This window comes from Pseudomonas sp. dw_612 (genome assembly GCF_018449725.1).
Classification (GTDB): Bacteria; Pseudomonadota; Gammaproteobacteria; order Pseudomonadales; family Pseudomonadaceae; genus Aquipseudomonas.
Genome location: NZ_JAAVVC010000022.1, coordinates 1 through 111956, shown reverse-complemented (window position 1 = coordinate 111956; position 111956 = coordinate 1). Strand labels below are relative to the sequence as shown.

Here is a 111956-nt window from a genome sequence, read left to right as displayed (position 1 = left end):
GCTTGATAGTCCGCGTCCGGCACGCCGGTTTCGGCGACGTTGGTGACGGTTTCGGCCCAAGCCAAAGCGATGCGTTCGCGGGTGCTGAACACGGCACCGGCATCACGCCAGACCGGCACCAGCACCAGTTTTTCCACACTGACGCCGAGTTTGATCAGGTCCCGCGAGTGCATGTCGATGCAGTAGGCGCAGCCGTTGATTTGCGAGACGCGCAGGTACACAAGGTCGATCAGTTCGTGGGGCAGAGCGGATTTTTGCAGGGTCACGTAGACGCCGCCGAATGCTTTGTAACCGTCGGGCGAAGCGCTGGCGTAGTCGATGCGATTGGTCATGATGAATCCTCTGTTGGCTGATTTGAGGACTCCATCGTGGTGCGTCATGGACTAGCGGTGAAGGTCCATGATCTGCCTATTGTCATGGGCCATGCTTGTCCATTCATGGACCAGTCGCAAAGGCGTTTCATGGATCTTTTGCCTGGGTCATGAGGTTCGTAGCATGGGTGCCTCTGTCGATCATCCGGAAGGTAAAAACCATGAACATCCTGCATGTCAGTTGCAGCCCTCGCGGGCAAGCGTCCGAGAGCTATCGGCTGTCGCAAAAAGTGATCGGGCATTTATTGCAGCGCGATCCGAACGCTGAATTGATCAATCGAGTGGTAGGCGCCGGCGGGATCGCGCATGTGGATGAGAACTACGCGATCTCCCAGCAGTCGCTCGAAGATGTCTCTCAAGAGGGTTCTTTTATCCAGTCCGAAACGCTCATCAACGAACTGGAAAGCGCCGATGTGCTGGTCATCAGCACACCGATGCACAACTTCACCGTGCCCTCGGCATTGAAGGTGTGGATTGATCACGTCGCGCGGGTGCGTCGGACGTTTAATGTAGGCGCCCAAGGCAAAACCCCGATGCTGCACGATCGTCCGGTGTTCGTGGCCATTGCTTCAGGCGGGCGATTTTCCGGGGAGCGTGCGCGTCAGCCGGACTTTTTGACGCCGTATCTCAAAGCCGTGCTAAACATGATCGGACTGCATGATCTAAATTTCTTCACAGTCGAAGGCACCGCCCTGGGCCCGGATGCGATCGCACAGGCAAGGACCGCGACCGATCAGGCGCTGCACACGTATTTCCACCATCACGAGGCGCAATGACAAATCCCGGCAAGCCTTTTTCGCCCCTGGACCCGGCGTCCAAAGAACCGATCTACCGGCAAATCTACTGGCGGTTCCGCAGCGCGATTTCCGATGGCACGCTCACGCCGGGTGAGCGGATTCCGGCGGCCCGGGCGCTGGCGAAAGAATTGGGCCTGGCCCGAGGCACTATCGATACCGCGTATTCCCTGCTGACCGCCGAGGGCTACATTCAGGCGCGTGGCCAGGCCGGGACGGTGGTGGCGCCGGGGATCAATGTGCGGGCGCCCTCTTCTGCCGCCGAGCGAAGCGTCGAACACACCTCGATCCGGCACAAGGCGCCGATCCTGCCGTTTCAAATGGCCTTGCCGGCGCTGGACGCTTTTCCACGGAAAATCTGGGCGCAGATCGGCGCCCGTTGCGTTCGCGCCACGCAGGTAACGGACATGGCCAACCCGTCGGTGTATGGCCTGGAATCATTGCGCATCGCGATTGCCACTTACCTGCAAGTCGCTCGCGGCATTACCTGCGCGCCGTCCCAGGTGTTCATCACCTCGGGTTACCGCAACTCACTGGCGCTGATCGCCCACACCTTGCTCAAACCTGGCGACCGCGTGTTGGTCGAAGACCCCGGCTACCTGCCGACCCGACAGTTGCTGGCGCATCTGCAAATTGAAACGGTGCCGGTGCCGGTCGATCAGGACGGCATGCAGGTCGCACAAGCGGTGAACAACGCGATGGGCGCCCGTGCGGCAGTGGTCACGCCGGCGCACCAAAGTCCGCTGTGCGTGTCGCTGCCGCTGCCGCGCCGGTTGGAGCTGCTGGAATGGGCGAGCCGCGAGCAGGCCTGGATTGTCGAGGACGACTACGACGGCGAATACCGTTACGTCAGCCGCCCGTTGCCCGCGCTTAAAAGCCTGGATCGCGACGGTCGGGTGCTCTATGCCGGCACGTTCAGCAAGGTGCTGTTTCCCGGGATCCGCCTCTCGTATCTGGTGGTGCCGCCGACGCAGGTCAAGCGCTTTGAATACGTCGGCCAGACGTTCCTCGGCGGCTGCCCGGAACTGACCCAGGCCATCGTCGCCACGTTTCTCGCCGAGGGCCATTTCGCCCGGCATATCCAACGGATGCGCAAACTCTACGGCGAACGCCGAGAGGCGACTGCGCGGGGGCTCAAGGCTGTTTTGGGCGAGCGGATTCAGATTGATGCGCAGCCCGGTGGCATGCATTTGATCCTGCGACTGACGGATCAACAATCCGATCGGGCGCTGGTCGAGCGCCTTCAGCAGGCGGGGATTTACGCCGAAGCCTTGAGCGATTTCAGTGTGTATGGCCGGACCGATTCGGCGTTGTTGCTTGGGTTCGCCAACATCGATTCCCAGGCTACCGCCGAACGCCTCGGCCAGCGCATTCTGGAATTGTTGTAACGCCTTCATGGCCCACTTAAACACTCGATTCTTGGCGCTGTTGCGCTGATCCAACAGGCCGCAGGATGGGGCGCTCGCTCTCAACCGGACCTCTTTCGATGCCCTCTCCACTTCGCAGCATTGCTGTTTTCTCCGGCTCCAATTTCGGCTTCAATCCCGCCTATGCCGAAGGCGCTCGCGCCCTGGGCCGGGAAATTGGCAGGCGCGGCTTGCAACTGGTGTATGGCGGCACCGATCGAGGTTTGATGGGGATCGTGGCCGACGCCGTGCTCGCGGAGGGCGGTGAAGTGGTGGGCATCATCACCCGCTATCTGCACGACCTCGGTCATCTGCATGGCGGATTGACCCGGCATGAAATCACCCCCGACATGCGCAGCCGCAAGACTCGAATGAGTGAATGGGCGGATGCCTTCATCGCGTTGCCGGGTGGTTTGGGGACCTTTGAAGAGTTGTTTGAAGTCGCGACCCTGACGCAACTGGGCGAACACATCAAAGGCGTCGGCTGCCTGAACATCGGCGACTTCTTCAACCCGGTGCGCAGCCTGCTTGAGCATGCGGTAAAGGAAGGTTTCATGAAGACCGAACACAATGAAATGCTGATTTTCGACACCGAACCGGCCGCGCTGATTGATGCGCTTGAACAGTGGCAGGCCCCCAGCGTCAACAAATGGATCGGCCCCGCACAAACCTGAAACCACCACAAATCCCTGTAGGAGCAAGGCTTGCCCGCGAAGGCGTCGTATCAGTCGATATTCATGTGTCTGACACACCGCATTCGCGAGCAGGCTCGCTCCAACAGGAAGTGCGTGGTGTTCGCGGGAGGCATGTTTGGCGCAAATCCATTGTGGGAGCGGGCTTGCTCGCGAAGGCGTCGTGTCAGTCGACATTTATGTGTCTGACACACCGCATTCGCGAGCAGGCTCGCTCCCACAGGGAGTGCGTGGTGTTCGCGGGAGGCATGTTTGGCGCAAATCCATTGTGGGAGCGGGCTTGCTCGCGAAGGCGTCGTGTCAGTCGACATTAATGTGTCTGACACACCGCATTCGCGGGCAAGCCTTGCTCCTACAAGGGTGGGGGTGTTCGCGGAAGGTGTGTTTGGCGCAAATCCATTGTGGGAGCGGGCTTGCTCGCGAAGGCGTCGTATCAGTCGACATTAATGTGTCTGACACACCGCCTTCGCGAGCAAGCCCGCTCCCACAGGGGTGATGGGTGATGACGGAAATCAGCGATACACGCCCAACTGCTTCATCAACGTCAGGTTGTCTTCGATGTGCCAGTTGGCGGCGATTTTGCCGTTTTCGATCTGGTAGATGTCGGTGGCGATGAAGTTCACGGTTTGCCCCGTGCCTTTGGTGTCGCCAAAGCTCCCGGTGAAGTGACCGCGGAAATGCAGGTGCGCCACGACCCGGTCTCCGGCGATGATCATTTGCTCGACCTCACAACTCAGGTCCGGCACCGCACCACGAAACGCCCGGGATGCCAGCAGCGGCCCTTCCGGCCCCTGTTTGCGGCCTTCGGGTGGGGTCTTGTCGATGAAGTTGTTTGCAAGCGCCTCCCGGGCAAACGCTTCTTCGCCGGTGTTCCAGAACGTGTCGTAGCGGCGGGCGGCGGTTTCCATGAGGTTGATTTGCGCGGGGCTCAGGCTCTTGTCGGTGATCAACACGCCCGGTTTCACCAGGTCGGTGGCGGCGGCCGTGCCGGACAGTGTCAGCGCAAACAAAATGCCGGCGATGAGGGACGCAGATGCGATTGAACGTGGCATCGTCAGGGTTCCTTTAGATGATGTCGGGCAAGACTCAAATCGTCTCGGTTTCCCGAATGCTGAGTGGACTATTGAGGGTGTATTCGGCGATGGCGTCCTTGCGCATGAAAGCGACACCGGGATGGCGTTTGGCGTAGCGCAGAAACTCGTCCCAGACCCGCACCATCTGCGGCGTGCCGCTAATCCGGTCATGGGCACTGACCGACATCATGCGCCGCCGGCTGCCGGCCTCTTCGTAGAGCTGATCGAACTCCAGTTTTATCTGCTCCAGGAATTGCCCCGGCGAGTAGTTCCGGCCCTCGATCAGCACGATGTCGTTGTTGCGCAGGGTGTACGGCACCACGACAAAATCCTTGCCGTTGACCTGCTCGATAAAGGGCTCGTCACGGCTGACATCATCGATGTGATAGACGTAGCCCAGCTCCTGCAACAGCGACAGGGTATTGGGACCGCGTCGCAGCCAGTTGCAGTTGTAGCCTTTCACCGGCTGGCCGGTCACTTCTGTCAGCATGCTCGCGGCTTGCTGTAGAAAGGTGCGTTCCTCATCCCGGCTCATGGCAAATTGCGAACTCCAGTGCGGGCCGTGCCCCGAGGCTTCATGGCCACGGGCAACAATCTCTTTGGCCAGTGCCGGGTTGCGTTTCACGGCATCGCCGATCATGTGGCTGGTGACTTTGACGCCGTGGCGATCCCACAGGTCGAGCAGTCTCGGAACACCTTCACGGTAACCGTAGGCAAACCAGGTATTGGTGGCCGGATCCGACGGCACACTGTCGGGGAAGTTCACGCGGGGAAACGGGCTGTCCGTGTCTTTGAGCGGCTGTCCGCCGGCTTCGAACTGCATGGAAATCGAGACCACCAACCGGGTATCACCCGGCCAGAAACCGCCCTTGGACTTACTCGCAGTTGACGTTGCCGCGCCTGTGTTTTGCGCGGCGGACGCGTTGGCCGGGGTGAGCAACGCGCCGGCTGCCAATACGGCGGCACCTGCACCGGCCTGGGCCAGGAAGGTTCTACGCTGTGGGTTCAACGGGGTTGCAGATTCAGTGTTTGTGAATTCCATCGTGTTGACCTCAAACAGAAAGTTGAACACCGTGGGGCATGGCGCAACGTTAGTGCTTAAGGTTTATTTTGATAATCGGTAAAAAATCGAAAATTAATTTCGTGAATTCCGAATAATGTTTCTAACGCCTTTATGCCTCTTGTCGCTCCGTGATCGGCGCATGCTCGGCCATCAGCTCGGCCACCCAATCGATAAACACCCGCAGCTTGCGGCTGATATGCCGGTTCGGTGGAAACGCGACGAAAATCGGCATCGGATCTAGCCGCCAGCCCTCGAACAAACGCACCAAATCGCCCCGTGCCTCGTGGGCCTTGGACATGTAGTCGGGCAACCAAAGAACGCCGAGCCCGGACAGGCCCGCCGCGAGGTAGGCGTTGCCATCGTCGACCGCCAACACGTAACGCCCCTTGATCTCCATACGCTCACTGTCGCTGCGCATGGCGTAGGGCAAGGCCCTGCCGGTGCGCGCCCACAGGAAACCGACGATACGGTGCGCCGAATCCTCCAGCTCCCGTGGATGCGATGGCGTGCCGACGCGCGCCAGATAGCTCGGCGCCGCGAACACCCCAAGCTGCAAGTCACCGACCCGCCGCGCCATCAATGACTGATCGGTAAGTTCGCCGCCGCGCACCACGCAATCGACGTTCTCACCGATGATATCGACCATACGATCGCTGACGCCCATGTCGATCTGGATGTCCGGATAGCGCGCGTGAAACGCAGGCAGCGCCGGCACTAGAATCATGCTCGCCAACGGACTCGGCACATCAACCCGCAAGCGGCCCCGAGGCTGCACCGACGCGCCGGACAAACCGGTCTCGGCATCGTCCAGATCCGCCAACAGCCGCACCACGCGCTCATAAAACACCGCGCCGTCGGCGGTGACATTCACCTTGCGCGTGGTGCGATTGAGCAACTTGACCCGCAGCCGCGCCTCCAGTTGCTGCACCAGTTGCGTCACGCTGGTCTTGCTCATGTGCAGCGTCTCGGCAGCCTTGGTGAAGCTGCCCGCCTCCACCACTCGCGCAAAGGCCTGCATCGCATCAAAACGGTCCATTTTCGCCCCGGATTGTTTGGGTTTTACAAACAGTGATAGCTACGGTTGCTCGTTTATCGGGCGGGTGCAAGTCCTTACAGTCACTTCATCGTTAATGACGGGTCACTGTTGACCTGCCGATGGAGGCACTTTATGACTCAGCGTGATGTGGTTTTTCCGCCTGGACGCCAGGCACTTTACGAGCGCAATCGCTACTCGCCAGCGATCAAGTCCAATGGCTTTTTGTTTGTGTCGGGGCAAGTCGGCAGCACTGAAGATGGCTCGCCGGAACCGGATCTTGAGGACCAGGTGCGGTTGGCGTTCAACAACCTGAACGCGATCCTGAAGGCGGCCGGTTGCACGTTTGACGACGTGGTGGATGTGACGGTGTTTATCGTCAATCCGCAAGAGCGGTTTGAAAAGATCTGGAGCGTGGTGCCGGAGTTCTGGGGCAATGCACCGCATCCGACGGTGACCGCTGTGGGTGTGACCTGGTTGTATGGCTTCCAGTTTGAAATCAAAGTTATCGCCAGGCTGCCCGAAGCCATCCACTGATTTGTCGCACCGCCAATCAACTGTGGGAGCGGGCTTGCTCGCGAATGCGGTGTAACAGTCAGCATCTATGTTGAATGTTAAGCAGCCTTCGCGAGCAAGCCCGCTCCCACAGGGTTATGTGCCTGGGTCAAAATCAGTCACCGTTCCTGGCATTGCTCCCAAACCCCACGCATCAACGCCTTCAACACCAACGCTTCCGCCCAGCGGTCCGCTATATCCCGCCCATTCGCCCCGGTGATCGCATACGGCGGCGGACCCAGTTCGCAGGTAAAAGACAGGCTGGCCGGTGTCTGCGGGCGCGCCAGCCAATCCTCGATCCCGTAGCGCCACCAGCCCAGGAACCGATCCAGCCACGGTTGATGCTGGGCGAAACTCAAGGGCACCTGCACCTGTTCCCCATTGCTGACACGCCCATGAAAACCCCAGCTGTGGCGCAGGATGGTATGGATCTGTGCGTCGTCTTCGGCGGTCGCCGACTCCGGCAATTCACGACCCACGACGTAGTGGGACAGGTCGGCCAACAGTTTGAGGTCAGGCATTTCCGCGAGCAGGTCGAGGGTGAACAACAGGTCATTGGTGAGGCGATAGCGGTGGGTTTCCAGCAGGACTGGAAAGTCGACTTGCTCGGCCAGGCGCTGCCAGCCTTCGATCAATTTGATGGCTTGCGACAGCGTGCGCGGCCGGACGTCGGCTTGCAGCGTGAGGTGGTGGCAGCCGTGGCGGGAGATGACATCGAGCGCGGCCGCCAGGTCATCCACCGTGCGCGGGAACAGTTGTCCTTCGATGTGCAGGCCTTGGGCCTTGGCGGCGGCACTTAGCCGGGCGGCCTGTGGTGCGAGCCAGAAATGGTCGGTGACGCCGTCGAAGCCAGCGGCGGCGATTTTCTCCAGTTGTGCTTCGATGGAAAGGTCGCATTGGCCACGGTGATCTTGCATGGCCCACAGGGACTGAAACACCAGGAATTCGCGCATGTCAGTTCCTCAGCAGTTGTTTAAGCGACACATTGGCGTCAGCCAGTGCCTCCGTAGAAAGCGGGTTTTGGCTGGCGATCAGCCGTTCGCACAACTTGATGTCCTTGGCGACGCTATTGCCCTGCCCCCAACCGCACGCCCCTTGCAGACGTTGTTCGGCATCGAGGTAGAACAACAGGAAGCCATCACCCGGCGTTGCGCGGCTTGCGGTCGGTTCGGTGTTGGCGATCACGCCGGTGGTTTGCAGGCCCCAGTCGTATTGATCGGACCAAAAGCCTGGAATGACCTCGAACGGCAGTTCGCCGCCCAACAGGTTCAGGGCCGCGTGACGGCCCTGGGTTTCGGCGTTGCGCCAGGTTTCCTGACGCTGGAAAACCCCTTGCGGGTGCAGGCGAAATTCGCAGACGTCGCCCGCTGCAAAGATGTCCGGCGCACTGGTGCGCAACTGCGCATCGACACGGATGCCTTGACCGACTTCCAGCCCGGCGGCGGTGGCCAACTCGGTGTTGGGCTGCATGCCGATACCGACCACGATCAGGTCGCAGGGCAACACCTGGCCGTCGACCAATTGCACCGCCTCGGCACGGGTGGCGCCGAGCACGGTTTCGATATTCACGTTCAGTCGGATATCCACGCCTTGGCGGCGATGCAATGCCAGCAGGACATCGGACAATCGCTCCGGCAGCACACGTCCCGCCAAACGCGGCCCGGCCTCAAGCAACGTCACCGCGCAACCCAGGGCTCGGGCGGTCGCGGCGACTTCGAGGCCGATGAAACCGCCGCCGATGATCACCAATCGCGCACCGGGTCGTAGCGAAGCACGCAGCGCCAACGCCTCATCATGGGTGCGCAGATAAAGCACATTCGGCAGATATTCGGGCACCGAAGGCAACCGCCGCGCCCTGCCCCCGGTCGCGAGCAACAGCCGGGCATACGGCAACCAACTGCCATCGGCCAATTGCAATCGATGCTGCGCCGGATCGAGTGTTTGCACCGGGTTTCCGGCCAGGTGTTCGATGTCCAGATCGGCGAGTTGGGCGCTGTCGCACACGCTGCAACCCGCCAGTTCAACCGTGCCTTGCAGCAACCCTTTGGACAGCGGCGGACGTTCGTAAGGCGGGTGGAATTCATCGCCGATCAGGATCAGCCGACCGCGATAACCTTCAGCACGCAAGGTCAGCGCCGCGCGGCCACCGGCATGCCCGGCGCCGACGATGACCAGTGGAGCATTGGCAGGATTCATGGCACAGACTCCGCGCAGTTAAACCGCAATGGCGAGCAAGACCCGCCCCGCCTCGACCCGGACCGGATAGGTCTTGAGGTTGACGCACACCGGCGCGCCCAGGGCTTTGCCGGAGCGGTAGTCGAAACGCCCGTTGTGCTTGGGGCACTCGATGACATGCTCCATCACCAGGCCATCGGCGAGGTGGATGGACTCGTGGGTGCACAGGCCGGCGGTGGCGAAAAACTCGTCGTCGGCGGAGCGGTACACGGCGTAGGTGTGCGGGCCATGGTCGAAACGAATCACATCCTCTTCGTTTATATCGCCCACGGCGCAGACGTCGATCCAATGATCGGTCATGGCGTTTTCTCTCTTGTTCTGGTTAAACGGGACGCTGTCAGGCTGGCTCGGCCTGAGCGGTGACGGCAGGTTCTGCGCGTTGTGGCAAAGGTCGGCGGATGAAATACGTCGGGTCTTTGCGCTGCTTCCAGATCGCCGGAAGAACCTCGCCCAAGGCCTGGAACAGGCTGGTGTACGGCGGTGGGCAGTCGTGACGGATCTCTTCGTGCAACTGCGCCAAGGCATGAAACGGCACCATCGGGTACATGTGATGTTCGAGGTGATAGTTCATGTCGAGGTACATGAAACGCAGTAGCGGATTCATGTAAATCGTGCGGCAGTTGCTGCGGTGATCGAGCACATCTTCGGCGAGGCCGACATGTTGGGTCAGGCCGAACAGGTAAGACAGCCAGCCGCCGTACAGGGTTGGCAGGCCGATAAACATCAGTGGCAACCAACTGTGCAAGTACAGCGCTGCCGCGACAGTCAGCGCATAAATCACCAGCCAGATGCGCGCCGCGGTAAAGATCTTCGGCCACTCGGATTCGGGGATGAACGTCTGCTCTTCCTCCGCCATGCGCCCGCTTGCATGGCGGAACACCGACCACATCGTCGTGAAGACGTAAGGCATCCGGACCAGGCTCAGCGCCATATTGATCAGGCTCGGCGGACGCGGCTCGACGATCTCCGGGTCGCGACCGACGATGATGGTGTCGGTGTGGTGCCGGGCATGGCTCCAGCGCCACACATGTGGTTCGAACATGAACATGAAGCTCGACAACTGATAAACCGCGTCATTCATCCAGCGAGTCTTGAACGCGGTGCCGTGACCGGTTTCGTGCCAACGGGCATTCGACGCGGTGCCGTACAGTAGACCGTAAGCGAAGAAGAACGGGACGCAGGCCCAGGAGCCCCAGAACCAGTAGCCACCGAACCCGGTGGCGGCCATCGCCAGCAGCCAGATCGCGGTGTCGCGCAAGGCCGGGCCGTCGCGACGCTGCATCAGTTCCTTCATGCGTTTACGGGAAATGGGCGATTGGTACCAGGTCGCCGAGACCAAACCTTTTTGCGCGGCTTTGGCGGCTTCGGGACCGGTCAATCGATAATCACGACGCGCGGGTGTGTGTTCAAAGGATGCGTGTTGTTCAGGCATTTTATTGTTCTCCGCAAGCTTGATGGTTTAGGCACTTGCTTCGATGCGGGGTCACATCGTTGGAGAAACCATAGAGAGCGCAAAGATTAGCCTCAAGCCCTTGAATACATTCCCTATCAAGCTATCATCCAGGCCCATTGAAGCTTGATAGTTTTCTATCAAGACGCTGCCGGGGCCCGCCATGAACACCAGCAAACGCCCAACCATCGCCACGGTCGCCGAACACGCGGGCCTGAGTGTCGCCACCGTGGACCGGGTGCTCAACGCCAGAGCGCCGGTCAACCCGAACACCGCTGAGCAGGTGTTCCAGGCCGCCGAAGCCGTGGGTTATTTCGCCGCAAGATTGATCGGCCAACGCATCCGCGAACGGCGTCCCAGCTACCGCTTCGGCATCCTTCTGCTCGGGACTGCGCAGGCCTTCTACAGCAACGTGGCCACCGCGATTACCGAGGCGGCGCAACGGCAGACCGGCGCCAACCTGAGTCTGCAATTCGAGTACGTGTTCGATCGCTCGCCCGGCGCGATCATTGCCCAGATCGAACAACTGGCGGTGCAGTGCGATGGCTTGGCGGTGGTCAGCTTCGCGCACCCGCTGATCAACGCTGCCATCGCGCAGATCCGCGAGGCTGGCGTGCCGGTGATTGCGCTGCTGTCCGACATTCACGAGACGGCGGATGAGCCTTACGTCGGCCAGGATAATCATGAAGTCGGACGCACCATGGGCTGGTTGATGGCCCACACCTGTGGCGCGCGCAAGGGTAGCGTCGGGGTGTTGCTCGGTGGCCACCGTTTCCTCGGTCATCAGGCGCGGGTCGAAGGGCTGCGTAGTTATCTGGCAGAGCACGCGCCGGGGTTGCGGCTTCTGGAAGCGGTGATCAATCTGGACAACAACGACATCACCGAAGAGGCGGCGCTGGATCTGCTGGCGCGCCACGACGATTTACGCGGTGTGTGCGTGGTCGGCGGTGGCGGCGACGGCATTATCAGCGCTCTGTCGCAACTGCCGAAGCGGCCGTCGTTGTGCTGCATTTTGCAGGAGTCGACCGAGTTGTCGCGCCAGGCATTGGCCGACGGTTTGATCAGTTTGGTCATCGACTCCCAACCGCGATTGCTCGCTGCGGCACTGGTCGATTTGCTGGTTGAATTGCAGACCGCGCCGGACTTCGATCCGGTGCGGCATCGCATTCATATTCCCTTGCAGATCATGACGTCAGAGAACGCCCGGCCCTGACCGAAAGGCATCGGCACTCAGCCCAAACCGGTTCATTTTGTTGTACAACCCGCCCCGGGAAATATTCAGTTGTCTGGCTGCCAGGCGGATATTGCCGTGGGTGTCCTTGAGGGCGGCGATGATTGCGTTCATTTCATGGGTGCCGAGGTCTTGTGCTGCGCGCGGCTCAGGCGAATATCCCGCCGTGGACGGTCGCAGCTTTTGCTTGATTTCCAGCGGCAGATCGCCGGGCTGGATCAGTTCGCTCATCGCCAGATTGGTCGCGCGTTCAATGGTGTTTTCCAGTTCGCGGACATTCCCCGGCCAATGATAGGCAGAGAGAATATCCAGTGCTTCCGGCGAAATACCCTGCACCGATTTGCGCAGGGAACGGGCGCAACGGCTGAGAAAATGTCGCGCCAATAACGGCACATCTTCGCGGCGCATTCTCAGCGGTGGAACCGTTAGATTCAGCACATTGAGCCGGTAATAAAGATCCTCACGAAACGCGCCATCGGCCACAGCCTGGCTCAGGTTGCGGTGGGTGGCGGCGATGATGCGCACGTTCACCTGCTGGGATTTTTTCGCGCCAACCCGCGTCACCTCGCCTTCTTGCAGAACGCGAAGCAGGCTGACCTGGGCATCGAACGACATGTCACCGATTTCGTCGAGGAAGATCGTGCCGCCATCGGCCAATTCGAACTTGCCCGCCGAGCCGCCACGGGCCGAACCGGTGAAAGCGCCCTCGACATGGCCGAACAATTCGCTCTGCACCAAGTCCCGCGGAATCGCCCCGCAATTGACCGCCACAAACGGTCCACTGCTGCGCTCACTGGCGTTATGTATCGCCTGGGCGAACAACTCTTTGCCGGTGCCGCTTTCACCCAGGATCAGCGTGGTCGAATCACTGCGACTGGCAATCCGTCCCAGGTGCAACGCGTCCTGAATCGCCCGCGAACTGCCCTGAATGGTGTCGAAGGTGTAGCTGGCCTGAGTGCCGATGATCCGCCGGGTAATTTCCCGGATGCGCCGGTTCTCGCGCAACGAAACAATGCGCCCGCCCTGCTCCAGGGAACACACGGACACCAGACACGCCAGGTGACTGCGATCGTGCAGCTCAAACGTGCAATCCAGATCCCGCAACCCTTCCCCGCCGCGCAGCAGAATTTCATCGGTCAGTTCGCTCTGGCCCAGACGCTGAAACGGGCTGCCGAGCAGGTCCCGGCCGACGCGAAACAATTGCCGGGCGTAACGATTGAGGGCCTTGATGCAACCGCGCTCATCCAGCACCACCAAGCCTTCGTTGAGCACTTCGAGCACGGTTTGTTGTTCTTCCAGCAAGGCCTGCAACGCCATCTGCCGCGAGACGGCTTCGGCGGCTGCCTGGACGGTGCCGAGGGTGTGGAAATGAAACCAGCCCGGCTCGGCGGTCAGCGTCAGCATGGCCAACGTCCGGCCCTGGGCATCGCGGATCGGCGCGGCGGCGCAATGCATACGCCGCCGACGCAAGCCGAGGCCGAAGTTTTCCTCGGCCAGCACATAGACCAAGCGGTCTTCGGCCAATGCCAAACCGGTGCAGTTGGTGCCCTGCACCGATTCCAGCAAACGGCTGCCCACCGGGGTGAGATCGAGGCCGCAGAAATACAGGGTCGTGCCTTTGGCGTCGGTCAGGTTGATATGGCCCCTGGGGTTGTACGCGAGCAAGCCGCGCATGACCTCGGCCGCCGCCGCGATCAACACGCGATTGGCCGCCAGGGTGGCGGACAGATCGGCGGGGGCGACAAACCGGTATTCGCCGTCTTCAGGATCGAGGCCGGTGCTGACGCTGCGGCGCCACGAATCCCAGATCACTTGGCGCACTGCCGCGGGTCGCTCGGTGGCGCCGTTCAAAACCTTCGTCCAAGCCTGCTCCAGCTCGGGGATCGGGCCTTCGCTCAACGACGCCGGACCGAGCGCGGTGATGTAATCAAGGTCTTGCACGCTGAAGGCCATTGGCTGTGGGATCACGCTGGACACCTATGTTCATAATTTCGACATGTCAGTATAGACATGTCATCTGAATGAACACTTATTTCAACCACTAGCTATTAATTCCTTAACTATCAATGAGTTGAATATTGGCACAGCCCTTGCTCCCTCCCTTGTAACAGCAAGGACATTCCTGCTGAACAACAATAAAAGGGAGTCATTTCATGAGTTCATCCAAAACCATTCGCCTCGGCCTTATCGGTGCTGGCCGCATGGGCAGCTTCCACGGCCTGACAGCGGCCCGGCATATTCCTGGCGCCTGCCTGGCCGCCATCGCCGACCCGACTCCCGGCCAGGCCGCACGTCTGGCGGCCGAATTGGGTGTGGAGCGCGTCTACACCGATCCGCAGCAACTGCTCGACGACCCGGAAATCGACGGTGTATTGATCGCCGCCCCGGCCCGCAGCCATGCCGAACTGGTGATCAGCGCCGCCCGCGCCGGCAAAGGCGTTTTTTGTGAAAAACCCATGGCCATCACCCTCGACGAAGCCGACCGCGCCATCGCCGCCGCTGCCGACGCACGGGTGACGCTGCAAGTCGGTTTCAACCGCCGCTTCGCCAAAAGCTTCCGCACGGCGCACCTGGACGTGGTCGCCGGCCGTATCGGCACGCCGCAACTGCTGCGCTCACTGACCCGCGACCCGGCGCTGAACAATCCGGCCAACTCGCCGCAGTGGGTGATCTTCCTCGAAACCCTGATTCATGACTTCGACACCCTGCGCTACCTCAACCCCGGTGCCGAAGCGGTCGAGGTGTTTGTCGTGGCCGATGCGCTGATCGCCCCGGACTTCAAGAGCAAAGGGTTTCTCGACACCGCCGTGGTCACCCTCCGTTTCGACAACGGCGCCATCGCCACCGCCGAAGCCAACTTCCAGGCCGTTTATGGTTACGACGTGCGCGGCGAAGTGTTCGGCAGCGCGGGCATGCTGACCATGGGCGGCGTCAATGACTCCGATCTGGTGCGCTACCTGGCCAATGGCATCCAGGCCGACACCCAGCGCTTGGATACGGACCTGCTGCGCGACGCCTATGTGGCCGAGCTCAACCACTTTGTCGACTGCCTGCGCACCGGCGAAAAACCCCTGGCCAGCGGCGAAGATGCCCGAGCCGCACTGGCGATTGCCCGCGCCTGTATCGAATCCTTCCAACAAGGCAAACCGGTGCGTGTGCAAGGAGGCCGCTCATGAGTTTCAGCCCGTTCAAACTGGCGATCAGCGCCGAAATGGTGTTCCTCGATCTACCGTTCACCGAGCGGGTCAAACGCATTCATGCGTTGGGCTTCAGCGCCGAAATCTGGAGCTGGACGACCAAAGACGTCCCGGCCTTGGTGGCCACCGGCGCTGACTTCACGTCCATGACCGGCTACATCGCGGGCAACCTCACCGATCCCGACGACATCCAGCATCTGCTCGACAGCGCACGGGAATCCCTGGCCGTCGCCGCGCAATTGAATTGCCCGAGCCTCAACTTGCACGGCACTGGTTTGGGCGATAAAGGTTTGCCAGTCAAACCGGTGGCCCATACCACCGGGCGCATGTGGCTGAGTGCGTGCAAGACCCTGGAAAAAATCGCGCGTTTGGGCGAAGACGCCGGTCGGGTGTTCCTGCTGGAAAACCTCAATACCGAAGTGGATCACCCCGGCACACCGTTCGCCCGCGCCGACGATACCCTGGCGCTGATCGACGCCGTGGGCAGCCCTCACCTGAAGATGAACCTGGACCTTTATCACGCGCAAATCGGCGAAGGAAACCTGATCGAACTGATCCAGCGCGCCGGCAGCGCCATCGGTGAAATCCAGGTCGCCGATGTGCCCGGGCGCATGGAACCGGGCACCGGTGAAATCCACTACCCGGCGATTGCCAAAGCCTTGTTCGGCATGGGATACACCGGTGTCGTCGGGCTCGAAGGCTGGGCCAGCGGCGACAGCGAAGCGGCACTCGAACGGTTTCGGCAAGCGTTCACGCTGGATTGAAGACACAGCGGCGCGCACGGACGCAGGTCCAACCACGCGCGCCAGCCCCTTCACGCTTGATCCATTCATAACAACAAAAGGAACACCCTCATGCGTCGCTGCACACTGCTTTTTGCCACGCTGTTATTGCTCTTCAGCCAATGGGCCGCCGCCAGTTATCGCATCGGCGTCAGCATTGCCCGGGTCGACGACAACTTCATGACCTACGTGCGCAGCGGCCTGGAAGACGCCGCGAAAAAGGACAACGTCCAGATCCAGTTTGAGGATGCCCAGGGCGATGTGGTGCGTCAGCTCAATCAGGTCCAGGGCTTTATCAACCAGAAAGTCGATGCGGTGATCGTCCTGCCCGTGGACACCGCCGCCACCGCCAACATGACCCGCGCCGCCGTCGAGGCGAAGACGCCGCTGGTCTACGTCAACCGCCACCCGGATGAGCGCACCTTGCCCAAAGGCGTGGTGACCGTGGCGTCCAATGACATCGAGGCCGGGCAACTGCAAATGCGCTACCTGGCGGAAAAACTCGGGGGCAAAGGCACCTTGGCGATCATCATGGGCGACCTGGCGCAGAACTCGACGCACGACCGCACTGAAGGTGTTAAGCAGGTGCTCAAGGACTATCCCGGGATCAAGATCGTCGAACAGCAAACCGCCGAGTGGCAACGCGCCAAAGGCATGGACCTGACCAGTAACTGGCTGCTGGCCGGCACCTCGTTCGATGCCATCGTCGCCAACAATGACGAGATGGCCATCGGCGCCGCCATGGCTTTGCAGCAGGCGGGCAAAGCCAAGGGTGAGATTGCGATTGTCGGCATCGATGGCCTGCCCGATGGCTTGGCGGCGATCAAGCGCGGGATGCTGGTGGCGTCGGTGTTCCAGGACCCCAAGGCCCAGGCCACCGTCGCACTGCAAGCGGCGATCAAAATGATCAAGGGCGAGCCGGTCGAGACGGATGTCTGGGTGCCTTTTCAGTTGATCACACCGGAACTCGTGGCCCAGTTCGAGCAACATTACAAATAGCCTGAAACGCGAAACATGGACGCCGCTGTCCCGGCCAGGGATCAGCGGCGTTTTTCATTAGCGCAAACAGCGTCGCGCCATTACCGAATGGCGACACCCGGTTGCGGATGGGGCCAACCCGGCCTATGGTCCAAGCGTGATTTGCCTGCGACTGGCGGGCGACATTTCGCCACCAGTTGCTGCCCCCACAGGAGGGGACGCTATGCCGAATAACACCCGCCCCGCCGTTCTCGAACTGATCGGCAATACCCCGCTGGTGCGCGTCAGCCGCTTCGACACCGGCCCGTGCACGCTGTTTCTCAAACTCGAATCGCAGAACCCCGGTGGTTCGATCAAGGACCGTATCGGCCTGGCGATGATTGACGCCGCCGAGCGCGATGGTCGCCTGAAACCCGGCGGCACCATCGTCGAAGCCACCGCCGGCAATACCGGCCTGGGCCTGGCGCTGGTCGGCCGGGCCAAGGGCTATCGCGTGGTGCTGGTGGTGCCGGACAAGATGTCCACCGAGAAGGTCTTGCACTTGAAGGCCATGGGCGCCGAAGTGCACATCACCCGTTCCGACGTCGGCAAGGGCCATCCCGAGTATTACCAGGACGTCGCGGCGCGATTGGCCAGGGAAATTCCCGATGCGTTTTTCGCCGATCAATTCAACAACCCGGCCAACCCGCTGGCCCACGAATGCAGCACCGCGCCGGAGATCTGGGCGCAAACCCAGCACGATCTGGACGCGATCGTCGTCGGCGTCGGTTCGGCCGGCACGCTGACCGGGCTGACCCGCTTCTTCAAGCGCGTGCAGCCAAATCTGGAAATGGTGCTGGCCGATCCGATCGGCTCGGTGATGGCTGAATACAGCCGCAGCGGCATCCTCGGCAAGCCCGGTTCGTGGGCGGTTGAAGGCATCGGCGAAGACTTCATTCCATCGATTACCGACCTGTCCAGCGTGCGCCACGCCTACTCGATCAGCGATGAAGAAAGCTTCGATCATGCCCGGCAATTGCTGCGCGCCGAAGGCATTCTCGGCGGTTCCTCGACCGGCACCTTGCTGGCCGCCGCGCTGCGTTATTGCCGCGAACAAACCGAGCCGAAACGCGTGGTCACCTTCGTCTGCGACACCGGCACCCGCTACCTGTCGAAGGTCTACAACGACCAATGGATGAATGATCAGGGCCTGTTGCAATACAAGCGCTACGGCGACCTGCGTGACCTGATCTCCCGGCGTTTCGAGGATGGTCGGGTGATCAGCGTCGGGCCGGACGACACGCTGCTCACCGCGTTCCAGCGCATGCGCCTGGCGGATGTGTCACAACTGCCGGTGCTGGTGGACGGCCAGCAACTGGTCGGCGTGATCGACGAGTCCGATATTCTGTTCGGCATGCAGGAAGATGCGTCGCACTTTCGCTTGACCGTGGCCAGCGCAATGACCGACAAAGTGCAAACCCTGTCGCCCAGCGCCAGTCTGGCTGAACTGCAAGCCGAACTCGATCGCGGGCTGGTGGCGATTATCGCCGACGCCTCGGGCTTCCATGGCCTGATTACCCGCGTCGACCTGCTCAATCACTTACGGAGATCCCTTACATGAGTCAGCACGATGAAACCGGTGCGCCACGCGCTTTCGCCACTCGGGTGATCCACGCCGGGCAGGTGCCGGACCCGTCCACCGGGGCGCTGATGCCGCCGATCTACGCCAACTCCACCTACTTGCAATCGAGCCCCGGCGTGCACAAGGGCCTCGACTACGGGCGCTCGCACAACCCGACGCGCTTCGCCCTGGAACGTTGCGTCGCCGACCTTGAGGGCGGCACCCAGGCCTTCGCTTTCGCCTCCGGGCTGGCGGCGATCTCTACCGTGCTGGAACTGCTCGACGCCGGTTCGCACATTGTCTCCGGCAACGACCTGTACGGCGGCACCTTCCGCCTCTTCGACAAAGTGCGCCAACGCAGCGCCGGGCACCGCTTCAGCTACGTCGACCTGACCAACCTGGCGAACCTCGAAGCCGCGCTGCAAGACGACACGCGGATGGTCTGGGTCGAGACCCCAAGCAACCCGCTGCTGAGCCTCACCGACCTCAGCGCCATCGCCCGCCTCTGCCGCGACCGCGGCATCATCTGCGTCGCTGACAACACCTTTGCCAGCCCATGGATCCAGCGCCCGCTGGAACTCGGCTTCGACATCGTCGTGCACTCGACCACCAAATACCTCAACGGCCACTCCGACGTCATCGGCGGCATCGCCATCGTCGGGCAAAACCCGGAACTGGCCGAACGCCTGGGCTTCCTGCAAAACTCCGTCGGCGCCATCTCCGGCCCGTTCGACGCCTTCCTCACCCTGCGCGGCGTGAAAACCCTGGCCCTGCGCATGGAACGCCACTGCAGCAACGCCCTGGAACTGGCGCAATGGCTGGAACGCCAGCCACAAGTGTCACGCGTCTACTACCCGGGCCTGCCCTCGCACCCGCAGCATGAATTGGCAAAGCGGCAGATGCGCGGGTTTGGCGGGATGATTTCGGTAGACCTGAACACTGATCTGGCCGGCGCCAAACTCTTCCTTGAAAGCGTGAACATCTTCGCCCTGGCTGAGAGTCTGGGCGGTGTGGAAAGCTTGATCGAGCACCCGGCGATCATGACCCACGCGAGTATTCCGGCGCAAACGCGGGCGCAGTTGGGGATTGGCGATGGCTTGGTGCGGTTGTCGGTTGGGGTTGAGGATGTGGAGGATTTGAGGGCGGATCTGGCGCAGGCGTTGGCGCGGATTTGAATTGAGGGCTGGACGGCAAGCATTGCCAAGTCCAGCAATCGACCTGATGAGGCCTGCCGCTCGATAGAAGTCGCCATTCAATCCCGAGCAATTTGTCATTTGCCAAGGCTTAGGGCAGGGTCGAAACCACTGAGAACCCTGCCAAAGGAGTTACCCCATGTCAAAGCTTTATCCCAGTATCGATCCCGAGGGGCTGGTCGAGTACTCAGTGGTCTATACCGACCGTTCGCTCAACCACATGTCGCAGTCGTTTCAGGACGTGATGAAGAACATTTCCAAGACCCTGAAACAGGTCTACAACGCCCAGGCTGTTGCGGTGGTCCCGGGCAGCGGCACATTCGGCATGGAAGCGGTGGCGCGACAGTTTGCCACCGACCAGCAATGCCTGGTGATACGCAACGGCTGGTTCAGTTTTCGCTGGAGCCAGATCCTTGAGATGGGCAACATCCCGGCGGCCACCACGGTACTGAAAGCCCGACCGGTCGACACGGGTCGCCAGGCTGCCTATGCCCCACCGCCTCTGGACGAAGTGCTGGCAGCCATTGCGGCGCAGAAGCCGCAGATTGTCTTCGCTCCCCACGTTGAAACCTCATCAGGGATTATCCTGCCCGACGAGTACCTGCGGGCCGTCGGCGACGCCGTGCATGCGGTGGGTGGCCTGTTCGTGCTGGATTGCATCGCCTCGGGCACGCTTTGGGTTGATATGCAGAAATGCGCAGTCGACCTGCTGATCAGCGCACCGCAGAAAGGCTGGAGCGCCTCCCCTTGCTGCGCCCTGGTGATGCTCAGTTCTTTGGCCCTCCAGCGCATCGAACAGACGCAAAGCAGCAGCTTCGCCTGCGACCTGAAAAAGTGGCTTCAGATCATGCAGGCCTACGAACAGGGCGGACATGCCTACCATGCGACCATGCCCAGCGATTCCCTCGCGCGATTTAACGAAGTGATGAAAGAGACGCAAGCCTACGGTTTCGAAAAGGTCCGCGGCGAACAACAGGCTCTGGGCGATCGCGTACGCGCAATGTTGACCGGCAAAGGCATCAAAAGCGTGGCCGCAGCCGGCTTTCAAGCCCCTGGCGTAGTGGTGAGCTACACCGATGATGCCGACATCAAGAGCGGTAAGAAATTTGCCAATCACGGCCTACAGATCGCCGCCGGAGTGCCGTTGCAATGCGACGAGCCGGCCGACTTCCAGACCTTCCGCATCGGTCTGTTCGGACTCGAAAAGCTGCACAACATCGAGCGCACGGTCAGCACCCTGGAGCAGGCATTGGACGAGGTGATGGGTAATTAAGGCCGATTCGGGCCCGCAGCAGGTAGCGAACTTGTGAATGCCAGGAAGGCATTCGGCGCTGGGCACTGCCGGCCCATGGCGCTGATCTTTGGCGAATTTGGCGCTGGTCGCCCGGACGTCATGCTAGAACCATAAGGGAAAGCCCGTGCACGCGTTTTACTGACACGGGCGTCCTTTTGCGCTATTGCAGACGTTCAGAAGCACCTACAAAGTCGCTGGAAATCCAACCGATCTAGCTCTCGCGCGTGCTCAGTGAATTGCCGAAGCCATCGTTGACCGCGACCAAATACTGATCGCCTTGGTAGCGTACAAAGTCTATGTGCGCAGTATTAGTGGTGTAGATAAAGAGGCCGGCCCGGTGCCCGAAAGGCCTCTCAACCAGGATAAGAAGGGATATATAAATGAGTGAGACTCAGCTGATCACTGCGCCCTTGGGGCCACTGGCAATCAAGCTGGCGCCGCAGGCGGTTTTCATGCCATGCAGCGCGACAGGGGTTCCGTCGACTGTGTAAGTGCTACTGCCCTCGGCGATAGGAAAGATTCCCTTGCACAGCGGGCAGCTGACCTTATGACCGACACCGGCAATCGGTTTCCCGTTGAGATCAGTCTGGGAAAATGCTTCGAGTACTACGCCACCATGGCTGGTGGAGTCCCCAAGGCGGATGATGTCTTTCACTGTGTTCATCCTTAATCAGAGGTAATCGCGGTCACGTTGCAGCCCTTCCACGTGGGATCAGCCATTAACTATCCAACCACCAGTTCAAAAGCGTCTCGTCATCATCGTCAAGATTTTTGTAGATGTTCGCGTAGTACCATTGAATGCCGGTCTTCTCGCGAAACCTATCGAAAAACTCATTGATTTTATTCATCCCGTTCTTTGCAGGGACGGCTAACGATAAATTGCCTTCAAATACGCCATCCAAGGTCCCATTCAATTCACGAGCAACCTCATCTTCGCGTGCTGAAATATCCTCCGAAGGAAGTTGGTTTGGGAGAACGCCTCGAGCACTACTCCAACGTGGGAGGTGGAGTCGCCCAATCGGATAACGTCTTACACTGGGCAACTTCCCCCTGGTTCCGTAAAAATCATCAGCGGTCGATGCCCGCATTGATTACGCTCTCCATGAGCTATCAGGAACCAATGTACTTGTAATAAACCGTCAACTGGCCATTACTTTCGGAAACCTCAAGATGAAGGATCGCTTCACCGGGGGCGCCGTTAGCAAAAAGGACACATTCTAATCCAAGTGCTTTATCGTTAGTTTCATATGCATCAATGAAAGGACGGTGTTGTGCACGTGAATCAAAAGCTGTTTCTTCTGGTGCGATGGATATCTTGGTTCCTTTATCGAAGTAATCATCAATAGATTCGTAAATCTCATCAGCAACTGCGTTGGATATTTCAAAATCTCGCTCTAGCGTCGGCGAGTCACGCCGATCAATGGCTTCTACGAGCAGTTTGGTCTTGGCATAGGCTTGCTGATTAGTGGGTGTACTCATTTATCGACTCCGTCTCTTGGAAGGTGTTGCGGTGCTGGTACCCGCGCCGGCTTCAATCCCGGTGAAATAGCCGCGTGCTTGGAGTGTCGCGCACTTCGCTGCCTTCGGGCTCAGCCCTGCAGCACGGAGCGCCTGCTCGACGACAAAACCGCCGCTATCGCAAAAGACATCGGAACGCGTATCCAAGCCATACGCCTGAAAAAAACATGAGCCTGGAAGATATTGCGAAGTCAGCCGGGATAAGCCGGCAAACACTGCATTTGCTGCTCAATCATGGAAAAGGGACACTTACAAACCTGATAACTGTCCTTCGCTCAATCAATGAGCTTGAGCGTTTGAGCTCTTTGCTGGAGGAAGTTTTGCCGAGCCCTTTGCAGATCATCCGCATGGAAGGAAAAAAACGTCAGCGGGCATCGGGGCGGCGTGCAAATTCAGACGAGCTTTCCACCGCGACCTCTGTTCAAAAGGGGCTAGCGACTGGTAACTACATTATTGCAAGGCCTTGACCACGAATTTGCATTGCCACGGCCCCACAATTGCAATCTGGCGGACCATACATTTGCATTCGACTTGGGCTGTACACCCCGACTCAGCTAATCACAGCCCCCTTTGGACCACTGGCAATCAGCGCAGCACCGCATGCGGTTTTCATGCCGTCCAGCGCCACCGCAATGCCACCGACGGTGTAGGTGCTGCTGCCTTCGGCAATCGGAAAAACCCCTTTGCACAGTGGGCAACTGACTTTGTGGCCGACACCGGCAATTGGTTTGCCGTTCAGGTCGGTCTGGGAGAACGCCTCAAGTACCACCCCTCCGTGACTGGTGGAGTCGCCCAAGCGAATGATGTCTTTCACTATGTATCCTTAATCAGAAGTGATCGTCATGAGATTGGTAGCCCGCTGGCCACTACGTGTGTCATCAGCGGTCCAACCACCAGTACAAAAGCGTCTCATCATCGTCGTCATCGAGATTTTTATAGACGTTCGCGTAATACCATTGAATCCCGGTTTTTTCGCGAAACCTATCGAAAAACTCATTGATTATCTCCATTCCATTTTTTGCTGGGACGGCTAGCGATAAATTGCCTTCAAATACGCCATCTAACGTTCCATCAAACTCACGAATGACGTCGTTTTCAAGCGCAGTTATATCTTCCGGAGGAATGTAATCGGCGTAGATTTGAATACAGAAATTACCGCCCCGCTTCAAAAGCTCCGCCGGTGCATTTTTATTCTTGATTGAAATAATGTCCCCCCTCGCCAGATTTTGCGCCAGGCCAGGCGAGGAGAGCAACTCGTAAGTGTCCTGATCAATCTGACGAGCGAGCAACTCCTCACGAACAGCCCCATCGTCGTCAGCCATATATACCTGAATCAGTACAGGTGATTGCTTGTCTTCCATAAGTGGTTCCACAGCTTCCACGCTCAACACAAGACGGCCGTTTCTTCAGTACTAGCGCAATCGCCCAAACGAATAGCATATTTCAAGCTGCTGCTCACTCTCGTGCGTGCATTAAAAGCTTCAACCCAACTCTAATTTGAACCCTTTGTACTCTGAGCGCTCAAGTATCTTGCTCTAACCTAACTGCAGAAAGAACCTGCCATTTTCGGCGATCGCCTTCTCTGAAAAGTTCTCACTCAAAAAAAGGTAGCCCATACCATCCGAAAGTATGCCTTTATTACGAGGTAGCGCAACATCAAGATCACCACCATAAATAGAAACTCTTCTACGCCCTATATTTGACGAAATAGGCGCCTGCAACCAAGCATCTACGCCATCCAACTTAGACGCTAAATTCTCATCATCATCTGAGTCGGAATTTTCCGAAAGCAGGATTTTTCCGCAATCTAAAATCTTATCAGAGGCTTCATTTCGTTCGTCACTTGCACGAATATATCCTAAAACAACCGCTTCAGACCCTCCATTACTTGCGCGGAGCTTTCGATAGTGACCAACTTCACCCGATACGTAAGGTACAAACACAGAAACCCAATACGTTTTATCCATCAACTCATCTGAAAACCAACTTCCAGGAAAAGAAGCTAGATGTGTGAGAGGGGTTCCGTCAGCCGAGCAAGGCCAAGACATATGATTTGGAAGATAGACACCACCGCCCGCATAGGCATCATGAATTGTAGGCGGTTCATGGCTAAAAATCAGTTCGTTAAACATCCGCATCTCTCCACTCAGTTATTGATCGCAGCAGCAGTTAAGTGAATTTACATATTGACCCGAGCGCTTTCTAAGCCGTCGGGCCTGTGAAGCTGATATTCCCGACTGACGAATGGCCCCTTGCCAAACGTCCATTTGCCGCTTAGACGGTTTACCCGTTGCTGGGTCAAAATCAAATTCATTAACCCCCAAGCCTAGATGAGTTCGCGCCAAAGCGTTTTCGTTCGAGTGAATAGCGTCATGTCTTGTCGGGTCTATAGCAATAGATGGGTTGGCCTTGTTGCGGCGCCTTTTATTAGCACACCCCATTTGAACGAGAGACTCATGCCTGACGAGTTCATGTACCTCCAACTGATCACCGACATTGCTACCGCCATTGAGGCTACCATACGTACCTAACTGCCCATCAGCAGCGAGCCCAAGCGGGTCAATCCATATGACAGGATTGGACGCGTATTGATAGAAATTCGTCCCCCCGGCAAAACTAATCGGGTCCTGACTAACAAACCGCCCAACCCCCGGATCATAGTACCGATACCGGTTGTAATGCAGGCCCGTCTCATGATCGTGGTACTGCCCCTGGAACCGTATCGGATTCACCACGCCATGCTGCCGCGCCCATTCCGAGCGCTGCTCCGTCGCTTGCCCCCACGCCTTGTACTGCGCAGTCCAGGCCATGTTGCCCTGCGGGTCGGTCAGTTCCTGCGGGGTGCCCAGGTGATCGCATTGGTACCAGGCGAGTGCATCAAACGCTGAGACCGTTGCCTTGTGATTCCACAACGGATCCTCATCGAGGCTGTACTCGCCGCTGTAATCCGGTTGACCGAGCAGATTGATCGGTGCGTGGCGCACGGCTTGGGCGACCGGGACGAAGGTGCCGGGTTCGAAGATGTAGTGGACGGTGCGGCCCGGCGCCCCATCGGTTTGTGCCGGGCTGCTTTCCCAGGCGAGGTTGTCGCCGTCCCAGCCGTAGAGGGTGAAGCCGCAGCCGTATTCGCGTTGTTTGCGCGCGTGTTCGCTGCGGTTCCATTGCGAGCCGGCCTCGGGGCGCTGTTTGTAGTGGGCCGTGGAGTTTTTGTGCAGGCGTCGTCCTAACGCGTCGTAGGCAAAATCGACGGCCAGGCGCGGGTCTTCGAAATGCACGAGCCGATCAAACAGGTCCCATTGCAGGTCGCTGCGGGTGCCGTTGTGCCAGCGTTGGATCTGGTTGCCGCGTTCGTCGTAGTCGTAGTGGGTGCCGGCGTATTCGCGCAGCAGGTTGTCGACCAGTTTGCTTCGCGGCGGGGTTTGATCCAGTGGACGGCGGATTTCGGCGGTTTTGTCGTCGAGCAGGTTACTGGCCGGGTCGAAGGCGAAGGTTTCCACGCCTTGGCGGGTGGTGGCGCTGAGCAGTCGGCCGACCGGATCGTAGCGATACGCGAGCGGGCCGCGACGGCTGTCGTTGATGTCAGTCAGTTGGCCAGCGGCATCGTATGTGTACTCACGCTTGAGCAGCGTGGACAGGTCGTCGCTGCACCCCAGCAGTTGCTCTTGCAAGCGTCCGGCCGGGTCCCATTTCTGCGTTTGCAGCAGGTGGTTGCCTTGGTGGCGGGCGACTTCGCGGTGCAGGTCGTCGCGTTCGTAGCCGATCAGTTCGTGATCGTCCAAACGCAGACCCAGCAAGTGGCCGCTGCCGTAAGTCAGCCAACTGACACGATGGCCGTCCGGGCGCACGGTGGCGACACGCTGGTTGAGCAGATCGTACTCGTGCTGCCAGATCGCGACCGTGGGATGTTCCAGGCCGAGGTAATGCTGGTGTTCGCGTAGCAGGTTGCCCGCCGGGTCGTGGAACCATTGCAGACGGCTGTCAGCGTTGTTGGCCATGACCAGATTGCCGTTGCCATCGTAGGCGAAGATCTCGCTTTGCGACTTGTCGCCTAGGCTGGCGCGACGTTCAGTCAAACGGCCCATGGGGTCGAAGTTGACCGAGATCACGCGTTCGCCGTTGACAGTGTGGGCCAGGCGCCCGGTCTGAGCGTCGTATTGATAGCGGGTGGTGCGGCCGTCGAAGCCGGTTTCTTCCAGCAGGCGACCGACCGGGTCGTAGTGGAAGTGCGCGCGTTGTTCGTTTTCGTTTTCCAGGACGACTAATTGCCCGAGGCGGTCCCAGCGATAGCGCAAGGTTTGCTCGGCAGCATCAACCCGCTCGGCGATCAATCCAATGGCGTTGTAGCTCCAGGTGGTGCAGCGATCCAACCCATCAACATGCGCCAACAGCCGACCTTCGGCATCACGCTCAAAACGTTCTTCGGTTTTGTCCGGGTGTTTGATCAACACCAACTGCCCGGCCTTGTATTCGTACTCAGTGCTCTGCCCGGCCGGATCGGTGAAACAAATCATCTGCCGGAGTTCGTTGTACTCCCAGGCACTGGTCTTGCCCGAGCAATCAACGTATTCCACCAACTGCCCGGCGTCGTTGTAGGCCAGGGCTTTTTCGTTGCCATTGGCGTCTTTGATCGCAGTGGGTTGGCCGGATTTGTTGTAGGCGTATTCGGTTTTATTGCCCAGGGGATCGACCGTTTCGACCAGGTTGCCCTGATCGTCGTAGGCCCGTTGCCACTGGCCGCCCTCGGCATCGCTGATCTTGATCAGCAAGTCCTGATCGTCATAGGCGTAATGCATCACGGTGTGGTCGGCGCGGATGTGTTGAAGGCGATTGCCACGCTCGTCGTAGGTGTAGCGATCCGTGCTGCCATCCGTACGGACATGACGAATCACATTCTTGGCGTCATCGCGGAAGAACCACTCCGAGCGCTCATCCGGATGGCGGATGCGGTAGGTGTAGCCAAGGATGTCGTAGTAGTGCCAGGTCTCGTTGCCATGGGCATCGGTGACGTAGGTCAGGCGGATGTTTTCGTCCCATTCCAGACGGGTGTCGAAACTGCCGTCGTCGGCCCATTCGCGGATGGCCTTGGCATCAGCGCCGGTACCTTGCCATTCCAGGTTCATGCCGCGAGCAGTGCGGTCGGCGTAACGGGTGATCAGGTGATGCTGGTACCGATAGGACCAAGCGGCACCGTTCTCGTCCTGGGCCTGAATCAGGTCGCCATATGCGTCGTACTGGTAGGCACAGAGTTGGCGCAACGGAGCACCGTCAACAATTTGCCAAAGGCCGATCAACCGGCCGTAATCATCGATCAGCGTGCCGAGGTGCAGGTGCACTTTGCTGAAGTCGTTTTCCTGGTAAGTGATCAGGTCCGACAGCACCGATTGCTCACCGTGACGATGCTCGTAATGCAGCATGATCCCGGCGCCGTTGCGCAGCAAGACGTTCGTCAGCACATAACGCTGGCCATGGCGGACGTAGGTTTCCTTGCGCTCGAAACCACGGCACAGCAGGAGCTGGTCTTCGCTGCTGCGTACCAGGGTGATGTTTTCGATGGCGTCGTAGTGGAACAGGCCGACTTTGGGCAGCGGATAGGCGTGGCTGCGACCGTCGGCGTCGTGGAACTTCAGGCCATCGTTAACGCAGTCGAAACGGGTGGTGAACTCGGTGATCCAGCGGGCGCCGAGTTCGCTTTGATCGTAGGTCCCGAGGCGCGAGTTGTAGGTGCGGGTCCACTCCACCGAGAACGGCCCCGGCAGGCTGAAATCGGTGTGGCTGAGGCTTTCCGAACCCAAGGCAAAACTGATGCTGTTGCAGGTGCCGGTACAAGTGGCATTTTTCTTGCCATTGGCGGCATTCGTGGCTGGTGCCTGATGACTGTTGGCCCCCAAACCACCTTCGGACTCCGTGCGCTTGGCCTGACTGGTCTTGTCAGGTTTGACCCCGGCGCTCTGACCATGAGCATTGCGCTTGCGCCAGACGGTGACGGCGCCGGAGAGGATCAGCAGCAACCAGCCGATGGAGTTTTGCACCGACTCATCGTCAAGCTTGCTCAACTGGGTGCGCAGTTCAGGCCCCATCGCCCGCAGCTTCTTGGTCTCAGTGGCCACTCGTTCTTTGATGTCATCGGGCAGCAGGTGATCGGCTGCGCTGTTGGCCAAGCCCTTGCCAGCCGCTTTATAAGCACTGGCCGCAGCCCCGAAAATGTTGCCAATTGCCGCGAGAGGATCGTTCAGAAGCTGGTCACCCACCGCGCTGATTTTTTGGCTGGCGGCCTGCGCATCCCCCTTGGCATCGAGCTTGCCGTTGGCCACCGCTTCAAGGCCTTTGGCGATTTCGTTGATGACGTCTTCGCCGAGCTTGCCGGCGTCCGCCAGGATGCCGGGCAGCTTGCCTTTAGCTTGCTCCACGAAGTCATCGAGGGTGCCGACGATGGACGCGTTCAAGTGCCCGATCAGGATTTCGATCACGGATGCACTGAGCAGCGCTTTGGTGGTGGCCTTCATTTCCTGACGCACCAGAAACAGGGTCGGGCGCAGGGTCATGCGCGCCGCCGCCATGGCCGGTGGCAGTGGCAACACACCGATCAGGTTGATTCCCAGACTGGCCCACGCCAGCAGGTCGCGTTTCTGGGCGTTGGACAGGGTGACGATGTCACCCAGTGCATCGACCAGCGCCATGATGTTGCCCACCACCGGCAAGGCGCCGGCAACGTTCTTGATCCGGTCGAGGGTGACTACGCCACCGCTGGCGGATTGCAGCCAGGCGTCGAAGACCGCCGCGCTGCTGGCGACGTCCTGAACGTCAATGGCACTCAGCGGAACGATAGCAACCTGCGGTTCACGCTTTACGATTTCAGTGGTCATGACAGCATCTCACCCGCCAACAGGCCCGGGGTTTTAAAGGAGGTCTTGGGAGGTGTTACCGCCGGCAGACTCGGCAACTTGCCGCTCCTGCTCGCCGCGCCGAGCAGGCTCGACGCACTCGGCATCGCGGCGCTGGCGAGTTTCGGCAACCCGGCCACGCCGCCCTGCACCACGCCTTTGACTTGCTGCGCTGTTTGCATCGCGCCTTGGGCGGTTTGCACGGCGTTCATGCCGGTCTGCGCCAGGCTTTTGCCTTGTTCCAGCACGTCCCAGTTCTTGCTCGGCAATATTTGCGCGACCAACGATTGCACCGGGCCGGGGACGTCCTCGGCGCCCGGTGGTTGCAGCGGCCATTCCGGTTTACCGATGTAGCTGCCATCGCTCCAGGTGTCCGCCGGGTCCTTGCCGAACATCACCCGCGCCGGGCCCGGTGCAGCCCCGGAGACCGTCGCAAAACCCTTGGCATCCAGCGTGCCTTTGAGGCTTTTGCCCAACGCATCAACCACTTCGAAATCGCCACCCTTGATCCCCTGAAACCCGGCGTACTGGTTGAACAATTCCAGATTGCCCTTGCCCGGTTTTGGTGGTTCGGGGAACACACCCGCGAGACTTTTCGCCCCGGTGTAGGCGAAGTTCGCCGCATGCGCGGTGTACGGCCCGGTGGTGGCGTGGGTGATGCCGCCGGCGTTGTAGGTCGTGGCGCTGCCGCCGCCCTGGATCACCAGTTCGGTTTTCGCGGTAATCGTGATGCGGTCGGCGTTGGCGGTGATGTTGAGTTTGGCCAGCAGGTTGATGCTGTCCTTCAAGGCACGGATGTCGATGTCACCGGAGGCCGCGACCAGCCGCCAACCGAGGTTTTGCACAAACAGACGCATGCCCTGACTGGCACTGGCCAGCAGGCGTTTGCCGATCGACAGACTGGTGTGGCCGGTGCTGCTCAACGCCAGGTGTTCGCCGGTGGCGATGTGGCTGGAGCGCGGAGTGCTCAGGGCGATGCCGGCCGGACTGGCGAGGACCAGATGCGGTTCGGTGAACTCGGGAAACTCGTTGGCGCTCATGTTTGCCGGGCCGTTACCCAGGATGCCCTGGTGCTGCGCGTGCAGCGCTTTGGCCACGTCGTCCTGATCACCGGCTTCCTGGGCTTGCAGTTCCTTGGCCTGAATCGCAAAACCGTCTTGCTGTTCGCTGGCCGTGGCCAGGCGTTCGGCGGTTTCCGGCAGGTCTTTGTGGTGTTTGGATTCGTTCGGTCGCGGCTCGGTGGTGATCAACAAACCGGCGGCCGCGCGCACCGCGCCATGGCGGTCAGTACGCAGTTCAAAACCTTCGCCACGCGGCTGGCCGCCGGACGGGCGTGGATGGGTCAGGTAACCGAGGTTGATCGCGCTGGCGCCATGATCGCTGCGCAGCGCAATGCTGATCTCACTGGTGGTGTCGTCGATGCGCAATTCGTTGGCGCGGCTGCCCTTGTATTCCTTGCTCTTGACCGTCGCCAGGGTCTTGAAGTCCGGCAGTTTGTACGGTGGCAGGTTGGCGCCGTGGTACAGGCACCCGGTGATCAGCGGCTGGTCGGGATCGCCTTCAAGGAAGGTGATCAGCACTTCCATGCCGACGCGCGGCAGGTTGATCGAGCCGAAAGTCTGCGCGGCCCAGTTCGAGGCGACGCGCATCCAGCAACTGGTTTTGTCGTCGTGCTGGCCTTCGCGGTCCCAGAAGAACTGCACTTTTACCCGGCCGTAATGGTCGCAGAAAATCTCTTCGCCTTCCGGGCCGGTGACCACCGCGCTCTGGGTGCCGAGAACTTTGGGTTTTGGATGATCCAGCGGCGGGCGGTACGGCACGTCCCACGGCGTGGCGCTGAAGCGATTGCGATAACCCTGATGGAAATCGTCTTTCAGGTCGGTGACGTCGCTGCTGATCACCTCTTCCAGCACCTGCGGCTGTTTGCCTTCGTGGAAGATTTCGGTGAGCAGCCACAGGTCGTTCCACGCCGGGTTGGCGTGATCGGTCAGGGCGAGGAAATGCCCGGTCACCAGCAGCGGCTGATCGCCGGTGCCTTCGGCCAACCGGTAGTCGCTGCGGTGTCTTTCCAGGGCGCGATTGGCCAGGTGCTTGCCGCGCTCGCGGTCGACAAAACGACCGGGGTAATCGTAGTCTTCGAGGTCCGGTTTGGCCGCGCTCTTGGCGTCGCTTTCCAGTTCGATTTTCGGTTTGGTGAAATCGTAATCACGGCGCGTGGTGCGGCTGGTGCGGGTGATCATACGCAGGCCGAAACGCTTGATCACCGGCTGATCGGCGACCAGTCCGGTGTCCTGCTGATAGGTCACCGGCTCAAGTTTCGGGAACACCGTTTGGTCATCGCCGAACATCAACAGATGGGCACTGGCGCTGTGCTGGAAGTGGTAGTGAATGCCCTCTTCTTCGCACAGGCGCTGAACGAAGTGCAGGTCGGACTCGTCGTACTGCACGCAATAGATGCGCTCGGGGTACACCGCGCTGAGCTGGAACTTGTGTTCGCTGGCGAGGATCCCGTGTTCCTCCAGCACCTGACTGATGATCTGCGGCACGGTCATTTGCTGGAAGATGCGCTGATTGACCCGGTGCGCCAGGTACGCCAATTGCGGGCGCAGCGAGATTTTATAGCGGGTCAGGCGCTTGCCCGCCTCGCCCTGGGCAATGCTGTAGACCAACCCATGGATGCCGCTGCCACTTGGCGCGAGCTGCAAAAACGCCAGTTTGTGCAGCAGGCTTTCGAGGTTCAGCGAAGCCTTTTCGCTGACCAGCTCCAGTTCGAATTCGAACGGCTGATTGAGCGCTTCCCGGCCAGTGAAGGACAACACCTGAAAGGGGCTGTCAGCCCCGTCGATGGTCAGGGCAAAGTGGGTCTGATTGGCCGGTGCGAACATTCCGTGTTCCTCATGCGCTGTTACGGCAGGCGTCAACCAGCGACGACTGCAAAAAATGCTTTAAGGGGACAAACCGCCCCGACCCGCAGCGCGGACCGAGGCGGTACAGCAGTCGACCTGAATCAGGCGACCGGCAGACGCCAGTCATCGGAACCCGAAGTACCGGAGACTTCGTGGGTCCAGGTGATTTTGCGGTAGGTGAACTGCACTTCTTCCAGGTGCGTGAAGTGCGAGTTCGACGGGTCCTGGCAGTTGTGCATTTTGTTGTTGATGGCGACGATGATCGCGTCTTCCAGTTTGGTGGTGTAGTAGTGCTCTTGGGTGCCTTGAGCCGAAGTGCGGTACCACTGGATCACGATTTCGCTCATGCGCTCGCCGGAGGTCAGCGCCGCTTGCAGCAGTGGCGAAGCCTTGTCGTAGACCTTGGTGATCACAACTGGCTTGTGAACGCGCTGACCGGTGGGTTGGCCGGACTGCGGGTCACGCGGGATGATCACGTCGTGGCTGAACGCCTGAACCATGACTTGGTCTTCGTGACCTTCTTGATACGTGTTGCCAACCGAGTCGGCGGTGAACGCGCCGGCAGTGATCAGACCTTGTTTTTCGCCAGTGACGGACATGTAGGCAGGTGTTGCCATGGGGGTGCTCTCCTTGCTTGAAAGACAGGACCGGACGGCGTGATTGCCTGTCCAGGTGTCGAAGGAGATATCAAAAGTTGTGCCAGCCCTCGGTGAGCCATTAGGCATCAAGGGTTTGCGGCCGATGCGTAGGATTTTTTCGAGTTTGACCGTAGGAAAAGGCGTCAAAGTGCGCAAGAAGTTGCGCAAGAAGTTGCGCAGTACTGTGCAACTTCTTGCGCACTTGGCTGTAGGCCTTTAACGGCGGGGCTTGCAGCGATTTTTAAGCCTGATTTCGCCAACTAACTGCGCAACTTCTTGCGCACATCCAAAATTCTCATCTTCCAAAATTCAAGCGGTTGTCGATAGGCAAAATCATGACGACTTACGGTCAGTAGCTGCCCTTTTGGGCTGTCAGCCATTGGCCCAGGAGCAGCCGTTTGCAAAATCCCCAAAGCTAAACGGGTGATGCTTTCCCCTGCCCTGCTCACACCCCATCAGCTCAACGCAACACTTCCCAATGCCAAATGCCTTTCCACAATCGCCCGCACGCGATCGGCATCAACGCTCGTAACCGGGTTGTAGACGATCATCGATAGATCCGGGCGACCGTCCACTGCGAAGCCGGAGTATTCCAGTTCGATAACGCCATGGGTTGCATGCCGCAGACGCTTGGTTCCTTCACCCTGTAGACGAACGTCATTGTCACGCCACAATGCCGAGAAATCCGGGCTCAGGCTGCATAGTTCATCGGCGAGTTTGATCACTTCAGAGGCCGCTCCGGCGCGGGTAGTCTCGGCCCGAAAAGAAGCGACGATGAAACGCGCGACCGCCTGCCAATCGTCTTGCCTGGCCCGGGCGCCGGGGTTGCAAAACATCAGGCGCAGGATGTTGCGCTGCTCCACTGGCAGCAGACTGTAGTCAGTAAACACTGCCGCCGCAGCGCTGTTCCAGGCCAGCACATCCCAAGTGGCGGTTTTAATAAAAGCGGGGCTGAGTTCGAGGGTATCCAGAATTCGTTGCAAGCGCGGCGTCACGCCCTCTGGCGCGCAGTAGACAACTTCGGGGGGATGACCAAAGGCGAGCATGAACAAGTGCTCGCGCTCCGGCTCGGTCATCAACAGGCTTTGAGCAATTCGGTTCAACACCTGCACGGAGGGTGCGCCACCGCGTCCTTGCTCCAGCCACGTGTACCAGGTCGCGCTGATGTTCGCCCGGTGCGCAACCTCCTCTCGACGCAATCCCGGAGTGCGTCGACGGGCGCCGGAATAACCAAAACTGGCGGGGTCCAGGCGCGCCCGGCAATCCTTCAAATACGTTCCCAACAGATGAGCAGACTGGCTTGCCATGATGATCCTGTTAGTTTTTATACCCTGATAACGTCACACCTTTAACTGGATAAACGTTACGCGCACTCTCCTGACTTCCGCAAAGAGAGATTTCAGACATGCGCGTATTTCTTACCGGTTCAACAGGCTTTATTGGTGCCCAGGTCGCCCGCGAATTGCTCAACGCAGGTCACCAGGTGTTGGGGCTGACGCGCTCAGACGCGGGTGCTCGGGAGTTGCTGGCGATGGGTGCCGAGCCCCACCACGGCAATATCGAAGACCTCGCCAGCCTCCAGCGCGGTGCCGAAGCGTGCGATGCCGTCATCCACACAGCGTTCGATCACGACTTTTCACACTTCGTCGCTAACTGTCAGAAGGACTCACGTGCTATTTCGGCCTTGGGTTCAGCGCTGGAAGGTTCTGAGCGCCCGTTGATCATCACGTCCGGCACGCCGATGGGCTCGCCATCACCAGGACAGCCCGCCGATGAGGATCACTTTGACCCGGAGCATCCCCACCCTCGGATCGCATCGGAATTGGCTGGGGAGGCGCTATTACAACGCGGGGTCAACGTGGTGGTGATGCGGCTTTCACAAATCCACAATCCGCACAAACAAGGTCTGGTCACCGAGGTCATCAAGCAGGCACGGGAAAAGGGAGTTTCAGCCTATATCGATGAAGGCCTTAATCAATGGTCCGCCGCTCACGTTGCGGATACTGCGCACTTGTATCGCCTGGCGCTGGAAAAGCACCAACCAGGCGCTCGTTACCACGCCACTGCCGAATCCAGCCTCTCTTTTCGCCTGATTGCTGAAACAATCGGCGAAGGTCTGGGCGTGCCTACAGTGGCGGTGCCAGCGGATGAAGCGATGGCGACTTTCGGTTGGCTATCGAGCTTTGTGGGGAAGGACATGTCGAGCATGAGCACGAAGACACAAACACGGTTGGGTTGGCAGCCAAACGGGCCAGGTTTGATTGACGACCTCAGAAGCTATTTCACCCGATAGCGCCCGAGCACTGGAACCCAAGCGTTGCATTATGGGCGCGCCCTTCAACCCGGCACAGATCATGAATTTCAGCTTGTGCTGGCGCGCCAATGAATACCTTTCATTGGCGAATAAACGGTTTATTGAGTTTGCTCAGAAGGCTGGTTTTTTTAACAACCAAGACGCGCATCCCACTCGCAAAAAGAAGCCCGGCGGATAAGGCCGGGCTTTCGCCGAGTACTGCGGTCAAACCATGCATTCAGGCGGCACGGCGTTCAATCAGACGGTCTGCACCACTTTCGGCAACCTGGTTGCCTTTCAGATGATCCGAACCATCAGAGGCAACAGAATCGCTGAACAGCGGATCGGTTTCAGTTGCGGCAACGGCGTCGCTGAACAGCGGATCAGTCTCATTAGCGGCAACAGCGTCGCTGAACAATGGGTCAGTATTATTAGTGGCAACGGCGTCGCTGAATAAACGATCCGAGGTTTCCGCAACAGTGCGTTTTTCCAGCAGGCGATCAGCGCCACCTTCGGCGACACGATTCTGTATCAGATGATCCGAGCCGCCTTCAGCAACGACAGGTTGGGCAGAAGACGCGGCAAAAGCATTCAGTGCGAAGATCGAGAACGCGATGCCGAGAATAGTTTGGCGTTTCATGAGTGTGTGCTCCGGTGTGCAGTGGTTGGGTATGGAGCCGATCTTACGCCGCGGTTTCGATAAGAGAACTTCATTGAATCAATGGTTGCTATTGATAGGCTTAATGATGCCGTCAAACCCTTCTATGACGCGCGTCTGGCGTAGTGGCTGGGCGGGACGCCGACGTGACGGGTGAACGCTGTGCTGAATGCACTGGCCGAACGATAGCCCACACGGTCGGCAATCTCGGTCATCCCCTGCTGGGTGCGTCGCAACAAATCCTTGGCCACGGCCATCCGCCACGTCAGCAAGTATTCCATCGGCGCCTGGCCCAAGGTGTCCGTGAAACGCTTGAAAAAGGCTGAACGGGACAGCGAAGCGATGGCTGCCATTTGCACGACGGTCCACGGCTGAGCCAGGTCGCCGTGCACTTCCCGCAGGGCTTTGGACAGACGCGGATCTGCCAATCCGCGCAACAAGCCGAGGGGGGTCTGCTCATCGGATATCGCGCGCAGCGCTTCGATCAGCAACACCTCCACCAACCGCGTGAGGATGAACTCACGCCCCGCTTCCTGTGCCATCGATTCCTCACGCACCAGCCGAACCAACGTTGCCAGACGCTCGACGCCGCGCACATGCACGCGCGCTGGCAGCATCGCCACCAACAGGGAAGCGTCGGGTGATTCGAAATCAAAATGGCCGCCCAGCAAGCGTACATCGACGGGGCCGTCGGGATTGCCGTGGCGCAATTCGTCGACCTGGGTGGTGCCGTAAACGGGAACCATCGTGACCGGTTCTACCGCATCGAACCCCGAGAGCGTGAACGCTGGAGTCTTCGGCAACAACAGGAAATCGCCTGCCTGCAGGATCAGTTCAGGTTGTCCGTCGATGGCCAGGCGACAACTACCCTCCAGCACCGCGCAGAAACTCGGCAGGCCAAACTCGGCATAACGCACGCCCCAGCGCCCGGCACCGCTGATGCCTTTGGAGAACACGGCGCGCGGTTTGAGCAGCGCAACAACGTCGGAAAGTGGATCACTCATTTTTGGACTAACGCCAACGTAATAAGGACTTTTGATTATAGATCATCCAAACCATCAGAACTATCCTGTGATCAACCCACCACGCTCTGGAAACATGCCAATGAAAACAGTTTTGATCACCGGTTGCTCCTCAGGCTACGGCCTTGAAACGGCGCGCCACTTCCATGCCCAAGGCTGGAACGTCGTCGCCACCATGCGTAAACCCGATGAAGCGTTGCTGCCCGGCTCGGAACGCCTGAAAATCCTGGCACTCGATGTGACGTGCGCGCAGAGCATCGCCGCTGTCATGCAAGCCAGCGGACCGATTGACGTCCTCGTCAATAATGCGGGCATTGGCCTGTTCGGTGCGTTCGAGGCCACACCCATGGCAGCGGCGCGGGAGGTGTTTGAAACCAACACATTCGGCGTCATGGCGATGACCCAGGCGGTGATTCCACAGATGCGCGCGCGTCGTTCAGGAGCAGTGATCAACGTCACCAGCAGCGCGACCCTGGCCTCGATGCCCATGGTCGCGGTTTACACCGCCAGCAAACAGGCCATCGAAGGGTTTACCGGATCACTCGCCCTGGAATTGGCCACCTTCAACATCAGCGCCAAACTCGTAGAGCCGGGCTACGCCCCCACCACACGCTTCGGTGACAATGCCGGCGACCGAATGGCCGGGATGATTCCCGAAGCCTACGCCGACTTTGCACAGCGTATTTTCGCGTCTCTGGGCAACGCCCACTACACCACCGAAATCGACGTGGCCGAAGCCGTATGGCAAGCCGCGAACGATACAACCGGGCGCCTGCACTTTCCCGCTGGCGCGGATGCGGTGGCGTTGGCGGCGCTAAAGCGTCATTGATGCCGCCGCGCTCGGAGAGTGATCGATCGAAGTCAGAATGATACGAACAGCCATGACCACACCCACGAGAACCGCAGCAAGACCCGCGGCTTCCAAAAGTGTCGGCAGCCGCCCCTGAAAAAACAATCCGAGCACTGTCGCGAACAGCGATTCCAGTGAAATCAATTGCCCGGAAAGCACCATGGGCAGGCGACGCGACGCTGAGTTCCACGCCCAGGCCCCGACGAATGAGGACATCACCGCTATCACCAGACCCCAGAGATACAGACCGCCGGCCACGGAAACACTGAACCCCAGGGTTATCAGCTTGAGCAGGCCGAGCGCCTGGACAACCGGTAACAAGCACAAGGTGCCTATTCCAGCGCCGGCCATCATGAGGCCGGTCCAGATACCTGACGCATTGGCCGGGAGTTTCTCAAGGGCCCTCTGGTTGAGCACGCTGAACGCGAGCCACAACACCACGGCGCCGACGGAAAAAATCAGCCCGATCAGCCACGATCCTTGAGCCGCAACGGGTTGATGGAGACTGCTGATGTTTGTCAGCAAAAGCCCACTCGTCAAAAATGTCAGCGGTACCGTGAGCCTGCGCCATGGAAGGGTTTTGTTGGTGGCGTTGCTGAGCAGCGCCAGCAACACCGGCACCATGCCGATAAATGCGGGAGTCAGCACCGGACCGCCAAACATAACGCCGCCGGCAATGCAGGTGCTGTACCCGAGGTATCCGGTCATGCCGAGACCGGCGGCGAGAAACCGCTGGTTGCGATGCAGGCACCGTAGCTGCGCGCGACAGACCACCATGACCACCCCACCCAGCGCACCCGCGATCAGAAATCGGACCACCATCAAGTCATAGATGCTGTAGGCGCCAGTGACGTAGGGGGCGATGAAGTTCAGCGCCCAGCTCAGGGTCGCGACCACGGCAAGGGCCACGCCGGCGAGGATGTTTGAGTGAGCAAGGGTCATCAGACATATCCATGAGGTGTTCAGCGCATGTTGCACAGCACCGAGGGTGTGCTACAAACGAGTTCTCGGTCCTGGATGCATAACCTCTCATTATGAATACGCTCGGGAAGTCATTGCCGCCGCTTGCCAGTTTGCTGCCCTTTGAAGCGGCGGCCCGACTGGAAAGCTTTTCGAAGGCGGCCGAGGAATTACACATCACTCAAGCAGCGATCAGCCGGCAGATCCGTGGGCTTGAGGAAAATCTCGGGCTGAAGCTTTTCTGCCGCCGCAACCGCGCCGTCTTCCTGACCCAGGAAGGACGCGAACTAGGGCGCGTGGTGAGCACCGCGCTGCAAAGTATCAGCGACAGCGCCGTCACCCTTCGCGAATCACCCCGCAAAAACCGTGTCGTTTTACTGTGCCAGTTGTGCGAAGCGTTCTATTGGTTGATGCCGCGCCTTTCAACGTTTCACCAACTGCACCCGGAAATCGAAATCCAGGTCGCGACAACTACCCGGCCGCTGACTGAATTCAATGACCATTTCGACGTCGCCTTACAAAGCACCGGACGCCCCAGCGGCGTGCATGTCCTGGCGTTCACCGCCGCCGATGAGGTGTTCCCCGTGTGCAGCCCGCATTACCTGACGGCCCGACAGCCACTGCGGATTACCGATCTTCGCCGCCACACGCTCCTGCACCATCACGCCACGCCACCGCACCTGATGGAATGGGACACATGGCTGCAAACCTTTGGGCAGACATTAGAGGGCTATCCGAAAGGCTCCGTGTTTGACAGCTACCCCTTGATGCTCCAGGCCGCCGTCGAGGGGCACGGAATCGCCATGGGCTGGCGCCGAACCGCCGGGAGGTTGATTGATAGCGGCGCGTTGGTGCGACCTTGTGTTGAGAGCGTTCCTTTACCTGAAGCGATATCGGTTTTCAGGCGCCATGGCGCGGAAGATCGGGTTGAGGTGGGTGCGTTGATTGAGTGGCTTACGGAGCAATTGCGGGGTGAAAACTGAACGCTTCGAGCCCCCGACCGATGACGCTGGGGTACGATCGTTCTGCTGCGTAGCCCAACGGGAGCAAGCGCCCTCGCCACAAGATCAAGATCAAGATCGCAGCCTTCGGCAGCTCCTACAGGGTGTACGCCATTCTTTTGCAGGAGCTGCCGAAGGCTGCGATGTTTTTAGCGGCGATCACCGATGCCTGGCAATTAACGTCTCTTTGGCTGCCGGCGCTGCGAGCGCTATCCATAGGCTGTGCGCGAAAAAAATTCGCTGCCTCTATGATTTTAAGGAAGAGCTTGATGCAGTCCCCAACGCCGCTCATCAGGAGCTGGCAAGGCCAAGTTGCTGCTGCATGACGGAAGCCGCGTTGTAGCAATTAAAGGATATGACCTTGCCACCCTCAAGGTGAAAAACGTCACAGCACGGAACATCTATTACCTTGCCGGTTGGAGCGACAGTGCCTGAGGCCAGTGTCAGTTCACCTTTATGCGTCCCCCGAATGGAGAGCTCGACGACGACTACATCCCCCGCGACATAGAGGTTAAATAGCTCGCGGTGAACATCAGGAAATGCACTTGCGAATGCGTCGATAGCGTCGCCGATAGCCTGCCCATGTAATTTCAATCCGGTAGGAATGTCGCGCATATATCCTTCTTCCGAGAAGAAAGAGACAAACTTCGCGATGTCCTTCCCGCTGCCCTCTCCAGCGGCATACAGTTCTCTGATAATTTCTTTATTGTTAAGCATCATCAATCCTCATTTTTTCAAGTGGGCTCAATGGATCAGGGCAAGGAGCTCGCGTCCATCTCGCAGGCCCGCGCCAGTGCTTGCGTATCGATATACTCCCGGATGTGCGTCAGCTTTCCATTTCGCACAGTAATGGCGAAGACCCAATCGTCCTCCCACCTCCTGTTCGTGGCTTTCATTCTCCCTCTGGCGAAGCCGACGACCAGAACCCGGTCTCCCTGCGCTACGAATTCGTGGAACTCCATGACTGATGTTTCCATCTTTTCGGAAGCCTTCTGAAGCAGATCTGCCAATCCCGCGTGCCCGCGGTACGTGCCAGCCAGCGGCCAGTCCTCGCCCGGAATGATCCATTCAATACCTTCGCAAGTCAGCGCCAGGAGATCTCGCGTATCGCTGCCGCCCATTGCTGTAAAGAAGTCCTTAACAACCTGGACATTTTTTGGTGCGTTCATCGAAATCTCTCCGCTTCTGAGCGCATCCGCTCTCTTCAGATACCTTGTGGACCTGCCGGTGAGGGGCGTGGTGTCGGCGATTCAGCCGATATCGACGTTCAAGGCGATGTTCCACGTGCCGGCGCCATTTTTCGCCAGGCCGATCATCATCAGACCGAGCGCCTCGAGCGTCTGGGCCATGTGCAAGCCGCCGACATCCAGCGGACGCAGCCCGAGACTCTTGATGAACGTCGAGACGCGCGCCTTGGCCTCAGGATCGTCGGCGGCGATGAACGCGTCGAGGAGGCCTCCCTTGGCAAGGACGTGACCGAAGAGGGTGTTGAATGCCTTCACGACATGCGCGCTGGCGGGGGCGATCCTGGCGATCTCCTGCGCACCCGAACTGCCGGCGGGAGAGACAAGGCCAGTAAGGTCCGGAGAGGCCGTGTTGGTGATGTCGATGATCACCTTGCCGTCGAGTGCGTTCCCATAGTCGGCCAACACCGACGCCGCACCGGTGTACGGCACGGCGAGGATGACGATGTCGCCGGCCGGTGCGGCCCCATAGGTGCCTGTGGTCGCGCCGGCTGCGAGCTTGTCGACCAGCGTCTGCGCCTTGGCGGGGTCGCGGCTGATCACCTCAACGGTGTGTCCAGCGTTGGCGGTACGACCGGCGATCGCAGCGGCCATGCCGCCTGAACCGATGATGCTGATAGTGCTCATGTGCAGTCTCCTGGTGAAATTGCTGTCCGCCGGGCCAGTTGCGACCCGGCTACCTACTCAACTCAAATCAGTCGACAGGGAAGTAATGGCCGTTGTCCATATCCTCGAGCAAGCCGGGTTGGGCAGGCTCCCAACCGAGGGTCTGGCGGGTGATGAGGTTGGACGCCGGGAGGTCCAGCGTGACCAGATTCGCGAGGAAGCCAAAGTAGCCCGGCAGCATCAGTACGTCCGCAGGAATGCTCACGGCCGGCACGCTCAGACGGCTGCCAATGGCCTCGGCGATGGTACGGAACGGGATGCCCTCACTCTCGACCCCATGCCAATATTTGCCTGCCTCGCTCTTCTCCAGCGCCAGGCGAAACAAGATGGCAAGGTCACGGGCGTGAACGGCCGGCCACAGGTTCGCGCCTTCTCCCGGGTAACCGATGACGCCCTTTTCCTTCGCCAGCCCAATCAACAATGGCAGGAAGGCGACGTCGGTCGTGCTGTGCGCAATCGTAGGAATCCGCACGATCGACGACCGCACGCCCCGCTCCGCGAGGCCGATGACGGCGAGCTCGACGGCGTTACGAACCCGCAGCGTCCCCTTGTACGCATCGCCGCCGGGAAGTGACGGGTCTTCCTCCGTAGCTGGCCGGCCCAGCTTTTCCCACCCGGGCGCGCCGATGCTCCCCGACACGACCAGCGGCTTGCCGCTTCCAGCCAGCGCCTCGCCGTACGCGAGCATGATCTGGAGTTCCGCAGCGGCCACGGCGTCGATCCCGCCAGAGGGCAGCAGATCTTGCCTGTGCGCGACGTGGATGACGCCGTCGAACGCCGCCGCTGCTGCCTTGAGCCCTTCAAGGTCGGAAATATCCCCGTGACGCACCTTGGCGCCGAGTGCGGACAGTGCAGCCGCGGACTTGTCCGACCGCGCCAGGCCGGTGACCTCGTGGCCGGCAGCGATGAGCTCGGGGATGATGTACGAACCGATATGGCCGGTTCCGCCGGTGACTAAAACGTGCATGTGACTGCTCCATGTGCGTGATGTGATGCGAGACGGGGTGATACGGGAACGCTCAGCCGAGATGGCTAACGCCGAGTGAGAAGTCGGTGCGCTGGACGGAGTGGGCGATAAGGCCCAGCGACAGCAGGCAGACGTGCTCCAGCGTTCGCGCCATGAGCAACGGTCCGGTGTCCAGCGGGCGCAGTCCGAGGGTCATTCCAAAGCTGCTGGTGATCCGGCGAACTCATTCAACGTGCGATCCATGCTGGTCTCTTCACTTGCAAAAAGCAAGTGATCTATTGAGTTTTACTTGCGACATGCAAGCGATGCTAAGATCCCGCCATGAAGACAACTCTTAAAGAAGACTTTCGGTCCCATTGCGCGGTGAACTACGGCGTGGAGATTTTCGGCGACCGGTGGTCGCTCTTGATCATTCGCGACATCGTTTTTGTGGGGAAGAAGACGTATGGCGATTTCCTGAAATCGGAAGAGCGAATCGCGACCAATGTGCTTGCCTCCCGACTGGCCTTTCTTGAGGATCAAGGCGTTCTCTCAAAGGCACCCAGCCCCGACGACAGGCGCAAGGACTTCTACACGTTGACCGAGAAGGGCCTGGACCTCATTCCCATCGTGATCAACATTGTGCTCTGGAGCGCGAAGCATGATTCGAAGTCGTACGTGCGGCGCCACGAGGATTTGGTTGCTCGATTCAGTCAAAACCCCATGCAGGCGAGCGAGGAAGTGAAGGCGCTGGTCCGCAATGGCGGGTGCATCTTTCCTGAGAGCGGGGGATGAACAGGGCGGCGAACGCCGCCCTGTGTATCGGCGAGGACCTCAAGCCGTCCTTTTCCACGAGGCAGCCTCGCATCAACATCGGCGATCACTGATCCATCAGTCGAACTTGACCAAGTCCTTGAAGATCAGCGGACCCCAGCTATTTCCGCGCGCCTGAACAAGCAGCCCACCTTCCGAAAGCCCACCCAGTTTGATCGGCGAGAAACCGAGATTTTCCGCAAGCGTACCAATCTCTGCTGCGGCGTCCTCATCGTCGCTCGCCAGGAACACGACTCTCCTGCCACCCTGTATGGCCGGGTCCTGGTCAAGGACGCCAGCGACCAAATGGTTGAAGCCCTTGACCAGTCTTGCACCCGTGAAGGCCTGCGCAATGGCTTTGGAAGAAGGCTGCCCTCCCAGTTCCTCAGGGGGCACGCCGTAGGCATTGGTCACATCGACGATGGTTTTGCCCTTCCACGTCGGCAACGCCTTCGCGACATCCTGGTGAGACTCAAAACGGACAGCCAAAAAGACGATGTCCGCCGTGAGCGCTTCCGTCAGTTTTTCAGGAATGATCGTGGGTCCGATCGCGGCCGCTTCGGCTGCAAAACTTTGCGGGTCGCGCGTGGTTGCGACGGATACTTCGAGGCCTTTGCGGGCAAACGCCTTCGCAAGTGCCTGGCCGAGTTTGCCGAAGCCGATAATGGCGTAGCTCATAATATTCTCCATTGGTTTACCACACCCTGCGGGCTCCGAAGATGGAATGGAGTGACCGCCCGGGCGCAGCGAATCAGATTTGCGCCAGGCCACCGTCGACGGCGACTTCGCTGGCGGTCATGAAGCTGCTGTCCTGCGACGCGAGAAACGCGGCTGCCGCTCCGATCTCCGCCGGATCGGCCATGCGCTGGAGCGGATTCATCGCCGCGAAGACCTTCATGCCTTCTTCGCCTAAAGCTGCCTTTGCGAGTTCGGTCGCCGTCGGTCCGGGCGACAGCACGTTGACCCGGATGCCGGTGCCCTTCAGGTCCTCCGCCCAGGTCCGCGCGAGGTTGCGCACGGCCGCCTTGCTTGCGCTGTAGACGCTGAATGCCGGGGCGCCCGTGGTGCCAGCGCTCGATCCGGTCAGGATGATCGAACCGCCCTGCCCCATCAGCGGCAACGCCTTCTGGACCGTGAAGATCAAGCCTTTCACGTTGGTGTCGAAGGTGTCGTCAATGTGCTCGGCGGTGATCTTGCCGAGCGGGAGCTGGCTTCCCGCCCCGGCATTGGCGAAGACAATATCGAGGGTTCCGCGCTCGGCTTTCACCGCCGCGTAGAGCCGGTCAAGGTCGGCCTCATCGGAAACCGAGCCCTTCACCGCGCGGGCATTCGGCCCGAGTTCCGCCACAGCGGCATCGAGCGCTTCCTGGCGGCGGCCGAAGATGAAGACAAAGGCGCCCTCCTCAATGAAGCGTTTTGCTGCGGCGAGGCCGATGCCGGTAGCGCCGCCAGTGATCACGGCGGTCTTTCCATTCAGTCTGGTCATGTTGTGCATCCTTCGTTGGCGTTGTACCCAAGCAGGAAATTGCTTGCTTGAGAACGAGGATGCAGCTCAGGTAACCTAAGGACAAGTATGCACCTTTAGGTAAGTATCAAAATATGACGACGACTTCTGAAATCTGCGACACCGGTTGCGGGCTCAACGCCACGCTGCGCATCATCTCGGGCAAGTGGAAACCGCTGGTCTTGTTTTTCCTGCGCGACGGCCCGAAACGCTACGGCGAGCTCAAGCGTTTGATCCCCGGCGTCAGCGACAAAGTGCTGATCCAGCAATTGAAGGATCTGGAAGCCGATCAAGTGCTGGCACGGACCGACTACAGAGAAGTACCCCCGCGCGTGGACTACACGCTGACTCCGCTCGGTCGTAGTCTGGCTGAAGCAATCATCCCGCTGTGCACCTGGGGAACCGAGAACGCGGCGGCAATGGCAAGCATCTTCGCCAAGCGCGACGCGTTGGCCTAGCGAGATGCTGACGAACCACTGAGTGGGACGGTTTTGCGCAAGCGCGCGCCGTCTTTTCGCAGCGCGAACACCTGAGCCGCTACGCCAACCACGAGCGCAAGAGCGATGAAACCCAGCGCGCCTTTGAGCAATGGCGAATTCGGGTCGGTGACGATGGGGTGTCCATCGGGGACTCGACGCAACGTCTCCGAGACAGTCGGGACCATCAGCAAGAACGCGGTCAAGCTCAGAAAGATGGTTTCAAAGTACACCCCTGCCCGGCCCAGCCAGGCAACGAAACCGACTCCGTAACCGGCGAGCAACAGCACGATCGTGACCGCGCCGATCACAGGGCTGATCGGTTGATGGGCCACCAGAAACACAGTCAAGCCGCCGATCAGCATCGAAACGAAATAGGCAATACCCGCCCGCGACCGTGGCACGATGTGCCCGTGCTTGATGAACATGTAGGCGGCCAAGGGTATGGCGGGCAAGCTTCCGAGGGTGTGTACCCAGCCAAGGGCAGAGATCCCGAACATTCGACTATTCCTTCTTTGATTGGATGATGTACATAACGCAGCGACGCTGTTGCGTTGCCGATCAACCGCGTGAAAGCGCTATGATTCCGGGATTCAGACTATTGAAGGCGTGGTCGGACTGACATGACGGATCTACTCGAAGACTTGACCATTCGTCCAGAGATGCAGTTAGAGGGGCTGGCCACCGGGGATCTGCTCTCGCAGGTATTGGCGCAGATTCGTCTGACCGGGGACCGCGTCTACTCCACCACGCAGGCTTTGGGTCAACGGTTGGAACTGGACGAAAAAAGCTCGCACATCTGCGTCCTGCAACAGGGACAGCTGCACATCGAAGGCGCTGACGGGCAGGTCCAAACGATCGAACAGGGCGACATCCTGCTGCTGCCCCACGACCCATCAACGCTGAGCATCACCGTCTCCGAGGGGCCTGCGGCGCTCGTCATCTGTCGATTCTGGTTCGATGCCAGCAGCTTCCAGGCCATGCTGTTCGCCTTGCCGTGGCTGATCCACATCAAGCAAGCCGAAGCCGCCGCGTGGGCAGAGGGTATCCTGCATTTCATGCTCATCGAGGCCAATGACACGCAACCTGGAGGCGCGCTGATGATTTCGCGCCTGATTGACCTCACCGTCATTCGCATCCTGCGAACCTGGGTTCAACACGGCATGGCCTCAGGCTGGCTCGGGGGCTTGTCCGACGAGCGCATCGCCCGAACCCTCAGAGCCATCCATGAAAAGCCCGGGCAACAATGGCGCATCGATGCACTCGCCACGATCGCCGGCATGTCACGCTCAAGCTTCTGCGATCGGTTCAGCGCGCTGGTGGGACGCTCTCCGCTGCGTTACCAGAATGAATGGCGACTGACCCTGGCAAAAACGATGCTGGCCAGGCACAACAGCCGCATCGGCGAGGTGGGATTCGCGATTGGCTACGAGTCCGAGGCTTCTTTCAGCCGCGCCTACAAGGCGTATTTCGGACGCTCGCCACGGGACGACAACAGCCAGGGCGGAGTTGAAGAGCAGGTTTAAGTCAGACGCGGCACCCTCACAGCTGATCCACAGCCTCGAACACGCCCTTATCCTCCCCGAGGAACCCGCCGCTTTGATGCTGCCACAGCCGCGCATACACGCCGTTCTTCCCAAGCAATTCGGTGTGGGTGCCCTGTTCGATGATGCGTCCGTCATCCATGACAATGAGCCGGTCCATGGCCGCAATCGTGGACAGCCGATGGGCGATGGCGATCACGGTCTTGCCCTGCATCATTTCATCGAGGCTTTCCTGAATGGCCACTTCGACTTCCGAGTCCAGCGCGCTGGTGGCCTCGTCGAGCAGCAGGATCGGGGCGTTCTTGAGCATCACCCGGGCAATCGCGACCCGTTGGCGCTGGCCGCCCGACAGCTTGATGCCACGCTCACCCACCAGAGTGTCGTAGCCGGTATGGCCTTGTCGGTCGCTCAGTTGGCTGATGAACTCATCGGCCTGGGCATTCGCCGCGGCGCGGCGGATTTGCGCGTCGGTCGCATCGGGACGGCCGTAAGCGATGTTGTCGCGAATGGAACGGTGCAGCAGGGAGGTATCCTGCGTGACCATGCCGATGGCGCCGCGCAGGCTGTCTTGCGTCACGTGTGCGATGTTTTGGCCGTCGATGCGAATCACCCCACTGTCGACGTCATAGAAGCGCAGCAGCAGGTTGATCAGCGTTGACTTGCCGGCGCCGGAGCGGCCCACCAGGCCGATCTTTTCGCCCGGACGAATGCTCAGGCTCAGGCCATCGAGCACCTGGCGTTCGCCGTTGTAGTTGAAGCTCACCTTATCGAAGGTGACCGCGCCGCCGGAGGTCACCAGTACGCCCGCATCGGGCGCATCCTGAACCTTGGCGCCCTGGGTCAGCGTCGCCATGCCATCCTGTACAGTGCCGATGCTCTCGAACAACGAAGTCATTTGCCACATGATCCAGTGCGACATGCCATTGATCCGCAACGCCATGGCAGTGATCGCGGCCACGGCACCTGCGCCGACCTCGCCTTGGTGCCATAGCCACAGGGCATAACCACCGGCGGCCATGATCAACGCCACCACCAAAGCCTGGTTGACGATTTCGAACAGGCTGACCAGGCGCATCTGGCGAAAGCCGGTTTGCTTGAAATCCTCCATCGCCGCACGCGCGAAGTGTGCTTCACGATTGGAGTGGGAGAACAGCTTCACCGTCGTGATGTTGGTGTAGGCGTCCGAGATACGCCCGGTCATCATCGACCGCGCATTGGCCTGCTCCTGCCCGACTTTCCCCAGGCGGGGCACGAAGTACAACATGGCCAGGCCGAACAACACGACCCAGGCAACGAAAGGTAGCATCAGTTTCAGCGCGAAGCCGCCGGCCAGTGCAATGATCGCGATGAAATACACGCCGATCCCGGGCAAGATCTCGATCAGGGTGAACAGCACGTCGCGCACGGCCAGTGCCGTCTGCATGACCTTGGTCGTGACCCGGCCGGAAAACTCATCGGAAAAAAACGAAAGGCTTTGCCGCAGCATCAGGCGATGGAAATCCCAGCGCAGCCTCAACGGCAGGTTAATCGCCAAGATCTGGTGCTGCACCATCGTGCGCAACGCCACCAGCCCGACGCTGGCCACCATGACAATGCCCATGCCCCACAACACGCGACTTTCCTGCGCTGCCGCTTCACCGCCGGCCTGCCAGGTGGAGAGCAGGTCCACGACCTGCCCGAGGAAGGAAAACAGCCAGGCTTCGTAAATCGACACAGCGGCACTGAGCAGCGCCAGCGCCAGGATGTAACCGCGAGCGCCCCGGGTGCAGGCCCACAGGAAGCGAGCCAGGCCGTTGGGTGGCGGTGGTACCTCGTCAGGAGGGAAAGGGTCGAGTCTTCGTTCAAACGCACGAAGCATGGTGGTCTCCAAAACGATCAAGTTGAGGAGATTCTGCCATTGATCGGTTGCGTTGAGGGTTTTGCGAGGTTGGATCGCTTGTGAGCAGCATGGATCAACTTCATCAAAACCCTAACGAACTCAAGGCCTCGAGGAAACGCAACATCGCTGGTTTTTCAGCGGGTCGTTCGCCGATGCAACACACTTGCGGGTCGCCTAGAGAGCACCAGACTGAAACGGGGTCGCCCACCTGCAACCCGTATGAGGCTTTATTGAGAGTTTCAGTTGACCAGGCGTCAACAGTCTCATTGAGAGACGTTTGAAAGCGCTTCCCATTGACGCTATAGCTGAAGCTCATGAACCGCGCCCCGATCCACGGCGCGTCACTCCCGACAAAGGTTACGTAACCTCGTACAACTTGCCCCACAGGTCCGTGCACAGCGCTCATAGATCATTTCCTGAGGGATGAACTCTTCAGGAATCATAGCAAGGGTTTAAAAAAGCGGTTTAATGCACTCTGGGCTGGAAGCGGTCGGTCGTACTAGCCTGTTCTCGACATATAGCTGCCATCCGCAAACGCTTAGAGATAAGTTGAATCGCCTATCAGGCGCTGACCTGGTCGAATAGCCTTTGCAGAAATACATCGCCCGCTACACAGTCTGAAAGCAAGTAATGCCCAGACCAATTGTCCCAGCCAGCCGATAGGGTGAACTCAGCACACTGGAAATTTTGGTGGATTTGTTCACTCATGCCCATGACGGATGAACCCACCCGTTTGAACCCTCGAAGCTTGATCAGCTCTTCAGCTATCGATAGCCAACCGGCGTCTGACAACTCGTTGAAATCAAGTGCCAGATGACCATTAGCTGCCTTATGGAGAGTTGGGTTCATTCGTTTCTGTCCAAGGTTTGGCACGAAGAGGATGCGCAAGCGGGGGTTGAAAACGGACCCAGGATACACATCAGTTATAAGCTACTGTTTCGCCAACAGAGTGCTCTCGGGCCGCCTCTGGCCGTTCCAAGTCGATCGCGACAGACAGCAATCGGCCAATAGCGGACTATCACCACAGTCTACTTTCGAATCCATAACAGCCCTAAAATGTCCAAACTCACAGATCTGAACCGATCTGAGGACCTGGAAAGGACTTCCCTTTTTCACATCAATTGTGGCCAAATTGGGGCCTTTGACAAACAATCAGTCAACTGACTGACTTACAGTTCGCTACAACGACCCTTTTTAGTGGAGACGGTCCAGGATTTTAGACCTTAATCGCTCTGCAACTGCTAATTACTACTCACCAACTGACGTCAAGCCGCCTGATTAACAGCCACTTGTCAACCAAGGTCGACTGTTTAAAAGTCATTCCGGTCTGCGTTTCTCCCCTTTTCGAATCTGTCGACAGCATGCTCATCCAGCTACGTTTTTGTGTAGACGGTGTATTGTCATTTTGATTAACCTACGCCAAAGAAAAAATCCGCTTGGCGTCGTAGATTTCGTCATTCGCGGGCAGATCAACTCAAATTTACGACAAGGATGAAGCATGAGACTTGTATCAGCTAAAGTTGGTCCATTCCGCTCCATTAACGAGCCTCAGGAAACCATAATCGACCCGGAAGTAACAGTATTAGTCGGAATGAACGAAGCCGGAAAAACTGTATTTCTCAAAGGACTTCACAAAGCAAAAGATGTATTAAATAAAGAAAAATTCAATATCATCGATGACTATCCGAGAAAAGACTTCACTACATATAAGCGTCGCCATGAAGAATCTCCAGAAACGGCGGTATCACTGACCTACGAACTTACAGATAGTCAGGTCGCCAATTTAAATTCAACCTTAAATACAAATATCAACAAAGGTTTCAAATTTGTCGTCCATCATCTATATGACAACAATAGAACTATTAGTATAGACATTCCTGACAAGCCTGCGCTCGAAAAAATGGCGATAACTCCTGATCTAAGCAGCGAGGTTAAGAGCGTTCTTAGCAACTCCAATGGAATTAGAGTCGCTTTATCCAACCTACAATCGATAAGTGATTTGAACGACGCTGATCAGTTAATTATTGACTCACTCAAAGTCAGAGTAGAAAAAGCGGATAAAAGTAAAGGTTGGGACCAAATCTGTGCTTATGAAGCATGGAAAAAATTAAATGAATCAATTCCCGGTTTCCTGTACTTCAGCGACTACGATCTGCTTCCAGGAAAGCTCAACTTAAAGGATTTAAAAAATCGAATTCAAGCCGCAAAAAGCGACCCGACGAACGCGCATAAACAAGTAGAACCCAAGCATCAGGCCGTATTGGCATTGCTGAGAATGGCTGACGTTGAGCTAGATGATTTCAGTAATGGAACAACTACCTATGAAGACTTGAAATCGCAAATTGAGGCTGTCTCAATAAGTTTAACTGATCAGGTTTTGGAGTTTTGGAAACAAAACGAAAACCTTGAAGTCGAAATTGACATTCGAGCTGATGCAGCTGATGCGGCGCCGTTCAATGACGGTCCAAACTTGTACCTTCGAATTAAGAACAGACGCCATCGCGGGGTATCCACTCCTTTCGATCAGCGTAGCAGGGGATTTATATGGTTTTTCAGCTTTTTAGTTTGGTTTGACAGCGTTCAGCATCAGATAGGCAGTGCAGGGACTAAAGATGAGCAAAATTTAATTTTACTGTTGGATGAGCCTGCCTTAGCCCTTCATGCGTTAGCTCAGACTGATTTCCTTACTTATATCGATCATCTTGCCACCAATCACCAAGTCATATATACAACTCACTCACCATTCATGGTTAACTCTGACCGCCTCCATCAAGTTAGAGCTGTAGAGGACAAGGAAAAAATAGGCACTGTGATTTCAGAGAATCTTTCCGGGTCCGACTCAAAGACCATTTTTCCTCTCCAAGCAGCTCTCGGCTGGAACATCGCGCAAAATTTATTTATCGCCAAGCAAAATCTTTTAGTTGAAGGTGTCTCAGAATTATCCATCCTTCAGGCCATGTCAAAAATAGTGGAAGACAATGGCGGGATTGGACTTCTTGATAACGTCTCAATTGTCCCAGTCGGCGGACTAAGCAATGTTGCGACTTTTGTATCCTTATTAGGAGGAAATGGCTTGAGCTTTGCCGTTCTCCATGACTACAGTGGTAAGCCTGATCAAAAGCTAGATTCAATGATTCAGCAGAAACTTCTAAATAAAAAATCTGTTTTCAACTTTTCTCAGTTCAGAGATCTTTCTGCAATTGGGGTAAACGGCTGCGCTTCGGATGTCGAGGACCTGTTGGAGCCCTCGACATACCTCGAATACTTTAATAAAGTTTTTGCAAAGGAGCTTAATGGAGTAACTATTACTGAAGCGGAGCTGGCATCTGGAGAGCGAATCGTTTTGCAGCTTGAAAAGTATCTAATCACTAACAAAATCAAAATTCGTCCGTCAGGTGGCTACAATCATTACGCCGTAGCAGCTGCGTTCTCGACGACCCCTCCGAGCAACGTATCTGTTCAAACTACTCAACGGTTCGCCGCGCTCTTCAAAGCTCTTAACTCATCATTAAAATAGTTGAGTTTTCATCCCCCTAAACCGGATCCTAAGCGAACATTTTCAGATGACCGCTTAGGGTCGAAAACGGTCGCTCGTGAACGGTTGCTTCCGGCGGAAACCAACCTTCGCCCCCCACAACAATCAACCAATCCCACCCCGCATCACTACCTGGCACCCTGCTGATACTCCCGAGGCGTACACCCAAACTCACGACGGAACACCGTATGCAGATATTGCGCAGATTTGAAACCACAAGTCCGGGCTACGTCCGCTATCGCGGTGTCAGTATTTTCCAGCCCGCTGGTAGCCGCCGCGAGTTTGAAACGCAGAATCTCATCGTGAACGCTGCAACCACGCACCGTGCGAAAGTGCGACTCCAGTGACGAACGCGACACACCGACATAAGCCGCCACCTGCGCCGTTTTGATGCCCTGGCAGGCATATTGGCGGATAAACAGCAGCGCTTGCATGACGTATGGGTTGCCCAACGGTTGGTGCAAACTCGACACCTGCACGTTGATTGCATCAGGCGGAATCAGGATGTGCGTGCCCGTGGACGGCATGCCGTGCAGCATCTGGTGGAGTAATAGCGCAGCGGTGCGGCCCATGGTTTCGGTGCCCTGGATGACCGAACTCAGTGGGACCCGGGTCAGGCTGCGTGTCAGGGGGTCGTTGTCGATACCGATCAACGCCACTTGCTCCGGTACGGCGATTCCGGCGGTCAGGCAGGCTTGCAGCAACTGCCGGGCGCGGGCGTCACTGACGGCGATGATACCGATGGGCTTGGGCAGGCTTTGCAGCCACGCGATCAGTTGTTCGACGGCGCTGTCCCAGAGCGGAGCGCTGGTGCCCATGCCGCGATAGACCTCGGCGTGCAAGCCGTCACGTCGCATCAGTCGTCGAAAGGATTTTTCCCGCTCCTGAGCCCAACGATTGGCCTGCGCTTCAGGCAGGCTGAAGCAGGCAAAACGTTGCAGCCCCGCCTCGATCAAGTGCGCGTAAGCCAGGGTGATCAGTGCGTTATTGTCGGTGGCGACGTACGGAATCCCCTTCGGATAGGCCCGCTCATCCAGGTAAGAACCACCCACCGCCACCACGGGCAATTTGATGTCGGCCAGCGCCTCGCCAATCAGTGGATCGTCGAAGTCGGCAATGATCCCGTCACCTTGCCAGCGCTCGATCCCTTTCAACCGGCAGAGAAAATCCTCTTCCAGGAACAGGTCCCAGGACGCGCGGGTGCTGCTCAGGTAGTTGCCGATGCCGCTGATGATGCCACGGTCATAGATTTTGCTGCCGTTGAACAACAGGGCGATGCGGTGAACAGGCGGGACGGTTTTCATTGTTTTCAGGCTTGTTCGAGGGCCCCTTCTCACGGAGGCGGTTTGCACAGACTAGGCGCGCGGACGACGAATCTCAATACGCAAAATCGCACCCTGTGTTGGTGATTTTCATAATCAGCAGGCGTGGGGCCGTTGCTAGTATCGAGACACCGCCAAGAACAACAAGGACATTGCCAATGCTGTACTTCCCCGATGTCGACAAGATTCGCTACGAAGGTCCTGCCAGCGATTCTCCCCTCGCCTTCCGTCACTACGACGCCGACAAAATCATCCTCGGCAAACCCATGCGCGAACACCTGCGCATGGCCGCCTGTTACTGGCACACCTTCGTCTGGCCGGGTTCCGACGTGTTCGGTGCAGGTACTTTCAAGCGCCCGTGGCAACACGCCGGCGACCCGATGGAACTGGCCATCGGCAAGGCGGAAGCCGCGTTCGAATTTTTCTCCAAGCTGGGTATCGACTATTACTGCTTCCACGACACGGATGTCGCCCCGGAAGGCAACTCACTGAAGGAGTACCGCAACCACTTCGCGCAAATGATTGATCACCTGGAACGACACCAGGAAGAAAGCGGGATCAAGCTGCTATGGGGCACCGCCAATTGCTTCAGCAATCCGCGCTTTGCCGCCGGCGCTGCCAGCAACCCGGACCCCGAAGTGTTTGCCTTCGCCGCTGCCCAGGTCTTCAGCGCCATGAACGCGACCCAGCGCCTGAAAGGCTCCAACTACGTGCTGTGGGGCGGTCGCGAAGGCTATGAAACCCTGCTCAATACCGACCTGAAACGTGAACGCGAACAACTGGGCCGCTTCATGCGCATGGTGGTCGAGCACAAGCACAAGATCGGCTTCAAAGGCGACCTGCTGATCGAACCCAAGCCGCAGGAGCCGACCAAGCACCAATACGATTACGACACCGCCACGGTGTTTGGCTTTCTCCAGCAGTTCGGCCTGGAAAAGGAAATCAAGGTCAACATCGAAGCCAACCACGCGACCCTGGCCGGCCATAGCTTTCATCACGAGATTGCCACAGCCGTCTCGCTGGGGATTTTCGGCAGCATCGACGCCAACCGCGGTGATCCGCAAAACGGTTGGGACACCGATCAATTCCCCAACAGTGTCGAAGAAATGACCCTGGCCACCTATGAAATTCTCAAGGCCGGCGGGTTCAAGAATGGCGGGTACAACTTCGACTCCAAGGTGCGCCGCCAGAGCCTTGACGAGATCGATCTGTTCCATGGTCACGTCGGCGCAATGGACGTCCTCGCCCTGTCCCTGGAGCGGGCTGCCGCCATGGTCCAGAACGATCAGCTTCAACTGCTCAAGGATCAACGCTACGCCGGCTGGCAGCAGCCGTTCGGGCAGGCGGTACTGGCAGGTGAATTCGACCTGCAGTCACTGGCCGAACACGCCTTCGCCAACGAGCTGAACCCGCAGGCCGTCAGCGGCAGGCAGGAGATGCTCGAAAACGTCGTCAACCGGTTCATCTACCGCTAATCGCCCACGGAGTCTGCGGGCGCGATAACGCTGTGACATTCGCACGACAAATCTGTGTCCGCTGCGTCTGCCGATTCTCTACAGTTCTACCAGCCCGAGACTCATCGTCAGGCAGTGTCTTTCAAACAAAAATAAAAGGACGCACCACCATGAAGAATGTAAAACGCGCGCTATTGGCCAGCGCCCTGGCGCTGCTGTCGCTGCCGGTGATGGCCGATGCTGCCCACCCGAAAATCGGTTTCTCCATTGATGATCTGCGGCTGGAACGCTGGTCACGTGACCGCGATTACTTCGTGGCGGCGGCAGAGAAAATGGACGCCAAGGTCTTCGTACAGTCGGCCGATGCCAACGAGCAAAAGCAGATTTCGCAAATCGAAAACCTCATTTCCCGTGGCGTCGATGTCATCGTCATCGTGCCGTTCAACGCTACAGTCCTGACCAATGCCGTGGCCGAAGCGAAGAAAGCCGGAATCAAGGTCGTGTCCTATGACCGTCTGATCCTCAACGCGGATATCGACGCCTACATTTCCTTCGATAACGAAAAGGTCGGCGAGATGCAGGCCAGCGGTGTGCTGCACGCGGCGCCCAAGGGCAATTACTTTCTGCTCGGCGGTGCGCCTACCGATAACAACGCAAAAGTCCTGCGCGAAGGTCAGATGAAAGTGCTGCAACCGGCCATCGACAAGGGCGATATCAAGATCGTCGGCCAACAATGGGTGAAGGAATGGAACCCAACCGAAGCGCTGAGCATTGTTGAAAACGCCTTGACCCGCAACGACAACAAAATCGACGGCATCGTCGCCTCCAACGACGCCACGGCAGGCGGCGCCATCCAGGCACTGGCCGCTCAGCAACTGGCCGGTAAGGTGCCGATTTCGGGGCAGGACGCGGACCTCGCAGCGGTCAAGCGAGTGATCGCCGGCACGCAAACCATGACCGTGTACAAACCACTGAAACTCATCGCCTCCGAAGCCGCCAAGCTCTCGGTGCAACTGGCACGTAACGAGAAACCCGCCTACAGCTCGCAGTACGACAACGGCAGCAAAAAAGTCGACACCATCCTGCTCACGCCGACTCCGTTGACCAAGGACAACATCGACCTGCTGGAACAGGACGGTTTCTACACCAAGGCGCAGATAGCCGGGCAGTAACCGAGGCCTCAATCTCCGGTTATGCGAAAACCCTTGTGGGAGCGAGCCTGCTCGCGAAGGCGGCGTGTCAGTCAGCGCAGCGTTGTCTGAACTGATGCATTCGCGAGCAGGCTCGCTCCCACTCAGGTTCAGTGAAGTCTGACTCTTTGTTATACGAGCCCTTTCCATGTCCGACTATTTGCTGCAAATGGACGGTATCGTCAAAACCTTCGGCGGTGTCAAAGCGCTCAATGGCATCGACATCAAGGTCAGGCCGGGTGAGTGCGTCGGGCTGTGCGGTGAGAATGGCGCCGGCAAGTCCACGCTGATGAAGATCCTTTCCGCGGTGTACCCCTATGGCACCTGGGACGGTGAAATTCTCTGGGAAGGTCAACCGCTCAAGGCGCAATCGATCAGCGAAACGGAAGCCGCCGGTATCGTCATCATTCACCAGGAACTGACGCTGGTTCCCGACCTGTCGGTGGCCGAGAACATTTTCATGGGCCATGAACTGACGCTGCCCGGTGGGCGGATGAATTACCCGGCAATGATCCACCGCGCCGAAGCCCTGATGCGTGAACTGAAAGTGCCGGACATGAACGTATCGCTGCCGGTTTCGCAGTACGGCGGCGGCTATCAGCAACTGGTGGAAATCGCCAAGGCCCTGAACAAGCACGCGCGCCTGCTGATCCTCGACGAGCCTTCATCGGCCCTGACCCGTTCGGAAATCGAGGTGCTTCTGGACATCATCCGCGACCTCAAAGCCAAGGGTGTTGCCTGCGTCTACATCTCCCACAAGCTCGATGAAGTGGCCGCCGTCTGCGACACCATTTCGGTGATCCGTGACGGCAAACACATCGCCACAACGGCCATGGCGGACATGGATATTCCACAGATCATCACCCAGATGGTCGGCCGGGAAATGAGCAACCTCTATCCCACCGAACCCCACAACATTGGCGAGGTGATTTTCGAGGCTCGCCACATCACCTGCTACGACGTCGACAACCCCCGGCGCAAACGGGTCGACGGTATTTCGTTCAGCCTCAAACGCGGGGAAATCCTCGGCATCGCCGGGCTGGTCGGCGCCGGCCGCACCGAACTGGTGACCGCGCTGTTCGGCGCCTACCCCGGTCGCCACGAAGGCGAAGTCTGGCTGGACGGCCAACTCATCGACACCCGCACGCCGCTCAAATCAATCCGTGCCGGCCTGTGCCTGGTGCCCGAGGACCGCAAGCGCCAAGGCATCATTCCCGACTTGGGCGTCGGCCAGAACATCACCCTGGCCGTGCTGGACAGTTACTCGAAACTGACCCGCATCGACGCCGAAGCCGAACTGGGCAGCATCGATCGGGAAATCTCGCGCCTGCACCTCAAGACCGCGAGCCCGTTCCTGCCGATCACCAGTCTGTCCGGTGGCAATCAACAAAAAGCCGTATTGGCGAAGATGCTGCTGACCAAACCTCGGGTGCTGATTCTCGATGAGCCCACCCGAGGTGTGGACGTCGGCGCCAAGTACGAGATCTACAAGCTGATGGGCGCGCTGGCGGCCGAAGGCGTGTCGATCATCATGGTCTCGTCGGAGCTGGCCGAAGTGCTCGGCGTTTCCGACCGTGTACTGGTGATCGGCGAAGGCCAGTTGCGTGGCGATTTCATCAACCACGAACTCACTCAGGAACAACTACTCGCCGCCGCACTTAGCCAGCCTGGAAGCCATAACAATAATGATCGGAAATCCGCGTAAATGAATCAGGTCAAACAACTCTTCACCCGCTACAAGATGCTCGCGCTGGTGTTTGCCGTGGCGTTTATCTGGCTGTTCTTCAGCTGGCAGACCGAGGGCGGATTTTTAACCCCACGCAACCTCTCCAATCTGCTGCGCCAGATGTCCATTACCGGGATTCTCGCCTGCGGCATGGTGCTGGTCATCATCAGCGGCGAGATCGATTTGTCGGTCGGCTCATTGCTGGGTCTGCTCGGTGGCATCGCGGCGATTCTCGACGTTATCTACCACATTCCGCTGCTGGCGAACCTGGGCCTTGTCTGCCTGTGCGGACTGTTGATCGGCCTCGCCAACGGCTACATGGCCGCCTACCTGCGCATTCCGTCGTTCATCGTGGGGCTGGGCGGTATGCTGGCTTTCCGAGGCATTTTGCTCGGGATTACCGGCGGCACGACCATAGCCCCGGTATCGCCCGGGCTCGTCTACATTGGCCAGGGTTATTTGCCCCATACGATCGGTACGGGCCTGGGCATTCTGTTGTTCGCACTGACGTTGTTCCTGACCTGGAAGCAACGGCGCAATCGCGCACTTCACGGCCTGGCGGCACATTCATTGGTGCGTGACGTCGTACGCGTGCTGTTGATCGGCGCGGTGCTGGCTGGCTTCGTCCAGACCCTCAACAGCTACGACGGCATTCCCGTGCCGGTCCTGCTTCTGCTGATTCTGCTGGGCGGGTTCAGCTACGTGACCAGTCAGACCGTCTTCGGCCGACGCGTCTATTCCGTGGGCAGCAACATGGAAGCGACGCGTCTGTCCGGTATCAATGTGCAGGCCGTGAAACTCTGGATTTTCGGAATCATGGGCGTGATGTGCGCCCTCGCCGGCGTGGTCAACACCGCACGCCTGGCCGCCGGTTCGCCCTCGGCCGGCAGCATGGGCGAACTCGACGCCATCGCCGCCTGCTTCATCGGCGGCACCTCCATGCGCGGCGGCTCCGGCACCGTCTACGGCGCCCTCCTCGGCGCGCTGGTCATCACCAGCCTGGACAACGGCATGTCCATGCTCGACGTCGACAGTTACTGGCAGATGATCGTCAAGGGCAGCATTCTCGTGTTGGCCGTGTGGGTGGATGTGAGTACTCGGACTGGGCGACGTTGATCCGACGGTCTGCTTCAGGCGAGATGCCAGTGATCGTGACGGTCGCAATGTAGACATCGTTAGTCAGTGGCCGGTGGGTTTGGGTTGAAGGGTGCCTCTTTGTGACGGGCGACTGTCGGCCAATAGCAGACTGAATGAGTCTCTCGATTTTCTCTGAAGGTAGAACTAGCGTTCACTCATAAAATTTGCCACCCAGCAAAATGGATGCACACCGCTGCCATACATTTGAAACAGGAGCACTCGGCGGAAAGCGCTTGGTACTGGCGGTCGCCCATGCAGCCGCTGCATCGAGCTTGGCATGACCCGCTGAAAACGGCCCAAAGGGAAGTTCACTTAAGCGCCTTGAGAGTCCTCCTCTGCCCTCCCGATTTCGAACTATTGCGATACTGGCGACAACGCATGAATCACATCCGCCGCCATCCTTTCAGCAGTGTTTATCCCGTCAATCCGCAAGACCGGAGCCGTTTGCTCTGATAGCCACGCCTCATGCCACGCTCGGTTGCGTCCCGAAAAGTTCGGGTTGTCATACTCCGAGGCCCATTCCCGAAAAGCGACGTGTATCCCGTGCATGTCACCACCCGGTGCTATCCGATCTCCAAAGCGCTCCTTTTCTCGTGCGGCCAGCCGTTCAAGGCGAACGGGGGTTGCAGTCACAACAAACACAATCAGATCGACATCGGTAAACAGCGCATCGCCCCAACCGATCGCAGAGCCGGTCAGCACCCAATTGTCGTCACCGAGTGTTTGTTGGATCAGTGACACGCGCTCATTGACAGGTCGCTTGGTCGTAAAAGGAGGGCTGGTGGGCATCCAGAAAAAATCATCGACATCGACCTGTCGTACACCGAGCAGAGTTGCGAGGTTTTGACCCAAAGTGGTCACGCCCGCACACGAAGCCCCTGTTATGTAAATCCGCATTTTTCCTCCATGAATACACGTCGGGTTTCGAGGTCAGCAAGCTATCCGATACCCGACTTAACTTCACTTTTTTCTGAACTATAAATGATCGTTGTGTCCAGACCTCAGGACATATCGGTGCACCCTCCAAAACCTGTCTCAACGTATTAAAAGAATTTGAACCGCTGCCGGACGCGCTCGCCTAATGATTAGCTTGTGGACAATCGCACAGGCGACGTGCCAATACCGGCATACTTCGAGAGGTGGTCAACGTGGCTAAAGACGAGAAGAAAAGCAAAGGTGAAGCTTCGAAAGCCAGCAAGGATTTGAAAGACAAAAAGTCATCACCTGCAAAGAAATCAGCGGCGGCGTCGGCTCTTTCGAAATCTTCCGATAAGAAAGACAAGAAAGCCGAACTAAAGAAATCTGCAAAAAAAGCTGATAGCAAGCCAGAAAAGGCCAAGAAATCAGACAAGTCAGAAAAGCCGGCGAAAAAGAAAAAATGATATCTGCGATCGGCTAGGGCTTTACGCCCTAGCTTCCTCAGACCGAGTTGCCTGGCCTGCCTATTTCCGACAACGGCCAATTTGCTTTAAAGCCACAAACCGCTTGAGACTCCAGCATTACCCATGCTGACGGTGCTGTTCGAATCATCCTGTTCGCCAGCAGAAAAAGCGGCCCCTTCAATATGGTAGACCTTCGGTTCCTCCGAAAAATATTCCTCCAGGCCCTGCATGAACAGCCGATGGTCTTCGCTCTCTTCGAAGCCCGGCGTGTGATCCTCAAGTGAAGCCCAGCGCACTATCAGGTTGAATAGCTGGGGGGTTTCAATCCCTTGCGCGAGCAAGTGGCCGCCGTAGCCCTTTGCGCGGGTGAGCAAAGGAGCGACTTCGGCAAATGCACGTCTGAACATTTCAATGCGTTCTTTGTGGACGGGGAGTAGAGCGATCTCATAAATCATGGGGCGTTCCTCTGATAGGACTTGAACGGTTAAAAGTACGCACTTACGAGATGAGCGAGGGTTCGACGGCAATCGCGATTTTTCCTTGAAGGCCGTTGTTGGGACTTTCCAACCGGGCATGGGCGAGCCCGATGTCGGCAAGCGAATAGACAGCGCCAACGTGTGGCCGCAGCTGACCGCGCGCGACCAATGCGCTCAGCTCATCCAGCTTGCCGCGATTCTGTCTTGTGAAAACGAAGTGATAACTCGCGTTCTTGCCCCAGGCCTGAACGACGTTTTGTGGCTGTGCAATGTCCACAATCGTGACCACGCGGCCAAGTTGTGCGAGCACGTCGGGGCTACGCGACAGTGTGTTGCCGCCGATGGTGTCGAACACGACATCGACTCCGCGACCACCCGTTTCCCGGAGGATGGCGTCGACGTAATCCTGCTTTTCGTAGTCGATGATCACATCGGCACCCATGCTGCGTGCGAACTCGGCGTTTGCCTCGCGCACGGTCGTGTACACCTTTGCACCCATGGCTTTTGCCAGCTGGATCGCCACATGACCGACTCCCCCCGCGCCGCCGTGTATGAGGATGCTTTCCCCCACTCTGAGCGCCGCACGCACGACCAGTGCTTCCCACGCCGTCCCGCCAACCAGGGTCAGACTTGCCGCCTCAAGATGGCTCAGTGATAGGGGCTTCTTCCCGACAATGCTTTCGGCCGCAACGTGGTACTCGGCATAACTGCCTGGGCCGTCGAATATTTGCGGGGTGTACCAGACTTCGTCTCCTGGAACGAAGGCCGTCACCCCCGGCCCGACTGCTTCGACAACGCCCGATACGTCGTGTCCGGTAATGGCTGGCAATGGCACCAGGTCGGGATAATCGCCACGTCGAACCTGGTAATCCAAAGGGTTGATGGAGGTTGCGTGGACCCGCACCAGGACTTGTCCCGCACGCGGCACGGGCTTGGGCACGTCGCAGAGTTCGAACGATTCCGGGCCGCCAAATGAGTTAAGCATCATCGCTTTCATGGTAAATCCTCGTATCGACAAAAAGGGATATCGAGATATCTCGATATGATAGGGGTAAAAAAATTACAGATCTTTCCCGATGATCTCGGCCAGTGCACTGATGGTTGCTTCATTGCGCTTGTAGTAGGTCCACTGACCGATGCGCCTGACTTCGACCAGGCCCACTCGCTGCAGCGTTGCAAGATAGCCAGACACCGTTGACTGCGACAGCCCGATACCTTCTTGAATACTACTGACGCACACCCCCACCGTGAGAACGTCACCTTCATCCTGTGGAGGGAAGTTCTTTGCGGGGTCCTTCAAGCCTTTCAGGATTTCAAGGCGCGTAGGATTTGAGAGGGCTTTGAATATTTCGAGTAATTCCATGCGCCGAGAATATCGAGATTTATCGATATGTCAATGCGAGAGTCAACGGAGGACGAAATCCGCAGGCTCGAAACGCCCACTCGTATCCATCTGAACATTGCGCAGCCCCACTGTTTCCAGGTGCGATGCGTACAGCAGTTCCGAAAAATAGCTGATCAGAATCGAGCGGCGGCGGGCGCCAATCAAGTTCAGACTGCCCGCATGCACCAAATCGACATCGAACACTAAAATGTCTCCGGCCGAGCCTGAAAGCTGTACGGACCGTGACTCGTCATTTGAATCGAATGGCGGCGCTCCTGGCTCGGGGCGATGGCTGCCGGGGACGATCCGTGTCGCGCCGTTCCCAGGGCCATAATCGTCGAAAAAAGCCAGGGCAATGGCAATGTCGCCGGGCCTTTGGGCCGACAAGTCGCGGTGCAGCACTTGATGGCCGCCCCCGGCAAGGGGCTCGCGCCCTTCCACCTGCGAGAGAAAAAACCGCTCCCCGATCAACTCACCGACCACCGCCAGTACCGCGGGCAGACAACACACCGCCTGAACCGCCGAATCATCGTCCAGCATCGAATAGCGCCAGCCCACTCCGCGCGGCACTGGCCATTGCTCCGACGGCTTCACACCCGTATCGAACACGGCACGCAGGTCACCCAGCCATTCGGTCGGGATCGCTCGACGGAGCAGTGCGTAGCCGTCTCGATGGAGTTGCATGCGGTCGGTCATGGTTTTCTCGGCTTCCTTGTGCGGTGATGCGCCCTATTCCGCCGCCTTAAGCGTTTTGACCTGGGCCATGAGCATGGAAATCTCAGAGGTTTCCACGAACAGGTCATAGGCCTCCAGATAGAGGTAAACGCTATCGGTCTTCAGCCCGTTGTTGGCGGTGCAAGAAACATTGCGCGCCATCCCTTGCAGCGAGGCGACTTTTTGGGTGGCCGGAAAGGATTCACCCACCGAACACTTAAAATGTTGCACGAACGGTTTGCCCGTTTTGTCAGTAAAGCTCTTGTTGTAGGCAATTGCCGTCCCGGTTTTGAGGTTTTGCCAATCGCCCTCCAGTTCGATGCTGTTGAGCGTACTCGACTGGCGAGTTTTGTCAGCGAGTTGATCGCTGCTGGTCGCGGCCAGTTCGATCAATCCGCGCCAGCGGATGCTCACCGACTCTTTGCCCAAGGCACCCACCGCCTGCTGCCGCCATAGTCCACGGGCCGGTCCCGGTTGCAGATACAGGTCCATCGGGCTGTCTTTGATCACCGCGCCGGGCACGACGGGAGAGGAAGCGCTGTACGTGAGTTGCAAGTGACTGAGCGTGTGGCTCGGTTGCCCCTGAGGCAATTCGCTGACCTGTGCCAGCAGTGAGGTTGGAATCTCAGGTGTGCGCAGGGTCGGCGGTAATTTTTTGCGCATGACTGGGGCGGCGAGTTGCGCCAGTTTGGCGGGATCGGCGCACACCGCGTCAATCAATCGGGTGCGTTGGGCGTTGTCCAACGCACTGTCGAGCGGCTGGATGGACGCTGGCAGCACACTCTGGCCGCTTAAACGATAGACCTGGCGGTTGCTGGCCTGGTGGGCAGTACAGTCGACCTTGATATGCTCTAACTGGCGGTCGTAAGGCGTCCCTTCGTTTTCATCGAGGCGGGTGCGGCCATAGTCGATGCCCGCCCAGATGGAACGTTGGGCGTTGTCCAGGCCGAGGGTGCCGGGGTCCAGCAACAAGAGGTCTTCGCTGTCGCCGGGCAGTTGCTTCCAGGCGCTGTTTCGGACGGCCTGGCACATCTGCCGGGCGATGTTCCCTGCGGGGTCTGCGGGCAGGGAATAAGAACTGTTCGAGTCCTTTGCGCGTCGATAGGTCATGGATACTTTCGCCGAATCGCAGTCAGCGAAAAGCCTGCCCTGGGTAGCTGGCGCGGCGCCTTCGGCGGGTACATTCAGCGTGACCACGGCGGTTCGGCCGAGTCCGAACGTGCTGTCCAGCGGCAACGGCAGGGTTTTTATACGACTCGTCATGGCTTGATCTTCGACCGCGCGCTCGGCAGCGACACGTTTGTAATAATCGGCCATCCCATTGCCTTGCAAGGCACAACCGGTCAGGGACACAGCGAGGACAGCACCCGACAGGCGAACTAGTAATCTCACAGCAAACAGCTCCTTGGCGCGCCGCGAATTCATGGCGATAGCGGGCGCGTATTTTTGTAGGGTTAGCGAAATGTTGAAGTTATTGCGGCGTGGCTGCGACGGCGCTCCGTTGTCGTCGGAGGCCAAGGAATAGCGAGGGGAATTCACGGACGGTCCTTCGTCGATTGTTTAAGTACAAGTTCATTTGAGTCGGCTTGATAACCGAAACCTTTAGTACAGCCTCGTCGCCAATAACTGCCTTCTATTAATGGCCGCTTTGTAACGCCCCTGCCCCACCTATCGCCTGAAAGTGCCCCTCCCTATACGTCTTCTACACTGACCAAGCCCGCTCGTGACCCGTTGTGCACGACCGCGGGCCCGCTTCCTTTTGCACGTCCCACACCCACCCAATCGCGAGGGGATACACACCATGAACTTTATTACGACCAAAGACGGCACCGAGATTTTCTACAAGGATTGGGGGCCGAAAGAGGCCACGCCCATTGTGTTTCACCACGGCTGGCCATTGAGCGCGGATGACTGGGACAACCAGATGATGTTCTTCCTGCTCAAAGGCTACCGGGTGATCGCCCACGACCGGCGTGGGCACGGACGCTCGACCCAAACCTGGGAAGGCAACGAAATGGACACCTACACCGCCGACGTCATCGAGCTGACCGATGCGCTCGACCTCAAGGGGGCGATCCATGTTGGCCATTCGACCGGAGGGGGTGAAGTTGCACGTTACGCCGCGCGAGCCAAACCGGGACGGGTGGCCAAGGCTGTGCTGATCAGCGCGGTTCCGCCGATCATGGTCAAGTCGGAAAAAAACCCCGGCGGGTTACCCCTGGAAGTGTTCGACGGGTTCCGCGCGGCGCTGATCGCCAGTCGTGCGCAGTTTTACGTGGACGTGCCGGCGGGGCCGTTCTACGGCTTCAACCGGCCCGGGGCCAACGTCTCGCAAGGGGTCATCGACAATTGGTGGCGGCAAGGCATGATGGGCGGCGCAAAAGCGCATTACGATTGCATCAAGGCGTTTTCCGAAACCGACTTCACCGAAGACCTGAAGGCGATACAGGTGCCGACGCTGGTCATGCACGGCGAGGATGACCAGATCGTACCGTTCGCCGATTCGGCGCCGCTGTCGGCCAAACTGTTGAAGCATCCGACGCTCAAGACCTACCCCGGCTTCCCGCACGGAATGCCGACGACGAATGCGGATCAGATCAACGCCGATTTGCTGGCGTTTATTCGCGGTTGAATACTGCGTTAAAAATAGGGGGCACGAGCTGTCTAATGCCAGTCAGTTAAGAGAATTTCAGACGAAACACGCACTGCGTAGCAGTTGACGAGCAACGCGAGGCAACGTTCGGCTGCGAAGCAGTCGTGAACCCTGAGTACACGTACTCTCTGAACCACCGCGCTGCCCGATTTCACGCCTGCTGCGCAGCCGAACGCAGGCTTCGCCAGCTGCTACAGGTTGAGTGACGGCTTAACTGATCGGCATTAACACGACTGTTCCCTTTTTCTTAATCGTAAAACGCCTCGACCAGCGCCCGACTGCCCACAAAAAAGCTATCTGCCACCAACCGCAACGGCTGCAGATCCAGATCACTGGCCTTGTCGCCAATCAACTGCTGAAAATGCCGATACACCGCCGCGTACTCGCCCTCCTCCGACACCGCTTGGCGCACGCCGTCGATGCTCAGCAGTGCGCCACCGTTGTCCAGGCGCAGAACGCCTTCGGTGCAACGAATCTCGATGCTCCAGAGTTCGTCATGACCGTGGTCGAAATCGAATTCCGCGCGGATATCGAGGTGGCGCGCGTCGGACATCTTGATGTCCGCGGCAATCGGCGACTGGCAGTTGCTGGGCACGCGCAGTTCGGCGGATTCGACAAACAGCGGCAACGGCAGCAGATGGGTGACGATCGACAAAGCATTGATGCCGGGATCGAACACGCCCAGGCCGCCGGGTTGCCAAATCCACGCCTGGCCGGGGTGCCATTTGCGCACGTCCTCCTTCCAGTCGATCTGTACGCTTTGCAGGGTACGGGTGGCCAGCCAGTCACGGGCGGCTTCGATACCGGGCGCGTAGCGTGAGTGCCAGGCGAACAAACCGCTGACGCCTTGCTCCGCGACCTGATTGACCAACGCCATCGCCTCACCCAGCGTGGCGCACGGCGGTTTTTCTACCAGCACGTGTTTGCCAGCGCCCAGCGCCTGTTGCACCAGGGCGAAGCGTCCTTGGGGCGGCGTGCAAAACGCAATCGCATCGACCGGTGGACCGTTTTCGAGCAGTTCGCTCAGGGACTGAAAGTTCTCAACCCCGGCACACGGTTGGCCTTGGGTGGCGACAGACACTAATTGGAACGCGGGGTTGGCGTTGATCGCGGGGACGTGTTGATCCTGGGCAATCTTGCCGTAGCCCACCAGACCGAGACGGATCGGTTGCATCAATGACTCCTGATTTTTGTCTTGTTTGGGTCAGCGAACGGGCAAGGTTACGTTTGTATCGCCGCCGGGTCCATCGCCTTGCCCACCGAACCTTTACCCCACAAACACCGTCCGAGTTAGAGCATTAATGCCCAACACTCGCCGCGAGGTCGTCGTTTGAAAGCCGCCATCATCAAAAAATACCACCTGATCATCAAGACCATGGGTTATGTGGGCTGGGCCCTGTTCTGGCTATTGCTCTGGGATATCGCCGTCACCGCGGACTTCATGCTGTTTCTCGACAGCAAGATCACCCTGCCGCTGATGCCACTGACGTTGCTGGGCTCAGCGTTGGTGGTGCTGATCAGTTTTCGCAACAGCAGTGCCTACAATCGCTGGTGGGAGGCGCGCACGTTGTGGGGGGCGATGGTCAATAATTCCCGCAGTTTTGCGCGGCAGGTCCTGACGTTGGTGGATGATCGGGGCAATGAGATCAATCCGATGAAGGCCACGTTGCTGCGGCGCCACGTGGCCTACGTGAATTGCCTGGCGGCGCACCTGCGGGGCCAGCCGTGCCCGGACGAGGTACGCGCGTTCATTCCCGCCGGGGAGTTCGCGCGCAGCACCACCACCAATAACTTTGCCAATGACATCCTCAACGGTTCCGCGGCACTGCTGGCCCAGGAATACAAGACCGGGCACCTGGACAGCATTCGCCTGGCGCGGCTCGAAACGACCCTGGTTGACCTGTCCAACAGCCAGGGCGGCATGGAGCGGATTGCCAATACGCCGCTGCCCTACCCTTACGTCTATTTCCCGCGTCTGTTTATTTCGCTGTTCTGCCTGATCGTGCCGGTGGGGCTGGTGGAGTCCCTGGGTTGGTTTACCCCGCTAGCCTCGACGGTGGTGGGCTTCATGCTGCTGGCCATCGAACGCATCGGCACCGATCTGCAAAGCCCGTTCCGTGACAGCGAACACCAGATCCAGATGGAAGCCCTGTGCGAAACCATCGAGAAAAACCTGCAATCGATGCAGCGTGATTCGCTGGGTGGCGATCGACTCGCGCATCCCGCCACGGTGTAGCGCCAACTAAAAATCGGTGGTCGGTGAATTATTTAGTGTCCTCATGCATCTGAACCAAAGAGCGCATGCCATTAAAACAATGGCATCGAAATGGATCAGCGACTGAGTAATCCGGATGAAATCACGCAAGAAAACCGTCAATCCCATCGGATTGGACGACATCACGATTGTCGACGACGCCAAGATGCGCAAGGCGATCACCGCCGCCGCGCTGGGCAATGCCATGGAATGGTTCGACTTTGGCGTCTACGGCTTTGTCGCCTATGTGCTGGGCAAAGTGTTCTTTCCCGATGCGTCCCCCAGCGTGCAGATGATCGCCGCGCTGGCCACCTTCTCGGTGCCCTTCCTGATCCGTCCTTTGGGTGGTCTGTTCTTCGGCGCATTAGGTGACAAATACGGACGGCAGAAAGTCCTCGCGGCCACCATCGTGATCATGTCCCTCAGTACCTTCGCGATCGGGCTGATCCCCTCCTATGCCTCGATCGGCATCTGGGCGCCGATCCTGCTGTTGCTGGCCAAGATGGCCCAAGGCTTCTCGGTGGGCGGCGAGTACACCGGCGCTTCGATCTTCGTCGCCGAGTATGCCCCGGACCGCAAGCGCGGCTTTCTCGGGAGCTGGCTGGACTTCGGCTCAATCGCCGGTTTTGTCCTCGGTGCGGGTCTGGTGGTGCTGATTTCTGCGGTGGTCGGCGAAGAGCAATTCCAGGATTGGGGTTGGCGCCTGCCGTTCTTCCTCGCCCTGCCCCTGGGCATGATCGGGCTCTACTTGCGTAACGCACTCGAAGAGACCCCGGCCTTCCAGCAACATGTCGAAAAACTCGAGCAAGGCGACCGCGAAGGGTTGGCGCGCGGCCCGAAAGTATCCTTCAAGGAGGTCGCCACGAAACACTGGCGCAGCCTGATGACCTGCATCGGCGTGGTGGCCGTCACCAACGTCACTTACTACATGCTGCTCACCTACATGCCGAGCTACCTTTCGCACAACCTGCACTACAGCGAAAACCGTGGCGTGCTGATCATCATCGCAATCATGGTCGGCATGTTGTTCGTACAGCCGCTGATTGGCTTTATCAGCGACAAAATCGGCCGCCGGCCTTTCATCCTGTTCGGCAGCGTCGCGCTGTTCTGCCTGGCCATCCCGGCGTTCATGCTGATCAACAGCGGTCAGCTCGGATTAATCTTTTCGGGCCTGCTGATCATTGCCGTGGTGCTCAACTTCTTCATCGGTGTCATGGCGTCGACCCTGCCGGCCATGTTTCCCACCCACATCCGCTACAGCGCGCTGGCCAGTGCGTTCAACGTGTCCGTGCTGATCGCGGGCCTGACACCGACTCTGGTGGCCTGGCTGGTGGAAAGCACCAACAACCTGTACATGCCGGCGTACTACCTGATGGTCATCGCCGTGGTGGGCCTGGTCACCGGCATCACCATGAAAGAAACCGCCAACATGCCCCTGCGCGGCGCGGCTCCGGCGGCCTCGGACCTTGAGGAAGCGAAGGAACTGCTGCAGGAGCATGAAGACAATATTGAACAGAAAATTGAAGACATCGACGCTGAAATTGCCGCGCTGAAGGCCAAGCGCGAGCACCTGGTGCAACAGCATCCACGCATTAACTAAGAGTCCTGGCGACTGAAGCGAGCCCTGTCACAGGGCTCGCCCCATCAAAAACAAGTGCAGTGAAGGAGCAAGCCCCTCACTGCCGCGCCTGGCTGCTACCCAGGCTTGTGGTTATCCAGTACGCGATTGACCGCTATCTCACCCATCGTGATTACCTGCTGCAACAGCAGCATCCTCTTGCGCTGCGGACCTTCCATCAAGTCGGCGAAATCGCTGGCCATGACGTTGGCTGACGCCAACGAATCGCAGGCCTGGATCAGCAGCGTTTCGTCATTCACCGCAGGATTGACGAGAAAGGTGCTGCTGGGGTTGCGGGACGGTATCGGCTCTTTCTGTGCCCCGGGGTTGAGGTAGAAGTTGAGCGCGCGGTCGGCCGCCTCTTTCATTTTCCTGGGGTCAAGATCGAGAGAAGCGTCGTAGGGTACTGGACCTGTGTGGGGGGGATTCGGCGTTACTTTGAACATAGATCTGATTCCAGAGTTGGGGCCGCTACCGCTCTCGACTAAAAGAGGGTGGCGGCTGTACGCAGGTTAGTCGACCGGTGGAATCAGCAAGCCCGGCGCGCCCAAGGGCGCCCTGCGCACAACCACCATCAAGTGCAGGCATAGAAGGACCTGACTGAATGGCGCTTATGCACCTTACCGATAACCACCGGGCGACTAAACCCGACCACTGATGGGCAGTGGCAGGTAAACGATAGAGTCCGGGGTTAAAGCGCACAAGCCAGCGGATTCTGGCGTACGCGTAGGTAATGGCGCAAGGCGTTGTAGCCTCTTATGACGTAACACCGAGTGTCCTTAAACACTCGATTAAAAACATGTTTAACCACATCAAATACCGACTCAACTGGAGATTCATTGTGGGAGCGAGCCTGCTCGCGAACGCGGGGTGTCAGGCGACATCGATATTGAATGGACCGGCCTCTTCGCGAGCAAGCTCGCTCCCACAGGGGATCTGTGTCGACGGCCAATCCTGCGAACGACACCGAACAATTGTGGGAGCGTGGCTTGCCCGCGAAGACGGTGTGTCAGGCGACATCGATGTTGAATGTACCGGCCTCTTCGCGAGCAAGCCCGCTCCCACAGGGGATCTGTGTCGACCGCCAATCCTGCGAACGACACCGAGCAATTGTGGGAGCGTGGCTTGCCCGCGAAGACGGTGTGTCAGGCGACATCGATGTTGAATGTACCGGCCTCTTCGCGAGCAAGCCCGCTCCCACAGGGGATCTGTGTCGACCGCCAATCCTGCGAACGACACCGAACAATTGTGGGAGCGTGGCTTGCCCGCGAAGACGGTGTGTCAGGCGACATCGATATTGAATGGACGGCCTCTTCGCGAGCAAGCTCGCTCCCACAGGGGATCAGCGCCGTACGCAAAGCCCGGGACCGCTGAAGATCCTTGTGGGAGCGAGCTTGCTCGCGAAGGCGGTGGGTCAGTTGGCATTGATGTTGGATGTGCCGGCCTCTTCGCGGGCAAGCCTCGCTCCTACAGGGGATCTGGGTTGAATGCAGTATTTGATCTGGCTGCGATTCAGTGTGTACAAGCGAGCTGCTCGCGAAGGCGGGGTGTCAGGCGACATCAATATTGAACGGCTGACATGCCCTATGGAAAAATAAATCTGTCCCCTTTTCCTCTATCCTTTGTACAAGCACCCACCATGGATATCGACATGCCCGCCCCCGAATCCACCCTCCTCCAGAGCTGGCATCACAACGCTCAACCCTGGATCGAAGCCATCCGCAGCGGTTCGATCGAAAGCCGCCAGCAAGTCACCAACCAGGCCATTCTGCTGGCGGCGCTCAGTCGCCAGCCCGAGCGCGTTCTCGATCTGGGTTGCGGTGAAGGCTGGCTGTTGCGCACGCTGGCGGAGCGAGGCATCGAAGCGGTCGGGGTGGATGGCGATGCGACGCTGGTCGAGGCGGCGCGGGCGGCGGGTTCTGCGCAGGTGCAGGTGGCGAGCTATGAAGCGTTGGTGGAGGCCGAGGTTGATATCGGCAGCGGCTACGACCTGATCTGCGCCAACTTCGCCCTGTTGCACCAGGACATCATCCCGCTGCTCACCGCCATGAACGCCCTGCTCGCCCCCGGCGGCGCGCTGGTGATCCAGACACTGCACCCATGGAGCGCCGCAGCGGGCGTCTATCAGGATGGCTGGCGTGAAGAGACGTTCGCTGGGTTCAAGGGGCAATGGCAGCCGATGCCGTGGTATTTTCGCACGTTGTCCAGTTGGCTCAATGCGCTGGACATGGCCGGTTTTCGGCTGGCCAGCCTGCAAGAGCCACAGCACCCGCAAAGTCCGGTGCCGCAGTCGTTGTTGTTGGTGGCTGAGCCACGGGGCTGAACCCTGGCCGTCAAACGACTTGATTTCGCCCATTGCGCTTGGCCTGATACAGCGCGTCATCGGCACGCACCACCAGGCTGTCCACCGAGTCGTCCGCATTGGCAATGGCCACGCCGAACGAGGCGGTCACGGTATCCAACACTTCATTCATGCCCCGCGCCTTGATCCGCAGCGCCTGGATCTTCTGCCGCAGGATCTGCGCAAAATCACGGGCAGCGCTGAGGTCGGGGCAGTCGCGCAGGATCACGCAAAACTCTTCGCCGCCATAACGTGCCGCCAGGGCCTGGGGCGGCAGCGAGCTGCGCAACACCTGGCCCACATGCTTGAGCACGCGATCGCCTAGCGGGTGGCCATATTGGTCATTGAATTGTTTGAAGTGATCGATATCCAGCATCACCAGCGCGACGCCCTGCGCATTGGTGCTCAAGGCTTGCTCCAGCATGCGCGAGAAGGCATTGCGGTTGAGCACTTGGGTTAGGCCGTCGAGCGTCGCGTCGAGCTGGGCGCGCTCCAGTCGATCGCGCAGGGTTTTGATCTCGTTTTGCGCCGAATGCAGTTGAGCGAGGAAGCGCTCTTGCTGATCGTGCATCGCCTGCGTGCTCTGTTGCAGCTCGCTGAGTATCGCCGGCAACCGGTTGTCGACCGGCTCCGCGAGCATTTCCAGGCATTGCCCGAGACTGGCCTTGAAGTTGAGACTGCCGCTGACGCTATGGGAGACGTCTCGCTCCATGCCATCCACCAGATTGATCGCTTGCTGCTGGCCGGCGCGGGCGTCTTCCAGTTCATCGCGAATGATGTATTCGCGGAACAGCTTCGATGCGGACTCCGAAGGGAAGTAGTCGAAGTCTTTGACGACCCGGTCCAGGTGGCGATTGAGCTCCGGTTCCAGGCCTTTGCTGTAGGTGTACCAGAGCGCGTAGTGCACCGGGTTTGGCGGGATGTTGTGCCGCACCATCAGAGGCACTGCCTGTTTGAGGAATGCGGCGGCCTCGCGGTAGTCCTCTGGATACAGTGCTAAAGCAGTCGCATGCAGTTGTGATTGGCTCATGGCATCACTATTTGTTGGTTGTTATTGGCGATTTGCGCGGCAGCATAGCCTTAGGTTCGCCGCACCGCTACGCACTTGATCTCCACCAAAAGCCCCGGGTGCGCCAATTCACTCACGCCGATGCACGTCCAGGCACATAACCCTTTAGGAAACATACGGTTTTTCACGTCCCGGAACACCGCCATGTGCGTCGACATATCGACGTGATAGGTGGTCATTTCAACCACGTCATCGAAGGAGCAGCCGCCCGCCTCGAGTACTTGGCGCAGGTTATCCCAAGCGCTGATGAACTGCTGTTCGGGGTCCTCGATCACTTGCAAGTCAGGCGTTCGACCCACCTGGCCGGCACAGTACAGTGTGGCGCCGACCTTGACCGCAGGGGCATAACCCGCGCGTTCGACAATGGCCCGCATGGCCTCGGGAATGATGATTTCACGGTCCGACATCAATGGGTCTCCGGGGGTTATTTGACCAGCCGCGTTTCCTTGGAAGGCCGGTAGCCAAAGTACGAGCTGTAGCATTTGCTGAAATGACTGGGCGATACAAAGCCACAAGCAACCAGTACATCCACTTGGGACAGTTCGGTGTGTTGCAGCAAACGACGGGCCTCGGTAATGCGCAGCTCCATGTAGTAGCGTTGCGGCGTGGTGCCCAGTTGTTCCTTGAACAGACGCTCGAGCTGGCGACGGGAGCGCCCGGCGTACACCGCCAGTTGTTCCAGCTCCAGCGGCTCTTCGAGGTTGGCGTCCATCAGTTTCACCACCTCGCGCAGCGGTGCGCTCACGCAGATATTTTCCGTCGGCTTGATGCGCCGGTAGCGGGATTCTTCGAACGCCAGGATGTCTTCGATGCCCTCGACGAGCGCCTTGTCGTGCAGGCCCTTGATCCAGTCCAGCGCCATGTGGAACGCCCCGGAGGGACTGGACGCCGTGAGCCGGTCGCGATCAATCACGTAAGGTTCGCTGGTGACTTGCGCGGCTTTGGCAATTTCCGCCAGTGCGGGGCGATGTTCCGGGTGAATGGCGCAACGGTAGCCGTCCAGAAGACCGGCGCTGCCGAGGAACCAGGCACCGTTCCACAATCCGGCCAGAATCACGCCATGGTCTGCCGCGCTTCTCAGCAAGTGGATCAGCTCATCGCTGGCTTTCAGTTCGGTGCGGTAGCCGCCACAAATCACCAGCAGGTCCAGGTCTTGAATCGCGGCACCGTCGAAACGCGCGTCGGGGCGGATGACCAGGCCCAGGTCGCTGATGACTTCGCCATCGTGCAAGCCGAACGTGCGGGTGGAGAACAACTTGGGGCGAAGCAGGTTAGCGGTGACGATCGTGTCCAGCGCCTGGGTGAAGGCCGGCAGCGAGAAATGCTCCAACAGCAAAAAGCCTGTTCGAGCCATGGGCACAGGCTCGCCAGATTGCTCATTCAAATAGCGGAGATTTTTCCCCTTCATGCCTCCGCTGAATTGGCGTCGTTCGATCAAGGTCTGGGTTACTCGGTTATGGGAGCTGATAACCCGTCATGCTACCTCCAGACGGGTGTTCGGGCTATCGGCTGATCCCAGTCCCTTCTTTTGATCTGCGTAGGAGCAAGGCTTGCCCGCGAAGAACGATAACGCGGTAGGTCAAGCCTGACGCCTTCGCGAGCAAGCTTTGCTCCTACAGAGGGGCGGCGAACAACACCGATCAACTGTGGGAGCGAGCCTGCTCGCGAAGACGGCGGCACAGCCGCCGTCAAACTGACCTATTTCACAGGTCAGTAATTTCCTTATGCTGCGGCACCAGTGCCTTCATTACGCTCCACGCCACCAGATAGGCCAGTGCGCAGATGGCAAACATGATCATGTAGCCGGTGTGAATATCGTTGATCGATTTGTAATAGTCGAACACCCAACCGCCAATCTTGGTCATCACAACGCCGCCCAAGCCCCCGGCCATGCCGCCAATCCCGACCACCGACGCCACGGTTTTTTGCGGGAACATGTCGGACACGGTGGTGAAGATGTTGCACGACCACGCCTGGTGCGCCGACGCGCCCACACCAATCAACAGCACCGGCACCCAGAAACTGATGTAACCGAACGGCTGCGCCAGCAACACCAGCAGCGGGAACAGTGCGATTACCAGCATGGCTTTCATGCGACCGTCATACGGCTTGTCGCCACGAGCCATGAAGTAGCTCGGGAACCAGCCGCCGCCGATGCTGCCGACCATGGTCATGCTGTACAACACGGCAAGCGGGACTACGATGTCCGGGCCTTTCATGCCGTATTGCGCCGACAGATAGGTCGGCAGCCAGAACAGGAAGAACCACCACACGCCATCGGTCATGAACTTGCCGAAAGCAAATGCCCAGGTCTGGCGATAGGTCAGCAACTTGAACCACGAAACCTTTTTGACCACCTCGCCCGCCACCGGGGTGGCGATCACTTGCACCGGCTCATCGCTGCGGATGTAGGCCAGTTCCGCCGCCGACAGGCGTTTTTGCTGCTCCGGCTTCTGGTACAGCGCGATCCACACCGCCACCCAGACGAAACCCAACATGCCGATCACGATAAACGCCGCTTCCCAGCCCCACAGGCCTGCAATCAATGGCACGCAGATCGGTGCCAGGATCGCGCCGACGTTGGCGCCGGAGTTGAAGATGCCGGTCGCAAACGAGCGTTCCTTCTTCGGAAAGTATTCCGCCGTGGCCTTTATCGCGATCGGAAAGTTACCCGCCTCGCCGATTGCCAGCACCGCACGGGACAACATGAAACCGGCGATCGACACCGGGATCACCGCCAGGCCGAACGCGCTGCACACCGCCGCGATCCCCTCGCCCATCGGCACCGCAAACGCATGCATTATCGCGCCGGTCGACCAGATGCCGATCGCCACCACAAACGCTGTCTTGGTGCCGATCTTGTCGACTACACGACCCGCGAACAGCATGGAAATGGCGTAGACAAACTGGAACACCGAAGCAATGTTGGCGTAATCGGTATTACTCCAACCGAACTCCGTCGACAGCCCCGGCGCCAACAGACTGAGCACCTGGCGGTCGAGGTAGTTGACGGTAGTGGCAAAAAACAACAGCGCGCAGATCGTCCAGCGGTATTTGCCTACGGCTTGGCCGACACGTTGCGCATTGATGGGCTCGTTCAGATTCATAGCATCACTTTATTATTGGATTAGGGTGATGAACTCTCGACAGTCATTGCGAGAGTACAGGTGCACGTTCTCCACGCCCGGTGGCTGGAGTTGGACCTGTAGCAAGTGCTATGGGGCGTTTGTTGTAACCGTTGCCTGCAACGGACCGGACTGTGCGTCAAGGCAAGCAGTCAGGAGCGAACCACGAGGAGCGGCATTCGGGGAGGCGAGTACGCAGGTTGGATTCATGATGGGGCCGACACTCTTTTTTATTTTTAGGGTTCAACAGTCGATCTATCGTCTGTCGTCGTACAACTGTGCCTTTTATAGCGAGGCTGATACCGGGCTGTCAATCTGAAAGATGGCCGTTCGTCATGACACGACCTGTCTATTCAGATCCAGTTTTGTAAGGAATACGATGGGTGCAGGCGGGTTCGATGGTGTGATTTGCTTCGCGAACAACAGATGCGTTGGAAAAACCGTTGTACGACAACGAAAGATCTAACTGGCGCGGGATATCATTCTTCGGCACGGCACTCGACATCGCCCGCCCCCATATGATCGAAGCCGGTCAGCATCACCGACGTAACCCCTGAAGACGAATCGCTTGGGCCTGTGCCCGGTGAATCCTGGGTCGATTCATATTGAACGCTGGTGTCCATGATATTTTCAGGCAAGGTCCCCAGCTCTGTTTCGGACAGCAAGTAGGCTTCGGCACGCGGCAATTTGAACGCATTGCGGACCTCGGCCTCGTTAAGCGTTCCCTTGAGCAAAAGCGTGACCTGTTGCAACTCCCCATGTTCCCAGCTCAGTTGCACCTGCGTCGCGAGGGGATGGATCCTGGCAGCCAGGCTTGCGGGCAATTCCGGGCCTTCTGTGTAGGTATCGACGTTGCTGCAGGGGTCGCCTTGATTTTCGTAACCCATCAAGCTGCAATTGAAACGCTTGTCGCGATGCCCGAGTGACTGCTCCATATAGCAACCAAACTCGCTCGACGACATGCGCGGCCATGCCAGCACATCGACGGTGGGCGACGGCAGCCCCGCGCCCAGGGCTTGACCTGCACAGGCCAGCATCGCGATGAGCATCGCCATTTCGGTGTTGATCTTGAGCATCTTTTTTTGTGCCAGAGGGTCAGGGTCGATCATTCCACCAACGATACCAGACGCGGCTCAATCGACGTCGCCGACACCTCAAGCAGCGCCAGGGTCACCGGCAACTTGAAGCGCCGCCGCCCTGCACTGCCGGGATTGAGATACAGCCGCTCTCCCCGCCATTCAATCATTGGTTTATGAGAGTGGCCGGTGATCACCAGCCTGACGTCCGCATCGAGTGCCACGGGGACATCGGCAATGTCATGCACCAACAGCGTTTTCCAGCCATTCACGTCGATATGCAGAAGATCGGGAATCTGTTTTGCCCACGACGCGTCCAGGTCGTTGTTGCCTCGCACGACGTGTAGCGGAGCGATGGCCATCAGTTGCTCAAGGATTTGCGCGCTGCCAATGTCACCCGCATGAATGATCCGTTCACAGCCTTCCAGCGCCGCAACCGCTTCGGGACGGAGCAGGCCATGGGTGTCGGAAATCACGCCAATTTTCATGTAGAGCTCCGGGATAAATAAGGGTCGCGCCGCCAGTCACCGCCATTGAACTATCCCATCACGACACCGTCCAGAAGCGCCTTCAAACCCGCAATCTTCTCTACAGAAATCAATAAGTAACAACAACTGAAAACGCTTTGAATTTTTTTCTGACGCCACCACTCCTTTATCTATGAGCAAATGGAGGGGGCCTCATGAAGACCGATCTTTACATCATTGAATACAAGCTTCACGGGCAAACAAAGTCCTTCATCATCCGCGCGCAAAGCATGAGCAATGCGCAAGCATGGCACTGGGCGAGTTGTGATGCGGGCATAGCGCCAATCCCGAAACCCGGCAGGCCGCCGTTGAAAGTCGTGTCCAAACCTCAGGCGGAAAAGTATGGGCTGACCGAGGTGAAATGGCGGGAGTCGGCGACGTTGAACTGGACGGAGGTTTCGACGTGATGGTCTGTGCCGGGCAGGGAGATACGGCGGATGCGGCGGCGAGGTGGTTGAAGGTTGAGAAGATGAACTGAATCAGCTGGTCCCTATGCTTGCCAATCATTTTCTCCTGGCAATAAAAAGCCCGCGAAAGCGGGCTGTTGGGCCGATTGGAAATTTACGGCTTCGCTGCGCCCGCAGCTTTCTTCCTGGCAGCATCCGCTGCTTCTTTGTCTTTCAACTCTGCGTATGCTTTATCGACTGCAACCGAGTTTGCAGCTGCTTTTTCGGCAGCCAGTTTATCTGCAGCACGCTGCTCAGGCGTCTTTAATTGCTCATTCACGAGTTTGTTGATTGCAGCGACTTTTTCTTCCATCTTCGCGGATTCATCCGGTGGTAGCTCCTGCGAGTAAGTTGCGCATCGCCCACTCACAGATATGGACGCGAGCACAACCTTAGCTCTCTCCGCATCGGAAATAGTGCTAGTGGATAGGGAGTCTTTGATTTCCGTATGAAATTTATCCAGCAAACCGCTAATGACTCTAGCGCGATTAGACCGAACGAGCGCCTCATCACCCAGGTCAGTCTGAATACCATTAGTAGCACCGGACAGAGACGACCAGGCTTTGGCTGCCGTTCCGCCAGCGGTAACTCCAAAAACGCTGCCGGCAAGGACACCGAGAACTTTTACGCCGAGCTTCGTTCTCGAATTTATGTTGCCGGTGCCCTCATAGAAATTGCTGACCTGCCTGCAGAACGATGTAGCAGCAATTACCGACTGATACATCTCGGTCGTAGAGCAAGCTGTATTACATCCTTGCAGGTTCTTTATTTCTGAGTCTCCCCATGGCCACACAGGTGAATCCGCTGCCTTGTCTTTGTTACACCCGACGAGAAGGCTCAGTGTGAACAGAGAGAGAGAAATCGTCCTTAAGTTCGTTTGCATTTAGCGCCCCTGAAGTCATGAAGTTGACTTCAAAGTGATACTAGTACGCCATTACGAAAAATCAATAAACCAGAACGAAAGTTGCCTTACTTGAGCAACTGCTTTTGGCGACAGATAGTGCCGTTGGGAGTGGCAACTTCGAGTTCAGACGATAAAGGTTGTCTGGCTCCGCTTTTTTTCATCGTTCCAATTGCCGTTAGCCGTCAGGTACGACAGACAGCAACGGCCAATAACAGCACCCCGCCCAACCCGCCCTACCGCTGCTGCAAAGCCACCTTCACCCCAAGCCCCACAAACATCGTCCCAATGATTTTCCCTTCCCACCGACGCAGCCTCGCAAGGCCTTTGATCAACCGGCTCAACGGCCGAATGGTGATCGAAAGAACACTGGTATAAACCGCGCTGAGCGCCGAGAAGATCAAGCCAAGTACCGCGAATTGAATCAGGGACGAACCCGACTCCGGGTGAATGAATTGAGGCAGGAAGGCCAGGAAGAAAATCGCGGTTTTCGGGTTCAGCACCTCGGCGCCGATGGCTTGAAAAAAGGCCTGGGTCGATGTGACGTCGGCTAATTGCGTTCGCGCAGTGGCGCTCGGCTTGGCAAGAAAAGCACGCACGCCCAGATAAATCAGATAGCACGCGCCGACCGTCTTCACGACGTTAAACGCGAGCGCGGAGGTCATCAGGATGGCCGATAGACCCAGTGTAGCGCTCAGCGTATGGATCAGGTCGCCCGATGCAATGCCCAGCCCCGTGGCAATCCCGACTTTACGCCCGCCCTGCACGGTGCGGGTGATGACCAACAGCACGGCGGGGCCAGGGATTAAAAACAGACCGATCACGACGGCCACGTACGTCACGATAGAGGGCAGATCAAACATCGCGCGTCACCTCAAGGCAGGACAAGGCCACAGTTATCCTGATCTGAAGTTCGAAAGCAACAGGCCCTTACGGGTCCACCTGGCCCATCATCTCAGCCACCGTTTCCGTGCGATTGGCGTAGCGCTGCGCCAACACCGCACACACCATCAATTGAATCTGATGGAACAGCATCAGCGGCAAAATCAGCACGCCCAAGGTGCTGCCGGCGAACAGCACCTGAGCCATCGGCACGCCGGTGGCCAGGCTTTTCTTCGAGCCGCAGAAGAGGATGGTGATGCGGTCTTCCTGATTGAAACCAAAGGCTTTGCCCAACACCGTGGAGGCCAGCAGCACCAGCCCGAGGACGATGCAGCACACGACCACCAGACCGGCGAGTTCCCAGAGTGGAATCTGGTGCCAGATGCCTTCGATCACCGCTTCGCTGAACGCACCGTAGACCACCAGCAGGATCGAGCCCTGATCGACGAATTTCAGCCAGGACTTATTGCGCGCCACCCAGTTGCCGACCCAGCGCCGCGCGATTTGCCCGGCCACGAACGGCAGCAGCAGTTGCACGCTGATCTTCAGAATCGCATCAATGGTGGAACCGCCGTCACCGTGCACGTCCAGCAGCAAGGTCACCAGCAACGGCGTGAGGAAGATCCCGAACAGACTGGACGCCGCCGCACTGCAAATCGCCGCCGGGACGTTGCCCCGCGCCAGCGACGTGAAGGCAATCGCCGACTGTACGGTGGCGGGCAGCGCGCAGAGGTAGAGCATGCCCATGTACAAATCGTTGCCGATCAGCGGCGACAGCAGTGGCTTGAGCGCCAGTCCGATGACGGGGAACAGGATGAAGGTCAGGCTGAACACCAGCAGATGCAGGCGCCAGTGGCCGGCACCGGCGATGATTGATTCCCGGGACAGTTTGGCGCCATGCAGGAAAAACAGCAGGGCAATGGCAATGTTGGTCAGCCAGCCAAAGCCCACCGCGACTTGACCGCTGGCGGGCAGGAAACTGGCGAGGATCACCACGCTGATCAGGGTCAGGGTGAAGTTGTCGGGCAGGAAACGGGGGCGGGTCATCGATAGTGTCCTTCAGGAGCGCCAGGAACGTGGCGACCACTCTAACGCGACGATCCGATGACCGACTAACGCAAACGGGCCAGTAGATAGCGCCAAAAGGACAGAAACCTTAGCGGCTGACCGCTGGGTGATAATCCCCTCCCGCCACCGCACGCAAATAAGCCTCATCCGCCTCCAGCCGCAAGTCCCGCCACTCTTCCCAATTCACAATGCCCTGGCGATCCATTTCATCCGCCTGGCGCAGCAGCTCCTCATGATAGGCGTCGGGACACTCCATGCGCAGCGAGCAATCGTCGAGCGCACGGTGCCAGGCATCCAGCGCACAGAGCCGCTGTTCTTGCGCCGGGGTCAGCAGGTTTTTGAATGAGTTCATGACGGTATCCTGCAAAAGGACCTACACCGGTAGACGTCGCGTGACAATCAGTTCCACGGCCGCGATGCGATCAACCTGTTCGTACCCGGCTTCCAGCAACTCCTCGCCGAAGACGTCGGGATCGAGTTCGCGGTAGCTCCAGTCCAGCGCGGGCTGATCCAGCGCCTCCTTCACCGACGCGAGAAACGGATCCTGGCCATCCACAATGGCGACGCCGGTATACAGCAGCAACGACCCGCCAACGGACAAGCGCTCAATCGATTCATGAACGATCCGTACGGACAGGTCCGCGCCCAGCGCATCACCGCCATGGCGATAAGCCCGTTGCCTGGAATCCTTCATGTAAGGCGGATTGGCGACAATCAAATCGAAGCGCCCTTCTACCTCATTGAGCACATTGCTGCTGTGGCAGACCACGTTATCCAAGCCTGCCAGTGCGGCGTTGATCCGGGTGAAATCCAGCGCCTTGGGGTTGATATCCACCGCAAAGACTTCGGCCTCGGGATTCGCCCGGGCGATGAGCATCGCACCCGCGCCTGTGCCACAACCGATATCGACAGCACGTTTGATGACGCTACCGGTGCTTTGCAAATGACGCTGTATGGTTTGAGCAAACCGATAGGTATCCGGGCCGAAAAACACCGAATCTTCCTGGGTCGTCGGAAAGGCAGAATGAACCAGCAACAGGTTATCCAGCGTCGACCATCTGACCGTACTGTTGAGTCGTTCATGGTCGCGTTCCAACACACCGCTTTCGATCAGTTCGCCCTCGGCGTTCGGTGGCAGCAAACCCTGTTCGAATGACCGATTCCAGCCAAACGCGTCACGCAGCGTGCTGCCGATGGCATTGTCCGCCCTGTCGTTGACCCGTTGATGAGTTAGGGGCGTTGGCGTCACAAAGGTGTATCCGCTTTCGCGAAGCAGATTGCCCAGTTGCAGCAGTGCAGATTGTCCACTCATGCCTGTGGCCCCTTGACGTTCTCACTCATCACCTTGACGAACTCCCGCGTGGCGTAGAGCCCGGCCGGAGTCGCATGCATGGCTGGGCACATGAACGCGCCAAGCAAGGCCATTTTTTCAGTGGCCGCGCAGTGCTTGAGGTCGTTGATCAGCCCTTGCAGGTCCGGGTCGTTTGGAATGACCGAAGACGAATCATCCGGTTTTGCCGAAGGCTTGCTCCTGAACTGGAATCGAAAGGCATTGGCAGCGCTTTCTTCCACGATCCGGGTACCGGCAATCCAATCCCACAGCAGCTGTTTTTCATAACCGGAGAACACCCCGAACATCGGCGCGCCCGCACCATCGATCAACTTCCAGAAGCGACTGTTGGCCGGGTCTTCATCGCGTTTGATCCAGCCCTTTTTCAGCAAGGCTTCGAGGAATGCCGGAATCTGATCGGGCTTGGCCAGCCACTCGTTGATGGTCAGGCCTTCCAGGCGGCAATAGTCGGAATGCATGTGCTGCCCAAACGACCGTTTGCGTTCGAGCATGGCGACGACTTCCTGCTCCAGGTCGAAGGATTTGATGATCGCCGTTGAGCCAATCCCCAGTTCATTCAGTTGGTAGCCGCGCACGACACGCCGATAAAACTCATCGCGCTCCGCCCCCATCGGCATCAGCGACAGCACACTCTGCGCCGCCTTGCGCGCATGGCCGGTGCTGGCGTTGTCGATGGTCACGTGCAGCGAAAAATAGTACGGGTCGATCCCCAACTCATTCAATTCGAACGACGTGATCAACAAGTGCAACGGGAGTTGTTCATACCCCAGGTTGTAGCCGATGACTTCGGGCAGAAACGCTGCGCCATGCTGACCCAGCGCCAGTTGGATCGCGCCCTGCACGTAATAAACATCCGCCAGCGCATAACCGGGGTCGCAGTCCAGATCGGCGATCAGTTTTTTATACAACGCCACATGATTGAGCGCGGGTTCGCCGTCGCCCAGCTCCTCCAGATAGGTGCGAATCAGCCCATGAAACCGATAATCCGCCCAGTGCGGCAGCAGGCCGTACAGCCACGCACCATCGACTAACTTGGTCGGCGCGACATGCTGCAGGAAATACAGCGCATGGCTGCGTCCCGTGAAAAAACGTCGCGGACCGCCGGCATGCCGCGCTTGCAGATACGCAGAATAGTGCTCGGCAACGTTTGCCACACCCTGAGCGATCCAGTCTTCAAGCACCTGCGGGTTACTCGGCACTTCGCAATCGGCGTGCTCGGCGCGGGCCAATTCTTGATGCAGGAAATCGACAACCTCGACATCGCGCAATGTTTCGCTCGGCTGCATCAAGGCATCGTAAACGGTCCTGGCCTGATTGCTGTCGGTGGCTACCGGGCTACCTATTGGCGTGCCTGTAAGGGTCTGAAGGTGTGTCATAGGTCGTACCTGGCAGTCATCTCAAAAGAATCCCGGCTATGTACCTGATGCCGATCAATCAAGGATTCCAACGCCGCAACCCTTGTGGGAGCGAGCTTGCTCGCGATAGCGGTATCAGGTTCAACAGAGATGCTGACTGTTACACCGCTATCGCGAGCAAGCTCGCTCCCACAGGTTCTGCGCCTTAACTGACCGGCATCAGGCTTTGCGCCGCTCTAACTCTTACGATTCACCCCTATTCAGAAGATTCATTGAATTTCACGACTGTCCGGTAGACGGCAATTTGCACAACGCCAGCTACCCTTCCATGGGCTCCCCCGACCCTTTGGAGAAACCCTGATGATTCGCACCTTACTGACCGCTTCCCTGCTACTTGCACTGAGCCTCCCGGCACTGGCCGGCGTGACACCCTTCCCTGCCGCCTTCCGTACCCAGGACATCAAAATGGAAGGCGTCACGATGCACGTGCGTGTCGGCGGCAAGGGGCCGGCGGTGGTGCTGTTGCATGGTTTCGGAGATACCGGCGACATGTGGGCGCCGCTGGCGGCGGACCTGGCCAAGGATCACACGGTGGTGGTGCCGGACCTGCGCGGCATGGGGTTGTCGTCTATCCCGGACAGCGGCTTCGACAAGAAGACCCAGGCCGGCGATGTCCGTGGGGTGCTGGCGGCGTTGGGGATCGAGCATTCGGTGGTCATCGGCCATGACATCGGCACCATGGTCGCCTTCGCCTACGCCACGCGTTACCCGCAATTGACGGAGCGCCTGGTGGTCATGGATGCGCCGGTGCCGGGCGTTCCGCCCTGGAACGACATCGTCCGCTCACCGATGCTGTGGCACTTCGACTTTGGCGGGCCGGATGCCGAGCGGTTGGTCGCCGGACGCGAGCGCATCTACCTGGACCGCTTCTGGAACGAGTTCGCCGGCGACCCCACCAAAGTCGACGAAGCCACCCGCCAGCATTACGCCAAGCTCTACGCCCGCCCCGGCGCCATGCATGCGGCTTTCGCGCAGTTTCGCAGCATTCGGCAGGATGCCGTGGACAACGAAGCCTCGATTAAGACGCGGCTGACGATGCCGGTGCTGGCCATCGGCGGTGAAAAATCCTTCGGCAACAACGAAGCGATCGTGATGCGCAATGCGGCGGACAAGGTCACAGAAGTGGTGATCCCCGGGGCCGGCCACTGGCTGATGGAAGAAGCGCCGACCCCGACTATTCGCGCGATTCGCGACTTCATTTCACAGAAATAAAGCCGCTCACCTGACCGGGCAGAACGACTCACGCCACCGTGACATCCGCCTGCCCGCTGGCTTTCAAGGCATCGTGCACAAAGCCTTCGGCCTTTTTGCGCTCGACGAAGGCCCTCACATACGCCGCGCCCGCCGTCCGTTCCCGAGGGACGGCCATCGCCTGGCGAATCGCCGTGAAGGCGCCCTCAAGCACTCGATAACGCCGGTCGGCATCGGCCACTTTCTGCAACGGCTGACGCACACCGGCAGCAGCGTCCAGGCCCTTTTCAAAGAACAGCTCGACCGCTGCGGCAGAGGTGGGCGCGCGCATCAGTTGTGCGTGTTTCAGGGTGCGCGCCAGGAACAGGTCATAGGCCGCGCCCTGGCCGACAGCCAGTCGCAACCCCGGCTGATCAAGGTCTTCAACGGCGACGAAGGGCGAATCAGCCGCCACCAGGTACGAGCCCTCAATGATCACGTAAGGCTCGCTGAACGCGATCTGTTGTTCGCGCACGGGCTCGATGGCGAGGAAGGCGACGGTCCAGACGCCCTCCTCCAGCGCGGCAAACACTTTGCCGGCGGCATCGAAGATCACCATGTCCAGACGCACGCCCAGCTCTTGGGCGAGGGCCATGGCCAGCGCGACGGAGACACCTTGCGGTGATCCATCCTCGCCCTGCTGCGCCAGTACCGGATTACCGAAGTTGATCGCCGCACGAAGCACGCCACCAGGCGCCAGGTCTTCAAGTACCGCGGGGCTGATAACAGTCATCATTTGCTCCAGTTAACGGTGGGTTCGGCTTGCGGGATGTCCCGATTGATCACCCGCATAAACAGGGTCATCAGAAACCCTATCAGCAACAGCGCACTGAGAAACAGCAGGCCATTGGCAGCGCTTTGGCTATTGCCCTTGACCATGCCGATCAGCGACGGCCCGACAAAGCCACCGAGGTTGCCGATGGAGTTGATGACCGCGATGGACACCGCCGCCGTCGAGCGATTGAGGAACAGTGTCGGCAGCGCCCAGAACGGTGATTTGAAGCTATAGAGCCCGGACAACGCCACGCAAATCATCGCCATTGCCACAAACGGATTGGCCAGCACCGCCGCCCCCAACAGACCCAATGCTGCAATGAGCAACGGGATGGCGGAATGCAGCTTGCGTTCATTGCGCCGGTCAGAGCTGCGCGACCAGACGATCATCGCCGCCGTGGCCACGATGTACGGCAGCATGGCAATCAAGCCGATCTGCGAGTGGGTCAGCGACTCGGAAAAGCTCTTGATGATCTGCGGCATCCAGTAACCGACCCCGAGGCTGCCGCACTGATACACAAAGTAGATGAACGACAGGTAAAGCACCTTGGGGTTGGTCATCGTCTTGTAGACGCTCAGGCTCTTGACGTTTTTGCGGCTCTGGCGGTCCCGCTCCAGCTCGGCCAGCAACCAGTCCTTCTCTTCAGGCTTGAGCCATTTGGCCTGTTCAGGCTTGTCGGTGAGGAAGAAAAAGCAGGCAATGCCGAGGATCACAGCGGGAATGCCTTCCAGAAACAGCATCCAGCGCCAGCCGCTCCAGTTCATCCAGTGAATGTTGTCCATGATCCAGGTGCTCAGCGGCGCACCGATGATGTAGCTCACCGGGATCGCCGCCGTGAACAGCGCCACGGTGGTCGCCAGTTCCTTGGAACGGAACCAGAAGGTCAGGTAGACGATGATCCCCGGAAAGAAACCGGCCTCGGCCACGCCAAGAAAAAACCGCAGGATGTAAAGCTGATTGGCGGTCTGGGCAAACGCGGTCATGGCGGCGATGCAGCCCCAGGTCACGAGGATCCGCGCGATCCAGACCCTGGCGCCGAATTTGTTCAGCATCACGTTGCTCGGCACTTCAAACAGGAAATAGCCGATGAAGAAAATACCCGAGATAAACCCGAAGGCCTCGCTGGACAGCGCCAGCTCCTTGTTCATTTGCAGCGCGGCATAGCCGATGTTGGCGCGGTCCAGGTAGGACACGATGTACAGCAGGAAAACAAACGGAATGATGCGTAGCGTGACCTTGCGCACAATCGCGGTTTCGTCGAGCGTCTTATTGTTGTTCATGGCGACCTCACTGCAAGCAGGCGTTCACCTGCTTGTGTCGTTTGCGTAAATCCGGACGGTTCAGGCAGAAAAAATCATGCACACCGGGCTGCCGGTCGACACCGAAAAACCGGTCTTGCTCAGCCCGCCCTTTTGCGGATCCACGGCGATGGAGATGATCGTGTCGCTGTCTTCGTTGAGCGCGAAAAGGAACCGCTCATTGGGGGTCAGGGTGAAGAAACGCGGGGTCTTGCCGTCGGTCGGCATGAACTCCACCGGGCTCAACAGCCCCGTTGCCTGATCGATGGCAAACGCGGCGACGCTGTCGTAGCCACGATTGGAGGCGTAGACGAAGCGTCCGCTGCGATCGACTTCAATCTCGGAGGCGCGGCTATTGCCGGTGAACGTCGACGGCAACGAGGTCACCACCTGCAACGGCTTCAACGAACCATCCTTCGGGTTGAACCGATAGGTCGTGACCGTCGAATCCAGCTCATTGACGACATAGGCGAACGGCGCGCCGGGATGCAGGGCCAAATGCCGTGGACCGGCCCCTTCCCGCGTGGCTACGAACGGTTGTTCGGCGGGGACCAGTTGGCCGTGGTCGAAACGGAAACTGAAAATCCGGTCCAGGCCTTTATCAGGCACCAGCACAAAATTCCCGCTGTGATCGAACGGGTTGAAATGCGGTTTGGAAAAAGGCTGTTCGACCCGGTGCGGGCCCGTCGGACCTTCCAGTTTCAGCAGTTGATTGAGCGTTCCCAACGCGCCGTCCTCGGAGACATTCAGCACCGCCAGGGAGCCGGTGATGTGGTTTGAAACCACCAGGAAGCGTTCCGTCGGATCCAGCGCCAAATGCACCGGATTCTTGCCTTCGCTGCTTTGCTGATTGATGAACGTCAGCTTGCCGGTGGCCTTGTCGATACTGAAGGCGCTGACGTCGCTCTTGTCACCATGCACGGTGTAGAGCCGGTCGCCCGCCTTGTTGAGCGCCAGGAACGACGGATTCACCAGGTCCTTGACCACTTGAACCAAGGCCAGCGTTCCTGCCTCCTGATCCACTTTATAGACGCTGATGCCTTCACCACGAGCGTTTCGCTCCTTGGTCGTGCGCGACCCGACGTAGGCGTACATAGGGGTTGTTCTCCGAGTAACAGATGACGTTGTCGTTGAAAGGTCAGCACGCGCAAAACTGACGGGCATCAGCGCGCCCAACAGCGAAACGCCGGCGAGGGTACTCATCTGTTTGAGCACCGTGCGGCGGCTGGCGCCGGTGGGCTCTGAATCGCAAATCCCGAGTTCCGGCGTGCCTGCGCCTGTATCGTCGCTTCGCATGGTAGCTGTTCCTTGTTTTTGTGGGTTGCCAATGCCGGGGCCCGGGGTCGGGACCGGCGGTCGAATCAGTGCCGCGTTCGCGCCACCACTTTGCGAATCACGAAGGGCAAGACCCCGCCATTGATCAGGTAGCGGATCTCCTGCAATGAGTCGATGCGCACGGCCAGTTCGACCGATTGTCGAACACCGTTTGCCCGATGGATGACCAGGGCAACGCTGTTGTCGCCGACGCTCAGGTCATCCAGCCCAACGAAATCGAAGCGCTCATTGCCCTGCAAATCCAGGTCATCGACGGACTGCCCCGGCTTGAACTGCAGCGGAATGACGCCCATGCCGATCAGGTTGCTGCGGTGGATCCGCTCGATGCTGCGGGCCACCACCGCTTTCACCCCCAGCAGCGCCTGCGCCTTGGCCGCCCAGTCGCGGCTTGAACCGGCGCCGTAATTGATACCGGCGAACATCACCATCGGCAGCTGTTGTTCGGCGTAGCTCTTGGCGGCCATGAACAACGGCAGGCACTCGCTGTGATCCGCATTCCATGCCCAGGCGCCAAGCCCGGGATGCTCGTCGCCCAACAAGCGATTTTTCACCGAACGGTTGGTAAACGCGCCGCGCAACATGACTTCGTGGTTACTGCGGCGCGTGGAGTATTGGTTGAGGTCCTGCGGGTCTTCGCCACGCGCCAGCAGCCATTCGCCGGCCAGGCTATTGGCCGGAATCGCCCCGGCCGGGGAAATATGATCCGTGGTGACGTTGTCACCCAACACCATCAACACCCGCGCACCACTGATGGCCAGACTGGTTTTTGGTTCAGCCTGGATATCCGCCAGGTACTGGGGGCGGCGCAAGTACGTTGACTGCGGACTCCACGGGAATTGCACGCTGCCCTCGGCGGACAGCGCTTGCCAGTGATGCGTGCCGTCCCACACCGTCGCCAGGCGCTGCTGGAAAAATGCCGGTTTCACTACCTCGGTCACCTGAGCCGCAACATCAGCATCCGTCGGCATCAGATCCCGCAGGTACACCGGTTGACCGTCGCGGCCGTGCCCCAACGGTTGCGCATCCAGGTCGATATCGATCGTACCGGCGATCGCATACGCCACGCACAACGCCGGGGACGCCAGGTATCCGGCCGGGACTTTGGGGTTGACCCGGCCTTCGAAATTGCGATTGCCGGACAACACCACGACGCCTTTGAGCCCTTGATCGGCAAACACTTCGACGTGTTCTTCCAGCGTTCCCGAGTTGCCGATGCAGGTCATGCAGCCAAACCCGGCGAGGTCAAACCCGAGCGCCGAGAAATCCTTAAGCAAGTCCGCTTCCTTCAAATAATCCGCCACCACTTGCGAGCCCGGTGACAGCGAAGTCTTGACCCAGGGTTTGCGTGTGAGCCCCAGCTTCCGGGCGTTGCGGGCGAACAGTCCGGCCTGGATCATCTGCGCCGGATTGGCGGTATTGGTGCAACTGGTGATGGCGGCCATGACCACCGCACCGTGGGTGATCGACTCATGGAACGACGGCTCGAAGAAGCGTTGCCCGGCGGGTCCGGCGATCAGGTTTGCACCGCCCAGCACTTCATTGCGGAACGAGGCCGCGGCGTCGGACAACTTCTGCCGCTGATGGGGTTGGTAAGGGCCGGCGACACTCGGTTCGATACTTGCTAGGTCCAGCTCGATCAGTTCATCGAAATGCGGCTCTGCCAGGTCATCCCGGCGCCACAGCGGCTGGGCGCTCATATAGCCGATCACTTTTTCGCGCAGCTCGGGCGAGCGCCCGGTCAACTCAAGGTAGGACAGCGTTTCGTTGTCGAACGGAAAGAACACCACGGTGGCGCCGTACTCGGGTGCCATGTTGGAAACCGTCCCGCGTACCGCCCAGCTCAGGCTGGAAAGACCGGGGCCGGTGAACTCGACGAACTTGCCCACCACCGAACGCTTGCGCAGGATTTGCGCCACATGCAATGACAGATCGGTGGCGGTGACACCCGGCCGCAAGACATTGGTCAGCCGAATGCCGACCACCTGCGGAAAGCTGATCGGCACCGGTTCACCCACCATTGCCGCCTGCCCTTCCAGCCCGCCGACGCCCCAACCCAGCACACCGATGGCGTTGATCATCGGCGTGTGACTGTCCGTGGCGACCATGTCATCCGGGTGCAGCAAGCGCTGGCCGTCGGCGCTTTCGCTCTCCCAGACCACTTGCGCCAGCGCTTCCATGTTCATTTGATGGATGATCCCGGTGCCGGGCGGAATCACGCCGAAGTTGTCCAGACTCTTCTGCGCCCACTTGATAAACCGATAGCGCTCGCTGTTGCGGCGAAAGTCGATGTCCAGGTTCTTCTCCACCGCATCCGCCTCGGCATAGCGCTCCACAATCACCGAATGGTCGATGGTCAGCACCGCAGGAATCAATGGATTCATCGCACTCGGGTCGCCGCCCAGCTCCGCCACCACATCGCGCATGCCGGCGAAATCCGCCAGGGCCGGCAAGCACGTGGTGTCATGGAACATCAAGCGATTGGGCTGAAACGGCACTTCGCAATCAGGCCCCTGGCCAATCGCGCGGGCCAGCACCGAGGGCAACGCCTGCGGCGAACAACGGGCGACGTTCTCCAGCAGAATCCGAATCGAATAAGGCAGCTTCGCGACCTGCCCAGGCGTCAGCATCTTGTGCAAATCGACGTAGACGAATGACGCTTGGTCGATGACCAGATCAGAGAGAAGGTCGCGGGCAGGCTCGGTCATGCTCATATCGCTCGGCTTTTTTTGTAGGGGTCGCGAGGGGCGGATGCCATCGCTGATAAGCCGATACTAGGAGCCGTCGAAGACGATGAAAATTGATGATTTACCACGGGAGCGTTCTCTATCAGAGAACGCTCGTGGAACTTACTCGGCGGGCAGTTTCAGGTGATCAATCAGGGTTTTCAACGTGGGGGACGCCGCCTCGTACTTCTTGAAGGCCAGCAACAAGGAGCGCTGCGCCCACGGCTCATCGAGGGTGACCGCTTTCAGTTTGTGGCTGCGCAGGTACTGATTAATGACGCTGCGCGGGAGCACCGCCACCCCGAGGCCGGACGACACCATCCGGCACATGCAGTCGAAACTGCTGATGCGAATCCTCAGTTTGAGGGCCAAACCGAGTTTCTCGGCCTCGCTGGTCAGCAGGGTATGCATCGAGCTTTCCAGGTGCGGCCCGACAAACTCGTGCTCCAACACCTCTTTGAATCGAACCGACTTGCGCGAGGCCAACGCATGGCCGGCCGGCACCACCAGGGTCAGTTCGTCATGGCGATAAGGCACGGTTTCCAGGCCTTGAGCCGCCGTCTGCACCGCAATAATACCCAGGTCGGCGCGGCCGTCCGCCACCGCACGGATCACCGCCGAGCCGACCCGTTCTTCGATATCGAATTTGATTTGCGGATAGCGCGCCACGAACCCGGCCACATCATCCGGCAGAAACTGCGACAGCGCCGAGGTAATCGCATGAATCCGCACATGCCCCTTCACGCCGGTGGCGTAGTCCCCCAGTTCGTTGTCGAGCTGTTCGAGGGTCTGCTTCAATTGCCGCGCATAAAACAACATGGACTGCCCCGCCGGCGTCAACTCCACGCCCCGTGCATTGCGAATCAACAACGGCGAACCGACCTGGGATTCCAGCTCGGTGATCCGCTTGCTGATCGCCGACACCGCCAGGTGCCGGATGCGCGCGGCACGGGTGAGGTTGCGCTCCTGCGCCACGGTAATGAAAAGATCCAGGCTCGTCAGGTCGTATCGCAACGGGAAAAATCCTTGGTTTGAGAGCGCTGAGTGAAACACGTCTGGCCGTCGTTGCGCCACGAGCGGGTGTCGTTCATTTGGCTGGTTTCGAGGTGTTCAGCAGCACAGCCGCACGAATCAGCGCCTGCAACGCGGCTTCATCAATCGTGTCGCCCTGGTGAATATCAATAGCTCGCCGGGAGTTGCCTTCGAGGCTGGAATTGAACAGGCCTGAAGGGTCTTCCAATGAGGCACCCTTGGCGAAGGTCATCTTCACCACAGCCTTGTAGGTCTCGCCGGTGCAGAGGATGCCGCCATGGGACCACACCGGCACGCCGCGCCATTTCACTTCCTCGACCACGTTGGGGTCGGCCTTGTGGATGAGCGCGCGGATCTGCGCCAGTGTCGCGCCCCGCCAATCGCTCAGTTCGTGGATTTTTGCGTCGATCTGCGAAGAGGCGCTAGCGCCCTCCTCTGCGTCCGTTGCCTTTTTCATGGGGGTCGCCTCGCGGGGTGATTGCCGACCCTTGAGTATTGCTGACGAACGTTTTTTCTCCAGGCGCCGCGACCGCTGGGTAGGGTCGCCTCGCGCATCCCTGAACCTCGACCGATAATGCAACGTTGTGGGCTGCACACGTTCACCGAGGACTGAAAGATGCCGCTGACTCTGTACTACCACCCGCTTGCGTCGTTCTGCCACAAAGTGCTGATTGCGCTATACGAAAATGGCATTGAATTCGAAAAGAGGATTGTCGATCTGGCGAGCGAGGCCGAACGAGCCGAGCTTCAGGCACTGTGGCCGATCGGCAAGTTTCCGGTCGTCCACGACCACACTCGCCAGCGCGACGTGCCGGAGTCCACGATCATCATCGAATACCTGGACCGGTTTTACCCTGGCCCGCAGCCCTTGGTGCCCGAGGAGTGGGAGGCCGCGCTGGAGGTGCGGTTGTGGGATCGTTTTTTTGATCACTACGTCCATGAGCCGATGCAACGGATCGTAGCGGATCGCTTGTTCTCAGCCCATGGCGATTTGGCCAGGGATCACGCCCTGCTGACGACGGCGTATCACATGCTGGAACGGCGAATGGCGTCGAGAATCTGGGTCGCCAGCGAGGCCTTCAGCATGGCCGACTGCGCGGCGGTCCCGGCGCTGTTTTATGCCAGCACGCTGCTGCCGTTTCCCGGCGATTGCGGACACTTGAGTGCCTACTTTGAGCGGTTGATACAGCGACCGTCGGTGCAGCGGGTGATTGACGAAGCCAAGCCGTATTTTCAGTTTTATCCGTTTGCCGAGGCGATCCCGTTGCGGTTTCGCTGATGTAGCTGCACCACAAACCCATTGCAGGAGTGAGGCTTGCCCGCGAAAGCGCCATAACATCCGACCGCTATGGTGGCTGTTACATAGCTTCCGCGGGCAAGCCTCGCTCCTACAGTTATTTTGGGCGCTACGGAAAGGTTTGAAGGTAAGCCAGCAGGTTTTCGATCTTTTCCGGATCGCTGATGCCCCAGAAGATCATGCGGGTGCCGGCCACCACGCTTTTGGGGTCTTCGATGTACTTGGCCAGGGTTTCGCGGGTCCAGACCACACCGGATGATTTCATCGCCTCGGAGTATTGGTAGCCCGTGGTGCTGCCGGCCGTGCGCCCGATCACGCCATTGAGCTGTGGTCCGAAGCCACCCCGCGCCGATTCGCCCACTTGATGGCAGCCGCCACAGGTTCGGCTGAACAGTTTGCCGCCCGCCTCGGCATCCCCGGCCGCATTAGCTTCGGTGCCGAGCAATCCTGTGGCGAGCAATAAAGTGAAGGTCAGTACGGCAGCGCGGTTCATGTAGCGGCTCTCGAAAAAACGAGGGGCTATTTCATCACGACCAGCGTCCAGACCGAAGCCTTCAATTTAATCGTGCAGCAAACCCGAGCTGTACTCGTTGAAGTTGCTGCCGATGGCACTCCCGCCGAAATTCAGCTTGTTCGTGGTGCGACCATCAAACTGCTGGCAGCCCTCTGAAAAACACGTGCTCGTCGTCATCCCGGAACCGGAACAAGCGCTCAGCAGCAACGCACCGGCGATCAACACGACTTTGAAGAGGTTCGATTTCATTGTTCCGTTCCCTTTGGCTGCAAGCATGGCCACGCCCAACCCGAAGCCCTCATCCTAAGCCGCCCGCGTACCTGAAACATAATGAAACTTCGAAGTTCGACAGCCTGGGTTCAGCCAAGCGGTCGTCGCCTCATTTACGGGCCAGTTTGTAGCGTACGCAGTCCTCATAAAAGCTCTTGCGGATCGCTTCCGGCTTGAACCGCGATTTACTGTCGTAGGTTTGCTCGGTAATGCCCATGGCCATCATGTGCATCCACGGCTTGTTGAACTTGTAAACGTGGATCTTCTGACGCGCGGCATACAGCGAAACGCCTTGCAGTTTCAGCTCCTGAGCCCTGGCTGCCGTCCCCGCCCCCCAACTGCACATGTACCGATCATTGGGCTTCAGCTCTTTGGCCTCGACCGAGACGGCAACGCTCGCCAGGGCCAGCGAGATCACTAGATTGCGCAATTGAATGTCACCTAACCATCTGAAAGTGCGGCGATTCTGGCGATTAGTCGAGGGGTTGGGGGCCAGCAAAATGCCTTATCTGCAAAAGCCAAATACGGACCGCCGCCAACACTTGCCTCCCGTGCATGAATTATTCAAAAAACGGTCGACAAATGAGGCCCTGATGACGAAAACAAAAAGACTGATCGTTGAGCGCCTCGCACTTCATCACCAGCCAGACGCACCTGGGCGTGGTTGGCTACGTTTACCACCAAGTCACGGGGGACAGCGGCAGCGGCGCGACCCAGGGCGATTTCAAATCCAAAGTCAGTGCCGTCGGGCCTCAGGCCGGGCATTTCTTCATGGTGGACAAAGAACTCTGGTACGCCAACCTCAAGGGTTATTACGAGTTTGACGCGCAGAATCGCGCCGAGGGCTGGAATACCTGGCTGACGCTGGTTGTGCCGCTTTAGGGCATGTTGTGATGGATGTGTTGGAGGGGGCAGATTCGGGTTCAGGTTAATCGCCGAGTTTGATGTTGGATGTGAGTGCCTCTTCGCGGGCAAGCCCGGCTCCCACAGGGGATCTGCTGTGAACACCAAATCTGTGTCTCGCCGTGTTCCGCAGCCTGCAACTGACCGTGGAAGGTGAGCAGGTGCTGGCCAGTGCGCACACGATCCTGGAGCAACTCAAACCCCTTGAGGATCGGCTTTCCCCACAGAAACGCCCTTTGCGCATCCGCATGCACGTGTCCCTGGCGGTTCGCTGGCTGCTGCCGAAACTGAGCGACTTCTAGCTGCGCTACCCGGAGGCTTCCTTTTCGATCGAAACCGTGGCGACGGAGATCGTCGAACCGGCCAGCGACAGTGACGCCTCCGGCCAATGGCGGCAAATCCCTGGAGGATTACCGGCACATCCCGTTCAACCTGGATGAGTTGGCGCTGGACGCGGCGGCACGGGGTTTGGGCGTGGCGATGACGGATTTGACCCTGGCGCAGGAATCGCTGGATCGCGGGGTGCTGGTGGTGCCGTTTGGGCAGCCGTTGAAAACGCGGGGGATTTATCGCTGTGCCCACAACCGTCGGCGGCGAGCCATCCGGCGTGTGGGGTGATCATGCAGTGGTTTGCGGAGCAGGCCAGTCAGTCAGACGTTGCTGACAACTGGCCGGGATGAGGACCGCATAAACCGACCGTCGCCGCGAATCAGTGGCGGCGAGCATCGAGGCTGAAACGGCCGGCGCCGAAGGCAACCACCTGCAACAAACCACCGGCCATCGCGATGTTTTTGAAGAAGTGAATGAACTGGTTTTGGTCCGCCAGTGCGCTGTGGAATGCCAGGGCGGTGACGACGCTGAACAACGCCAGTACCGAAGCCACGGCACGAGCACGGTAACCGGCGATCAGTGCGATACCGCCACCGATTTCGATAATGACCGCCAGTGCCAGGGCCACTGTTGGAAACGGCAACCCTACCGAGCCGATGTAACCGATCATCATGGCCGGGGCCGCCAGTTTCGAGACACCCGACAGGATAAATATGGCGCTGAGCAATACGCGGCCAATCAGCGATGCCGAGGCTTGGGTAACGTCAGAGCGGCTCTGTTCAGAGGACGTTGAATGGGCGATGTTTGCAGAGTGAGACATTGGATATTTCCTTCAAAAATGTGCGATTCGGAGTGAATCGTTGCAGTGAAGAAATATTGCGCCAGGTCGGCTAACCTGAATAGCTGACTAATTTAGATCATTAGATTCGAAAAAATAGGCAAGCTATCCTCCCTCAACTATCAAAAGACAACCGTGCAGACGCGACCCGCTCAAGGAAACCGACATGATCTCTGAACCCGGCACACCGACACTCGACCAATTGCGGGTGTTCCTGACGGTGGTAGAAGTCGGCAGTTTTGCGGCGGCGGCAAGGAAACTGCACCGGGCCACATCGGTCATCAGCTATTCAATTGCCAACCTTGAGCTGCAACTCGGCGTGTCGCTGTTTGACCGCCATACCACGCGCAAACCGCAACTGACCGATGCCGGCCTGACGGTGCTGGCCGAAGCCAGAACCATCACCAACGGCATCCATGGACTGCGCGCCAAAGTCAAAGGCCTGCTGCAAGGGCTCGAAGCTGAAGTTCATCTGGTGCTCGATGTCATGCTCCCCGCCGAACGCGTGGTCGATGCGCTCAAGTCATTTCGAGAAGCGTTTCCGACGGTGGCCCTCCACCTGCATATGGAGGCGCTCGGCGCCGTCACCCAACTGGTGTTGAACGGTGGCGCGGCGGTCGGCATCAGCGGCCCGATGAATGAAGGGATTGATGGCATTGAAAGAATCGGGGTGGGTAGCGTCGAGTTGATTCCAGTGGCAGCCCCCCATCACCCGCTGGCTTCAACGGACCGGAATGTGCCCGGCGCCGGACGTGAATCCATCCAACTGGTGCTGTCCGATCGTTCGCAGTTGACCAAGGACAGGGATTTCGCCGTCCTCAGTACCCGAACGTGGCGCCTGGCCGATCTGGGGGCAAAACACATGTTGCTGCGCGAAGGCATTGGCTGGGGGAACATGCCGATCAGCATGGTCCGGGAGGACTTGGAGGCCGGCCGGCTCGTGCACCTGAACCTGTCGGAATACACCAGCGGCCTGTATGCCTTCGACGCCATTTATCGCAGTGATCAACCCCCGGGCCCCGCTGCGAAGTGGTTGATTGATCGGTTCGTGCAACAAAGCGGCTAGCCCTGGACAGCAGCGACTACACTTTTCTGGCTTCGCCGAAAAACCTCATATCCCGATCAGGAGGTATCCCATGAGCGGCCCGTCCGAACTCACCCAATTTACGGGCTGGGCGGCTACGGCGGCCGGCGCGCCACTTGAGCGGTTCAGCTACGACCCTGGCCCGCTGGGGGACGAGGAAGTGGAAGTGGCCGTGGAGTATTGCGGTGTCTGCCACTCCGACCAATCGCTGATCGATAACGATTGGGGCATCAGCCAATTCCCGTTTATTCCCGGTCACGAAGTGGTCGGCAAAATCGTGCGAGTGGGCACGCAGGTACGCGGTCTCGAAGTGGGACAGCGGGTAGGAATTGGCTGGTACAAGGACAGTTGCATGCATTGCTCCCTCGCCACAGGTTCAGTTGGTCGCCCTTCAGTTCCCCATGTAGGCAGAAAGAAACTCATCCGAGGCCACGTAATCGGCAACGGCCCGCAGTGACGCTGCCGCTTCGGCCCCCAAGACTTCTTCGACACGCTGATTAGCCGTGCTCCAGCACACGAGCGCCTCCTGTAGAAGCGCGGTGCCTGCCGGGGTCAGGACGGCGCGCTTGGTCCGCCGGTCCTGTTCGTCGGCCTGGAGCTCGACCAGACCGTCGCGCAGGAGAGGTTTAAGGGCGTGGGTCAGGGCCGAAATCTGGATCGCCAGTTTTGCCGCCAAGTCCTGCAAGGTCGGCGCCCTTCCCCCGTTGGCGACCGCCATCCGTGTTGTTTCCATCAAGAGAGAAACCTGCGTCGCCTTCAACCCTACGGGCGCCAGGGCTTCGTCGAACAGATTTCCCAAGCGGCGCGCCGCCAGCCTGAGGGCGGTATTGGTACACACCAGGACCTCGAAGGCGTTTTTCGCTTCGATGTGGTCCTGAGGTGCGTCGTCTGTTGCTGTGGAATTGCCAGAAATTTTGTTCATGGCGAGATGATGGTTGAGCACAACACTATTGACAAGTCCCCGTCATTCGATCTTACACTTGCGGCCTCAACTATTAGCTTGAGCACTAAACCTAAAGAGGCAAGATCATGACTGCATCGAAAAAAACCGCCGTTGTAACGGGTGCTTCCTCAGGCCTCGGCGCCGTGTACGCCGACCGCTTGGCCGCACGGGGTTATGACCTGGTGTTGGTGGCGCGCCGGGGCGATCGCCTGGCAGCGTTGGCCGAAAAACTGACCCGCACGTATGGCGTCAGCGTCCAGAGCCTGGTCGCGGATCTTGAGAAAGAGGCGGATGTCGCCAAAGTGGAAGAGGTCTTGAGCAGCGATGCCAGCGTGCAACTGCTGGTCAACAATGCCGGCCTCGCAAAGTTGCGCCCGTTGGCAGATTCGTCCATCGATGACTCCATGACCCAGGTGTCGCTGAACATCATCGCGCTGACCCGTCTGACCCAGGCCGCGTTGCCGGCCTTCGTATCGCGCAACGCAGGCACCATCATCAACGTTGCGTCCGTGTTGGCCGTCCAGTCCTGGGCAATCAGTTCGGTGTACAGCGGCAGCAAAGCCTATGTGCTGGCCTTCAGCCGGGGCATTCAGGACGAACTGGCCAAAGCCGATTCGAAGGTGAAACTCCAGGTCGTGCTTCCGGCCTCGACCGCCACCGAAATCTGGACCGAAGGCGTCTCCGGCGTGCCGTTGTCGGCCCTCGGAAAAGACACCGTGATGAGCGCCGAAAATTGCGTCGACGCCGCACTGGCCGGCCTGGACAACGGCGAAGCGATCACTTGGCCTTCGGTTGAGGATCAGCACCTGTGGGACCAGTACGCCACCGCCAGCTCGGCACTCTTCGCCGCGACGCAAACCGGTACGCCGGCTTCTCGCTATCGCATTGCCTGATCGTCCCAAGCGGCTCTGGTATTCAGGGCCGCTTTTTTTGCTTTCAGTAACCGACCCCGCGCACGCCACCCGCAGCCCTGATGGATTCTCCGGTCACCCAGTGCGAATCCCCGGACGCCAGGAACACGGCCAGCGGTGCAATGTCTTCGGGTTCGCCAAAACGGCCCAGCGGTGTGCCGGCTATCAGTTTTTCGCCAAACTCACCGGCGAAGTTACCGTCGGTGGCGGGCGTGTTGGTGTGGCCGGGCAAGATCGAGTTGACCCTGATCCCCCGGGGGCCAAGCTCCCGGGCCAACGCAAAGGTCAGCGTATCGACCGCGCCTTTGGTCGCCGAATAGACGCTGGAGGCCAGATAGGGATCGGTGCTGAGGATCGAACTAATGTTGATGATGCTGGCCGACGGGCCAAACAGTTTGACGGCCTCTCGAACGGCCAAAAGATACCCGAGCACATTGACGTTGAATTGCTGATGGAACGCTTCCTCGGTGAGGTCTTCGATCATTTGAAACACCGCGACACCGGCATTATTCACCAGGATATCCAGCGTCCCGTAATCGTTCCTGACGGTATCGAACAACCGCATCACGTCGACTGCTTTGCTCATATCCGCCTGAATGGCGACCGCTTGACCGCCCTGCTCCCGGATCTGCGCAACCACCGCTTCGGCGTCGACTGCGCTGGACGCATAGTTCACAACCACCGTGGCGCCCGCCGCGCCGAACGCTCTGGCGATCCCCGCACCGATGCCTTTGGACGCGCCGGTAACCACTGCAATTTTGCCTTCGAGTTTCATGAAATAACCTTTGAAGATGATGGATGAGTGGCCCCCAGTATTCGGGCAACTCGCGCGCAAACGGTTGCCGGTTCTTCTCGTATGCTTGCCTATTCTTATCACTTGGCTTGCGTTGCGCTCGGCACTGCTCCATGTTCAGTCCTATGAGTGAAGCAATGGACGAACTGCGCAGCATCGTGATGCGCGCGCAAAACAAGTGGACAGACACCGGACTGGCGCGTGTGGCGATGGTGCGGGCCGAGGCGTGTGCGAACCAGGTTTATCAGCCGATGCTGCACCTGGTGCTGCAAGGCTCCAAGACGTTGTCCATCGGCGATCAGTTGCTGCAATACCGACCGCTCACCTACTTTCTCGTCCCCGTGGACGTACCCGCCACCGGTGAGATTTACCCGAGCGGACCCGGCCGGCCCTATCTGGCACTCAGCCTGACGCTGGACCCGAACGTCATCGCCACACTGCTCGCGGATGAGATCAAGACCACCGTGCAACCCACGTCGAATCGCTTTGCGGCAGTGACGGCACCGGCTGAACTGATTGACGCGTGGCTGCGCATGCTGCGGCTGATGGATCGCCCCAACGAAGCCGCGGTGCTGGCACCGATGATCGAGCGCGAGATTCTGTTTCGCATCCTGCAAGGACCGCTCGGGGGGATGCTGCGCGAAATCGCTCGCCCGGACGGCCGACTGGCGCAGATCCGCCGCGCGACCCTATGGATCCGCGAGCACTACACCGAGCCCTTTCGCGTAGAGCCGCTGGCGGCGATGACCGATATGAGCGTCGCGGCGTTTTATCGGCATTTCAAAACCATCACAGGCATGACGCCCATCCAGTATCAAAAGCGTCTGCGCCTGCTCAGGGCGCGCTGGCTGCTGCTGTTCGAACCGCGCGATGCCGCGTCCATCGCTTTCACGGTCGGCTATGAAAGCGCATCGCAATTCAGCCGTGAATACGCTCGCCTGTTCGGGATGCCACCGGCGCGGGATGCGGCCAGGTTCAAGACGCCCGTAGCGCCCTAAAAATCGGTGATGGTCGTCCCGGCAATCGTCTCGGCGAAACCCATTCCGAATACACGGCCAGGGGTTTCAAAACCCGCTCGCCGGTCACCGCCCAATACCCGGCGCGCCGCTTCCACGGCGGCCGTTGGCGTGTAGCTGTAACCGTTGACGGTCTCGATCACCGAGCGCGCAACGCTGCCGTCAGCGCCGGTGACTTCAGCCACCGCCCGGGCGGGATTCGCCTCGCGTTGCTCGCTGTTTGGGCCGTCGGGCAGTTGCGACAAATCGCCTTCGGGAAACGCATCGCCGGTGATGTGCACGAACATCGCGATATTGGCGATCCCGGTCGAGTGCCAACCGGTGACCAGGTCGCCGAACGACAGCGGCGCGCAGAGTGCCGGGCCGTCACCAAAATCGAAGTGCCGGGGTTGCGCCTCGGGCGTGGCAACCAGCACTCCATCGACCCGCGCCAGGAGGCCCGCGCCGATGATTTCGCCGACACTCAGGGCCGATCCCCGGGACATGGAGCCCGCCACCTGCAACGCCACCCGCAATGACTGCGGGTTTTGCACGCGGCGCGCGACGTGCATCGCCAGGCAGTCGGTCGGCACCACGTCCCAGCCCACCCCGGGCAGCAACATCACACCCGCCTCGGCGGCCTGCGCGCCCAGTCGTTCCGCCAGTCGATAGACGTTGATCTCGGCCGTGATGTCCAGGTAGTCGGCGCCCGTTTTGATACAGGCCTGCATCAGGGCCTCTGCCGTCTTCGCGAAAGGCCCGGCGACATTCAGCAGCACATCGATGCCGTCCAGGGATTCCGCTGCCTGCGCATCGGCGGTGAATACTCGGTAAGGAACATCGAGTTGCGCGCCCAGAGCGGCCAGTCTGTCGGCATTGCGCCCCGCGATTACAACCGCCAATCCTTGTGCCTTGGCATGCTCGGCCGCCATGCGACCGGTGTAGCCCGTCGCGCCGTAGATCATCAGTGTTTTCATTGCGCGTGCTGCCAGTTTTTGTAGACGAATTCGAGGCTGTAGCCGTCCGGGTCAAGGACATTGCCGGCGTAGTAGTTCGGGTCGTAATGCAGGCGCGCACCCGGCGCACCATTGTCGACGGCACCGTTTTCCATGGCGGCCGTGTAGGCGGCGCGGACCTCGGCCTGGCTGTTCGCCACGAAGCCGACATGCACGGCGCGCCCTTCTACCACGCCTTCGCGCAGCCAGAAGAACACCCGTCCATTGGCGCCGAAGCCCTTGAGGTCGGGATGACCCGGCGGACCGTCCTTGCCGTCGTAATCGAGCCGCGCGGTAATGCCAAGCGGGGTCAGCGCCGCCGTGTAGAAACGGATCGAACGATCAATGTCGCTGACTGAGATAAAAATATGATCAAGCATGGGGCACCCTCGCGAGTCAGATGATGTAACCGCCCGAGACTTCAACAGTCTGGGCATTGATCCAGCGTCCTTCTTCGGACAACAGCATGGCAATAACGCGCGCCACATCCTGCGGTTCGCCCACCCGGCCAAGGGCGGTTTGTGAGGCGAGCAGTGCTTCGAATTCATCATTCAAACCGCCGCCCAGCTCAGTGCGAATCGCCCCCGGCGACACGGCATTGGCCCGGATGCGCCGAGGGCCAAATTCCTTGGCCATGTAGCGGGTCAACACATCGAGTCCGCCCTTGAACGCCGCATAAGGCGCGACACCCGCCGTGGCCACGCGGGTCGTGGCGCTGGTCAGGTTGACGATGCTGGCGCCCTCTTCCATCAGCGGCAGCAAGGCCTGGGTCAGGAAAAACGGGCCTTTGAGGTGAACGTTCAGCAAGCCGTCAAACTGCGCCTCGGTGACCGATTCAAGGGGATTGAACAAGCCATGGCCCGCGTTATTCACCAGACCGCCGAGCGTTGCCACGCCCCAGGTGGCCTGCAAGGTCTGTCGCACCGCTTCTCGGAAACGGGAAAAACCGCTCACATCGGCGACGTCCAGCTCAAGCGCCACAGCCTTGCCGCCCGCTGCCTGGATGCGCCGCACGACAGCGGCGGCTGAATCAGCATGGCTCTTGTAGGTCAGGATGACACCCATGCCGCGCTCGGCACAGAGTTCGGCGGTGCTGGCGCCGATGCCACGGCTGCCTCCGGTGATGACGATTACGCTCATTCGTTGCTCCAATGTCGCTGGGATGAGTCACCACAGTAATCATCGCCATCGCCACGAGCGCAGCCGTTCCTGCCCGAATCCTGCCTGTTTCTGCTTTTTGCTTGCCGGGGCGCATCACCTTGAGTTCAGATGATCCCTATGACAAACCCACTGAATGAACTTCGCGCCCTGGCTTCCCGGGCCGAAAACCGCCGCACCGAGACGGGCATCCCGCGCGTCGCCATGGTCCAGGGCGCCATCCCTGAACACCTGCTGGCCGCTGTTTACGATCCGATGATCAACCTGATCCTGCAGGGCAGCAAATCCATGACCGTCGGCGACCGCACGCTGCGCTATGACCCGGCGACTTACTTTGTCATGTCCATCGAGTTGCCGGCGGTGGGCACCGTGCACCCGGCGGCCTCGGGCGAGCCTTATCTCGCGGTCAGCCTGACACTTGACCCGACGGTCCTGGCGACATTGCTGGCCGATGTGCCGATGCCCGCCAGGCGTTACGAACACGACGCCGGTTTTTCGGTGGCCGCCGTCACGCCTGAATTGATGGATGCCTGGCTGCGCATGCTACGGCTGATGGATCACCCTGAATCCATCGCGGCCCTGGCGCCGGCCTACGAGCGGGAGATCCTCTACCGTGTTCTGCAAGGTCCCCATGGCTGGATGCTGCGTGAAATCGCGGCGCCGGATACCGCCATGGCACGGGTCAGCCTGGCCATTCAACGGATCCGCCGCGACTTCGCCGAACCGATCCGGGTTGAAGCCCTCGCCCAGAAAGCGGCGATGAGCGTGTCCGCGTTCCACCGGCACTTCAAAGCCGTCACCACGTTGAGCCCGTTGCAGTATCAAAAACGGGTTCGATTGCTGCAGGCCCGATCGCTGATGGTGGCCAGTGCCAAAAGCGTGACCAGCGCGGCGTTCGAGGTCGGCTATGAAAGCGCGACCCAGTTCAGCCGAGACTACGCGCGGATCTTTGGCCTGCCGCCGGCACGGGACGCCGCGAGGATCGTCGGTGAAACCAAAGGGCTGATTGATTCATCGACCTTCAACTAGGCGGACTCACTGCTGCGGTGCAAAAAACCTGCACGCAAAAAAAGCCCCGCGACCCAATGGGGTGCGGGGCAAAAAATTGGTTGGTTGCGGCCAACCAAAGGAGCATCGTTAAAAACGTTGATCGGTTACAGGCATTCCTGCGCGGCGCGCTCGAAACTCGAAGGCATGAAGTTCGATGCCAGCAAGTGGCGTTCATACACAAACACCTTGCCGCCGCTCGGTGTCTTATAGGCTTCCAGCACGTTGTTCGCCGTGACTTTGCTCGGCACCACGATCCGGTAGCTGCGCTGGGTTTGCGAGACCGTCGGGGCCAGTGCGTTGCCTTGAAGTTTGGGCACGATGCAATCAGCGTATTCGGCAGGCGTTTTTTTCGTCTGCAGGGTCAGCGTCGGGTCATTAGGCGCTGAGGCGCAACCGGCTAGCAGCAGCGTCATGACAGCCAGTTGGCTCAGTGTCTTCATCGCACATGTTCCTTGAGCAACGTTTTCGATGGAGGCGATTTTCGACGTTTACCCGGCAAAGCAGAACTTGTGATTCTTGATTGTCACTATTGCTTGAACCAATAGTTGCGCCACGTGCAGACTGCGTGACAGCCCGACTACAACTAAAAGGATTTCCCCGTGCGCACTTTTGACCTGATCCGCGATGCCGTCCTGCCCGAGTTCCGTGATCGAGTGGCGGAATACCTGGTCGATTACGAAACCGTGTTGGGTGAAAACGCAGCCGATTCGGAACGCGTGCGCGCCACGGCGCATCAGTTGCGCGGTTATTTGCGCGGCTTGAACACCACACGGGTGTTGGGGATGGCGGATTGGGAAGAGCTGGATCGTCGCGTGGTCGAGACCTGGCTGGCGCACCACGCTCAGCGCTGAGCCTCGCCGGCGGACAAAAAAAGGGGACAGATCAATCGATCTGTCCCCTTTTCTATCAGGAATATGGCAGGGGCGGCTGGATTTGAACCAACGCATGGCAGGATCAAAACCTGCTGCCTTACCGCTTGGCGACGCCCCTGCAAGAGCGGGCGGGAATTTATCAACTTTCCCGTCGTCTGGGAAGCCCCCACCCCTTATTAATTTGTTTTAAAACAGCCACTTGTCACTGGACGAACGGTTGATGACTGGTCACGCAGTGAATTCCGCCGCCTCCGGCAGAGACGGCGTCGATGTTGAGTTGCACCACTTCACGGTCCGGATAGAGCGCGGACAACAGTTCAAAAGCCTTGGTGTCCGCCGCTTTGTCACCAAACTCGGGCGCAATGATGGCGCCGTTAATCACAAAGTAATTGATGTAGCCCGCCGCAAAGTCCGGGTTGTTGCGGTTGAGCTTGCTCTTGCGCGGGTTCAGCGGTGGCGACACGGTGTGCACCTGTAACTTGCGGCCGTCGGCGTCCGTGGCGTTTTTCAGAATCTGCAAATGCGCACGGGTGACCTTGTAATCGTATGACTGCGGGTCATTGTCGAGATTGGCGATCACCACGCCCGGCTTGATGAAACGCGCGTAGAAATCAACGTGGGCATCGGTGATGTCCCTGCCCTTGATCCCCGGCAGCCAGATGATTTTGCGCAAGCCCAGTCGGGCCATCAGTTCTTGTTCGACTTCAGCCTTGCTCCAATCGGGGTTGCGATTGCGGTTGATCCAGCTGCTTTCGGTCATGATCCCCGTGCCATGACCGTCCACTTCGATCGCCCCGCCCTCGCCCACCAATTCGCTGCGCAGATAATCGGCCTCCGCATCGTGGGCAATCAGGGCCGCCAGTTTCGCATCCTGGCGATGCTGTTGTTTGTTGCCCCAGCCGTTGAAGTTGAAGTCCACGGCGCCCAGTTCGCCTTGCCCATCGACGACAAAATTGGCGCCGATATCGCGCATCCAGATGTCGTCGAGTTCGGTGATGACGTAGGTGATATTGGTGGTGCCGCAGTGCTCCTCGGCCAGCTCCCGCTCGCGCTGGCGACAGAACACGGTCACCGGTTCATAACCGGCGATGGTGCGCGCTATCAGGCCGATGGCCGCTTGCACGTCGGCAGTGAAATCCTCCCAGATCGCCTGTTGGGCGCCAAACGCGATGAAGGCCCGCTCGTGTTTATCGCCCTCATCCGGCATGTGCCAAACGCCCGGCGTGGCCGCTTGCAGGAGCGACGGCGTCAGGCCCATGGACACGGCAGCGCCCAGACTGGCCACCACCGAAACCTGCTTGATGAACTCACGACGCGTCGACATGTGCTGATCTCTTTCTGAAGTCATTTCGCGGTCGCCGTTTTAAACTTGGTCCAGGTGCGCATCCGCGCCCGCATATCGGCCTGGGGAATGTCCTTACCGGGAATCAACCGCGCGTAAGTGGCCTCGTCGAGGTAAATATCCGGGTTGTTGCGCATTGCGGCATCGACGCTCGGGCGCGCCTTGGCATTGGACGTTGGGTAACCGGTGAAATTGCTGATGGCGGCCATGTTCTCCGGGCGCATGACGAAGTTGATAAACGCATAGGCGTACTCCGGATGTTTGGCGTCGACCGGAATCGCCATGGTGTCCATCCACACCGTCGTGCCTTCGCGCGGAATGCGGTACTGGAACGAAGTGGTCTTGCCAGCGCTGTCCGAGGTACGTTGCGCCTGGGTCATGTCACCGCTGTAACCGAGGGACAGGCACAGGTTGCCGTTCACCAGATCGGTCACCGGTTGCGACTGGAACTTGCGAATGTACGGCCGCAATTTCATCAGCAGTTCACTCGCCGCGGCCAGGTCTTCGGGCTTGGCACTGCGTGGCTCGCGGCCGAGGTAGTTGAGCACCACCGCCAGCACTTCATCGGGCGAGTCGATCATAGAGATACCGCAGTCCGCGAATTTGCTCGCCAGTTCCGGTTTGAACAGCATGTCGAGACTGTTGACCGGTGCATCCGGCAACCGTTGTTTGATTTGCTCGGCGTTGTAAGTCAGGCCGATGGTGCCCCAGGTGTAGGGCACGGTGGCTTTGCTCGAATATTCGTAATGGCTGCGCAGCTTCTGCAGACCGGGCTCGATGTCGCCCACGGCGGTGAGTCTGGACTGATCCAGCGGCAACAGGCTGCCGGCACGCATCAAGCGTTCGGACACCGTGTCACCGGGGAAGATCAGGTCATAACCACTGCCGCCAGCGAGCATCTTGGCTTCGAGGGTTTCACTGCCATCCATGACGTCGTAGATCACTTTGATCCCGGTTTCGGCGGTGAATTGGCTCAACGTATCTTCGGCAAAATAGTCCGCCCAGTTGTACAGCCGCAGGGTTTTCTCTTCGGCGTGCAGCGATGGCGTGGCACCCGCCAGTGTCAGGGCCGCGAGCAGCAGTTGGTTGGCAATGCGCATGTTCAAACCCCTTGAGTGGCCCAGCGAGAATGGAGATGACGGCCGTCCTGGCTTAACAGCGCGCCATACATGTCCGGGCGGCGGTCGCGGTAGATGCCCCAGCTCAGGCGCTCTTCGCGCATGGTGGACAGGTCCAGGCTGTGCACCCGCACACCGGTGCTGTCGCGGTCGGCCTCGGCGAGCAATTTGCCCTTGTGATTGCAGATAAACGACGAGCCATAGAAGCTCATCTGCAAGCTCGGATCGGTGGTCGCCACTTCCCGGCCGACGCGATTGGACGCCACCACCGGCAACAGATTGGCCGCCGCATGCCCGCGCATGGTCATCTGCCAGTGATCGCGAGAGTCCAGCGCCGCGCAACCCGGTTCAGAGCCAATGGCGGTGGGAAACAGCAACACTTCGGCGCCCATCAATGCCAGGCAGCGCGCGGTTTCGGGGAACCACTGATCCCAGCAAATACCTACGCCGATGCGCCCGAACGCGGTGTCCCAGACCCGGAAACCGGTATCGCCGGGGCTGAAATATTCCTTCTCCTGATAACCGATGGCGTTGGGGATGTGGGTCTTGCGGTACACCCCCAGCAAGCGTCCGTCGGCATCGGCCACGCTCAGAGAATTGAAGTACGCATTGCCGGCCTTTTCGAACCAGCTCAGCGGCAGCACCACGCCCAACTCCTTGGCCAATGCGGCAAAGCGTTTGAGCACGTGACTGTCTCGATACTCTTCGGCCAGGGCCAAGTGCTTGTGGCTCTGTTCGATGCAGAAATACGGCGTGGCAAACAGCTCCTGCAACAGGATCACCTGGGCGCCTTTCGCGGCCGCTTCGCGCACCAACTGCTCAGCTTGGTCGAGGTTGTGCTGCAAGTCCCAGGTGCACGGCATCTGGGTGGTGGCAATCGTCAACAAAGTCATGGCCTCAACCCTCCACCGGCCAGGCAGGCTGTTGCTGGGTGATGCAATGCACCCCGCCGCCGCCATGGGCGAGGTGATTGATGCGCACCGGCACCACTTCGCGGCCCGGGAACGCTTGAGCCAGGACTTCGGCCGCCGCGTGGTCAGCGTCGATGCCGTAGGCCGGCATGATGATCGCGCCATTGGCGATGTAGAAATTGGTGTAGGACGCGCAGAACACTTCGGCATCGGTGTCCACCGCTTCGGTGGCTTCGTACAACTCGATCAGCTCGAACTGACGGCCTTGGGCATCGGTGGCCAGTTCCAGGGCGCGACGGTTTTCCCGGGCCACTTCGGCGTACACCGACTGCTGGTCGTGGGTCGCGTCCACCAGCAACACGCCAGGACGGGCGAAGGCACAGACGCCATCGACGTGGCCATCGGTCATGTCACCGGTCACGTAATCCGGATCGCCCGGCAGCCAGATGGTTTTCTTCACACCGAGCAGTCGGCTGAAGATAGCTTCCATCTCGGATTTGCTGATGTACGGGTTGCGATTGGCGTTGAGCAACACCGATTCGGTGGTGATCAGCGTGCCTTCGCCATCGACATGAATCGCCCCGCCTTCGTTGCTCAACGGCGTGCCAAAGCACGGCACGCCCAAGTGATTGAGCGCACGGCGCGCCAGGCTTTCGTCCAAGTTGTGGGCCGACTTGCCGCCCCAGGCATTAAAGCGCCAACTCACCCCGGCCAGGCCTTGTTGCGGATGGCAAACGAAGCTCGGGCCGGAGTCGCGGCACCAACTGTCGTTCACCGCCAGCGGGATCAATTCGATGTTGGACCCGCACAGCGCTTTGGCGCTGGCGATAGCCGATGGATCAACCACCATTTTCACCGGTTCGAACCGGGCAATCGCGTTGGCCACGCGCGCGAAATCCTCTTGCACCAACGGCAAGGTGACGCACCAACCCGACTCCCAGAGTGCCTGGTTGTGTGGCCAGACCATCCAGGTCGCGGCGTGCTTGACCCACTCCGCCGGCATCATCCAGCCACTGTTTTGATTTTTATCTTGCTGCATGACAAACACCTTTTAGTTAAGTCATTGTGTTCAATGAAAACTGCCTCGATGGGCTTGACATGCATGCTACGGCTGTAAAATCGGGCGAACAAACGATGGATTTTGCAGAAAAGTGATTAGAGGAACTTATCAATATGCTCAAGCACTGGCCCCCGCTCAGCACCCTTCGCGGCTTTGAAGCCGCCGCGCGACTGGGCAGTTTTCACAAGGCTGCCGCCGAGCTGCACCTGACCCAATCGGCCATCAGCCAGCAGATTCGCAGTCTTGAGGCGTACCTTGAGCAGCCGTTGTTTTTTCGCAGCGGCCGCAGCGTCAGCCTGACCGATGCCGGTCACGATTTGCTCAGCACCACCCAAGCGCTGCTGCAACAATTGGCGGTCGGCATTCGCCGCCTCGGGCAGTATCAGAAACCCAATCAACTGGTGCTCAACACCACGCCGGCGTTCGCCCGTCACTGGCTGCTGCCGCGCCTGGGGGATTTTCGCCGCGAGCATCCGGAAGTGGATCTGTGGATCTACAGCACCGATGAAGTGCCGGACATGACCACCCAGACCATCGACGTCGCAGTGCGCGATGACATCAGTTCCCAGGCCGAATGCAGCTTCAAAGTGCTGCACGCCGACCGCCTCTATCCGGCGTGTCATCCGAGCGTGTTGGCGCTGCCATCCACAGAACGAACCACCCTGCACGGCGAGCGGGAAATGGATTGGAGCCACTGGGCGGTGGAGGCTGGTATCGATGTCGGCCAGCAGGGTCAGGGGCTGAATTTCTCCGATCCCGGCCTGTTGCTCGATGCCGCATGTGCGGGACTGGGTATCGCGTTAGTCAGCGAATTATTGAGTTGTTCGGCCCGCGCCAATGGCTCGTTGCAACCCTTGGTGGAGCAAACCATTCGCGGCCCGAACTGGGCGCTGTTGACCCATCGCGACAGTGAAAGCAACGCGCGAAGTTTCTGTGAGTGGTTGCTGAGTCAGCTGGAAACGGCATAACCGTTCTATTCATGCGCAATCCGGCAACAGTGTTTGTCCAGTACTCCGCTGTTTGGGGGCAGGTCAAACACCTAGCATCGTCTCTACCCGGTGAGCAAACAGCTCCCCGAGGTAAACAACTAACCCTTGGACGAGACGGTGAACATCATGAAACTTTCAAGTGCTGCGATTCTTTTTGCCCTGCTCGGTATCGGCACCCCTGCCTTTGCAGACGACGCGCCCGGCAACACCCCGGTTGAGAGCTACAGCTACGGCATGAAACTCGATATCCAGAAGATCATTTCGATCTCGGATACCGCCGACAAATGTGGTCCGGTGCCGACCCAAATGACCTACGAAGACTCCCAGGGCCAACGCCACATCCTTGAGTATTCAATCATGGGCACTGGCTGTTCAAACGGTTGAGGACCGTGCAGACGATGGAGGGTCGACACTCCATACCTGCGGCGCCAGCCACTATCGCTTCTTTGATGAACTGACAACTTTTGCATGTTCGGCCAACACGCCTGGAATGTAATCCTTAAGAAACTCCACCCAGGTTCTTATCTTCGCGTCCACGAACTTGCGTGACGGGTAGATCGCAAACAAATTCAACTCTTCCAGATGGTACTCGGGCAGTACGCGCATTAACGTGCCGGCTCTCAGGCCCTCGACGGCCGAAGCAATCGGCTGAATACCAATCCCCATCCCGCTCAATATGGCGACCGTCATGGCGTCGGCCGTGTTGACATGAAACGGCGACAACGGAACGGTCACCGTCTCCGCGCCTTCCGGCCCCTCGAATGCCCAGTTTTCAACCGGCATCACCGTGTTAACAATCCGCAGGCAATCATGTGCAGCCAGCGCACCCGGCGAATCGGGACTGCCGCGTTTCTTCAGGTACGCGGGCGACGCGCACAGGATGCTGTAGGTGATGCCGAGGCGCTGCGCGACAAAGCCTGAATCGGGTAAATCCCGCGCCAGCACAATCGACATGTCATAGCCCTCCTCCAGCAAATCCGGCAGCCGATTGGTCAGGGTCAAATCGAACATGACCGAGGGATGCGTTTCGCGATATTGGGCGATGGCATCGATCACGTAATGATTGCCGATGGCGGCCATCGCATGAATCTTCAGCCGGCCCACCGGCATGACCTGCGCGGTGCCAGCCTCTTCATCGGCCTCACGGACTTCATCCAGAATCTTCTCGCAGCGCTGCAAATAGCGCAGGCCGGCTTCGGTCAGCGCCAGGCGTCGAGTGGTGCGGTTGATCAGGCGTGTTTGCAACCTGGCTTCGAGGCTGGAAACCGCTTTGGAGACGTTGGTTGTGGTGGTGTCCAGCAGGTCGGCGGCTGCCGTGAAGCTGCCGCTTTGGGCGACGGCGATGAAGACACGCATGGTTTGGAAAACGTCCATCGGTTCGCCTCAACGGTAGGGCCA

Annotated in this window: 113 protein-coding genes, 1 tRNA gene and 3 pseudogenes (1 of these 117 running past the window's edge); 42 read left to right on the top strand and 75 right to left on the bottom strand. The window is 59.0% G+C overall.

Going from position 1 to position 111956, the window contains the following annotated elements:
- Nucleotides 1–332: the 5' portion of a carboxymuconolactone decarboxylase family protein gene (locus tag HB680_RS26685; RefSeq protein WP_213941392.1), read on the bottom strand. 124 nt of this gene lie to the left of the window's left edge; only the first 332 of its 456 coding nucleotides appear in the window; its start codon is at nucleotides 330–332; its stop codon lies off the left edge, out of view.
- Nucleotides 333–532: 200 nt separating this feature from the next.
- Between HB680_RS26685 and HB680_RS26680 the strand changes: the two genes are divergently transcribed.
- The 3 genes from HB680_RS26680 to HB680_RS26670 all read left to right on the top strand — a co-directional run bounded on the left by HB680_RS26680 (nucleotide 533) and on the right by HB680_RS26670 (nucleotide 3245).
- Entirely contained in the window at nucleotides 533–1147 is a 615-nt protein-coding gene (locus HB680_RS26680; RefSeq protein ID WP_213941391.1) for an NAD(P)H-dependent oxidoreductase, read from the top strand.
- The gene (locus tag HB680_RS26675; protein WP_213941390.1) at nucleotides 1144–2553 is read left to right on the top strand and encodes a PLP-dependent aminotransferase family protein; all 1410 of its coding nucleotides are present in this window, start codon (nucleotides 1144–1146) and stop codon (nucleotides 2551–2553) included. Before HB680_RS26680 ends, HB680_RS26675 begins: the two co-directional genes overlap by 4 nt.
- Before the next feature lie 98 nt (nucleotides 2554–2651).
- Complete coding sequence (locus tag HB680_RS26670; RefSeq protein ID WP_213941389.1) at nucleotides 2652–3245, top strand: TIGR00730 family Rossman fold protein; 594 nt, start codon at nucleotides 2652–2654, stop codon at nucleotides 3243–3245.
- A 530-nt stretch (nucleotides 3246–3775) separates the two neighbouring features.
- Here HB680_RS26670 and HB680_RS26665 read toward each other — a convergent pair.
- The 3 genes from HB680_RS26665 to HB680_RS26655 all read right to left on the bottom strand — a co-directional run bounded on the left by HB680_RS26665 (nucleotide 3776) and on the right by HB680_RS26655 (nucleotide 6435).
- A complete protein-coding gene (locus tag HB680_RS26665; RefSeq protein WP_213941388.1) occupies nucleotides 3776–4315 on the bottom strand; it encodes an ester cyclase in 540 nt (179 codons plus the stop codon).
- A gap of 34 nt (nucleotides 4316–4349) precedes the next feature.
- Nucleotides 4350–5378: a polysaccharide deacetylase family protein gene (locus HB680_RS26660; protein ID WP_213941387.1), complete on the bottom strand. Its 1029-nt coding sequence runs from the start codon at nucleotides 5376–5378 to the stop codon at nucleotides 4350–4352.
- A gap of 130 nt (nucleotides 5379–5508) precedes the next feature.
- The gene (locus tag HB680_RS26655) at nucleotides 5509–6435 is read right to left on the bottom strand and encodes a LysR family transcriptional regulator (protein ID WP_213941386.1); all 927 of its coding nucleotides are present in this window, start codon (nucleotides 6433–6435) and stop codon (nucleotides 5509–5511) included.
- Between the two features lie 132 nt (nucleotides 6436–6567).
- Here HB680_RS26655 and HB680_RS26650 point away from each other — a divergent pair, with 132 nt between their 5' ends.
- Nucleotides 6568–6969: a RidA family protein gene (locus HB680_RS26650; RefSeq protein WP_213941385.1), complete on the top strand. Its 402-nt coding sequence runs from the start codon at nucleotides 6568–6570 to the stop codon at nucleotides 6967–6969.
- A 137-nt stretch (nucleotides 6970–7106) separates the two neighbouring features.
- On the opposite strand, the gene HB680_RS26645 is transcribed toward HB680_RS26650, so the two are convergent.
- The 4 genes from HB680_RS26645 to HB680_RS26630 are packed head-to-tail and all read right to left on the bottom strand — an operon-like array spanning nucleotide 7107 to nucleotide 10654.
- Nucleotides 7107–7940 (bottom strand): sugar phosphate isomerase/epimerase, encoded by an 834-nt coding sequence (locus HB680_RS26645; RefSeq protein WP_213941384.1) that lies wholly within the window; start codon nucleotides 7938–7940, stop codon nucleotides 7107–7109.
- 1 nt (nucleotide 7941) lies between these two features.
- Nucleotides 7942–9183: an FAD-dependent oxidoreductase gene (locus tag HB680_RS26640; RefSeq protein ID WP_213941383.1), complete on the bottom strand. Its 1242-nt coding sequence runs from the start codon at nucleotides 9181–9183 to the stop codon at nucleotides 7942–7944.
- A gap of 18 nt (nucleotides 9184–9201) precedes the next feature.
- A complete protein-coding gene (locus HB680_RS26635) occupies nucleotides 9202–9522 on the bottom strand; it encodes a MocE family 2Fe-2S type ferredoxin (RefSeq protein WP_213941382.1) in 321 nt (106 codons plus the stop codon).
- 37 nt (nucleotides 9523–9559) lie between these two features.
- Nucleotides 9560–10654 carry a fatty acid desaturase family protein gene (locus HB680_RS26630; protein WP_213941381.1) on the bottom strand — a complete coding sequence of 365 codons (1095 nt, stop codon included), beginning with the start codon at nucleotides 10652–10654 and terminating at the stop codon, nucleotides 9560–9562.
- Between the two features lie 181 nt (nucleotides 10655–10835).
- Here HB680_RS26630 and HB680_RS26625 point away from each other — a divergent pair, with 181 nt between their 5' ends.
- Nucleotides 10836–11885, top strand: coding sequence for a LacI family DNA-binding transcriptional regulator (locus HB680_RS26625; RefSeq protein ID WP_213941380.1), 1050 nt, complete (start codon nucleotides 10836–10838; stop codon nucleotides 11883–11885).
- Here HB680_RS26625 and HB680_RS26620 read toward each other — a convergent pair.
- Nucleotides 11865–13856: a sigma 54-interacting transcriptional regulator gene (locus HB680_RS26620; RefSeq protein WP_213941411.1), complete on the bottom strand. Its 1992-nt coding sequence runs from the start codon at nucleotides 13854–13856 to the stop codon at nucleotides 11865–11867. The two genes, HB680_RS26625 and HB680_RS26620, sit on opposite strands and share 21 nt — an antisense overlap.
- Nucleotides 13857–14056: 200 nt before the next feature.
- On the opposite strand from HB680_RS26620, the gene HB680_RS26615 reads away from it, so the two are divergent.
- The 6 genes from HB680_RS26615 (at nucleotide 14057) to HB680_RS26590 (ending at nucleotide 20926) form a co-directional block, all read left to right on the top strand.
- The gene (locus HB680_RS26615) at nucleotides 14057–15079 is read left to right on the top strand and encodes a Gfo/Idh/MocA family oxidoreductase (protein ID WP_213941379.1); all 1023 of its coding nucleotides are present in this window, start codon (nucleotides 14057–14059) and stop codon (nucleotides 15077–15079) included.
- Nucleotides 15076–15864 carry a TIM barrel protein gene (locus tag HB680_RS26610; RefSeq protein ID WP_213941378.1) on the top strand — a complete coding sequence of 263 codons (789 nt, stop codon included), beginning with the start codon at nucleotides 15076–15078 and terminating at the stop codon, nucleotides 15862–15864. Before HB680_RS26615 ends, HB680_RS26610 begins: the two co-directional genes overlap by 4 nt.
- Nucleotides 15865–15954: 90 nt before the next feature.
- A complete protein-coding gene (locus HB680_RS26605) occupies nucleotides 15955–16881 on the top strand; it encodes a sugar ABC transporter substrate-binding protein (protein WP_213941377.1) in 927 nt (308 codons plus the stop codon).
- Between the two features lie 202 nt (nucleotides 16882–17083).
- A complete protein-coding gene (locus HB680_RS26600; protein WP_213941376.1) occupies nucleotides 17084–18460 on the top strand; it encodes a pyridoxal-phosphate dependent enzyme in 1377 nt (458 codons plus the stop codon).
- Nucleotides 18457–19635 carry a cystathionine gamma-synthase gene (locus HB680_RS26595; RefSeq protein ID WP_213941375.1) on the top strand — a complete coding sequence of 393 codons (1179 nt, stop codon included), beginning with the start codon at nucleotides 18457–18459 and terminating at the stop codon, nucleotides 19633–19635. Before HB680_RS26600 ends, HB680_RS26595 begins: the two co-directional genes overlap by 4 nt.
- 157 nt (nucleotides 19636–19792) lie before the next feature.
- Entirely contained in the window at nucleotides 19793–20926 is a 1134-nt protein-coding gene (locus tag HB680_RS26590) for an aminotransferase class V-fold PLP-dependent enzyme (protein ID WP_213941374.1), read from the top strand.
- A gap of 412 nt (nucleotides 20927–21338) precedes the next feature.
- Here HB680_RS26590 and HB680_RS26585 read toward each other — a convergent pair whose 3' ends face one another.
- From HB680_RS26585 to HB680_RS26575, 3 genes and pseudogenes are all read right to left on the bottom strand, one after another.
- Nucleotides 21339–21611 carry a PAAR domain-containing protein gene (locus HB680_RS26585; RefSeq protein WP_213941373.1) on the bottom strand — a complete coding sequence of 91 codons (273 nt, stop codon included), beginning with the start codon at nucleotides 21609–21611 and terminating at the stop codon, nucleotides 21339–21341.
- 55 nt (nucleotides 21612–21666) lie between these two features.
- Nucleotides 21667–21894, bottom strand: a pseudogene (locus tag HB680_RS26580) (hypothetical protein); the annotation flags it as partial.
- Nucleotides 21895–22057: 163 nt separating this feature from the next.
- Complete coding sequence (locus tag HB680_RS26575) at nucleotides 22058–22426, bottom strand: hypothetical protein (protein WP_213941372.1); 369 nt, start codon at nucleotides 22424–22426, stop codon at nucleotides 22058–22060.
- A gap of 206 nt (nucleotides 22427–22632) precedes the next feature.
- Here HB680_RS26575 and HB680_RS26570 point away from each other — a divergent pair, with 206 nt between their 5' ends.
- The gene (locus tag HB680_RS26570) at nucleotides 22633–22932 is read left to right on the top strand and encodes a hypothetical protein (RefSeq protein WP_256735632.1); all 300 of its coding nucleotides are present in this window, start codon (nucleotides 22633–22635) and stop codon (nucleotides 22930–22932) included.
- An 83-nt stretch (nucleotides 22933–23015) separates the two neighbouring features.
- Here the strand turns inward: HB680_RS26570 and HB680_RS26565 are convergent, their stop codons facing one another.
- From HB680_RS26565 to HB680_RS26535, 7 genes are all read right to left on the bottom strand, one after another.
- On the bottom strand, nucleotides 23016–23279 hold the full coding sequence (locus tag HB680_RS26565) for a PAAR domain-containing protein (RefSeq protein WP_213941371.1): 264 nt from the start codon (nucleotides 23277–23279) through the stop codon (nucleotides 23016–23018).
- A gap of 64 nt (nucleotides 23280–23343) precedes the next feature.
- Entirely contained in the window at nucleotides 23344–23826 is a 483-nt protein-coding gene (locus HB680_RS26560) for a DUF4265 domain-containing protein (RefSeq protein WP_213941370.1), read from the bottom strand.
- Between the two features lie 174 nt (nucleotides 23827–24000).
- The gene (locus HB680_RS26555; protein ID WP_213941369.1) at nucleotides 24001–24597 is read right to left on the bottom strand and encodes a hypothetical protein; all 597 of its coding nucleotides are present in this window, start codon (nucleotides 24595–24597) and stop codon (nucleotides 24001–24003) included.
- A gap of 18 nt (nucleotides 24598–24615) precedes the next feature.
- The gene (locus tag HB680_RS26550) at nucleotides 24616–29328 is read right to left on the bottom strand and encodes an RHS repeat-associated core domain-containing protein (RefSeq protein ID WP_256735631.1); all 4713 of its coding nucleotides are present in this window, start codon (nucleotides 29326–29328) and stop codon (nucleotides 24616–24618) included.
- Nucleotides 29325–32231, bottom strand: coding sequence for a type VI secretion system tip protein TssI/VgrG (gene tssI, locus HB680_RS26545; protein WP_213941368.1), 2907 nt, complete (start codon nucleotides 32229–32231; stop codon nucleotides 29325–29327). The genes HB680_RS26550 and tssI overlap by 4 nt, the downstream gene beginning before the upstream one ends.
- Before the next feature lie 122 nt (nucleotides 32232–32353).
- Nucleotides 32354–32869, bottom strand: coding sequence for an Hcp family type VI secretion system effector (locus HB680_RS26540; protein WP_033058787.1), 516 nt, complete (start codon nucleotides 32867–32869; stop codon nucleotides 32354–32356).
- A 476-nt stretch (nucleotides 32870–33345) separates the two neighbouring features.
- A complete protein-coding gene (locus tag HB680_RS26535; protein ID WP_213941367.1) occupies nucleotides 33346–34197 on the bottom strand; it encodes a helix-turn-helix transcriptional regulator in 852 nt (283 codons plus the stop codon).
- Nucleotides 34198–34295: 98 nt separating this feature from the next.
- On the opposite strand from HB680_RS26535, the gene HB680_RS26530 reads away from it, so the two are divergent.
- The gene (locus HB680_RS26530; protein ID WP_213941366.1) at nucleotides 34296–35183 is read left to right on the top strand and encodes an SDR family oxidoreductase; all 888 of its coding nucleotides are present in this window, start codon (nucleotides 34296–34298) and stop codon (nucleotides 35181–35183) included.
- Nucleotides 35184–35214: 31 nt separating this feature from the next.
- The gene (locus tag HB680_RS26525; protein ID WP_213941415.1) at nucleotides 35215–35382 is read left to right on the top strand and encodes a hypothetical protein; all 168 of its coding nucleotides are present in this window, start codon (nucleotides 35215–35217) and stop codon (nucleotides 35380–35382) included.
- A 39-nt stretch (nucleotides 35383–35421) separates the two neighbouring features.
- Here the strand turns inward: HB680_RS26525 and HB680_RS26520 are convergent, their stop codons facing one another.
- Together HB680_RS26520 and HB680_RS26515 are read right to left on the bottom strand one after the other, a co-directional pair.
- A complete protein-coding gene (locus HB680_RS26520; protein WP_213941365.1) occupies nucleotides 35422–35823 on the bottom strand; it encodes a hypothetical protein in 402 nt (133 codons plus the stop codon).
- 122 nt (nucleotides 35824–35945) lie between these two features.
- Nucleotides 35946–36845 carry an AraC family transcriptional regulator gene (locus HB680_RS26515; RefSeq protein ID WP_213941364.1) on the bottom strand — a complete coding sequence of 300 codons (900 nt, stop codon included), beginning with the start codon at nucleotides 36843–36845 and terminating at the stop codon, nucleotides 35946–35948.
- A gap of 100 nt (nucleotides 36846–36945) precedes the next feature.
- Between HB680_RS26515 and HB680_RS26510 the strand changes: the two genes are divergently transcribed.
- Nucleotides 36946–37692 carry an SDR family oxidoreductase gene (locus tag HB680_RS26510; protein ID WP_213941363.1) on the top strand — a complete coding sequence of 249 codons (747 nt, stop codon included), beginning with the start codon at nucleotides 36946–36948 and terminating at the stop codon, nucleotides 37690–37692.
- Here the strand turns inward: HB680_RS26510 and HB680_RS26505 are convergent.
- Complete coding sequence (locus HB680_RS26505) at nucleotides 37678–38655, bottom strand: DMT family transporter (RefSeq protein WP_213941362.1); 978 nt, start codon at nucleotides 38653–38655, stop codon at nucleotides 37678–37680. The genes HB680_RS26510 and HB680_RS26505 overlap by 15 nt on opposite strands.
- 92 nt (nucleotides 38656–38747) lie before the next feature.
- On the opposite strand from HB680_RS26505, the gene HB680_RS26500 reads away from it, so the two are divergent.
- Nucleotides 38748–39656 (top strand): LysR substrate-binding domain-containing protein, encoded by a 909-nt coding sequence (locus tag HB680_RS26500; protein WP_213941361.1) that lies wholly within the window; start codon nucleotides 38748–38750, stop codon nucleotides 39654–39656.
- 309 nt (nucleotides 39657–39965) lie between these two features.
- Here the strand turns inward: HB680_RS26500 and HB680_RS26495 are convergent, their stop codons facing one another.
- The 5 genes from HB680_RS26495 to HB680_RS26475 form a co-directional block, all read right to left on the bottom strand.
- Nucleotides 39966–40394 (bottom strand): ester cyclase, encoded by a 429-nt coding sequence (locus HB680_RS26495; RefSeq protein ID WP_256735630.1) that lies wholly within the window; start codon nucleotides 40392–40394, stop codon nucleotides 39966–39968.
- Nucleotides 40395–40426: 32 nt separating this feature from the next.
- A complete protein-coding gene (locus HB680_RS26490; RefSeq protein WP_213941360.1) occupies nucleotides 40427–40843 on the bottom strand; it encodes a nuclear transport factor 2 family protein in 417 nt (138 codons plus the stop codon).
- Between the two features lie 81 nt (nucleotides 40844–40924).
- Entirely contained in the window at nucleotides 40925–41545 is a 621-nt protein-coding gene (locus HB680_RS26485; RefSeq protein WP_213941359.1) for an NAD(P)-binding domain-containing protein, read from the bottom strand.
- A gap of 67 nt (nucleotides 41546–41612) precedes the next feature.
- Entirely contained in the window at nucleotides 41613–42551 is a 939-nt protein-coding gene (locus HB680_RS26480; RefSeq protein ID WP_213941358.1) for an SDR family oxidoreductase, read from the bottom strand.
- A 52-nt stretch (nucleotides 42552–42603) separates the two neighbouring features.
- Complete coding sequence (locus HB680_RS26475; RefSeq protein WP_256735629.1) at nucleotides 42604–42747, bottom strand: hypothetical protein; 144 nt, start codon at nucleotides 42745–42747, stop codon at nucleotides 42604–42606.
- Nucleotides 42748–42872: 125 nt separating this feature from the next.
- On the opposite strand from HB680_RS26475, the gene HB680_RS26470 reads away from it, so the two are divergent.
- Nucleotides 42873–43325, top strand: coding sequence for a helix-turn-helix domain-containing protein (locus HB680_RS26470; RefSeq protein WP_213941357.1), 453 nt, complete (start codon nucleotides 42873–42875; stop codon nucleotides 43323–43325).
- A gap of 96 nt (nucleotides 43326–43421) precedes the next feature.
- Here HB680_RS26470 and HB680_RS26465 read toward each other — a convergent pair whose 3' ends face one another.
- Nucleotides 43422–44021: an NADPH-dependent F420 reductase gene (locus tag HB680_RS26465; protein WP_213941356.1), complete on the bottom strand. Its 600-nt coding sequence runs from the start codon at nucleotides 44019–44021 to the stop codon at nucleotides 43422–43424.
- Between the two features lie 73 nt (nucleotides 44022–44094).
- Nucleotides 44095–44829 carry an SDR family oxidoreductase gene (locus HB680_RS26460; protein WP_213941355.1) on the bottom strand — a complete coding sequence of 245 codons (735 nt, stop codon included), beginning with the start codon at nucleotides 44827–44829 and terminating at the stop codon, nucleotides 44095–44097.
- Nucleotides 44830–44942: 113 nt separating this feature from the next.
- Between HB680_RS26460 and HB680_RS26455 the strand changes: the two genes are divergently transcribed.
- The gene (locus HB680_RS26455; protein WP_213941354.1) at nucleotides 44943–45305 is read left to right on the top strand and encodes a helix-turn-helix domain-containing protein; all 363 of its coding nucleotides are present in this window, start codon (nucleotides 44943–44945) and stop codon (nucleotides 45303–45305) included.
- Here HB680_RS26455 and HB680_RS26450 read toward each other — a convergent pair.
- Complete coding sequence (locus HB680_RS26450; protein WP_213941353.1) at nucleotides 45302–45823, bottom strand: hypothetical protein; 522 nt, start codon at nucleotides 45821–45823, stop codon at nucleotides 45302–45304. The two genes, HB680_RS26455 and HB680_RS26450, sit on opposite strands and share 4 nt — an antisense overlap.
- A gap of 123 nt (nucleotides 45824–45946) precedes the next feature.
- On the opposite strand from HB680_RS26450, the gene HB680_RS26445 reads away from it, so the two are divergent.
- Complete coding sequence (locus HB680_RS26445) at nucleotides 45947–46849, top strand: AraC family transcriptional regulator (RefSeq protein WP_213941352.1); 903 nt, start codon at nucleotides 45947–45949, stop codon at nucleotides 46847–46849.
- 16 nt (nucleotides 46850–46865) lie between these two features.
- Here HB680_RS26445 and HB680_RS26440 read toward each other — a convergent pair whose 3' ends face one another.
- Together HB680_RS26440 and HB680_RS26435 are read right to left on the bottom strand one after the other, a co-directional pair.
- Nucleotides 46866–48725, bottom strand: a complete 1860-nt coding sequence (locus HB680_RS26440) for an ABC transporter ATP-binding protein (protein ID WP_213941351.1) — start codon at nucleotides 48723–48725, stop codon at nucleotides 46866–46868.
- 582 nt (nucleotides 48726–49307) lie between these two features.
- A complete protein-coding gene (locus HB680_RS26435; protein WP_213941350.1) occupies nucleotides 49308–49595 on the bottom strand; it encodes a hypothetical protein in 288 nt (95 codons plus the stop codon).
- A 649-nt stretch (nucleotides 49596–50244) separates the two neighbouring features.
- Here HB680_RS26435 and HB680_RS26430 point away from each other — a divergent pair.
- Entirely contained in the window at nucleotides 50245–52263 is a 2019-nt protein-coding gene (locus HB680_RS26430) for an AAA family ATPase (protein WP_213941349.1), read from the top strand.
- Between the two features lie 146 nt (nucleotides 52264–52409).
- On the opposite strand, the gene HB680_RS26425 is transcribed toward HB680_RS26430, so the two are convergent.
- Complete coding sequence (locus tag HB680_RS26425; RefSeq protein ID WP_213941348.1) at nucleotides 52410–53585, bottom strand: XylR family transcriptional regulator; 1176 nt, start codon at nucleotides 53583–53585, stop codon at nucleotides 52410–52412.
- A 176-nt stretch (nucleotides 53586–53761) separates the two neighbouring features.
- Between HB680_RS26425 and xylA the strand changes: the two genes are divergently transcribed.
- The 4 genes from xylA to HB680_RS26405 all read left to right on the top strand — a co-directional run bounded on the left by xylA (nucleotide 53762) and on the right by HB680_RS26405 (nucleotide 59089).
- The gene (xylA, locus tag HB680_RS26420) at nucleotides 53762–55078 is read left to right on the top strand and encodes a xylose isomerase (RefSeq protein WP_213941347.1); all 1317 of its coding nucleotides are present in this window, start codon (nucleotides 53762–53764) and stop codon (nucleotides 55076–55078) included.
- Nucleotides 55079–55227: 149 nt separating this feature from the next.
- Complete coding sequence (xylF, locus tag HB680_RS26415; RefSeq protein ID WP_054055029.1) at nucleotides 55228–56229, top strand: D-xylose ABC transporter substrate-binding protein; 1002 nt, start codon at nucleotides 55228–55230, stop codon at nucleotides 56227–56229.
- Nucleotides 56230–56395: 166 nt separating this feature from the next.
- Entirely contained in the window at nucleotides 56396–57952 is a 1557-nt protein-coding gene (gene xylG / locus HB680_RS26410) for a D-xylose ABC transporter ATP-binding protein (RefSeq protein WP_213941346.1), read from the top strand.
- Nucleotides 57953–59089: a sugar ABC transporter permease gene (locus tag HB680_RS26405; RefSeq protein ID WP_213941345.1), complete on the top strand. Its 1137-nt coding sequence runs from the start codon at nucleotides 57953–57955 to the stop codon at nucleotides 59087–59089.
- A 375-nt stretch (nucleotides 59090–59464) separates the two neighbouring features.
- Here the strand turns inward: HB680_RS26405 and HB680_RS26400 are convergent, their stop codons facing one another.
- Entirely contained in the window at nucleotides 59465–60007 is a 543-nt protein-coding gene (locus HB680_RS26400) for an adenylate kinase (RefSeq protein WP_213941344.1), read from the bottom strand.
- Nucleotides 60008–60249: 242 nt separating this feature from the next.
- Between HB680_RS26400 and HB680_RS26395 the strand changes: the two genes are divergently transcribed.
- Complete coding sequence (locus tag HB680_RS26395) at nucleotides 60250–60492, top strand: hypothetical protein (protein ID WP_213941343.1); 243 nt, start codon at nucleotides 60250–60252, stop codon at nucleotides 60490–60492.
- An 86-nt stretch (nucleotides 60493–60578) separates the two neighbouring features.
- Here HB680_RS26395 and HB680_RS26390 read toward each other — a convergent pair whose 3' ends face one another.
- The 5 genes from HB680_RS26390 to HB680_RS26370 all read right to left on the bottom strand — a co-directional run bounded on the left by HB680_RS26390 (nucleotide 60579) and on the right by HB680_RS26370 (nucleotide 64605).
- Entirely contained in the window at nucleotides 60579–60947 is a 369-nt protein-coding gene (locus HB680_RS26390) for an antibiotic biosynthesis monooxygenase (protein ID WP_213941342.1), read from the bottom strand.
- 43 nt (nucleotides 60948–60990) lie between these two features.
- On the bottom strand, nucleotides 60991–61965 hold the full coding sequence (locus HB680_RS26385; protein ID WP_213941341.1) for a zinc-dependent alcohol dehydrogenase family protein: 975 nt from the start codon (nucleotides 61963–61965) through the stop codon (nucleotides 60991–60993).
- 63 nt (nucleotides 61966–62028) lie between these two features.
- Nucleotides 62029–62331: a metalloregulator ArsR/SmtB family transcription factor gene (locus HB680_RS26380; protein WP_123509004.1), complete on the bottom strand. Its 303-nt coding sequence runs from the start codon at nucleotides 62329–62331 to the stop codon at nucleotides 62029–62031.
- A 42-nt stretch (nucleotides 62332–62373) separates the two neighbouring features.
- Nucleotides 62374–63048 (bottom strand): phytanoyl-CoA dioxygenase family protein, encoded by a 675-nt coding sequence (locus HB680_RS26375; RefSeq protein WP_213941340.1) that lies wholly within the window; start codon nucleotides 63046–63048, stop codon nucleotides 62374–62376.
- 33 nt (nucleotides 63049–63081) lie between these two features.
- Nucleotides 63082–64605 carry a hypothetical protein gene (locus HB680_RS26370; RefSeq protein WP_346657419.1) on the bottom strand — a complete coding sequence of 508 codons (1524 nt, stop codon included), beginning with the start codon at nucleotides 64603–64605 and terminating at the stop codon, nucleotides 63082–63084.
- Nucleotides 64606–64867: 262 nt separating this feature from the next.
- Here HB680_RS26370 and HB680_RS26365 point away from each other — a divergent pair, with 262 nt between their 5' ends.
- Nucleotides 64868–65698: an alpha/beta hydrolase gene (locus tag HB680_RS26365; protein ID WP_213941339.1), complete on the top strand. Its 831-nt coding sequence runs from the start codon at nucleotides 64868–64870 to the stop codon at nucleotides 65696–65698.
- Between the two features lie 268 nt (nucleotides 65699–65966).
- Here HB680_RS26365 and HB680_RS26360 read toward each other — a convergent pair whose 3' ends face one another.
- Nucleotides 65967–66893: a Gfo/Idh/MocA family oxidoreductase gene (locus HB680_RS26360; protein ID WP_213941338.1), complete on the bottom strand. Its 927-nt coding sequence runs from the start codon at nucleotides 66891–66893 to the stop codon at nucleotides 65967–65969.
- A gap of 156 nt (nucleotides 66894–67049) precedes the next feature.
- Here HB680_RS26360 and HB680_RS26355 point away from each other — a divergent pair, with 156 nt between their 5' ends.
- The gene (locus HB680_RS26355; protein ID WP_213941337.1) at nucleotides 67050–67955 is read left to right on the top strand and encodes a bestrophin family ion channel; all 906 of its coding nucleotides are present in this window, start codon (nucleotides 67050–67052) and stop codon (nucleotides 67953–67955) included.
- A gap of 115 nt (nucleotides 67956–68070) precedes the next feature.
- Nucleotides 68071–69573: a glycine betaine/L-proline transporter ProP gene (gene proP, locus HB680_RS26350; RefSeq protein ID WP_213941336.1), complete on the top strand. Its 1503-nt coding sequence runs from the start codon at nucleotides 68071–68073 to the stop codon at nucleotides 69571–69573.
- A 95-nt stretch (nucleotides 69574–69668) separates the two neighbouring features.
- Here proP and HB680_RS26345 read toward each other — a convergent pair whose 3' ends face one another.
- Complete coding sequence (locus tag HB680_RS26345; RefSeq protein WP_213941335.1) at nucleotides 69669–70037, bottom strand: hypothetical protein; 369 nt, start codon at nucleotides 70035–70037, stop codon at nucleotides 69669–69671.
- Between the two features lie 1205 nt (nucleotides 70038–71242).
- On the opposite strand from HB680_RS26345, the gene HB680_RS26340 reads away from it, so the two are divergent.
- Nucleotides 71243–71914 carry a class I SAM-dependent methyltransferase gene (locus HB680_RS26340; protein WP_213941334.1) on the top strand — a complete coding sequence of 224 codons (672 nt, stop codon included), beginning with the start codon at nucleotides 71243–71245 and terminating at the stop codon, nucleotides 71912–71914.
- 10 nt (nucleotides 71915–71924) lie between these two features.
- On the opposite strand, the gene HB680_RS26335 is transcribed toward HB680_RS26340, so the two are convergent.
- The 6 genes from HB680_RS26335 to HB680_RS26310 form a co-directional block, all read right to left on the bottom strand.
- On the bottom strand, nucleotides 71925–72962 hold the full coding sequence (locus HB680_RS26335; RefSeq protein ID WP_213941333.1) for a diguanylate cyclase: 1038 nt from the start codon (nucleotides 72960–72962) through the stop codon (nucleotides 71925–71927).
- A gap of 50 nt (nucleotides 72963–73012) precedes the next feature.
- Entirely contained in the window at nucleotides 73013–73408 is a 396-nt protein-coding gene (locus HB680_RS26330; RefSeq protein WP_213941332.1) for a RidA family protein, read from the bottom strand.
- A gap of 17 nt (nucleotides 73409–73425) precedes the next feature.
- On the bottom strand, nucleotides 73426–74409 hold the full coding sequence (locus HB680_RS26325; RefSeq protein ID WP_213941331.1) for a GlxA family transcriptional regulator: 984 nt from the start codon (nucleotides 74407–74409) through the stop codon (nucleotides 73426–73428).
- A 295-nt stretch (nucleotides 74410–74704) separates the two neighbouring features.
- On the bottom strand, nucleotides 74705–76108 hold the full coding sequence (locus tag HB680_RS26320) for an MFS transporter (RefSeq protein ID WP_213941330.1): 1404 nt from the start codon (nucleotides 76106–76108) through the stop codon (nucleotides 74705–74707).
- Between the two features lie 497 nt (nucleotides 76109–76605).
- The gene (locus tag HB680_RS26315; protein ID WP_213941329.1) at nucleotides 76606–77235 is read right to left on the bottom strand and encodes a hypothetical protein; all 630 of its coding nucleotides are present in this window, start codon (nucleotides 77233–77235) and stop codon (nucleotides 76606–76608) included.
- Nucleotides 77232–77690: a metallophosphoesterase family protein gene (locus HB680_RS26310; RefSeq protein ID WP_213941328.1), complete on the bottom strand. Its 459-nt coding sequence runs from the start codon at nucleotides 77688–77690 to the stop codon at nucleotides 77232–77234. Before HB680_RS26310 ends, HB680_RS26315 begins: the two co-directional genes overlap by 4 nt.
- Nucleotides 77691–77884: 194 nt before the next feature.
- On the opposite strand from HB680_RS26310, the gene HB680_RS26305 reads away from it, so the two are divergent.
- Complete coding sequence (locus HB680_RS26305) at nucleotides 77885–78136, top strand: DUF6555 family protein (RefSeq protein WP_213941327.1); 252 nt, start codon at nucleotides 77885–77887, stop codon at nucleotides 78134–78136.
- A gap of 154 nt (nucleotides 78137–78290) precedes the next feature.
- On the opposite strand, the gene HB680_RS26300 is transcribed toward HB680_RS26305, so the two are convergent.
- The 6 genes from HB680_RS26300 to HB680_RS26275 all read right to left on the bottom strand — a co-directional run bounded on the left by HB680_RS26300 (nucleotide 78291) and on the right by HB680_RS26275 (nucleotide 83753).
- Nucleotides 78291–79058: a hypothetical protein gene (locus HB680_RS26300; RefSeq protein WP_213941326.1), complete on the bottom strand. Its 768-nt coding sequence runs from the start codon at nucleotides 79056–79058 to the stop codon at nucleotides 78291–78293.
- Nucleotides 79059–79312: 254 nt separating this feature from the next.
- Nucleotides 79313–79939, bottom strand: coding sequence for a LysE family translocator (locus HB680_RS26295; protein ID WP_213941325.1), 627 nt, complete (start codon nucleotides 79937–79939; stop codon nucleotides 79313–79315).
- 67 nt (nucleotides 79940–80006) lie between these two features.
- Nucleotides 80007–81005: a bile acid:sodium symporter family protein gene (locus HB680_RS26290; RefSeq protein ID WP_213941324.1), complete on the bottom strand. Its 999-nt coding sequence runs from the start codon at nucleotides 81003–81005 to the stop codon at nucleotides 80007–80009.
- 109 nt (nucleotides 81006–81114) lie between these two features.
- The gene (locus HB680_RS26285; protein ID WP_213941323.1) at nucleotides 81115–81378 is read right to left on the bottom strand and encodes a hypothetical protein; all 264 of its coding nucleotides are present in this window, start codon (nucleotides 81376–81378) and stop codon (nucleotides 81115–81117) included.
- Nucleotides 81379–81399: 21 nt separating this feature from the next.
- Nucleotides 81400–82338, bottom strand: a complete 939-nt coding sequence (locus tag HB680_RS26280; protein WP_213941322.1) for a class I SAM-dependent methyltransferase — start codon at nucleotides 82336–82338, stop codon at nucleotides 81400–81402.
- Nucleotides 82335–83753 carry an iron-containing redox enzyme family protein gene (locus tag HB680_RS26275; RefSeq protein ID WP_213941321.1) on the bottom strand — a complete coding sequence of 473 codons (1419 nt, stop codon included), beginning with the start codon at nucleotides 83751–83753 and terminating at the stop codon, nucleotides 82335–82337. Before HB680_RS26275 ends, HB680_RS26280 begins: the two co-directional genes overlap by 4 nt.
- Nucleotides 83754–84092: 339 nt before the next feature.
- Here HB680_RS26275 and HB680_RS26270 point away from each other — a divergent pair, with 339 nt between their 5' ends.
- A complete protein-coding gene (locus tag HB680_RS26270; RefSeq protein ID WP_213941320.1) occupies nucleotides 84093–85004 on the top strand; it encodes an alpha/beta hydrolase in 912 nt (303 codons plus the stop codon).
- A gap of 28 nt (nucleotides 85005–85032) precedes the next feature.
- Here HB680_RS26270 and HB680_RS26265 read toward each other — a convergent pair whose 3' ends face one another.
- The 6 genes from HB680_RS26265 to HB680_RS26240 all read right to left on the bottom strand — a co-directional run bounded on the left by HB680_RS26265 (nucleotide 85033) and on the right by HB680_RS26240 (nucleotide 92642).
- The gene (locus tag HB680_RS26265; RefSeq protein WP_213941319.1) at nucleotides 85033–85755 is read right to left on the bottom strand and encodes a transporter substrate-binding domain-containing protein; all 723 of its coding nucleotides are present in this window, start codon (nucleotides 85753–85755) and stop codon (nucleotides 85033–85035) included.
- Nucleotides 85755–87077 (bottom strand): MFS transporter, encoded by a 1323-nt coding sequence (locus HB680_RS26260; RefSeq protein WP_213941318.1) that lies wholly within the window; start codon nucleotides 87075–87077, stop codon nucleotides 85755–85757. Before HB680_RS26260 ends, HB680_RS26265 begins: the two co-directional genes overlap by 1 nt.
- A 60-nt stretch (nucleotides 87078–87137) precedes the next feature.
- Nucleotides 87138–88190, bottom strand: a complete 1053-nt coding sequence (locus HB680_RS26255) for a lactonase family protein (RefSeq protein WP_213941408.1) — start codon at nucleotides 88188–88190, stop codon at nucleotides 87138–87140.
- 266 nt (nucleotides 88191–88456) lie between these two features.
- Nucleotides 88457–91135, bottom strand: coding sequence for an aconitate hydratase AcnA (gene acnA / locus HB680_RS26250; protein WP_213941317.1), 2679 nt, complete (start codon nucleotides 91133–91135; stop codon nucleotides 88457–88459).
- A gap of 141 nt (nucleotides 91136–91276) precedes the next feature.
- The gene (locus HB680_RS26245; protein WP_213941316.1) at nucleotides 91277–92167 is read right to left on the bottom strand and encodes a LysR family transcriptional regulator; all 891 of its coding nucleotides are present in this window, start codon (nucleotides 92165–92167) and stop codon (nucleotides 91277–91279) included.
- A gap of 73 nt (nucleotides 92168–92240) precedes the next feature.
- On the bottom strand, nucleotides 92241–92642 hold the full coding sequence (locus HB680_RS26240; protein ID WP_213941315.1) for a DUF1801 domain-containing protein: 402 nt from the start codon (nucleotides 92640–92642) through the stop codon (nucleotides 92241–92243).
- A 159-nt stretch (nucleotides 92643–92801) separates the two neighbouring features.
- On the opposite strand from HB680_RS26240, the gene HB680_RS26235 reads away from it, so the two are divergent.
- Nucleotides 92802–93464 (top strand): glutathione S-transferase family protein, encoded by a 663-nt coding sequence (locus HB680_RS26235; protein ID WP_213941314.1) that lies wholly within the window; start codon nucleotides 92802–92804, stop codon nucleotides 93462–93464.
- A gap of 127 nt (nucleotides 93465–93591) precedes the next feature.
- Here the strand turns inward: HB680_RS26235 and HB680_RS26230 are convergent, their stop codons facing one another.
- The 3 genes from HB680_RS26230 to HB680_RS26220 all read right to left on the bottom strand — a co-directional run bounded on the left by HB680_RS26230 (nucleotide 93592) and on the right by HB680_RS26220 (nucleotide 94696).
- Nucleotides 93592–93975: a cytochrome c family protein gene (locus HB680_RS26230; RefSeq protein WP_213941313.1), complete on the bottom strand. Its 384-nt coding sequence runs from the start codon at nucleotides 93973–93975 to the stop codon at nucleotides 93592–93594.
- A gap of 66 nt (nucleotides 93976–94041) precedes the next feature.
- Complete coding sequence (locus HB680_RS26225) at nucleotides 94042–94245, bottom strand: hypothetical protein (protein ID WP_213941312.1); 204 nt, start codon at nucleotides 94243–94245, stop codon at nucleotides 94042–94044.
- Nucleotides 94246–94375: 130 nt separating this feature from the next.
- On the bottom strand, nucleotides 94376–94696 hold the full coding sequence (locus HB680_RS26220) for a hypothetical protein (RefSeq protein ID WP_213941311.1): 321 nt from the start codon (nucleotides 94694–94696) through the stop codon (nucleotides 94376–94378).
- Nucleotides 94697–94884: 188 nt separating this feature from the next.
- On the opposite strand from HB680_RS26220, the gene HB680_RS26215 reads away from it, so the two are divergent.
- Nucleotides 94885–95148, top strand: a complete 264-nt coding sequence (locus HB680_RS26215; protein WP_256735627.1) for a transporter — start codon at nucleotides 94885–94887, stop codon at nucleotides 95146–95148.
- A 149-nt stretch (nucleotides 95149–95297) separates the two neighbouring features.
- Nucleotides 95298–95849, top strand: a pseudogene (locus HB680_RS26210) (LysR family transcriptional regulator); the annotation flags it as partial.
- Between the two features lie 29 nt (nucleotides 95850–95878).
- Here HB680_RS26210 and HB680_RS26205 read toward each other — a convergent pair.
- A complete protein-coding gene (locus HB680_RS26205; protein ID WP_213941310.1) occupies nucleotides 95879–96319 on the bottom strand; it encodes a DoxX family protein in 441 nt (146 codons plus the stop codon).
- Nucleotides 96320–96503: 184 nt separating this feature from the next.
- Here HB680_RS26205 and HB680_RS26200 point away from each other — a divergent pair, with 184 nt between their 5' ends.
- Complete coding sequence (locus HB680_RS26200; RefSeq protein WP_213941309.1) at nucleotides 96504–97403, top strand: LysR family transcriptional regulator; 900 nt, start codon at nucleotides 96504–96506, stop codon at nucleotides 97401–97403.
- Nucleotides 97404–97473: 70 nt separating this feature from the next.
- Nucleotides 97474–97782, top strand: a pseudogene (locus HB680_RS26195) (alcohol dehydrogenase catalytic domain-containing protein); the annotation flags it as partial.
- Between the two features lie 30 nt (nucleotides 97783–97812).
- Here HB680_RS26195 and HB680_RS26190 read toward each other — a convergent pair.
- On the bottom strand, nucleotides 97813–98343 hold the full coding sequence (locus tag HB680_RS26190; RefSeq protein ID WP_213941308.1) for a MarR family transcriptional regulator: 531 nt from the start codon (nucleotides 98341–98343) through the stop codon (nucleotides 97813–97815).
- A 107-nt stretch (nucleotides 98344–98450) separates the two neighbouring features.
- Here HB680_RS26190 and HB680_RS26185 point away from each other — a divergent pair, with 107 nt between their 5' ends.
- Nucleotides 98451–99257: an SDR family NAD(P)-dependent oxidoreductase gene (locus HB680_RS26185; RefSeq protein ID WP_213941307.1), complete on the top strand. Its 807-nt coding sequence runs from the start codon at nucleotides 98451–98453 to the stop codon at nucleotides 99255–99257.
- A 43-nt stretch (nucleotides 99258–99300) separates the two neighbouring features.
- On the opposite strand, the gene HB680_RS26180 is transcribed toward HB680_RS26185, so the two are convergent.
- Nucleotides 99301–100050 carry a glucose 1-dehydrogenase gene (locus HB680_RS26180; protein ID WP_213941306.1) on the bottom strand — a complete coding sequence of 250 codons (750 nt, stop codon included), beginning with the start codon at nucleotides 100048–100050 and terminating at the stop codon, nucleotides 99301–99303.
- Nucleotides 100051–100193: 143 nt separating this feature from the next.
- On the opposite strand from HB680_RS26180, the gene HB680_RS26175 reads away from it, so the two are divergent.
- Nucleotides 100194–101066, top strand: coding sequence for an AraC family transcriptional regulator (locus tag HB680_RS26175; RefSeq protein ID WP_213941305.1), 873 nt, complete (start codon nucleotides 100194–100196; stop codon nucleotides 101064–101066).
- On the opposite strand, the gene HB680_RS26170 is transcribed toward HB680_RS26175, so the two are convergent.
- Genes HB680_RS26170 through HB680_RS26160 form a run of 3 tightly spaced genes read right to left on the bottom strand, consistent with a single transcriptional unit; the run spans nucleotide 101063 to nucleotide 103198 of the window.
- On the bottom strand, nucleotides 101063–102040 hold the full coding sequence (locus HB680_RS26170) for a saccharopine dehydrogenase NADP-binding domain-containing protein (protein ID WP_213941304.1): 978 nt from the start codon (nucleotides 102038–102040) through the stop codon (nucleotides 101063–101065). The genes HB680_RS26175 and HB680_RS26170 overlap by 4 nt on opposite strands.
- Nucleotides 102037–102438, bottom strand: a complete 402-nt coding sequence (locus HB680_RS26165) for a VOC family protein (protein ID WP_213941303.1) — start codon at nucleotides 102436–102438, stop codon at nucleotides 102037–102039. Before HB680_RS26165 ends, HB680_RS26170 begins: the two co-directional genes overlap by 4 nt.
- 16 nt (nucleotides 102439–102454) lie before the next feature.
- Nucleotides 102455–103198 (bottom strand): SDR family oxidoreductase, encoded by a 744-nt coding sequence (locus HB680_RS26160; RefSeq protein ID WP_213941302.1) that lies wholly within the window; start codon nucleotides 103196–103198, stop codon nucleotides 102455–102457.
- Between the two features lie 138 nt (nucleotides 103199–103336).
- Here HB680_RS26160 and HB680_RS26155 point away from each other — a divergent pair, with 138 nt between their 5' ends.
- Nucleotides 103337–104245, top strand: coding sequence for an AraC family transcriptional regulator (locus HB680_RS26155; RefSeq protein ID WP_213941301.1), 909 nt, complete (start codon nucleotides 103337–103339; stop codon nucleotides 104243–104245).
- A gap of 125 nt (nucleotides 104246–104370) precedes the next feature.
- Here HB680_RS26155 and HB680_RS26150 read toward each other — a convergent pair whose 3' ends face one another.
- On the bottom strand, nucleotides 104371–104706 hold the full coding sequence (locus HB680_RS26150) for a hypothetical protein (RefSeq protein WP_213941300.1): 336 nt from the start codon (nucleotides 104704–104706) through the stop codon (nucleotides 104371–104373).
- A 159-nt stretch (nucleotides 104707–104865) separates the two neighbouring features.
- On the opposite strand from HB680_RS26150, the gene HB680_RS26145 reads away from it, so the two are divergent.
- Nucleotides 104866–105117 carry a hypothetical protein gene (locus tag HB680_RS26145; RefSeq protein WP_213941299.1) on the top strand — a complete coding sequence of 84 codons (252 nt, stop codon included), beginning with the start codon at nucleotides 104866–104868 and terminating at the stop codon, nucleotides 105115–105117.
- Nucleotides 105118–105181: 64 nt separating this feature from the next.
- On the opposite strand, the gene HB680_RS26140 is transcribed toward HB680_RS26145, so the two are convergent.
- The 5 genes from HB680_RS26140 to HB680_RS26120 all read right to left on the bottom strand — a co-directional run bounded on the left by HB680_RS26140 (nucleotide 105182) and on the right by HB680_RS26120 (nucleotide 109548).
- A tRNA-Gln gene (locus tag HB680_RS26140) sits at nucleotides 105182–105256 on the bottom strand.
- A gap of 84 nt (nucleotides 105257–105340) precedes the next feature.
- Complete coding sequence (locus HB680_RS26135) at nucleotides 105341–106462, bottom strand: agmatine deiminase family protein (protein ID WP_213941298.1); 1122 nt, start codon at nucleotides 106460–106462, stop codon at nucleotides 105341–105343.
- A gap of 20 nt (nucleotides 106463–106482) precedes the next feature.
- Complete coding sequence (locus HB680_RS26130; protein WP_213941297.1) at nucleotides 106483–107580, bottom strand: extracellular solute-binding protein; 1098 nt, start codon at nucleotides 107578–107580, stop codon at nucleotides 106483–106485.
- Between the two features lie 2 nt (nucleotides 107581–107582).
- A complete protein-coding gene (aguB, locus tag HB680_RS26125) occupies nucleotides 107583–108491 on the bottom strand; it encodes an N-carbamoylputrescine amidase (RefSeq protein WP_213941296.1) in 909 nt (302 codons plus the stop codon).
- A gap of 4 nt (nucleotides 108492–108495) precedes the next feature.
- Nucleotides 108496–109548, bottom strand: coding sequence for an agmatine deiminase family protein (locus HB680_RS26120; protein ID WP_213941295.1), 1053 nt, complete (start codon nucleotides 109546–109548; stop codon nucleotides 108496–108498).
- Nucleotides 109549–109682: 134 nt separating this feature from the next.
- On the opposite strand from HB680_RS26120, the gene HB680_RS26115 reads away from it, so the two are divergent.
- Both HB680_RS26115 and HB680_RS26110 read left to right on the top strand, forming a co-directional pair.
- Nucleotides 109683–110537, top strand: a complete 855-nt coding sequence (locus HB680_RS26115) for a LysR family transcriptional regulator (RefSeq protein ID WP_213941294.1) — start codon at nucleotides 109683–109685, stop codon at nucleotides 110535–110537.
- 147 nt (nucleotides 110538–110684) lie between these two features.
- Nucleotides 110685–110942: a DUF2790 domain-containing protein gene (locus tag HB680_RS26110; RefSeq protein WP_213941293.1), complete on the top strand. Its 258-nt coding sequence runs from the start codon at nucleotides 110685–110687 to the stop codon at nucleotides 110940–110942.
- A 51-nt stretch (nucleotides 110943–110993) separates the two neighbouring features.
- On the opposite strand, the gene HB680_RS26105 is transcribed toward HB680_RS26110, so the two are convergent.
- A complete protein-coding gene (locus HB680_RS26105; RefSeq protein WP_213941292.1) occupies nucleotides 110994–111932 on the bottom strand; it encodes a LysR family transcriptional regulator in 939 nt (312 codons plus the stop codon).
- Nucleotides 111933–111956: the final 24 nt, after the last annotated feature.

Bases quoted from the DNA above. Each gene is read 5' to 3' on its own strand.
- HB680_RS26680 (WP_213941391.1), top strand. From the start codon at position 533: ATGAACATCCTGCATGTCAGTTGCAGCCCTCGCGGGCAAGCGTCCGAG.
- HB680_RS26675 (WP_213941390.1), top strand. From the start codon at position 1,144: ATGACAAATCCCGGCAAGCCTTTTTCGCCCCTGGACCCGGCGTCCAAA.
- HB680_RS26670 (WP_213941389.1), top strand. From the start codon at position 2,652: ATGCCCTCTCCACTTCGCAGCATTGCTGTTTTCTCCGGCTCCAATTTC.
- HB680_RS26665 (WP_213941388.1), bottom strand. From the start codon at position 4,315: ATGCCACGTTCAATCGCATCTGCGTCCCTCATCGCCGGCATTTTGTTT.
- HB680_RS26660 (WP_213941387.1), bottom strand. From the start codon at position 5,378: ATGGAATTCACAAACACTGAATCTGCAACCCCGTTGAACCCACAGCGT.
- HB680_RS26655 (WP_213941386.1), bottom strand. From the start codon at position 6,435: ATGGACCGTTTTGATGCGATGCAGGCCTTTGCGCGAGTGGTGGAGGCG.
- HB680_RS26650 (WP_213941385.1), top strand. From the start codon at position 6,568: ATGACTCAGCGTGATGTGGTTTTTCCGCCTGGACGCCAGGCACTTTAC.
- HB680_RS26645 (WP_213941384.1), bottom strand. From the start codon at position 7,940: ATGCGCGAATTCCTGGTGTTTCAGTCCCTGTGGGCCATGCAAGATCAC.
- HB680_RS26640 (WP_213941383.1), bottom strand. From the start codon at position 9,183: ATGAATCCTGCCAATGCTCCACTGGTCATCGTCGGCGCCGGGCATGCC.
- HB680_RS26635 (WP_213941382.1), bottom strand. From the start codon at position 9,522: ATGACCGATCATTGGATCGACGTCTGCGCCGTGGGCGATATAAACGAA.
- HB680_RS26630 (WP_213941381.1), bottom strand. From the start codon at position 10,654: ATGCCTGAACAACACGCATCCTTTGAACACACACCCGCGCGTCGTGAT.
- HB680_RS26625 (WP_213941380.1), top strand. From the start codon at position 10,836: ATGAACACCAGCAAACGCCCAACCATCGCCACGGTCGCCGAACACGCG.
- HB680_RS26620 (WP_213941411.1), bottom strand. From the start codon at position 13,856: ATGGCCTTCAGCGTGCAAGACCTTGATTACATCACCGCGCTCGGTCCG.
- HB680_RS26615 (WP_213941379.1), top strand. From the start codon at position 14,057: ATGAGTTCATCCAAAACCATTCGCCTCGGCCTTATCGGTGCTGGCCGC.
- HB680_RS26610 (WP_213941378.1), top strand. From the start codon at position 15,076: ATGAGTTTCAGCCCGTTCAAACTGGCGATCAGCGCCGAAATGGTGTTC.
- HB680_RS26605 (WP_213941377.1), top strand. From the start codon at position 15,955: ATGCGTCGCTGCACACTGCTTTTTGCCACGCTGTTATTGCTCTTCAGC.
- HB680_RS26600 (WP_213941376.1), top strand. From the start codon at position 17,084: ATGCCGAATAACACCCGCCCCGCCGTTCTCGAACTGATCGGCAATACC.
- HB680_RS26595 (WP_213941375.1), top strand. From the start codon at position 18,457: ATGAGTCAGCACGATGAAACCGGTGCGCCACGCGCTTTCGCCACTCGG.
- HB680_RS26590 (WP_213941374.1), top strand. From the start codon at position 19,793: ATGTCAAAGCTTTATCCCAGTATCGATCCCGAGGGGCTGGTCGAGTAC.
- HB680_RS26585 (WP_213941373.1), bottom strand. From the start codon at position 21,611: ATGAACACAGTGAAAGACATCATCCGCCTTGGGGACTCCACCAGCCAT.
- HB680_RS26575 (WP_213941372.1), bottom strand. From the start codon at position 22,426: ATGAGTACACCCACTAATCAGCAAGCCTATGCCAAGACCAAACTGCTC.
- HB680_RS26570 (WP_256735632.1), top strand. From the start codon at position 22,633: ATGAGCCTGGAAGATATTGCGAAGTCAGCCGGGATAAGCCGGCAAACA.
- HB680_RS26560 (WP_213941370.1), bottom strand. From the start codon at position 23,826: ATGGAAGACAAGCAATCACCTGTACTGATTCAGGTATATATGGCTGAC.
- HB680_RS26555 (WP_213941369.1), bottom strand. From the start codon at position 24,597: ATGTTTAACGAACTGATTTTTAGCCATGAACCGCCTACAATTCATGAT.
- HB680_RS26550 (WP_256735631.1), bottom strand. From the start codon at position 29,328: ATGACCACTGAAATCGTAAAGCGTGAACCGCAGGTTGCTATCGTTCCG.
- tssI (WP_213941368.1), bottom strand. From the start codon at position 32,231: ATGTTCGCACCGGCCAATCAGACCCACTTTGCCCTGACCATCGACGGG.
- HB680_RS26540 (WP_033058787.1), bottom strand. From the start codon at position 32,869: ATGGCAACACCTGCCTACATGTCCGTCACTGGCGAAAAACAAGGTCTG.
- HB680_RS26535 (WP_213941367.1), bottom strand. From the start codon at position 34,197: ATGGCAAGCCAGTCTGCTCATCTGTTGGGAACGTATTTGAAGGATTGC.
- HB680_RS26530 (WP_213941366.1), top strand. From the start codon at position 34,296: ATGCGCGTATTTCTTACCGGTTCAACAGGCTTTATTGGTGCCCAGGTC.
- HB680_RS26525 (WP_213941415.1), top strand. From the start codon at position 35,215: ATGGGCGCGCCCTTCAACCCGGCACAGATCATGAATTTCAGCTTGTGC.
- HB680_RS26520 (WP_213941365.1), bottom strand. From the start codon at position 35,823: ATGAAACGCCAAACTATTCTCGGCATCGCGTTCTCGATCTTCGCACTG.
- HB680_RS26515 (WP_213941364.1), bottom strand. From the start codon at position 36,845: ATGAGTGATCCACTTTCCGACGTTGTTGCGCTGCTCAAACCGCGCGCC.
- HB680_RS26510 (WP_213941363.1), top strand. From the start codon at position 36,946: ATGAAAACAGTTTTGATCACCGGTTGCTCCTCAGGCTACGGCCTTGAA.
- HB680_RS26505 (WP_213941362.1), bottom strand. From the start codon at position 38,655: ATGACCCTTGCTCACTCAAACATCCTCGCCGGCGTGGCCCTTGCCGTG.
- HB680_RS26500 (WP_213941361.1), top strand. From the start codon at position 38,748: ATGAATACGCTCGGGAAGTCATTGCCGCCGCTTGCCAGTTTGCTGCCC.
- HB680_RS26495 (WP_256735630.1), bottom strand. From the start codon at position 40,394: ATGATGCTTAACAATAAAGAAATTATCAGAGAACTGTATGCCGCTGGA.
- HB680_RS26490 (WP_213941360.1), bottom strand. From the start codon at position 40,843: ATGAACGCACCAAAAAATGTCCAGGTTGTTAAGGACTTCTTTACAGCA.
- HB680_RS26485 (WP_213941359.1), bottom strand. From the start codon at position 41,545: ATGAGCACTATCAGCATCATCGGTTCAGGCGGCATGGCCGCTGCGATC.
- HB680_RS26480 (WP_213941358.1), bottom strand. From the start codon at position 42,551: ATGCACGTTTTAGTCACCGGCGGAACCGGCCATATCGGTTCGTACATC.
- HB680_RS26475 (WP_256735629.1), bottom strand. From the start codon at position 42,747: ATGACCCTCGGACTGCGCCCGCTGGACACCGGACCGTTGCTCATGGCG.
- HB680_RS26470 (WP_213941357.1), top strand. From the start codon at position 42,873: ATGAAGACAACTCTTAAAGAAGACTTTCGGTCCCATTGCGCGGTGAAC.
- HB680_RS26465 (WP_213941356.1), bottom strand. From the start codon at position 44,021: ATGAGCTACGCCATTATCGGCTTCGGCAAACTCGGCCAGGCACTTGCG.
- HB680_RS26460 (WP_213941355.1), bottom strand. From the start codon at position 44,829: ATGACCAGACTGAATGGAAAGACCGCCGTGATCACTGGCGGCGCTACC.
- HB680_RS26455 (WP_213941354.1), top strand. From the start codon at position 44,943: ATGACGACGACTTCTGAAATCTGCGACACCGGTTGCGGGCTCAACGCC.
- HB680_RS26450 (WP_213941353.1), bottom strand. From the start codon at position 45,823: ATGTTCGGGATCTCTGCCCTTGGCTGGGTACACACCCTCGGAAGCTTG.
- HB680_RS26445 (WP_213941352.1), top strand. From the start codon at position 45,947: ATGACGGATCTACTCGAAGACTTGACCATTCGTCCAGAGATGCAGTTA.
- HB680_RS26440 (WP_213941351.1), bottom strand. From the start codon at position 48,725: ATGCTTCGTGCGTTTGAACGAAGACTCGACCCTTTCCCTCCTGACGAG.
- HB680_RS26435 (WP_213941350.1), bottom strand. From the start codon at position 49,595: ATGAACCCAACTCTCCATAAGGCAGCTAATGGTCATCTGGCACTTGAT.
- HB680_RS26430 (WP_213941349.1), top strand. From the start codon at position 50,245: ATGAGACTTGTATCAGCTAAAGTTGGTCCATTCCGCTCCATTAACGAG.
- HB680_RS26425 (WP_213941348.1), bottom strand. From the start codon at position 53,585: ATGAAAACCGTCCCGCCTGTTCACCGCATCGCCCTGTTGTTCAACGGC.
- xylA (WP_213941347.1), top strand. From the start codon at position 53,762: ATGCTGTACTTCCCCGATGTCGACAAGATTCGCTACGAAGGTCCTGCC.
- xylF (WP_054055029.1), top strand. From the start codon at position 55,228: ATGAAGAATGTAAAACGCGCGCTATTGGCCAGCGCCCTGGCGCTGCTG.
- xylG (WP_213941346.1), top strand. From the start codon at position 56,396: ATGTCCGACTATTTGCTGCAAATGGACGGTATCGTCAAAACCTTCGGC.
- HB680_RS26405 (WP_213941345.1), top strand. From the start codon at position 57,953: ATGAATCAGGTCAAACAACTCTTCACCCGCTACAAGATGCTCGCGCTG.
- HB680_RS26400 (WP_213941344.1), bottom strand. From the start codon at position 60,007: ATGCGGATTTACATAACAGGGGCTTCGTGTGCGGGCGTGACCACTTTG.
- HB680_RS26390 (WP_213941342.1), bottom strand. From the start codon at position 60,947: ATGATTTATGAGATCGCTCTACTCCCCGTCCACAAAGAACGCATTGAA.
- HB680_RS26385 (WP_213941341.1), bottom strand. From the start codon at position 61,965: ATGAAAGCGATGATGCTTAACTCATTTGGCGGCCCGGAATCGTTCGAA.
- HB680_RS26380 (WP_123509004.1), bottom strand. From the start codon at position 62,331: ATGGAATTACTCGAAATATTCAAAGCCCTCTCAAATCCTACGCGCCTT.
- HB680_RS26375 (WP_213941340.1), bottom strand. From the start codon at position 63,048: ATGACCGACCGCATGCAACTCCATCGAGACGGCTACGCACTGCTCCGT.
- HB680_RS26365 (WP_213941339.1), top strand. From the start codon at position 64,868: ATGAACTTTATTACGACCAAAGACGGCACCGAGATTTTCTACAAGGAT.
- HB680_RS26360 (WP_213941338.1), bottom strand. From the start codon at position 66,893: ATGCAACCGATCCGTCTCGGTCTGGTGGGCTACGGCAAGATTGCCCAG.
- proP (WP_213941336.1), top strand. From the start codon at position 68,071: ATGAAATCACGCAAGAAAACCGTCAATCCCATCGGATTGGACGACATC.
- HB680_RS26345 (WP_213941335.1), bottom strand. From the start codon at position 70,037: ATGTTCAAAGTAACGCCGAATCCCCCCCACACAGGTCCAGTACCCTAC.
- HB680_RS26340 (WP_213941334.1), top strand. From the start codon at position 71,243: ATGCCCGCCCCCGAATCCACCCTCCTCCAGAGCTGGCATCACAACGCT.
- HB680_RS26335 (WP_213941333.1), bottom strand. From the start codon at position 72,962: ATGAGCCAATCACAACTGCATGCGACTGCTTTAGCACTGTATCCAGAG.
- HB680_RS26330 (WP_213941332.1), bottom strand. From the start codon at position 73,408: ATGTCGGACCGTGAAATCATCATTCCCGAGGCCATGCGGGCCATTGTC.
- HB680_RS26325 (WP_213941331.1), bottom strand. From the start codon at position 74,409: ATGAAGGGGAAAAATCTCCGCTATTTGAATGAGCAATCTGGCGAGCCT.
- HB680_RS26320 (WP_213941330.1), bottom strand. From the start codon at position 76,108: ATGAATCTGAACGAGCCCATCAATGCGCAACGTGTCGGCCAAGCCGTA.
- HB680_RS26315 (WP_213941329.1), bottom strand. From the start codon at position 77,235: ATGATCGACCCTGACCCTCTGGCACAAAAAAAGATGCTCAAGATCAAC.
- HB680_RS26310 (WP_213941328.1), bottom strand. From the start codon at position 77,690: ATGAAAATTGGCGTGATTTCCGACACCCATGGCCTGCTCCGTCCCGAA.
- HB680_RS26305 (WP_213941327.1), top strand. From the start codon at position 77,885: ATGAAGACCGATCTTTACATCATTGAATACAAGCTTCACGGGCAAACA.
- HB680_RS26300 (WP_213941326.1), bottom strand. From the start codon at position 79,058: ATGCAAACGAACTTAAGGACGATTTCTCTCTCTCTGTTCACACTGAGC.
- HB680_RS26295 (WP_213941325.1), bottom strand. From the start codon at position 79,939: ATGTTTGATCTGCCCTCTATCGTGACGTACGTGGCCGTCGTGATCGGT.
- HB680_RS26290 (WP_213941324.1), bottom strand. From the start codon at position 81,005: ATGACCCGCCCCCGTTTCCTGCCCGACAACTTCACCCTGACCCTGATC.
- HB680_RS26285 (WP_213941323.1), bottom strand. From the start codon at position 81,378: ATGAACTCATTCAAAAACCTGCTGACCCCGGCGCAAGAACAGCGGCTC.
- HB680_RS26280 (WP_213941322.1), bottom strand. From the start codon at position 82,338: ATGAGTGGACAATCTGCACTGCTGCAACTGGGCAATCTGCTTCGCGAA.
- HB680_RS26275 (WP_213941321.1), bottom strand. From the start codon at position 83,753: ATGACACACCTTCAGACCCTTACAGGCACGCCAATAGGTAGCCCGGTA.
- HB680_RS26270 (WP_213941320.1), top strand. From the start codon at position 84,093: ATGATTCGCACCTTACTGACCGCTTCCCTGCTACTTGCACTGAGCCTC.
- HB680_RS26265 (WP_213941319.1), bottom strand. From the start codon at position 85,755: ATGACTGTTATCAGCCCCGCGGTACTTGAAGACCTGGCGCCTGGTGGC.
- HB680_RS26260 (WP_213941318.1), bottom strand. From the start codon at position 87,077: ATGAACAACAATAAGACGCTCGACGAAACCGCGATTGTGCGCAAGGTC.
- HB680_RS26255 (WP_213941408.1), bottom strand. From the start codon at position 88,190: ATGTACGCCTACGTCGGGTCGCGCACGACCAAGGAGCGAAACGCTCGT.
- acnA (WP_213941317.1), bottom strand. From the start codon at position 91,135: ATGACCGAGCCTGCCCGCGACCTTCTCTCTGATCTGGTCATCGACCAA.
- HB680_RS26240 (WP_213941315.1), bottom strand. From the start codon at position 92,642: ATGAAAAAGGCAACGGACGCAGAGGAGGGCGCTAGCGCCTCTTCGCAG.
- HB680_RS26235 (WP_213941314.1), top strand. From the start codon at position 92,802: ATGCCGCTGACTCTGTACTACCACCCGCTTGCGTCGTTCTGCCACAAA.
- HB680_RS26230 (WP_213941313.1), bottom strand. From the start codon at position 93,975: ATGAACCGCGCTGCCGTACTGACCTTCACTTTATTGCTCGCCACAGGA.
- HB680_RS26225 (WP_213941312.1), bottom strand. From the start codon at position 94,245: ATGAAATCGAACCTCTTCAAAGTCGTGTTGATCGCCGGTGCGTTGCTG.
- HB680_RS26205 (WP_213941310.1), bottom strand. From the start codon at position 96,319: ATGTCTCACTCTGCAAACATCGCCCATTCAACGTCCTCTGAACAGAGC.
- HB680_RS26200 (WP_213941309.1), top strand. From the start codon at position 96,504: ATGATCTCTGAACCCGGCACACCGACACTCGACCAATTGCGGGTGTTC.
- HB680_RS26190 (WP_213941308.1), bottom strand. From the start codon at position 98,343: ATGAACAAAATTTCTGGCAATTCCACAGCAACAGACGACGCACCTCAG.
- HB680_RS26185 (WP_213941307.1), top strand. From the start codon at position 98,451: ATGACTGCATCGAAAAAAACCGCCGTTGTAACGGGTGCTTCCTCAGGC.
- HB680_RS26180 (WP_213941306.1), bottom strand. From the start codon at position 100,050: ATGAAACTCGAAGGCAAAATTGCAGTGGTTACCGGCGCGTCCAAAGGC.
- HB680_RS26175 (WP_213941305.1), top strand. From the start codon at position 100,194: ATGAGTGAAGCAATGGACGAACTGCGCAGCATCGTGATGCGCGCGCAA.
- HB680_RS26170 (WP_213941304.1), bottom strand. From the start codon at position 102,040: ATGAAAACACTGATGATCTACGGCGCGACGGGCTACACCGGTCGCATG.
- HB680_RS26165 (WP_213941303.1), bottom strand. From the start codon at position 102,438: ATGCTTGATCATATTTTTATCTCAGTCAGCGACATTGATCGTTCGATC.
- HB680_RS26160 (WP_213941302.1), bottom strand. From the start codon at position 103,198: ATGAGCGTAATCGTCATCACCGGAGGCAGCCGTGGCATCGGCGCCAGC.
- HB680_RS26155 (WP_213941301.1), top strand. From the start codon at position 103,337: ATGACAAACCCACTGAATGAACTTCGCGCCCTGGCTTCCCGGGCCGAA.
- HB680_RS26150 (WP_213941300.1), bottom strand. From the start codon at position 104,706: ATGAAGACACTGAGCCAACTGGCTGTCATGACGCTGCTGCTAGCCGGT.
- HB680_RS26135 (WP_213941298.1), bottom strand. From the start codon at position 106,462: ATGTCGACGCGTCGTGAGTTCATCAAGCAGGTTTCGGTGGTGGCCAGT.
- HB680_RS26130 (WP_213941297.1), bottom strand. From the start codon at position 107,580: ATGCGCATTGCCAACCAACTGCTGCTCGCGGCCCTGACACTGGCGGGT.
- aguB (WP_213941296.1), bottom strand. From the start codon at position 108,491: ATGACTTTGTTGACGATTGCCACCACCCAGATGCCGTGCACCTGGGAC.
- HB680_RS26120 (WP_213941295.1), bottom strand. From the start codon at position 109,548: ATGCAGCAAGATAAAAATCAAAACAGTGGCTGGATGATGCCGGCGGAG.
- HB680_RS26115 (WP_213941294.1), top strand. From the start codon at position 109,683: ATGCTCAAGCACTGGCCCCCGCTCAGCACCCTTCGCGGCTTTGAAGCC.
- HB680_RS26110 (WP_213941293.1), top strand. From the start codon at position 110,685: ATGAAACTTTCAAGTGCTGCGATTCTTTTTGCCCTGCTCGGTATCGGC.
- HB680_RS26105 (WP_213941292.1), bottom strand. From the start codon at position 111,932: ATGGACGTTTTCCAAACCATGCGTGTCTTCATCGCCGTCGCCCAAAGC.